Source organism: Cellulosimicrobium sp. BMG9.23, from assembly GCF_059159985.1.
This window is the reverse complement of sequence record NZ_JBZGBZ010000003.1, coordinates 392,228-490,814: the sequence shown is the minus strand read 5'-3', so window position 1 is coordinate 490,814 and position 98,587 is coordinate 392,228. Positions and strand designations below refer to the sequence as shown.

Below are 98,587 nucleotides of genomic sequence, written 5' to 3'. Positions count from 1 at the left end.
CCCCTCCCCCCCCTCCCCCCCCCCCCCCCCCCACGACCACCTGGTTGATGCTCGTCCGGGCTCAGAGCGCGTCGAGCAGCCCGCGCAGCCGGTCGATCTCGCCGCCCTGACCCGCCGCGGTGTCGGCGGCGATCTCGAGCGCGTACGTGTCCTGCCCGTCGACGAGCACGACGTCGACCATGTCGAGCGCGCCCTGGTGGTGCTGGATCATGCCCTCGAGGAACAGCCGGTCGAACTCCGCCCCGGTCGCGGCCTCGAGCGCCTCCAGCTGCTCCTCGCTGAGCATCCCCGCCATCGCGTCGTGGTCGTGCTCGTGCCCGGTGTCGGGGACCCGCGGCCCGGTGCCGTCGAGCGACTCGGCCTCGACGGGGACGGGCAGCTCGCGCTCCTGGAGCCACGCCGCGAGCGCGTGGATCTCGGGCCCCTGCGCGGCGGTGACGCGCTCGGCGAAGGCGACGACGTCGGGAGCCTGCGCCCGCTCGGGCGCGAGTGCCGCCATGTCGAGCGCCTGCAGGTGGTGCCCGATCATGCTCGTCACGAAGGTGACGTCCGCCTGGTTCCACTCCCCCGTCGACGAGGGACCGTCGAAGTCCTCGGGCGCCGTCGTGGTCGCGTCGTCGCCGGGCCGGTCGGGCTGCACGACGACGCTCGACGGCGTCGCCGACACGTCGTCGTCGCCGGTGCAGGCCGAGGTGGAGAGCAGCAGCGGGAAAACGACGGCGCAGGTCAGAGCCTTCGCGCGGCTACGCCGCCGCACGTTTCGGCCAGGAAAATTCTGCACGCTGCTCGTTCCCTCCGTGTAAAACCTCGCCAGAAGTTGTCCGGATCGGGTAGCCGCCCGGGCATTTGCCGGACAGAATTCGCAGAACCCTACCAAGGAGGTGTTTCCCCCGTGCATCAACCGACGCACAGGCAACGACGCCGGGGCATCGTCGCCTCAGCACTCGCCGCAGGACTCGCCGTCTCCTCCCTCGCGGTCGCCGCACCCGCCCTCGCCGAGCCGTCCGACGGCTCGCCCGAGGCCGTCGCGGAGCTCGTCGAGCAGTCCACCGCCGCGCTGCCCGCGCAGCGCCTCGCCCCTCTCGCCCAGGCCGCAGACGTCCTGGCCCCGGGAGAGGTCGCCGGCAGCCCCAACCTGACCCACGTCGCGAACATCCCCAAGAACGGCGCGTTCGCCCCGGAGGGCCAGTACAGCTCCGACCTCGCGTTCCAAGGACGGTACGCGTTCGCCGGCAACTACGGCGGGTTCACGGTCTACGACATCGCGGACCCGACCGCACCGGAGCAGGTCGCCCAGGTGGTGTGCCCCGGCTCCCAGAACGACATCTCCGTCCACGGCGACCTCCTCGTGCTCAGCACCGACTCGTCGCGCAGCAACGACTCGTGCGAGAACGTCGCCCAGAGCGCCACGGTCAAGGAGTCGTGGGAGGGCATCAAGGTCTTCGACATCTCCGAGCCGACGTCGCCGCAGTACGTCGCGTCGGTCGAGACGCAGTGCGGGTCCCACACGCACTCGCTCGCGCCCTCCAAGGACGGGGAGGAGCTGTTCGTCTACGTCTCGTCGTACAGCCCCAGCGCGTCGTTCCCCGACTGCCAGCCGCCGCTCGACCTCATCTCGGTCGTGCAGGTCCCGCTCGACGACCCGGCCTCGGCCGCGCTCGTCTCGACGCCCGTCCTCTTCCCGGACGGCGGCAACCCGAGCGGCAACTACTCGCGCGAGACCTCGGGCTGCCACGACATCACGACGTACCCGTCGAAGGACATCGCGGCAGGCGCCTGCATGGGCGACGGCGTGCTGATGGACATCTCCGACCGCGCGAACCCCGTGGTCACCGAGGTCGTCCGTGACACGGAGAACTTCGCGTTCTGGCACTCGGCGACGTTCAACAACGAGGGCACGAAGGTCGTCTTCACCGACGAGCTCGGCGGCGGCGGCGCACCCACGTGCGACGCGGCGACCGGACCCGAGAAGGGCGCCGACGCGATCTACGACATCATCGACGGCCAGCTCGTGTTCAAGAGCTACTTCAAGATCAGCCGCGAGCAGGCCCCGACGGAGAACTGCGTCGCGCACAACGGGTCGCTCATCCCGGTCCCGGGCCGCGACATCATGGTCCAGGCCTGGTACCAGGGCGGCATCTCGGTCTGGGACTTCACGGACTCGGCGAACCCCGTCGAGATCGCGTGGTTCGACCGCGGTCCGCTGTCGACCGAGCGTCTGATCCTGGGCGGCTCGTGGTCGGCGTACTGGTACAACGGCGCGATCATCTCGAACGACATCCAGCTGGGGCTCGACGTCCTGCTGCTCGACGACCCGATCACCAACGCGGCGAAGTCCGTCCTGACGGACGAGCTCAACCCGCAGGCCCAGCCGCCGTACGACGAGCCGGCGGCCTGGGCGAAGGGCACCGCGTACCAGGGCGGTGCGACCGTCACGTACGCGGGCGCCGTCTGGCGGGCCCAGTGGTGGACCAAGGGCCAGACGCCCGGCAACCCGTGGGGCCCGTGGGAGGAGATCGCGGGCGTCGACTCCGCGGGCGTCGGCGCGTGGAAGCCGACGCGCGTGTACGTCAGGGGCGACACCGTGACGCACGAGGGCACCGAGTACACCGCGAAGTGGTGGACGCGGAACCAGGAGCCCGGCGACCGCTGGGGTCCGTGGGACCCGCAGGACTGACCGGTCCACCCGGATCACGGCCCGGGTGACCAGCAGCCCGACGGCGCCCGCTCACCCTCCGGTGGGCGGGCGCCGTCGCGCAGGCGCCTGGGCACCGTCCCGCGGACTCCCGTGAACCTGCTGGTCACGCGGCGGCGACGGCGGCCCTGCGCTCCCGCAGAGGCGCGAGCGCGACGCTCCACGCGACGACCTCGTCGAGCATCTCGTCGAGGTCGCCCTCGTGCCGGGCACGCGGCGCCAACCGCGTGTACTGCTCGAAGTCGTCGTAGAGCGACAGACCGACCTGGGTGCGCACGTCGGCGAGCCGCAGCTCGCCGGCCACGAGGCGCAGCTGCTCGACGGCGCGAGACCCGCCCTGCACGCCGTAGCCGACGAAGCCCACGGCCTTGTCGGCCCACTCGTTGTACAGCCAGTCCATCGCGTTCTTCAGCACGGCGGCCGGCGCGTGGTTGTACTCCGGTGTCACCACGACGTAGCCGTCGAAGCCGTCGATCAGGCGCGACCACTCCCACGCGAGCGGGTTCTCGTACTGCTGCATCCGCGGCGGGAGCGCCTCGTCCAGGTGCGGGAGCGGGTGGTCGGCGAGGTCGACCACCTCGAACGTCGCGTCGGAGCGCTGCGTGGCGCGGTCGAGCACCCAGTGCGCGACGCCAGGGCTCTTGCGCCCGGTGCGCGTGCTCCCGACGAGGATCGCGATACGCGGTGTCGAGGTCATGTTTCCTCCAGCAGAGTGACGTGTCACCGAAGTTGGTGATGCGTCACCATAACCCATATCGGTGACGTGTCACCCAGCGCCGGTAGGATCGTCCGCATGACGGGACACCCGGTCTTCGACGACGCCGAGCGGGACGCGTGGGACGCCTACCTCACGATGCGCCGCACGCTGGACCGCGTGCTCGAGGCAGCCATGCGCACGGACGGCGACCTGTCCCCGGCGGAGTTCCAGGTGCTCGCAGCGCTGCACGCCGCCGACGACCGCGCCCTGCGCACGGGCGAGCTCGCCGCGCAGCTCGACTGGGAGCGCAGCCGCGTCTCCCACCTGTCCCGGCGGATGGCCGAGCGCGGGCTGCTCGAGCGGACCGAGCGCGTCGATGACGCACGCGGGACCTGGATCGTCCTGAGCAACCCCGGACGCCGCGCGCTCCTGCGGGCCGTCCGCGGCCACACCGAGCTGCTGCGCGAGGTCCTGTTCGAGCCGCTCGGCCCCGACGGGCTCGCGCAGCTCGAGGACGTCGCCCACCGGGTCGTCGACGCGGTCGAGCGCTCCGGCCGGCCCGGCGCACCGGCCGCACCCCGAGCGGCGCGCACCGGGGCGGCGTCGTGAGCGCGTCCCGCGGGAACCGTCCCCTGCCCGACGGCGCCCGCTGCCCCTGCCTGTCCGGCGACACCTACGGCGCGTGCTGCGGCCGGTACCACGCAGGCCTCCGCACCGGGCCGGACGGCGGGACGACAGGCCCGTACGCCCCGACCGCCGAGGCGCTCATGCGCTCGCGCTACAGCGCGTTCGCCGTCGGCGATGCCGACCACCTCCTCGCGACGTGGCACGTGTCGACCCGGCCCGAGGCGCTCGACCTCGACGACGACGTCGAGTGGCGGCGCCTCGACGTCCTGCGCACCGAGGCGGGCGGCCCGTTCGACGACGCGGGCATCGTCGAGTTCGTCGCCCACCACCGCTCGCGCACCGGCGGCCCGACGACGCGCGGTCGCCTGCACGAGGCGAGCCGGTTCGTCCGCGAGGACGGGCGCTGGACCTACCTCGACGGCGAGCTCCGCTAAGGGCTCTGCGGACGTGGTCGACGCCCTGGGCCGTCGACGGTCTCGTCAGGGCTTCGGGCCCCTGAGCTCTCGGTAGCGGTCGTCAGACGCGGTACTGGGCGACCAGGGGGCACGCCCACACGTCGACGCCACCGCGCCCGACCCGGTGGATGTGCTGGACGATCTCGCGGTACGACCTGCCGAGCCGCGCCTCGGTGTAGCGCACGCCGAGCTCGTGGCAGTAGGCGCGGACGAGGGGCGCGGTGCGGCGCAGGTGAGGGCGGGCCATCGAGGGGAAGAGGTGGTGCTCGATCTGGAAGTTGAGTCCGCCCATGAACGTGTCGACCCATCGTCGGCCGCTGATGTTGCGGCTCATGAGGACCTGACGACGCAGGAAGTCGATCTTCACGTCGGGCGGCACGACGGGCATGCCGATGTGGTTGGGTGCGAAGGCCAGGCCCATGTAGAGGCCGAAGACGGCGAGCTGCACGCCGATGAACACCAGCGCCGTACCCGGTGACAGGACGAGGAACACGAGTACGACGTGTGCACCGAGCCGGACGGTGAGGAACGTCAGCTCGATCCAGCGGCGCTTGACCTGGCCGCGCCCGAGGACGCGTCGCAGGCCCTGGACGTGGAGGTTCAGCCCTTCGAGCAGCAACAGCGGGAAGAAGTAGTAGCCCTGGCGTCGCGTGACCCAGCGCCCGGACCGCGTCGCGCGCTGCTCGGCCGCGTGGCCGGTGAAGGCGACGACACCGGGCGCGATGTCGGGGTCGGCGTCGATCCTGTTGGGTGCCGCGTGGTGCTTGCTGTGCTTGTGGTGCCACCAGCCGAGGCCCATGCCCGCGAAGAGGTCGACGACGACGAGGGAGACCCACTCGTTCCACCGGGCCGACACGAAGATCTGCCGGTGTGCGGCGTCGTGACCGAGGAACGCGATCTGCGTCATCAGCAGGGCCAGCGCGACGGCGGTCAGGATCTGCCACCAGGTGTCGCCGACCACGACGAACACCACCGCCAGCGCCACACCGGCAGCGGTGAGCCCGATGAGCTTCGACCAGTAGTAGCCGTAGCACCGCGCCATGAACCCGGCATCACGCACCTGCTGCGTCAGCGCCGTGAAGTCGCTGACCTGTCGATCACGGGCCGGCCCCGGTCGTGGCGGGGCGCTGCGAGTGTCGGCAGACGCCATGGTGTGTTCCTCCCGCATCATCGGTGCCCAGGTACTCGGTCAGCCTGCCGAAGTCCCGGGTCGCACGCACCCCGGCCGTCGACCTACTGCGAGGACGGCGCAGCGGTGGGCGGGCCGAGCACGTCGTACGACAGCGCCACGGTGCCGAGGCTGGTCGTCGAGGACCCCGTGAGCCGGAGCGACCGTGGGGCGGGGAGCTCCCGGAACAACCGCTTGCCGGTGCCGAGCAGCAGCGGGTGGACGAAGAGCTGGAGCTCGTCGACGAGTCCTCGAACCATGAGCTGGTGGGCCAGGTCGCCGCTGCCCAGGACGGCGAGGTCGCCGTCGCCCGCCGACTTCAGCCGCGGCACGGCCACCTCCAGGTCGCCGTCGAGGACGTGCGCGCCCTCCCAGTCGAGGTCGGTGAGGGTCCGTGTCGCGACGTGCTTCGGGGTCGCGTTCAGGTGCCGTGCCATCGGGTCGTCGGCGGGCGCGTGGGGCCAGAACGCCGCCATCTTCTCGTAGGTGCGCCGGCCGAAGAGGTAGCCGGTCGTCCGGCCGAACCCGTCCGCGGCGACGGCCTCGTGGATCGCCCCGGCGTAGGGCGCGCCCCAGCCGCCGTGGGTGAAGCCGCCGTCCGTGTCCTCCTCGGGCGAGCCGAGGCCTTGCATCACGCCGTCGACGGTCAGGAACTCGATGATCACCAGTCGTCTCATGACGTCGATGCTGGCCCCCGCGACCCGGTGCCGGCTTGAAGAAACCTGACCCAGCGGTACCGACCGGCCGCACTGCGAGCCATACTGCCGACATGGACGACGGCCGTCGTGTCTCGCTCGTCCGGCACCGCCCCGGGCCGAACCTCGCCGGGCTGGTCGCCGGCATGGTGGGCATGTCGGAGAGGGCACCGGGCGTCGTCGAGCGCCGCCAGCCCGCCGGGACGCTGCTCCCGCTCGTGCTCTCGTTCGACGGCGCGCTCGAGATCGTCGACCTCTCCGACGGGACGGGAGCGGGCCGCTCCTACCGCTCGTTCGTCGCCGGGCTGTCGAGCGGCCACGCGACGACCCGCTTCGCCGGGACCATGGACTGCCTGCAGGTGTACCTCACCCCGCTCGGCGTCCGTCGCATCCTCGGCGTCCCCGGCACGGAGGTGGCCCGCCGGGTCGTCGCGGTGGACGACGTCGCACCAGGCCTCGGCGATCGTCTCGCCGACCGCGTCGCGTCCGCGGCGGGCTGGGACGAGCGGTTCGCGCTCGTCGAGGCCGCGCTCGCCCGGCGCGCGGCGCGGAGCGCGAGCGCCCCGCCCTGGGTGGCGTGGATGTGGCACCAGATCCGGACGAGCGGTGGGCAGGTCCGCATCGCGGACCTCGTCGAGCAGACGGGCTGGAGCCACCGGCACGTCGCGGCCGTCTTCGCGGAGAACGTCGGGCTGACGCCCAAGCAGGCGGCAGGGATCGTCCGGTTCGAGCACGCGGCCGCCGACCTCGGCGTGCTCCCACTGGCCGAGATCGCCGCCCGCCACGGGTACGCCGACCAGAGCCACCTCACGCGCGACGTCGTCCGGTACTCGGGGGACACGCCGACCACCCTCGCCGCGGCCCGCCGCCCCACGCCGTCGACCGCGCTGGGGCGTCGCCGTCCCCCGTGACCGCGGGCCCTCGCCCTACCGGCCGGCGCGGGGTCGACCGCGGACGGCGAGCAACGCCGCCACCGCGAGCGCCCCGAGCAGCGCTCCCGCGGTGTTGAGCACGACGTCCTGCACCGTCGGCACACGCCCGGGCAGCAGGTTCTGCGTCAGCTCGATCGCGGCGGACAGCACGGCTCCGGCGAGCGTGACGAGCCCGACGGCGCGCCACACCCCCGGCGCGAGGCCCCCGCGGCGCACGGCCGCGCCGCGCAGCAGCGGCAGCCCGAGCACCCCGAACGGCAGGAACATCACGACGTTCGCGGACGCCTCGAGCACGGGGAGGGTCATCGGGAGGCCGAGCCCGTGCAGCACGTCCAGGGTCGCCGTCGCCCAGCCGGGCGCCGCGGTGGACTGCGGCGACGGCCACAGCGTGACGACCCCGACGGCGGCGAGGTAGGCGGCGAACGTCCAGGTCAGCAGGCGCACCGCCACAGCGTAGGGACCCGCGCCGCACCGGACCCGTGCGGGTGCCGGACCGCCACGCCGCCTTCACCGATCCCGCCCCTCGACGCGCGGGGTCGCGCGACTCTCGGTTCACTGGGCGACATGGTCACCCTCGGATTCCACTCCTCCCACGAGCAGATCCCGCCCGGTCCCCTCCTCGCCGCCGCCCGGCGCGCGCAGGACGTGGGATTCGACGCGGCGATGTGCTCCGACCACCTCGCGCCGTGGAGCGAGCGACAGGGCGAGTCCGGCTTCGCGTGGTCGTGGCTCGGCGCCGCGCTCGCGACGACCGACCTGCCGTTCGGCGTCGTCACCGCGCCAGGCCAGCGCTACCACCCGGTGATCCTCGCCCAGGCGATCGCGACCCTCGGTTCCATGTTCCCCGGCCGGTTCTGGGCCGCGCTCGGTTCCGGCGAGGCGATGAACGAGCACGTCACGGGCGACCGCTGGCCCACGAAGGCGGAGCGCGACGAGCGGCTGCGCGAGTGCGCCGAGATCATCCGTGCGCTCCTCGCGGGCGAGGAGGTCACGCACCACGGCCACGTCACGGTGGACCGGGCGCGCGTGTGGTCGCTGCCCGACGTCGCCCCGCGGCTGATCGGAGCGGCCGTCACCCCGCGGACCGCACGCCGCCACGCCGACTGGGCGGACGGGCTCGTCACGGTGAACCAGCCCCTGGAGTCGCTGCGCCGCGTCGTCGGCGAGTACCGCGACGCCGGCGGGCGGGGCGACCTCGCCCTCCAGGTCCACGTCGCCTGGGGCGACGACGACGAGGCGGCGTTCGCCGTCGCGCACGACCAGTGGCGCTCGAACCTCCTCCCACCGAGCGTGAGCTGGCATCTCGAGACGCCCGAGCAGTTCGACGGCGTCGCGGACCTCGTGCGGCCCGAGGAGGTGCGCGGGACGGTCCTCGTCGAGCACGACGCCCAGCGGCTCGCCGACCGCGTCGCGGAGATGGTCGCGTGCGGGTTCGACGCGGTGTATCTGCACCACGTCGGGAAGGAGCAGGACGCGTTCCTCGACGCCGCGGGCGAGACGCTCCTCCCCCGTCTGCGCGAGAGCACCGCGGCGGCCGCTGCCGCGAAGACCACGACCACCGGAGGTGCAGCGTGAACATCCGCGACACCGGCGACCTGTGGTGGAAGAACGCCGTCGTCTACTGCCTCGACGTCGAGACGTACATGGACTGGAACGACGACGGCATCGGGGACTTCCCCGGCCTCGTGCAGCGTATCGACCACCTCGCCGACCTCGGCGTAACGTGCCTGTGGCTCATGCCGTTCTACCCGACGGCGGAGCGCGACGACGGCTACGACATCACCGACTTCCTCGGCGTCGACCCGCGCCTGGGCGACATGGGCGACGTCGTCGAGCTGGTCCGCACCGCGAGGGACCGCGGCATCCGCGTCATCGTCGACCTCGTCATCAACCACACGTCGGACCGCCACCCGTGGTTCCGCAGCGCACGCCGCTCGACCGACGACCCGTTCCGCGACTTCTACGTGTGGCGGTCCGAGGAGCCGCCGTCCACGAAGGACCAGGTCGTCTTCCCCGACCAGGAGGGAGGCATCTGGTCGCTCGAGGACAAGACGGGCGAGTGGTACCGGCACCGCTTCTACCGGCACCAGCCGGACCTCAACACGGCGAACCCGAAGGTCCGGGACGCCATCGCCAAGACGATCGGCTTCTGGCTCGAGCTCGGGATCTCGGGCTTCCGGGTCGACGCCGTCCCGTTCGCCCTGACCGACGCCGCCGCGAACCCCGGCGACGAGATCGACGACCCGCACGACATGCTCCGGGTGCTGCGCGCGTTCCTCGGTCGCCGCTCGGGCGACGCGATCCTCATGGGCGAGGTCAACCTGCCCTACGCGGACCAGGCGCTCTTCTTCGGCGACGGGAACCCGACGGACGGCGACCCGGGCGGCACGACGAGCTCCGAGCTGACGATGCAGTTCGACTTCAACGCGATGCAGGCCATGTACCTGTCGTTCGCGCGGCACGACGCGGGGCCGCTCGCCGCGTCGCTGCGCGCGCGCCCGCCCATCCCGCACGACACCCAGTGGGCGACGTTCGTGCGCAACCACGACGAGCTGACCCTCGACAAGCTGAGCGAGGACGAGCGCCAGGAGGTCTTCGCGGCGTTCGGCCCCGAGGAGGAGATGCAGCTCTACGGGCGAGGGCTGCGCCGTCGGCTGCCCCCCATGCTCGGCGGGGACCCGCGACGGCTGCGCATGGTCTACTCGCTGCTCTTCTCCCTGCCCGGCACACCGGTGCTGTTCTACGGCGAAGAGATCGGGATGGGCGAGAACCTGCGCGTGCCCGGCCGTATGGCCGTGCGCACCCCCATGCAGTGGACGTCGCAGGACAACGGCGGGTTCTCGCGCGCGCCCGCTCGCCGTCTCGCCGCGCCCCTGCCCGACGACGGGTACGCACCCGAGCACGTCAACGTCGCCGACCAGCGCCGCGACCCCGACTCGCTCCTCACCTTCGTGCGGCTGCTCGCCCACCGCTACCGCGAGTGCCCGGAGCTCGGGTGGGGCGACGCCGTCGTGCTCGACCAGCCGGAGCCCTCGGTGCTCGCGCTGCGCACGACGTGGCAGGACGCATCCATGGTCACGCTCCACAACCTGTCGCCGGACCCGGCCGTCGTGCCGCTCGCCCTCGGTGAGCTGCCCGAGGACGCCCGGCTCGTCGACCTGCTCGACCACGACGACGTCGATCCCGCTCCGGACGGGACGGCCGAGGTCCGGCTCGACGGCTACGGCTACCGCTGGCTGCGCGTCACGCACCCGAAGGCGCGCCGCCTCCTCTGACCGGGCGACACCCGCCGACCCGAGGAGAACCCTGGTGCCGAGGTAGAGCCCTGGTTGCCGAGATAGAGCCCTGGTTGCCGAGATAGAGCCCTGGTCACCGAGATAGAACCCCGGTCTGATGACTGGTGCTCTATCTCGTCGACCAGGGCTCTATCTCGCGTCCGGTGGCGCGCGGTCGGTCAGCCGTGGGTCGGCTCGTCAGGGCCGACGGGCGGTCCGGGCGACGACGGCCAGCCCGGCTCGTCCGGGACCGGGTCGCTCGGGCGCGGCTCGCCCGGCACCGGCTCGCCCGGACCGGGCTCGTGCGGGGGCGCCGAGGGGTCGGCCGGCGGTCCCGGAGACTTCGGGGGCTCCACCACGGGCTCGGCCGGCCGCACCGGCTCGACCGGACCGCCGGGCTCGACCGGACCACCAGGACCACCGGGGCCCGTGGGATCGACCGGACCGGTCGGCTCGGCGGGACCTGCCGGGTCGGTGGGCTCGGCCTGGTTCGCGAACGTGTCCCGGTCGTCGCGCGGCAGCCCGGTGAAGTTCGGGTCGTCCGGCACCGAGCCCGGGTCGGGGATCGTGGTCATCGCGCACCTCCAGCGTCGAGTGCGACGCCGACGTCGGCGTCTCCCCTGACGCTAGGCCCGGAGCGCTCGGCTCGCGCGCCGCGTGCCTAGGCTGTGGCCGTGACCTCGTTCGCCTCGGACAACTACGCCCCCGCCCACCCCGACGTCCTCGCCGCCCTCGCCGCCGCGAGCGCCGGCCACGAGATCTCCTACGGGGAGGACCCGTGGACGGCGCGGTTGCAGGAGGTGGTCCGGGCACGGTTCGGCGCAGAGGCGACGGCCTACCCGGTCCTCACCGGCACGGGCGCCAACGTCATCGCCCTGATGTCGATGCTGCCCCGGTGGGGTGCGGTGGTCGCGACGGAGCACGCCCACCTCAACACGGACGAGAACGGCGCGCCCGAGCGTGTCGGTGGGATCAAGGTCCTCACCGTGCCGGCGGCGGCCGGGAAGCTGACTCCCGACGCCGTGGAGCGCTTCGCCGCCGATCTGGGCGACCCGCACCGCGCCCAGCCGCTCGTCGTGTCGGTCACGCAGGCCACGGAGCTCGGCACGGTGTACACGCCGCAGGAGCTCCGCGAGATCTGCGACGCCGCGCACGCGCGCGGGATGCGCGTCCACCTCGACGGCTCGCGCCTCGCCAACGCCGCCGTGGCGCTCGACGTCCCGCTCCGCGCGCTCACCACCGACGCCGGCGTGGACGTGCTGTCGTTCGGTGGCACGAAGAACGGGCTCGCGCTGGGCGAGGCCGTGGTCGTGCTCGACCCCTCGGCCGTCGACGGCGTGGAGTTCGTGCGCAAGGCGACGATGCAGCTCGCCTCGAAGATGCGGTACGTCTCGGCACAGCTCCTCGCCCTCTTCGAGCCCGTCGGCGACCCGGTCGCGGACGTCGACGAGATCGCCGCCGACGACGAGCTGTGGGTGCGCAACGCGCGCGCCGCGAACGCGATGGCCGCCCGGCTGCGCGCCGGTCTCGCGGACCTCTCCCCGACGGACGTCGCGCGATCGGTCGCCCCGGCGGACGTCACCGGGCCCGTCGTCCCGGCACCGGTGCCCGACGGCGGGACCCGGCCCGCGGCGTCGGACATCGCCTTCACGCAGCCCACCGAGGCGAACGCCGTGTTCGCGACGCTGCCGCGCACGGTCGCCGCGGCGCTGCACGAGCGGCACCGGTTCTACGACTGGGGGCCGGGCGAGACGCCCGACCGCGTCGAGGTGCGCTGGATGTGCGCGTGGGACACGACCGCCGCCGACGTCGACGCCTTCGTCGCGGACGTCCGCGCCGCCCTCGCGAGATAGAACCGCCGGTCGCGACGTAGAAGCCGCGGAGCTCTATCTCGCGACCGGAGCTTCTATCTCGCGGAGAGCGCCTCGGCGACCGTGCCGGCCACCTCCGGGAGGGCGAGGTAGCCCGCGGGGAGGCGGCCGTCGTCGAGGAGCACCGCGGCGGCGTGGCGGCCCGGAGCAGAGTTCTCCACCTCGAGCTCCTCGATCGGCGGCGACCCCGGCGCGAGCGGGAACGCGGCGGGTCCGAGCCCGTGCAGCGCGAGCGGGTCGCGCCGGTCCCGTGCCGCCACCCACCGGCCCACCCCGGCGGGCACGCGCAGCGGTGCGCGCGCGGCGAGGGCGTCCCGGATCGCGCGGATCGCGAGCGGGGACCCGAGCGTGAGGAGCAGCGGCACGTCCCAGCGGCGCGCGTCAGGATGCTCGCGCAGCACCGAGAAGGCGACGACCGACCCGAACGAGTGCCCGACGACCACCGCCGGCTCGTCGGTCGGCATCGCGGTCGCGACGGCGTCGTCGATCACCTGCCGGACGTCCGGGTCGTGCAGGTACGCCCAGACGTCGCGCACGAGGAGCACGAGGACACCGCTGCTCAGGCCCGGCACGTACCGGTCCAGCGCGGACAGCAGCGTGTTGACCCAACCGCCCAGAGCGGCGAGAGAGCCCAGGTCACCGCGCCGGGGAACCACGCCCTCCCCGCGCGCGACCGCTGCGACCCGGGCGTCGTCCACGCCCGCGGCGCGCAGCACCTCGGCCGCGACGGACCCGAGGAAGCGCAGCTCGTCCTCGGGCAGGTCGGCGATCCCGCGCCCGTCCACGTCGATCCGGTCCCACCGCGACCCGGGCACGGCGTGCACGGTGACGGGCGGCGGCGCGCCATCGCCCCGGACGAGCGCCGCGAGGGTGTCGCCGTAGTAGACGAAGGAGGCGTCGGCGTCGGACACGCCTCCCGGCCGGCCCGCGGCCGCGAGGCCCGCGGACAGCACCGTGCGCCACGTGCGCTCGAGGTCCTCCGCGTCGAGGCCCTGGTTGTCGCGGCCGTGGAGGAGCACGAGTCGGGTCACGCGGACGAACCTACCCAGACCGGCCGTGATCCGCCCCACGTCCGTCCGGGCTGCCGGGTGCGCCCGGACGGTCTACGGTCGCTCCCAGGCCCTGCCCTCACGGCCCCGCTCCACGCACGTCCCAGGAGGTTCGCATGTCCCCCCACTCCACCACCGCCGAGATCCACGTCGCGCGCCCGCCGGAGGTGGTGTGGTCCCAGATGGTCCACCCCGGCGCGCGCTGGATGCTCGGCATGAACGTCGAGACGGACTACCGGCCCGGCAGCCCCGTGACGTTCGAGGGTCACTACATGGGCCGCGAGTTCGCCGACTGGGGAGAGGTGGTCGCGGTCGAGCGCCCGCGTCTGCTCCGGTTCACCCACTTCTCCCCCACCATGGAGCTCCCCGACACGCCGGAGAACTACCACGACATCACCATCGTGCTCGAGCCCGACGACGCGGGCACCCAGGTGCGCGTGGTCGAGGAGAACATCGAGACGGCCGACCGTGCCGAGCGCGCGCACGCCCTGTGGGCGAAGGCCCTCGCGACGCTCGCAGGCCACGACTGAGACGTCGTCCCGCACGACGTCGGGCCGGTCACCTCCCCGGGGACCGGCCCGACGACGTCCGCGCGTCAGGCCTCGCGGCGGCGGTGGGATCGGACGGCGAGGATGCCCGCCCCCGTCCCGACGAACAGCAGCGCCAGGGCTGTCGCGAGCACGCTGTCGTCGCCGGTGGTGGCGAGCGGGTCGGTGTCGTCCGTCGCGGTGTTGGTGACCGTGACGACCACGGGGTCCCCGCCGCCGACGGTCACCGTGGTGACCGGTTCGCCGTCGACGGTGAACGTGGGCGTCCCCCACGCGACGCCGTCTACGACCGGGAGGTCGATCTCGCTCAGGCGGACGACCGTGCCGACCGGCAGGCCCTGCGGGCCGTCGACGACCTCGCCGTCCGCCCGGACCGTCAGCTCGCCGACGACCGTCTCGTCGCCGATCTCGAACGCGTAGGCGACGGTGAGCACGGTGCTCGGGGGGACGGCGTCGGCCGCGTCGCCGTCGACCGCCTTCACCACGGAGAACCCGCCGACCTCCTGGTTCGCGGTGTTGGTCGCCGTGACGAGCGTGCTCTCGCCCTCGCCGACCGTCACGGACTGCGGGCTGAACGCCGGCGTGCCCCACGTGACGCCGGGGATCGGCGGCAGGTCGGCCTCGGTGTACGTGACGACCGTCTCGACGGGCAGGTTCTGCGGCCCGTCGACGACGGTCCCGTCCGCCGGGACGTCGAGGTACCCGCCGACGAGGACGCCCTCGAGCGCATAGGAGTACGCGACGGTGAACACCGTGTCGGTGGGCACGAGGTCTGCGCGGTCGCCGGCCACCTCCTTCGCGACGGAGAACCCGCCCGCCGCGACGTCCTGGGTCGTGTTCGTCAGCGTGACCAGCGTGCTCTCGTCCGCGCCGACCGTCACCGACTCCGGGGAGAAGGTCGGCGCACCCCACACCACGCCGTCGACGTCGGGCAGGTCGACCTCCGTGAACGTCACGACGGTGCCCGCCGGCAGGTCCTGCGGCCCGTCGACGACCGTCCCGTCCGCGAGGAGCGGCACCGTCCCCGTCACGTCCCCGTCGTAGGCGAAGCCGTCAGGCACGGTCGCCGTCCACTCGACCTGGAACTCGGTGCCGGGCGGGACCACGCCCGCCACGCCGCCCTCGACGGACTTGGCGAGCGAGAAGCCGCCCACCTGGGCGGTCGCCTCGTTCGTCACGACGACGCCCGCGACCTCGTCGCCCGCGCCGATCGTCACGGTGGCGGGCGAGACGGTCGGCGTGCCCCAGTCGACACCGGGGACGGACGGCATCTGCTGCTCGACGAACGTCACCACCGTGCCGGCCGGCAGGTCCTGCGGCCCGTCCGCCACCGTCCCGTCCGCAAGGATCGTCACCGTCCCCTCGGTAGGCCCGTCGTAGGCGGCCCCGTCCGGGAGGTCGGCGGTCCAGGCGACCACGAACGTCGTGCCGGGCGGCACCGCGCCGGACGCGTCGCCGTCGACGGCCTTCTGCACCGCGAACCCGCCGATCTCCGCCGGGGCGTTCGCCTCGTTCGTGAGCGTCACCTCGACACCGGTCGCGCCCTCGACGATCGTGATCGGTGACGCCGGGTCGAACGTCGGCGTGCCCCACACGACACCGTCGATCTCGGGCGGCGCCTGCTCGATGAACATCACCGTCGTACCCACCGGCAGGTCGGTCGGGCCGTCCGCGACCGTCCCGTCGGCGAGCACCTCGAGCGTGCCCGACGTCTCGCCGTCGTACGTCGCGCCGTCGGGGATCGTGGCCTCCCAGTCGACGAGGAAGACCGCGTCGTCCGGGACGGCGCCCGCCGCGTCGCCGGTCACGACCTTCTGGACCGTGAACCCGCCGACGGCGCCCTCGCCGCCGGCGTTCGCGGTGTTCACGACCGTGACCGTGAAGGTCCGGTCCTCCTCGATCGTGAACTGTGCCGGGTCGCCCAGCGGCTGGCCGTCCACCTGGATCACCGGCGTGCCCCACTCGACGCCGGGCACGTCGGGGAGCTCCGGCTCGCTCACGGTGACGACGGTGCCCACCGGCAGGTCCGGCCCGTAGACGAGCGCGCCGCTGATCGGGACGGTCAGGGTGCCGGACCCCGTCGTGCCGTCCGGCTCCTCGTACGCGTAGTCGACGTCGAACGTCGTGTCCGCCGGGACGTCCGCCGACGCCTCGCCCGTCACCGTCTTCTGCACGCCGAAGCTCGACGACGGGACGCAGTCGAACGGCCCGGGCCCGATCCACGGGTAGCTGTGCATCTCGAGCCCGCCCTGGACGTCGGGGTCGCCGAACGTGAGGTCCCCTCCCACGAGCACACGCCCGTTGGTGCTCGTCGCGATCGTCGCGTCCGCGACGGGCGCGAGGATCGTGCCGAGGAACTGGTCGGCGGTGCCGAGCGAGAGGTCGGTGACCGTCTCGAAGTTCCACAGGATGCGCGCGGCCCAGCCGCCGAAGCCCGGCGTCGCGAGCCCGTTGATGAAGGGCGTGCCGTTGCCCTCCCAGTAGTTCGGCGTGAAGTCGACCGGACCGTCGCCGACGACGTCGATCGCGATGGCCGCCCCGTCGGGGATCCCCGCGAGGACGACCTCATCCACGTCGGAGAGCTCCGCCGCGTCGATCGTGAACACCTGCGGGTCGGCCGTCCCGGCACCCGTGAACGTGACCCGGTTCCCGGCGACGACGCCCGGTACCGCCGCCCAGCCGGCGATCTCGGCGGACGCGTCGGCCATCGTCGTCCCGAAGTCGGCCCACTCCTCGATCGCGGCGGCCCCCATGTCCTCCGTGACCGGGGCGTCGGCTCCGGGGGTGGTCCCCGCGGTGGACAGCGTCCCGCCGCCCGTCACGGTCTCGCCCACGTTCACCGCGCCGCCGCTCGGCAGGGTGGATCCCACCGTGACGCTGGCGCCGTCGGCGATCTCGAGACCGCCGCCGACCGCGAGCATGACCGCGCCGTCGGGGGGCGTGATCTGCGAACCCGCCCCGACCGTGCCGACGCTGAAGTTCCCCTGGTGGTCGATCAGCGCGTCCCCGGCGACGACGAGCAGCCCTTCCGACTCCGCGGCGCTGGCCGTCGCGTGGTAGTCCCCGCCGGCGTAGACGGTGACGTTCCGGTCGGTGAACAAGGGCGGGATCGGGCCGATGTCGGGGAAGTCGCCGTCGGGGCAGAACCCGATGGCCGCCGACGCCGGCCGCGCCTGCGGACCGGTCACGACGACGACCGCCCCGACGAGCGCCAGCACCGCAGCGAGCACGGCGGCCGCGAGTCGGTGGACACGGCCGGGTACTGCGGTACGGGCGGTGGGTCGTCGGGTCATGCCCAGCTCCAGGGATCGTCCGGTCGGTCGGGGCTCCTCCCCACGACCCGGCTGGTCTCCTCGCCCGTGGGGACGACCCCGATCGCATCATGGCGCGATCCGGCAGGGGCTGCCCGTCGGGCCAGGCACCGACCGCCGGTCGTGCCGCGATCGTGACCTCGGTCCGGGACCCCGGCATGCGCGGCGCGCGACGGCGTCCGGATGCGACGGCGTCCGGATGCGACGGCGTCCGGATACCGTGGCAGGCGGAGGTGGTGGGGTGTCGAGCAGGGCCCGAACCGTCTGGGTCGTCGTGGCCGTCGTCGCGACGGCGGCCGCGATCGCCGCCGTGGTCTGGTACGTGCTGCGGCCGGGCACCGGCGCGTCGCCCCCGACGCCCGGCGTCACGAGCACGGGCGAGCCCGCGCCGTCGGGCACCCCGCCCACCCCCACGACGCCCGCCCCGGACCCGCTCGCCGGCTGGACGCTCGAGCAGAAGGTGGGCCAGCTCGTCATGGTCGGGGTCGACGTGCGCTCGCCGCAGCAGGAGAGCTACGACGCCGTCGCCCGGCGTCACGTCGGGAACGTGTTCCTCGCGGGCCGGTCGCAGGGCGGGACGGCTGCGGCGGCGGACCTCGTCGCCGGCTTCACCGCGCTCGTGTCGGCGGAGACCACGCAGGGCACGCCGCTGTTCGTGGCGACGGACCAGGAGGGCGGGTACGTGCAGGTGCTGCGCGGGGCCGGGTTCTCGGAGATCCCGACGGCGCTCGACCAGGCGCGCCTCGGGCCGACCGCGCTCCAGGACCAGGCGACGACGTGGGGGTCGGAGCTCGCCGCCGCCGGGGTCAACCTCAACCTCGCCCCCGTCATGGATCTCGTGCCCGAGGAGTCCGCGGCGCAGAACCCGCCGGTCGGGTACTACGACCGGGCCTACGGGTTCACCCCCGACTCGGTCACGTCGCACGCGAACGCGTTCAGCGCCGGCATGGAGGCCGCGGGCGTCGACGTGACGATCAAGCACTTCCCGGGCCTCGGGCGCGTCACCGCCAACACCGACACGGACGCGGGCGTGACCGACGACGTCACGACGCGCGACGACCCGTCCGTCGCGGTCTTCGCGTCGGGCATCGACGCCGGCGCGGCGTTCGTCATGACGTCGACCGCCGTCTACACGCAGATCGACCCCGACCGTCCGGCAGCGTTCTCGCCCGTCGTGGTCGACGGGATGCTGCGCGGCGACCTCGGCTTCGACGGCGTCGTCATCACGGACGACGTCTCGGCGGCGGCGCAGGTGCAGGCCTGGTCGCCGGCCGAGCGCGCCGTCCTGACGATCGAGGCGGGCGGAGACATGGTCCTCGCGTCGGCGGACCCGTCGGTCGTGGCAGAGATGGCCGACGCGCTCGTGGAGCGTGCGTCGGGCGACCCGGCGTTCGCGGCCCAGGTCGACGCGGCCGTCGAGCGCGTCCTCGCCGCCAAAGCGCGGCTGGCATCGCCCGAGACGTGAGAATCCGCCCCTGATCTGCTCGGATCAGGGGCGGATTCTCACGTCTCGCGGGCCGGGACCTTCAGTGCCCGCCGTTGGCGAGGAAGACGATCCCGCCGGCGATGGCGAGCACGACGACGAGGAAGCACACCCCCGCCGCGACGATGCGCACGATCGACGGGTGCTGGACCGTCACGACCTCGCCCGACGGCGTCATGTGCACGCCCTCGGCGTCCACGGCGGCCGGGGTGGTCCGCCCGGCGGCGAGCCGCACGCCGAGCGCGAACAGGGCGGGCAGCCCCGCGCCGATGACCAGGCCGGCGACGACGACCTTGAGCAGCGAGTCGATCTCGATGAACTCGGACACGAGGGTTCCTCTCAGACGCCGGCGCGCTGGCGCGCGCCCTGCGGCTCGGTGGGCGACGGGACCGGGGCGTCGGTGGACGACGGGACCGGGGCGTCGGTGGACGACGGGACCGGGGCGTCGGTGGCCACGACGGCCGGGGTCGCGGCGACGTCGGCCAGCACGGGCTCGACGGGCTCGGCCGCGACGGGCTCAGCGCCCTCCCAGTCGTCGTTGACGTTGTGGTGGTCGACCGGCTTGCGGCGCGACGCGACCCAGATCGCGACGGCCGTCGCGACGAGGATGCCGAACACGACCGCGGTGCCGAGCACGCCGCCGATCCCCGCCTGGATCCAGTAGCACACCGCGCCGACGACACCCGCGGCGGGGAGCGTGAGCCCCCACGCGGCGAGCATGCGGCCCGCGAGGCCCCAGCGAACCTTCGCGCCCGGCATGCCGACGCCGGACCCGAGGATCGAGCCGGTCGCGACGTGCGTCGTCGAGAGCGAGAAGCCGAAGAAGCCGGACATGAGGATGACCGCGGCGGACGACGTCTCCGCGGCCATGCCCTGGCGCGAGTCGATCTCGACGAGGCCCTTGCCGAGCGTGCGGATGATGCGCCACCCGCCGAGGTAGGTCCCGAGCGCCATGAAGAGCGCGCAGGACAGGATGACCCAGAACGGGACGCCCGAGTCGGCCGGGACCGCACCGCCCGCGATGAGCGCGAGCAGGATGATGCCCATCGACTTCTGCGCGTCGTTGGTGCCGTGCGCGAGCGAGACGAGCGACGCGGAGCCGACCTGGCCCCAGCGGAACGCGCGGTTGCTCGTGTCCTCGGGCACGTCGCGCGTGAGGCGGGCGACGAGCCACGTGCCGACGCTCGCGACGCCGATCGCGACGAGAGGCGCGAGCAGCGCGGGGATCAGCACCTTCGCGGCGACGCCGGTCCAGATGACGCCCGACGTCCCGACGGCCGCGAGCACCGACCCGACGACGCCGCCGATGAGGGCGTGCGACGAGCTGGACGGCAGGCCGAGGAGCCAGGTCAACAGGTTCCAGGTGATGCCGCCCACCAGGCCGGCGAGCACCACCTCGAGCGTGATGACGTTCGCGTCGACCAGGCCCTTGGCGATCGTCGCGGCGACGGCGAGCGACAAGAACGCGCCGACGAGGTTGAGGACGGCCGACAGCGCGACGGCGGTCTTGGGCTTGAGGGCGCGTGTGGCGATGGAGGTGGCCATCGCGTTGCCCGTGTCGTGGAAGCCGTTCGTGAAGTCGAAGGCGAGTGCGGTCACGACGACGAGCACCAGCAGGAGCGTCTCGGTCACGTACTCCATGGTGGGGTCGCCCCGGGAGCGCTCTCGACCATCCTGTGGATTCTTCGACCACTGTTCATCGACAGTTCACCCAGCGTTCGAAGCCCTGTTCGAACGGCCCCGCGAGAGGTGCCGAGCAGGACCGCCGGTCGTGCGCCGCGGCCTGGGGACACCTCCCCTGCCATCGCACCGGTCATGGCGCCGCTCGTCGGGCTACCGGTCCGCGCGCCCCTGCTCGCGCAGCCTCTGCTCACGAGCCCGCAGGGCGCGCTCGCGCCGCTCGCCGATCGCGTCGCTCGTCAGTGCCGTGAGCGGCTCGGTCTCCTGCCGGGCCGCCGCACGCTCCGCCTCGACGCGCTCGCGGTGCGCCGCAGACTGCGGGCTCGACCGCACGACGCGCGGGCCGTCGACGAACACCGCCCCCGACGCGCCGTCGACCTGCGCGACCACGCGCTCGCGACGTCCCGCGCGCGCCCGTTCGCGGTGGAACCGCCAGACCCATCGGCGCCGCAGCAGCACCACCGACCACGCGTAGAGCGCGAGCGCCACGACCGCGAGCACGACGCGCGAAGCGGTGGGCAGGAGCGGCAGGATCGCGACGCTCAGCACCGCCCAGCCGACACCGGCCGGGAACGCCGGACCGAACTCCCGGAACAGCGGCTGCCACCCGCAGGCGTAGAACCGCATGAGCGTGGTCGTGAGCCGTGACACCCGCACGGGCTGCAGCGACAGCGCGACGCTCCCGGACGTGGGTGGGCCGAGCGTCGTGCCCGCCGCGGCGTAGCCCGTGAACGACAGAAGCTCTGCCCGGTACGACGGCCGCAGCGACCGTCCCGCATACACGAAGGACAGCGCGGCGAGCGGCCACGTCGCGCACGAGAGGTACCAGAAGACGGGCCCTGCGAGCACCATCGCGACGGGGGACACGACGAGCGTGCCGATCACGGGGTCGGGATCCTGCTCGAGCATCTGGGCGAGCGGCTGTACCGGAGCGAACACCGCGACCACGGCCGGGCTCAGGTAGAGCGCGAGCGGCACGAGCGCGATCGCGGTCCAGACGAGGCCGATCGTCAGGTAGCCGAACGGGCGCAGCAGCAGCCGGGTGGTGCCCAGCGGACGGACGTCCTCGGTCATGCCGAGCCGTCACCCCCCGCGCGCCCGAGCACGTCGAGCACCCACGCGTCCTCGTACGCGACCTCCCGCCACGAGTCGTACCGCCCGGACACCCCGCCGTGGCCGGCGTTCATCTCGATGCGCAGCAGCGCCGGGGCGCCGGCCGCGCGCAGCCGCGCGACCCACTTCGCGGGCTCGACGTACAGCACGCGCGTGTCGTTGAGGCTCGTGACGGCGAGGATCCGCGGGAAGTGCGACGCGTCGTCGGGCACGTTCTCGTACGGCGAGTACGAGCGCATGTACCGGTACACCTCCGGGTCGTGCAGCGGGTCGCCCCACTCGTCCCACTCGACGACCGTCAGCGGGAGCGACGGGTCGAGGATCGAGGTCAGCGCGTCGACGAACGGCACCTGGGCAAGGACGCCGGCGAACAGCTCAGGCGCGAGGTTCGTCACGGCGCCCATGAGGAGCCCGCCCGCCGAGCCGCCCTGCGCGACCATCCGCCGCGGGCTCGTCCAGCCCGTCTCGACGAGGTGACGGGCCACGGCGACGAAGTCGGTGAACGTGTGGGTCTTCGCGAGCATCTTGCCGTCGTCGTACCAGGCCCGGCCCAGCTCGCCTCCGCCGCGCACGTGCGCGACGGCGAAGACGACGCCCCGGTCGAGCAGCGACAGCCGCGAGACCGAGAACGCGGGGTCGATGCTGATCTCGTACGACCCGTAGCCGTACAGCAGCAGCGGCGCCGGCTCCGCGCCGGTCCCCGTCGCGTCCAGGCCGAGCGCGTCGCGGCGCCACACCAGCGAGATCGGCACCTGCGTGCCGTCCTCGGCGGTGGCCCACTCGCGGCGCTGCACGTAGTCCGCAGGGTCGTACCCGCCGAGCACGGGCTGCCGCTTGAGGACCGTGAGCTCGTCCGTCGCGACGCGCAGGTCGTAGACCGTCGCCGGGGTGACGAAGCTCGTGGAGGACAGGCGGACCGTCGGCTGGTCCCACTCGGGGTTCGGCCCGAGACCCGCGGTGAACAGCGGCTCGTCGAGCTCCACCTCGTGCACGTGCCACGGCTCGCGCGGCGCCGCGAGGTCGATCACGCCGACCCGCGAGAGCGCGTCGCGGCGGTAGGACAGCACGAGGTGCCCGGCGAACGCGTCGACGCCCTCGAGCCGTGTCGCCGGGTCGTGCGGCACGACGACGGCCGCGGCCGCCGGGTCGAGCGGCGTCGCCACCCCGTCCGGCCCGGCGGGCGCGGGCACGTCGGTGGCGACGAGCTCGAAGTTCTCCGCGCCGTCGTTGTGGAGGACGAGCAGCACGTCACGACGCCCGTCCTCCGCCGAACCCGACCTGAGGGTCGTTCCGAGCGCCTTCCCGTCCTCCAGGTCGTGGTCGAGGGCGGGCAACCACGTGCTCGGCACGACGGCGTGCTCGACCGTGTACTCGACGCCCTCGCGTCGCGGCCAGACGACGCGCGCCTCGCCCGCCGGGTCGGCGGCGTCGACGAGCCACGTCTCGGACGTGATCTTCGAACCCAGCTCGATCTGGACGAAGCGCTGCGAGCGCGACACCCCCACACCCACCCAGTACCGCTCGTCCGGCTCCTCGAAGACCACGACGTCCTGGCTCGCCGGTGTCCCGACCTCGTGGCGCCACACGCGCCACGGTCGCCACGCGTCGTCGACGGTCGGGTAGAACACGTACCGGCCGTCCGGGGAGAAGACGGCGCCGGGGAACGTCCCCGGCACGACGTCGGCCAGGTCCTCCCCCGTCGTGAGGTCCCGGATGCGCAGCTCGTAGCGCTCGTCGCCGACGACGTCGACCGCGTACGCGAGGAGGCGACCGTCGACGGACACGTCGAACGAGCCGAGCGAGAAGAAGTCGTGCCCGTCGGCCTCGACGTTGTCGTCGAGCAGCACCTGCTCCCCCGGGACCGGGACCCCGGGCTCCAGGACGGGCGGCACCCAGGCAGCTCCGAACCCGTCGGCGTCGATCCCCTCCCCGGCGTCGATCAGGGCGCGCGCGTGCACGGGGTACTGGTGCCCCTCGACCGTCCGCGCGTAGTACCAGTGGTCGCCCTGCCGCACCGGGACGGACAGGTCCGTCTCGAGAGTGCGTCCCTTGATCTCCTCGAAGATCCGCCCGCGCAGCGGCGCGAGGTGGGCCAGCCGGCTCTCGGTCCACGCGTTCTCGGCCTCGAGGTGCGCGACCACCTCCGGCGACTCCTTGTCGCGCAGCCACTCGTAGTCGTCGGTGGTCGTCTCGCCGTGGTGCGTGCGCGACGTCGGGCGGCGGGGCGCGACGGGTGCGGCGGCCGGGGGCGCGACGGGTGCGGCGACCGGCGGGACGTCAGGTCGGGCGGAGGGGGTGGACGAGGGCGCGATCACGTCGTCGGACATCTGGCCAGGGTAGTGCGGACCGCTCGTCCGAGGACCGACGCCCCACCCCGGCGGCGTCCCGCCGGCGGCTCGGCGGCGGCTCGGCGGCGGCTCGGCGACGCCCCGCCGAACGGCCGGTGTCGCCGCGCTGAACAGTGCCGGAACACTCGCCCGGACCCCTTCTCCCCGGGTTGCGGCGCCGCGACACTTCGGGTGTGCACGACACCCTCGCCGAGCTGGCCCAGAACGTCGCCGTCCGCCCGCGCGCGCACCGGGTCGGGGTCGTCGCGGAGCTCGCGCGCCCCGTGCTCACCGTCGGCTCGTCGATGCCCGTCGGGCAGCTCGAGGTGATCTTCCGCCCCGCCGACGTCGCGTGCGTCGTCGTGCAGGACGACACGGGCGGGGAGCGCTACGGCATCGTGACCCGTGCCGGGATCACGGCGGCGCTCACCGGTCGCCTCGGGTACGGCCGCGCCGTGCTGGAGCGTCGACCGACCGAGAGCATCACCGACTGGGCGCCGCTCGCCGTGCACCCCGACGCGTCGATCTCCGAGGTCGCGACCCTCGCCATGGAGCGCCCCGGCGAGCACCGGTACGACGACGTCCTCGTCGGCGGGTCGACCTGGCGCAGCGCGAGCACGGCCGACCTCATGCGCTCCCTCGTCGGGACGCTCGCCGAGCGGTCGACGCACGACGCGCTGACGGGCCTGTCCACGCGCGGGGCCACGTGGCACTCGCTCACCCGGCGCTGCCGCCTCGTCGCGCGCGGCGGGACGCGCGTCGTGCTCCTGCTGCTCGACGTCCAGGGCATGACCACGATCAACGCCCGGTTCGGCCAGGAGGCCGGGGACGCGGTGCTGGTCGAGGTCGCCACCCGGCTCGCCGCGGCGGTGCCCGGAGGGTGCGAGGCCGGCCGGGTCGACGGCGACCGGTTCGCCGTCCTCGCCACCCTGCCCGCGATGGACGACATCCAGGCGGCGGCGTCGGTCGAGGCGCTGCGGCAGGACGTGCTCGGGCGCCTCGTCGGACCGTCGGGGCCCGTCCCGGCGGCCGCCTGGCCGACGGTCGACGCCGCCGCGGTGTGGTCGGTCGCCGGCGCGGCAGACCCGGACGAGCTGGTCCGAGAGGCCGAGCACCGGCTGGCGCTGGTGCGCAGCACACTGCTGTCGGCCTGACCGGGCCCGAGTTCGGTCGTTCAGCGCCAGATCGGTCCTCGGAAGAGCCGATCTCGCGCCGTGGTACCGATCTCGCGCAGCGACGCGCGCCGTACGCTCGGGCCGTGCACACGGACCCAGGTCCCGCGACGGGCGAGCTGACGAGCGGGGCGATGGCCCGCGCGTCGGGCCTGTCCCCGAAGGCGCTGCGCCTCTACGACGCGAACGGGCTCCTCGTCCCGGCGCGCGTCGACCCGCGCACCGGGTACCGCGCGTACGCGCCCGCGCAGGTCGCGCGGGGCCGCGCGATCGCGCTGCTGCGTCGTCTGGACATGCCGCTCGCCACGATCGGGGACGTGCTCGACGCCGGCCCGGACCGCGGGCGCGACGTCCTCCTCGCGTGGTGGGCCGCGCACCAGGCCGAGCTCGTGACGCGCCGCGACACGCTCCACGCCGTCGCCCATCAGCTCGGCGCCCTGCCCGAGCCCGCACCGGCGCGACCACCCGGCGCCGTGCGCCCGCGCCGCTCCCCCGCGCGCAAGGTCGCGACGGTCACCGCGGTCGTGGACCAGGGCGGCCTGGTCCCGCGGTTCACCGCGGACGTGCTCGACGTCCGTGCCCATCTCGAGGCGGAGGGCGCGACATGGGGGGCGGAGCACTGGGTCGTCTATCACGAGCCGCCCGGTCCGGCGGCGCCCGGCCGGATCGAGACGTGCGTCCCCTACGCCGGCACGATCGACCCGTCGGAGCGCGTCATGCTGCGCGTCGAGCCCGAGCGCACCGAGCTCTGGGTCACGGTCCCGGCCGTCGACTGCCGCTTCCCGCAGATCCTCGCCTACAGCGACGCCGTCCTCACGGCGGCTCGGGAGCGCAGGGGCCCGGCCGGGCCGATGCGCGAGGTCTACCCGGTGCCGTGGTCGGTCGACGACGACGCGGTCGTCGCCGAGGTCGTCGTCCCCGTTGACCCTGCCCCAGGGGCAGGCCGCACCGTGTCGTCATGAACCTCACCGACTACGCCACGCACAGCCCGTACTCCGACCCCGGCCCGCACGCGACCCAGCTCGCCGCCGTCCCCACGGACCCGGCGAGCCTCCACGCGGCGGTGACGGCCGCCGTCGTGCACTACCGGGCCGGGGCGAACGCGCCGACGCCCGACCAGCTCGCCGACATCGACGGGCGCTGGGTCGAGACGATTCTCGACACCGTGACCGGGCGCGCTCCCGGCCGTGCGCTCGCCGACGCGCGCGACCCTGCGCAGCAGGTCGGCGGGTGCTGCCGCGACCACTCGCTGCTCGCGGTCGCGATCCTGCGCGAGCACGGCGTGCCCGCACGCACGCGCCTCGGGTTCGCCGGGTACCTCCACGAAGGATTCCGCACCGACCACGTCGTCGTGGAGCGCTGGGTGCCCGACGGCGCGGTACCCGGTCACGCGGTGCCCGACGGCGCAGTGCTCGGTGACGCCGTGTCCGACGGCGCGGCGTCCGGCGCGCCCGCCGGGTCGCCCGGGCGATGGGTCCGGTTCGACCCCGAGCTGGCCACCGGCTCGACCGCGTTCGACGTCCACGACCTCGCCACGGGCGAGGGCGCGCCCTTCGAGACCGCCGCGGAGGCGTGGATCGCGTACCGGGAGGGCCGCACGGACCTCGCCACCTACGGCGTCGGACCCGATCTCCCGGAGCTCGGTGGTCCGACGATCGTCCAGCGCTACGTGCTCGGTGACCTCGCCCACCGGATGCGGACCGAGCTACTCCTGTGGGACGCATGGGGCACGACGAGGTTCTTCCGCTCCGCGGTCGACCCCCGGGACGCCACGCTCACCGACCAGGTCGCGCGGCTCGTCGTGCGCGCCGACGCCGGGGACACCACGGCCGAGCTCGAGCTCGAGGCACTCTGGGCCGACGACGACGCCCGCGTGCGCCCCGGCCCCGTCGTCGCCACGTGGTCCCCGACGGGGCGCTTCGGGTCGACGGACCTGACCCGCCGCACGACGGTCTGGCACGTCACCGCCGGCCCTGCGACCGACCCGCTCGCCGCGCGGCGCTGACCATGCCCGCTCAGCGGAGCAGCGCGACGGACCGCTCTCCGACGGACAGGAGGCGTCCGTCGATGCTGAGATACGACCATGCGTCGGGCAAGCCTCGCTCGGTCCACAGCACCCGGCCGTCGGCGAGGTCGACCGCGACGAGCGAGGCTGCCCCCGCCGAAGTGCTCATGACGAGCAGCGCGGTGTGGCCGTCGGTGAACGCCTGCATCACCGAGCCGGACGCGAACCCCGACCCGCCGAGCGCCGACAGCTCGACGCTCCACCGGGTGCGACCCGTCGCGGGGTCGAGGACCGTGAGCGCGCCGCGCACCGACACGAGGACGGCGTCGGTCGTCGCGACGAGGACCTGCTCGGGGATGCCCGCCGTGTCCGGCTCCCACAGCTCGGCGCCCGACGCGTCGAACGCGGCGATCGTCAGACCGGTCTTCACGAACCGCAGCTCCGACCGGCCGTCGGTCGCCAGCGGCGGGACGAGCAGGCCCGGCGCCTCCCAGGCGACCGACCCGTCGGCGTCGAGCAGCGCCGACCGCAGAGGATCTCCCGACCCGTCGTACAGGCCCGAGCCGCCGTACATCACCGAGCCCCCGGACGGGTCGCGCAGGTAGCCGTCGCCGTGCGCGAAGGTGACGTCGCCGACGACGGCCGGGTCGTCGGTGCGCACGCCGTCGGCGGTGAACGACGCCGTGACGCCGCAGCCCTGCACGTGCACCGCGCGGTCGGTGCCGAAGCCCCAGGCCTGGTCGAGGTCGACGGTCGCCATCTCGTCGCCGCCGCCCTCCGAGGCACCCCACTGGGCGCACTCGTACGACCCCTCGTCGCGCATCCTGGCGGGCACGACCGTGCTCCACCGGAGGTCGCCGCTCGTCACGTCCTGGAGCGCGAGCGCGACGTCGGGCGGGTCGCCGGAGATCTCGACGAACCCGGTGGACTCGTCGACCGGCACCTTCTCGCCCTGCTGCGCGGCCTCCGGACCGACCCGGCCGACCCAGAGCAGCGTGCCGTCCGGGCCCGCGGACGGGCGGAGCCAGCGGACCTCGCCGCCGGAACCCTCGCCGTCGACCGGCTCGGAGGGCGGACCGAGCTCCCGGTCGGCGGTGATCGTGCCGTCGGCGGCGAGCACCGCGACCGGCACCGGGTCCCAGTCCTGGGCCGGGCGCGCCACGGAGACCGAGACGTCGACGGACGGCACGCACGTCGACGACTCCTCGACGTTCGCGGAGAGCGCGGAGTACCACTGGGCGAGCGTGCCGCACGACGTCGGTCCGTCGAACGTCGTCCGCCAGGCCTCGTCGCCCGTGTCGAGGTCGTACCCGACGACGTCGTTCCCGTCGTTCACGGTGAGCGCACCCGGCATGACACCGAGCGGCTGGCCCAAGAGCTCGATGTCGAGCTCCCACGCGACGCGCGGCGCGTCGCCGATCGGCGCGAGGCCGCCGGGCGCCTCGCGGAGGCGCGCCGTCTGCATGCGCTCCGTGACCGCGTCGACCGCCGTCATCGCGCCGAGCACGAGCACGACGGCCGCCGCAGTGGTCACGACCGCACGGCGGCGTCGGGGTGATCTGGGCTCCGGCCGCGCGGCATCACCGTCCGGTCCGTGTCCGCGTGGTCCGTCGCCTCCCGGGCCGTCACCGTCCGGGCTGTCGTCGCCGAGACCGTCGAGGACCGTGCCAGCGTCGACGCCGTCGTTCGCCGGGACGCCGCGGCCGGTGGCACCCGCCCAGTGGACGCTGCCCGCCGACCCGACGGTGACGGGCGACGGACCGTCGAGGTCGGGCTCGTCGTCGAACCCGTCGTCGACGAGCTCGAACGTGTGGCGGTCGGCAGCGGCCGCGCGGCGTCGCAGGGGCACGAGACGATCGTAGGCGCGCTCGGGGTGGCCCGGGGACGTCACGCGACGCCCAGGTACGCCTCCTTGATGCTCGAGTCGGCGAGGAGCTCCTTGCCGCCACCGGTGCGCACGACCTCACCCGTCTCGAGGACGTACGCGCGGTCGGACCGCGAGAGCGCCTGCTGCGCGTTCTGCTCGACGAGGAGCACGGTCGTGCCCTGGGCGTTGATCTCCGAGACGATCCGGAAGATCTGCTGGATGATCATCGGCGCGAGGCCCATCGACGGCTCGTCGAGGAGCAGGAGGCGCGGGCGAGCCATGAGCGCGCGCCCGATGGCGAGCATCTGCTGCTCACCGCCGGACATGGTTCCGCCCACCTGGTCCTTGCGCTCCGCGAGGCGCGGGAACAGCTCGAACACCCGGTCGACGGTCTCGTCGTGCTCCGCCTTGGACGCGAACGTCCGTGCGTACGCGCCCATCTCCAGGTTCTCGATGACCGTCATGCCCGGGAAGATGCCCCGGCCCTCCGGCGCCTGCACGATGCCCTCGAGCACGCGCAGGTGCGCCTTCATGCGCGTGATGTCCTTGCCGTCGAAGAGGATCCGCCCGCGCGCGAGCGGACGGATGCCCGAGATCGCGCGCATCGTCGTCGTCTTCCCGGCGCCGTTCGCGCCGATGAGCGTGACGAGCTCGCCCTCCTCCACCGTGATGGAGATCCCCCGGACCGCCTCGATCCGCCCGTAGGCGACGGTCACGTCCTGCAGCTCAAGCAGAGGCATCGCCGCTGCCCCCTTCGTCCGTGGTGGCGGCGTCCCCGACCAGCTCCTCGTCCGGGACCCCCAGGTAGGCGGCGATGACCTTCGGGTCGTTCGTCACCTCGTCCGGGGTCCCGTCCGCGATGACCCGGCCGAACTCGAGCACGACGATCCGGTCCGTGACACCGCGCACGAGGCGCATGTCGTGCTCGATGAGCAGCACCGTGTACCCGTCGTCGCGGATGTGGCGGATGAGGTCCATGAGGGCCTCCTTCTCCGCCGGGTTGAAGCCGGCCGCCGGCTCGTCGAGGCACAGCAGCTTGGGTTCCGTCGCGAGCGCGCGGGCGATCTCCAGACGGCGCTGGTCGCCGTAGGAGAGGTTGCGCGCCTTCTCCGTCGCCCGGCCGCCCACCCCGACGAACTCGAGCAGCGCCATGCCGCGGTCGATCGCGTCGCGCTCCTCGCGGCGGTGCCGCGGGAGCCGGAACAGCGCGCCCGGCACGGACGTGCGGTGCCGCGCGTCCGTGCCGACCACGACGTTCTCCAGCGCCGTCATCTCGTTGAACAGCCGGATGTTCTGGAACGTCCGGGCGATGCCGCGCTGAGTGATCTGGTACCGCTTGAGCGCGCCGAGGGGCGCGCCGTCGAACACGACCTGCCCCTTGGTGGGCCGGTACACGCCGGTCATCGCGTTGAACGCGGTGGTCTTGCCCGCGCCGTTCGGGCCGATGAGGCCGAGGATCTCGCCGCGCCGGATGTCGAACGTGACGTCGTCGAGCGCGACGAGACCGCCGAACTGGACGGTCACGTTCTCCATCTGCAGGAGCGGCTCGCCGACCTTCGCCTGGACGGCCCGGTCCGGCGCGACCATCGCGTCGACCAGCTCGGGGTCCGCCAGCTCGGGGCGCACGGCCTCGACGCCGACGACGACCGGCTCCTCCAGGACCGCGCCCGGCATGTAGGTGTCGGGACGGGTGGAGTCGGCACGGCCGGACGCGGCGAGGTGCTCGTCGCCGTGCTCGCCGCCGGCCCCGATGCCGCCCGGGTCATGGGTGCTCATCGGGTCTCCTCCCCGCTCGTGGTTCCGGTGCCGCTCGCCGTGCCGCTCACCCTGCCACCGGTGCCACCGGTGCCACCGGTGCCCGACGCGGTCGCGGGTACCGGGGCACCCGGGCGTGCTGCGCCGTCGGACCCGTTCCCGGCGTCCGCGCGGGCGAGCCGCCGGGCCGCGACGTAGAGCTCACGCCCGTAGGCGAGGAGCTTCTGCCGGACCGGGATGAGCCCCTGCGGTCGGAAGATCATGAGCACGACCAGGGCGAGCCCGAAGAACAGGTACCGGTAGCTCGCGATCTCGTTGCCGTCGATCGGGATGCCGAAGAGCTCGGTCCGGCCGAGGAAGAAGTTCGGCAGGTACACGATGATGAACGCACCGAGGATGACGCCGAGCTTGTTGCCCTGGCCGCCGAGCACGACGGCGCACAGGAAGAGCACGGAGTTGATGACGTTGAAGTTCGTCGGGATGACGAACTGCACCTGGCCCGCGTAGAGCGCACCCGCGACGCCGCCGATCGACGCGCCGATGATGAACGCCCACAGCTTGAAGCGGAACGTGGGGACACCCATGATCTCCGCGGCGTCCTCGTCCTCGCGGATCGCGACCCAGGCGCGGCCGACGCGCGACCGCTCGAGGTTCCCGACGAACAGCAGCGAGATGACGATGAAGACGAGGCTCACCCAGTACCACCACACGCCCGAGTTGAGCGTGCCGCTCGCGTTGCCCGCGGAGAAGACGCCGTTGGGCAGGTCCTCCGTGACGCCGAGCCGCGGGTAGGCCACGCCGCGCAGGCCCTGGCCGCCACCTGTCAGCTCGTCGAGGTTGTCGGCGAGGAGACGCACGATCTCGCCGAACCCGAGCGTGACGATCGCGAGGTAGTCGCCGCGCAGCCGGAGCGTCGGCGACCCGAGGATCAGTCCGGAGATCGCCGTGATCGCGACGGCGATCGGGAGCGCGGCGAGCCATGCCCACTCGGTCGCGAGCCACTCGTCCGTCTGGTTCCACGGGCTGTCCGGGCTCGTGAGGATGGCGACCGTGTACGCGCCGATCGCGTAGAAGCCGACGTACCCGAGGTCGAGCAGGCCGGCCTGCCCCACGACGACGTTCAGGCCGATCGCGATGAGCGCGATCATGCCGAACTGCGCCATGACGCCGCCGAAGTTGGTGCCCACGGTCGTGAGCACGGGGATCTCGAGGATCGGCACGAGGGCGATGAAGAGGAGGAACGGGACGCCGACCAACCACTGGGTCGGCCGCGCGAGCGCGTCCCACCAGAGCCGGAGGCGGTCGCCGACCCCGCCGTGCGGCCGGTCCTTCGTCGCGGTGCGCCCGGCGGGCGGCAGCTGCACCGGCGCGCCGCCGGCCGGCTGGGGTGCTGGTGTCGACGTGCTCATGCGCGGGCCCTCCCCAACGACTCGCCGAGGATGCCCGTGGGGCGGAACATCAGGACGACGATCAGCAGCACGAAGGCCACGACGTCGCGCCACTCCGTGCCGAACACGACCTGGCCGTAGTTCTCCATGACGCCGAGGATCAGACCGCCGAGCAGCGCGCCGCGCAGGTTGCCGATGCCGCCCAGGACCGCGGCGCAGAACGCCTTGATGCCGAGGATGAACCCGCCGGAGTAGATGATCCCGTTCGGGACGCGCAGCGTGTACAGCAGCGCCGCGGCACCGGCGAGGATGCCGCCGATGAGGAACGTCAGCATGATGACGCGCTCGCGCGAGACGCCCATGAGGGTTGCGGTGACCGGGTCCTGCGCGACGGCGCGGATCCCGCGCCCGAACTTCGTCCGGTTGATGAACATGTCCGTCGCGAGAGCGAGCACGAGCGCCGACAGGATGATCACGATCGTGATGTTCGTGACGGACGCGCCGCCGATCGTGAACTGCACCTCCGGCTGCACGAGGCGGATCGGCTGCTCGGCGTTGACGCCGCCGAGCGTTCCCCCCGTGAGCTTCGGCAGCACGAAGTGCACGAACTCCTGGAGGATGAACGACATGCCGATCGCCGTGATGAGGAAGACGAGCGAGGGCGCACCGCGCTTGCGCAGCGGTCGGTAGGCCACCCGTTCGAGGCCCACGGCCGTGCCGCCGGCGACGAGCATGCCGCCGAGCATCGCTATCCCGAGATAGAGCACGGTGAGCGCGATGCCCTTGTCGTACGCGTCGCCGCTCGGGTAGAAGCCGAGGAGCAGGAGGGTCGCGTACTGCCCGAACATCCCGAGCATGAAGACCTCGGAGTGGGCGAAGTTGATGAGCCGCAGCACGCCGTAGACGAGCGTGTAGCCGACGGCGACGAGCGCGTAGATCGCGCCATAGGTGAGGCCCTCGATGGTGAGGCCCCAGAAGTTGCGGCCGAGGGCGGCGAGGTCGAAGTCGATGAGCGACTGGTGGACGAGTGGACCGGCGGTCGCGCTGGCGAGCAGCGCGTCGGCAAGAGCGGGCATGACGCTCCCTGAGTTCTGGCTCGGATCGTACGAGGTCGTGGTCCACGACGGGGCGCCCCGCCCCCTGGGCCCCGCGGGTGGCGGGGTGCGGGGCGAGGCGCCCGTCGTCGTCGGACTACTGGACCTCGTAGATCCAGATCAGGGCGGACGCGAGCTCGCCCTTGTCGTCCCACTCGTAGGTGCGGGCGAGGCCGTCACCGGAGTAGTCGGCGACGTAGTCGATCATCGCGGCGCGGTCGGCGACACCCGAGGCGATGCCCGTCAGCATGATCGTGGCGAGGTCGTAGCCCTCGACCGAGTAGACGCCCGGCGCCTGTCCGGCCGACTCCTCGTACGTGGCCGCGAACTCCTCGGGGGCGGGACCGCACGGGCACGAGAGGATCGCGCCCTCGGACGCGGCGCCCGCCTGCTCGACGAACTGCGGGTCGTTCGTGCCGTCCGCCGAGACGAACGGGATGTCGACGCCGCCGTCGCGCAGGCCCTGCACGAACGGTGCCGCCTCCGCGTAGTAGCCCGCGTAGAAGATCGCGTCCGCGTCGGCGCCCGCGATGATCTGGACGGACGCCGAGAAGTCCTTGTCACCGGCCTTGACCTCGGTCGCGCAGTCCGGGTTCGCCGCGTCGCCGAGCCCGGTCGTGATCTGCTCGGCGAGGCCGATGCCGTAGTCGGAGTTGTCCGAGACGACGCAGACGCTCGCGAACTCCATCGTGTTGACGAGGTACTTCGCGACCGACGGGCCCTGGACGGCGTCGTTCGCGAGGCCGCGGAAGAAGTTCGTCCAGTTGTTGGCCGTGAGGTCGGGGTTCGTGGCCGACGCCGTGAGCGAGAGCAGGCCCGCCTGGTTGAAGACGTCGCCCGTCGCCGCCGTCTCGCCCGAGAAGGCCGGGCCGAGGAGGCCGATGACGCTCTCGTCGCCGACGATCTGCGGAGCGACCTGCGTCGCCTTCTGCGGGTCGCCCTCGGTGTCGAACTGCTTGATCTCGACCTGGCAGCCCGGGTTCGCCTCGTTGAAGGCGTCGACGGCCACCTGCGCGCCGTAGAGGATGTTGAGGCCGAGCGCGGCGTTCGGTCCCGTGAGAGCACCGGCCATCGCGATCGAGGTGCCCTCGGCGCACTCGGCGCTGCCGTCGCCGGCCGGGTCGACCGCGTCGCCACCTTCCTCGGCCTCGACCTCCGCGCCGTCGATGTCGACCTGCACGGAGGGGACGATGCTGAGCTCCCCGGAGTCCGCGTCGCTGGTCTCCGTCGAGGTGCCGGTCGTCTCGTCGTCGCCGCCCTGGGACTGGGGTCCGCAGGCGGTCAGGACGAGGGTCGCGGCGAGAAGAAGAGCCGCACCCCCGCTCGCCCGTCGTGCTGTGCGATGCATGCCAACCTCCGTGGTCCAGATCCCCGCCGAGGTGGCCTGAGCCGCAGTCCTCCGCGGTCGATCGCTGAGTTCAACACTGAATAGCGTGCTGAATAGTGACACAGGTCACCGACAGCCGAAACCCACCGACGGACGTGCCGTCCGGAGGTCCCTGCGGTGCGGCAGGGACCTCCAGCCCGGCAAATCCGCGGGAGGGGGCGCTCTCCGCGTACCTGGGTGCGGCGAACCTAGGCGCGTCGGGTTTCGCGGACCGGCTCCAGTTGTTACCGACTCGTAACGCACGGGTCTCGCTTCGGCCCGGTGCTGGTACTTCTGTACCGATCCACCTCGCTGCGTCGGCCGGCGGTCGCCCGTACGGTGGAGCGATGGGCCTCGCGTCGACGCTGCTGCACACCCGGTGGTTCGTCCGCGCCCCGATCGCCCTCTTCCGGAGCGGGCTCGGCTTCCTGACCGGCGGGCGGCTCGTCCTGCTCGTGCACCGCGGTCGCACGAGCGGCGAGGCGCGCTCCGTGGTGCTCGAGGTGGCGGGACGACCGGCACCCGACCGGATCGTCGTCGCCGCCGGTCTCGGCCCGCGCTCGCAGTGGTATCGCAACGTGGTCGCCGAGCCGCGCGTCCTCGTGCGGACCGGCGCGCGCCCGGCCGGGCACGCCCTGGCGCGGACCCTCCCGCCTGACGACGGCGCCCGCCTCCTCGACGACTACGCGGCCCGCTCGGGTCGGGCCTGGTCGGTGCTCAAACCCGTGCTGCAAGAGTGGGCCGAGCCGCTCGCGAGGTCCCGGGGAGAGGCCGACTGGAGGCGTGTCGTGCCGGTCGTCGAGCTCCGGCTGCTGCCTCGGACATGAGTCGACGCGCGGCTCGGGGACTCTCTCACGAGACCTGTCCGGATCCATAGCCAGGAACGGACGAAGGCTGTACGGTTGTGCGCGAGATTGCAGTGCCTCGCTTGTCCTCGCGCTGAGGTGACACCCTCGGGTGGAGCCCCGGCGGACCTTGTTACCCCAAGAGTTGACGACGAACACCTGTGATGTACGCCCCCGCGACCGTGGGGGGTGAAGGTTGACACTCTTGAAGGAGTAACCATGGCTACCGGAACCGTGAAGTGGTTCAACAGCGAGAAGGGCTACGGCTTCATCGCCCCCGAGGACGGCTCGGCCGACGTGTTCGCGCACTACTCCGCGATCCAGTCGCAGGGCTTCCGCACGCTGGAGGAGAACCAGCGTGTCGAGTTCGACGTCACGCAGGGCCCCAAGGGCCCGCAGGCGGAGAACATCCGCGCGGTCTGATCTCGCCGCGGCCGTCAGGTCGCGTGATCTGATCTGACGAGTGCCCCTCGACCTCCGGGTCGGGGGGCACTCGTGCGTCCGGTGCCGGGCCGTCGTGCCGAACCCCGGGTTACGCGTCTCGAACCGGTCTGAAGGACCGACAACCCCGGGTTCGGCAAGCTTCAGCGCCGAACCCCGGGTTAGGCGTCTCAGACCGGTCTGAACGGGCGACAGCCCGGGGTTCGGCGAGCGGCGGAACCCGTCGCGGCCCAGACTCGTTCCCCGAGTGGTGGGTGGACGCCCGCCGACCCACGACCCCGGAGGCCGACCATGGGATTCCTCGACCGACTTCTCGGCCGCGAGCCACGAGACGCGCAGGGCGACCCCTCCGCTCAGGGCGGCTACGGCTCCCCCGCTCAGCAGCCGAACCGGTACCCCACGCAGTATCCGCCGGGCGGACCCGCGTACGGCACGTCGGACGCCGCGCCGGCTGGGCCCGCTGCGCCGCGCACCCCGGACCAGGTCGCAATCGACCGGTACCGGTACATGCTCCGCACCGCGCCGCCGGACGCCGTCGAGCAGGCGCACGCCGAGGCGTTCGCGCGCCTCACGCCCCAGCAGCGGAGCCAGGTCCTCGCCGAGCTCGGCGCGGTCGTGCCGCCCGCGGAGCGCGCCCTCACCGACACGCCCCAGGACCTCGCCCGCATGGCGACCCGCGCGGAGATGCGCCAGCCGGGCACGCTGGAGCGCTCGTTCGCCGGCCGGACCGGCGGAGCGCCGGGGTTCGGGTCGATGGTCGGCTCGAGCCTGCTCGGGACCGTCGCGGGCGTCGTCATCGGGTCGGCCGTCGCGAACGCGATCTTCGGGCCCGCGTTCGGTGACCCGACGCAGCCCGTCGCAGAGGACGCCGCGGCGTCGGGTGGCGAGGACCCGGGCGCGGGCGAGGGCGGTGACGCCGGAGCCGGTGATGCCGGGGCTGGTGACCCGGGCGCCGTCGAGGCGTCGGGGGCCGACACCGGTGCGGACTCGGGCGGTGACGGCGGCTTCGGGGACTTCGGCGGCGGGTTCGACGACTTCGGCGGCGGCTTCGGCGAGTTCTGACTCCCGGCGCGGGCGACAGCACGGACGCCCGGGGAACGTCAGCCTTGGTTGCCCGGTGCGGCGGTGTCGCGGTCGCCGTCGAACGAAGCCGCGACGTGAGCCGAGGGCGCACCGTCGAGCGAGGTGGCGCCGTCAGCCGCGGGCGCGCCGACGACCGAGGTCGCGCCCAGTCCCAGGAACGCCCCGAGCTCCTCGAGCCCTCGTGGCGAGCTCGGCACGTGGTCCGTGAGCGCGGGCGACCGGACGACGACCGCCGCCCACTGCGCCCGTGACACGGCGACGTTGATCCGGTGCCGCGAAAGAAGGAAGCCCAGGCCGCGCGAGGCGTCCCGCGCGGACGACGCGGCGAGGGTCACGACGACGACCACCGCTTCCCTGCCCTGGAAGCGGTCGACGGTCCCGACCTGGACGTCCGGGTACCCGGCGGCGGCGAGCGCCGACCTGACGGCCCAGACCTGGGCGTTGTAGGCCGCGACGACGAGCACGTCCGCCTGCCCGAGCGGTCGGACCACCTCGTTCCCGTCGACCGTCGTGGTCCACGACCGCCCGACGATGCGCTCGACCTGGCGGACGACCTCGGCGGCCTCCTCGCGGGACTGGACACGGTTGCCCGCGTGCTCGACGAGCACCTGCTCGACCCCGGGCGGCACACCGTCGAGCAGGCGGCGCGCGGCGACGGGCTGCGCGCCCAGCCGCTCCTCGTAGGAGAGGGTCGAGACCGCCGCCGCGAGCCTCGGGTGCAGGCGCCACGTGCCGGCCAGGAAGTACCCGAGCTCGTCGGGCAGGACGCGGTGACCGTCGGCGAGCCAGCCGAGCGCAGACCGGTCGACGGGCTCGGGGTGCGTACCCTGGCTCACCTGGGGCAGCTGCTGGGGGTCGCCGAGCAGCAGGAGGTTCCGCGCGGCGCGGGCGACGGCGACCGTCGCGGCGAGCGAGAACTGCCCCGCCTCGTCGACGACGAGGAGGTCGAGCGTGCCCTCGGGCAGCCGCTCGGCGGAGAAGTCCCACGCGGTGCCTCCGACGACGCGCGTGCCCGGCGCGGCCGCGAACGTCGCGAGCGCGCCGCCGTCGAGCTCCGCGCACACGGCGGTGGGCGACGGCCCGTCACCCGAGAGCTTCTTCGCGACGACCCCTGCCGGCACGCCGGCCTTCTCGACGACGGCGCGCAGCATGTTCTCGACGACGGCATGCGACTGCGCGACGACCCCCACGCGCCACCCACGCTCCACGAGGCGGGCGATCACGTGCGAACCGACGTACGTCTTGCCCGTCCCCGGCGGGCCCTGCACCGCGACGTACGAGCGGTCGAGCCGCTCGACCGCGGCCGTGACGGCGCCGACGACGTCGTCGCCGACGGGCCGCGGCAACGCACCTGACCCGACGAGCCGCGGAGGCCGGCGCAGCAGGACGTCCGACGCCGCGTCGAGCGGCTGCGCGCCGGTCGCACGCCAGGTCTCGAGCGCGCGACGCGCCGCCACGGTGACGGCCGCCTCGAGCGGCCCGGTCTGCGGACCGGGAGACGGCGTGAGCGCGATCGGGAACTGGGAGAAGGGGTCGGCCTTGCGCCGCAGCCGCTCGCGGACCTCGAGGACGTCCCGCTCCCCCGCGGGCGTCGTGCGGCGACCGGCTCCGAGGATGCCGGCGCCGCTCGCCCAGCCGCGCACGCCGTCGGCCGAGGTCTGCGTGCCCGGGGGCAGCGGCGCGTCGTACAGCAGGTAGGGCGAGACCCCGACCCGCAGGTCGGTCCCCTCGGGCAGCCGCCCGACGAGCTCGAGCCGCCGCGACATGGTCTGACGCCCCGGCTCGACCTCCCACCCGCTCACGACCTCCGCCTGCTCGACGAGGAACGCGTTGCGCCGACCGGGCCACTCCTCGACGGGGAGCGCGAGGCGCGCGAAGTGCTCCTGCCAGAACGGCTTGGCCTCCCGCCGGTGATACCCGACGGCAGCCCCGTACATCGCGAGCGCCTGCATCCCGGCATCACGGCCCGCCCGGTCCTCCCCGACGACCCCGCGGATCTCCGCCTCGAGCGCGAGCGCCACCTCCTTCGCCCCAGGCTCGCCAGCAGAGGCGACGCCGCCACCGGGCCCACCACCCGCCGTCGTCGTCACTCCTACCGCCCCACCGACCGAGGCGACGTCCGGCCCGGACCCACCACCCGCCGTCGTCGAACCCACCGCACCACCGACCGGGGCGACGTCCACAGCGGGGTCGGAGGGGGCGCGCGCCGTCGTGGACGGGTCTGGCGGGAGCGCCGCGAGGGACGAGTGGCGCGGATGGTAGACGGCGCGCGCCTCCTCCGACCCCGCACCCGACCCGACCACAGCCTCAGAACCGGAGCCGGATCCGGATCCGGAGCGACCGACGGCAGACCTCAACCACTCCAGCAGCCGCAACGTCGACACGCAGTCGTAGCGGTTGTAGTCCTCGATCCCGCGGAGCAGCTCGTCGGCCTCGTCGTGCCGCCCGGCGTCGCGCAGCCCGGTGTACTCGGCGTACGCGACGATCGACGCCGCGGCGTCCTTGACGTCACCACTGCGGAGCTCGTCGCCCATGTACAGCGGCTCGAGCCTCTTGAGGGACCGGGACGGGTCGGAGATGCGCAGGGACGGCCGCACGACGGCGTAGAGGTCGACGAGCACGCCGCCGCGGAGCAGGTCGTCGACCTCCTCCTCGTAGACGCCGTGCCGCGCGGCGATGGACAACAGGTGGGACTTCTCGTAGTCGGCGTAGTGGTAGACGTGCAGGTCGAGGTGCTCGCGGCGCCGCGCGTTCACGTGGTCGACGAAGGCGACGAGCGCGTCGCGCTCGGACGCGAGGTCGTGCGCCCATAGCGCGTGGGACGGTGGGACGCCGCCCGGCTCGTCGGGCCTCTCGACCCAGCCGAAGAGGTAGTCGAGGCCCCAGCTCGCGCCGTCGGCGTCGACCCACAGCGGGTCTCCCTCGAAGTCGAAGAAGAGGTCGCCGGGGCTGGGCGCGGGGAGCGCGTGCACCGGCGACGGGTCGTCGATGCGCCACGAGAGCTCGTGCGGGCCGGAGGCGTCCGCCCAGACGACGGTCCCGTCCGCAGCGCCCGTGCCGAGCTGGAGGGCTGCCTGGTCGCGGACGCGCGCGAACGACGACGCGGCCATCCCGGCCGGGGGCTCGGTCGCGGCGGCGAGCTGCTCGGCGGTTCGGATGCCGGCCGCGTTGAGGAGCGTGCGCTGCCGCTCGTACACGCCGCCGACGAGCAGGACGTCGCGCCGCGCCTCGACCTGCTCGCGGCACGCGTCGCAGCGCCCGCAGGAGCGGACGTCGGCGTCGTCCCAGGGGGCGCGCCCGTCGCGCGCGAGGTGCGTCTCGGTGAGCCGCAGCAGCCGGTCCCGGCGCTCGCGGAACACAGGCAGGAGGTCGGCGAGCCGGTGGGTGCTGCGGGAGCGCGTGCCGAGGACGAGCACGACCTCGGGCGCCACGGGGACGTCCGCCGTGAGGAGCTGGTCGGCGTACGCGGCGAGCTGCAGGAGGGCGGGCACCTTGGCGCGGCGCGCGAGCTTGGCGTCCATGACGGTGTACCGCGGGGGTCCCCCGGCGCGCCGTGCGGAGCCGCCCGCGTCGTCGGGCTCGGGGACCCGCACGAGGAAGTCGGCCCGGCCGTGGAACGTGCCGTCGAAGAACGCCGCCTGGTGCACGACGTCGGCGCCGCCCTCGATCGCCGCGAGCGTGCGGACGTGCGCCGCGACGAGCTCGTCCCAGGAGCCGTGCCGCGGCGGCTCGATCCGCAGCACCCCGCGACCGGTCGCGGGGTCGTACCGGCCGTGGCGCGCCTCGAGGTCGGCGAGGACCGCGTCCTCGTGCCGTCGCCCGAGGGTCGCGGCGCGGTCGAGCATGACGTCCTGGGCGGGCTCACGCCGGGGCGCGCGACCGAGCTGCTCGTCGAGGCGGCTCAGGAGCCGGTACTCGCACCCGGCGGCCACGACCAGGTCGCTCGCGGAGTGCACGACGGCCGTCGTCACCCCCGTCGCGGGCGCTCCGCCCGGCACCGTGCCGCTCGCGGGCTCGTCGACCAGGAACACGCGCACCTCCGCGCTCGGACGGCACCGGGGCTGGTGAGCGGCCGGCGAGCCGGTGTCCCGGCTGCTGCCCGTTCTACCAGCGGCCACCCACGCCGGCGGCTGCGTCGAGCACGTCGTCGATACCGATCCGTCCGGAGCCCGCGGCGTCGACGCCGGCCCGTCCCGTGGCCGCACCGGCGCCGGCGCCCACGTGCGCCGGCACCGCGTACACGACCACCGCCACGTCGTCGCGCGCGGCGTCCCCGACGAGCTGGGCGAGCAGCGCGTCGGCGACCTCGGTGGCGGGACGGTCGCGGACCGTTCGCGCCGCCACGTCCGCGAGCCTCGCGAGCCCGTCACGCAGGCTCTCGCCACGGCGCTCGACGAGCCCGTCGGTGTAGAGGACGAGGACGTCGGAACCCTCCAGCCGGGTGGTGGTCTCGGCGCGGCCCGCAGACGTGACCAGGGTGAGCGGGGCACCGCGAGCCCCGGCGAGCCAGTGCGCCGCGCCGTCGCGCACGACGAGTCCCGGGGGGTGCCCCGCCGACGACCAGGTGAGGGTGCCCGCGGCCTCGTCGACGACGCCGCACAGCACCGTCGCGAACTCGGAGCCGGGCAGCTCGGCGGCGAACCGGTCGAGCGCGGCGAGCGTCGCGGCAGGTCCCTGGTCGTCGAGGAGCAGCGCGCGCCCAGCGCTGCGGAGCTGGCCCATGAGGGCGGCGGAGTGCAGACCGTGCCCGACGCAGTCGCCCACGAGCAGTCCCCAGCGCCCTCCTCCGAGCGGGACGACGTCGTACCAGTCGCCACCGACCGCGTACCGGTCGTCGGCGGGCTGGTAGCGCGTCGTCCAGCGGGAGGTGGTGAGCTGCGGCGGCAGCATCGCGAGCTGGAAGGCCTCGCTCGCCACCCGCGCCTCGCGCACCTCGCGCTCGTGCCCCACCCGCTCCCGCACCACCGCGGCCAACGTCGCGGCGACGAGCCGCAGGAAGTCCAGCGCTGCGGCGTCGACGGGGCGGGTCTGGACCGCCTCCAGCAGGACGACCCCCAGCGGCACAGCGGTCCCCGGCCCGTGCAGGGGTGCGACGAGCGTCGCCCCGAGCGTGCGCGCGACGCCGTCACCCAGCACGTCGAGGGCGGTCGCGCGCAACCGATGCGTGTGCGTGGGTGCCGCGTCGGGCGACGGCGCCCGGTAGGCGGCGGGCCGTTCCTGCGTCGCCGCGAGGACGACGACGTCCTCCCCGCTCCGCGCCCACACCTCGGCCCCGACGACGTCGGCGCTCGTGGCGACCTCGTCGACGAAGGCCCGGGCCAGCTCGTCGACCCGGTGCGTGCGGTCCTGCAGCGCGAGCGACAGCCGGCTGAGCAGCAGCATCCGGCGGCGGTCGACCACGCGGTCCGTGGTCTCCGTGGCGATGTCGAGCACGCCGCGCACGACACCGTCGTCGTCCTCGAGCGGGCTGTAGGAGAAGGTGAAGTAGGTCTCCTCGAGGTAGCCGGAGCGCTCCATGAACAGCTGGGCGTCGACCGTCCAGGTCGGACGACCCGTCGTCAGCACCTCGGCGAACAGCGGGCCGATGTCGTCCCAGATCTCGCCCCAGATCTCGCGGGCGGGAGCCCCCATCGCCGCGGGGTGCTTCTCGCTCCCGAGCATCTCGCGGTAGCCGTCGTTGTAGATCATGATCAGGTCGGGTCCCCACGTGATCAGCACAGGGAAGCGGGTGCTGAAGCACAGCACGAACGCGGCGCGGAGCCCGTGGGGCCACGTCGAGGGCCGCCCGAGCGGCGTGGCCGACCAGTCGACCTGGGCGGCGAGGGCGCCCGTGCTCGTGTCCGCGGTCGCGCGCGCGAACCAGTCGGGTCTCATCGCGCAAGATTAAGCGGTTGACGGGCCCTGGACGGCATCCGGCGGGACGCAGCGGCGGAACGGGCGATTCGTCCCGCCGAGGCCCCCTGCAGCATAGTGTTCCCGTCGATCGCGCCGACCGGCGCCCGTCGAAGGAGGTCCCATGGTCGTGCGGTTCACGCCGCCCCCCGGTTGGTCGGTCCCGCCAGGCTTCACGCCGACGACCGACTGGCACCCGGACCCGTCGTGGCCCCCGGCGCCGCCCGGGTGGGTGTTCTGGGTGGACGAGATCCCCGCGCCTCCCGTCCCGGAGCCGGTGCGGGCGGAGGTCCAGCCGAGCCGCCGGTCGCTGCGCGAGCGCTCGTCCGGCCCCGTGCCCGTCGTCACCGACGACGCGGCGCACCCGGTCGTGGGCTCCACCATGGTCCTGCCGAGCCTCGCGGGTCTCGCCGCCGTGTCGGCACCCTCGGCAGCGCCGGCACCCTCGGCAGCGCCTGCACGGTCCAGCGCCCCGCGGCCGGCGCCGCAGCCGGCCACGACGCCGCAGCCCGGCCCGACGCCGCGGCCCGGGGTCGTCCCGGTCGGTCCGACGCCCGGTGCGTCCACCCGCGGAGCGGCCGGTCCGCTCGGGCCGTTGTCGCTCCCGGCGGCCGACGACGACCACCACGCCCCGGACCGCGGGCGTCGCTGGCTCGTGCCGAGCGCGTTCGGGCTCGCAGGCCTCGCGCTGGGCCTGCTCGTCGGGATCGGCCTCACGCTGTCGGCGCAGGGCGCCGCACAGGAGGCGACGGCCGAGGCGGAGCGCGTCCAGGCGGAGGTGGCGGCCGAGCGGGAGCAGCTCGAGACGGAGCGCGCGGACCTGGAGGCGCAGCGCGCGGAGGTCGACGCCGCCCAGGCGGGGCTCGCCGAGCGCGAGGCCGAGGTGGCGAAGGCCGAGGAGGACGCCGCCGCCCGCCAGAAGGAGCTCGACGACGCGACGGCAGAGCGCGAACGGCGCGAGCGGGAGAACCAGGACCAGAACGGCGACCAGAACCAGAACGGCAACCAGAACGGGAACCAGGATGGGAACCAGGACGGCAACCAGGACCAGGGCACCGGGGACGGCGAGGACTCCGGCTGGTCCTGGGGAGACCTCGGCGGCTGGGGCTGAACCTACTTCTCGGGGTGGGGGTGCTCCGCGAGGAACGCGTACCGGCTGAGGATGAGCGGCCAGTCGGTGAACCGCGCGCGGACGCCCTCGGTCCCCTGCGCCCAGCCGCCGTGCTCGACCCGCACCGCCGTGCCGTGCCGCGTCGCGCGCAGGTCCACGCGCACGAGCGACTCCCGGCCCGACGGCTGGGCGAGCGTGAAGGTGTGGGCGAGGTGCGCCGTCGGCTCCCAGAGCGTGACGCGCCCCCACTCGTGCTCGACCGCGCCGTACGACGCGACGAGCCGGCCGCCGACGGACGGCTCCACGGCGACGCCCGAGAAGGTTGCGGCGTGCGCCGTGTACTGCGGCGGCCACCACTCGCCCATGCGGCGCGCGTACGTGTCGAACGCGGTGTCGACGGGGCACGCGAGGCGCAGCTCGTGGACGATCGGGGCGAGGCTCATCGGACCTCCCGTGGATCCCGGACGCGGAGACGGGCCTATCGAACCGCGGGACGGCACGGTCCGCCACCGGACGTCAGCAGCGGGACGGCGTCTTCCACCACAGGACGACGGCGCACCCCGTGCCGTGTGCGCACGACGTCGTCACCGACACGTCACGGCTTCCGGTCGCGCTCTTCACGCGCTTCGCCGAGAGTTGTCGGGTGCGCCGTTCCACCACCTCCACAGCTGACAGCGAGACCCCGATCTTCGACGCCCTCGTCGTCGAGCACGAGAACCAGCTCCCGCTCCTCCACCTCGGCCGGGCGCTGAGCGGCGAGATGGTGACGGTCGCCCGTCCGGTCGGGCTCGAACCCCGGATCGTCCCGTCGCAGGACGTCCCCGTCCTCCCCCGCCGCCGCGCCTCCTGACGCGAGATCGACCCGAGCGTCGCGACGTCGACCCTCTGAGGGTCGATCTCGGTGCGCTCGGGTCGATCTCGGCGGGCCCGCTCAGAGCACGTGCGCGAGGAACCCCTTCGTGCGCTCGTGCTGCGGGTCTCCCAGCACCTGGTCCGGGGTGCCCTGCTCGACGATGGCGCCCTCGTCCATGAAGACGACCGTGTCGGCCACCTCGCGCGCGAACCCGATCTCGTGCGTGACGACCATCATCGTCATGCCGGACTTCGCGAGGTCGCGCATGACGGCGAGCACCTCGCCCACCAGCTCGGGGTCGAGCGCGGACGTCGGCTCGTCGAACAGCATGAGGTCGGGATCCATCGCGAGCGCCCGCGCGATCGCGACGCGCTGCTGCTGACCGCCCGACAGCTGCGCCGGGTAGTGGTCGGCGCGGTCGGAGAGCCCGACGCGCTCGAGCAGCTCGTTCGCGCGGGCCCGCGCCTCCGCCCTGCTGAGCCCACGCACCTGGACGGGCGCCTCCATGACGTTCTCGAGCGCCGTCATGTGCGGGAACAGGTTGAAGCGCTGGAACACCATGCCGATGCGGGCGCGCTGACGTGCGACGACCCGCGGGTGCAGGCGGTGCAGCACCGTCCGGCCGTTCTTCGTCACCTCGCGGTACCCCATGAGCTCGCCCGCGACCCGGATGCGCCCGCCCGTGATCTCCTCGAGCTCGTTGACGCAGCGCAGGAGCGTGGACTTGCCGGAGCCCGACGGCCCGAGCACGACGCACACCGACCCGCGCGGCACCTCGAGGTCCACGCCCCGCAGCACGTGCAGGTCGCCGAACATCTTGTGCAGGCCCTCGACCTGCACCATGGGCACCTCGTCCTGCCGGGTCGGCGCAGGACCCGCCGCCGTGCCCGACGTCGCACCGGTCGTCCCGCTCACGGGGTCACCTCCAGGAAGGGGTCGTCCTTGATCGTGCGGGAGGCCGCGATGAGCTCCTGCTTGCTGGGCTTCCCCCGGCGACGTCGTCCGCCGCCGCCGCCGCCGCGCCGTCGGGCACCGGCCTGGTCGCCGAAGCCGCGGCCGTAGTACCGCTCGATGTAGTACTGGCCGACCATGAGGATGCTCGTGATGAGCAGGTACCAGAACGCCGCGACCATGAGGAGCGGGATCGGCAGGAACGTACGGTTGCCGATCGCGTTCGTCGCGTACGTGAGGTCGAGCGTGAAGGGCACGGCGAGCACGAGGGACGTCGTCTTGAGCATGGAGATCGTCTCGTTGCCCGTGGGCGGCACGATGACGCGCATCGCCTGCGGCAGCACGACGCGCGTGAGGATCTTGCGGTCCTTCATGCCGAGCGCGCGCGCCGCCTCGCTCTGCCCGGGGTCCACCGACCCGAGGCCTGCGCGCACGATCTCCGCGAGGTACGCCGCCTCGTTGAGCGCGAGCCCGAGCAGTGCGGCCCAGAACGCGGTGATGACGTCCTGCGTGCGGAACTCGAAGAACTCTGGCCCGAACGGGATGCCGAGGCTCAGCCGCGGGTAGAGCACCGCGAGCAGGCCCCAGAACACGAGCTGCGTGTAGATCGGGGTCCCGCGGAAGAACCAGATGTACGCCCAGCTCACGGAGCGCATCACCGGGTTGTCGGAGCGCCGCATCACCGCGAGGCCGACGGCGAGCACGATGGCGATGACCATCGACCCGAACGTCAGGACGAGCGTCCACCCCACGCCGCGGATGACGTTGACGTCACGCAGGTACAGCCACACGACGTCCCAGCGGAACTTCTCGTTGGTCACGAGGCCGTGCACCGCCATCGCGGCGAGGACGAGCAGCACGACGGCGGAGATCCAGCGGCCGGGTCGCGGCACCGGTCGGGCGTGGATCCGGTCGGGGACCGGGTCGGTCGAGGAGTCGGCCGGCGCGTCGGGCGCCGTGTCGGTGGAAGGGTCCGACGACGCGTCGTCGGCGCGGGCGTTCGGTCCGGGCAGGGCCATGGGTCCACCTCGGGGTTCGGGCTCGGGTCACCGAGCGGCCGCGGCGGGTGCGTCCTCGCGCCCGCCGACGACCAGTGTGCCGGTCGCGGGTCCCGATCCGTCGTCGGGCGCCCGCGACCGGCGGGTCAGGGCTGGTTCAGGTGCTGGTTGAGGAGTCGGTCCAGAACCGGTCCGTGCAGGTCAGCCGACCGACGGGTTGATCTCGGCGGTGTCGAGCGCGGCGTCGCCGGAGCCCCAGCCGTCGAGGACCTCGACGAGGGTCCCGTCGTCCATGAGCGTCTGGAGCGCGGCCTGGATCGCCGCGGCGAGGTCGGTGGCGTCCTTCGCGACGACGATGCCCTGCGGCGCGGCGTCGAACACGTCACCGAGCTGCTCGATCTGGCCGCCGGTCTGCTCGACGGCGTAGCCGATGACCGGGGAGTCGGCGTACATGACCTGCGCCTTGCCGCCGACGAGGTTCGTCGTCGCGTCGGCCTGCGACTCGTACTGGAGGATGTCGATGGCGTCCTCGCCGGCGGCCTCGCACTCCTCGCTCTGGACGGCGATGTCCTCGTCCTGGATCGTGCCCGTCTGGACCGCGACCGTGACGCCGCACAGGCTCTCCGGGTCGATGTCGTCCGGGTTGCCCGAGGCCACCGCGTACGCCGAGCCGGCGTTGAGGAAGGAGATCATGTTCGCCTCCTGCATGCGCTCCTCCGTGATCGTGAAGGAGGAGATGCCGGCGTCGTACTTCGTGCCGAGCGCCGGGATGATCGCCGGGAAGTCGGCCGACTGGATCTCGACCTCGAGGCCGAGCGTCGCGCCGACAGCCTTGATCGTGTCGATGTCGAAGCCGACGGGGGTCTGCCCGTCCTCGCCGATGAACTCGGCCGGTGCGTACTCGGTGTTGGAGCCGACGGTGAGCACGCCCGCGGACGCGATGTCCTCGGGGAGCAGCGCGGCCGCCGCGTCGTCGACCTCGATGGTCGACGGGTCGAACGACGGTGCGGCGCTGGACTCGGTGTCGGTGCCCGCGGTGCTGCCGTCGGTCCCGGTCTGGGACGCGTCGGTGCACGCGGTGAGAAGGAGGGCGGTCGTCGCGGTCAGCGCGACGAGACCGGTGAGGGACAGCTTGCGCGGGGTCGAACGCGGGGTCGTACGCATGGGATCTCCGATCGGGGTGGGCCGGGCAGGGGCAGCGTATGCACCGATCGTCTCCGTCGTGTTACGTCAGCACCCGGGTGGCGGGGGGACGTACGGGGAACAGAGGACCCGGCGGTGCGCAGCACCAGGGGACGAGTGTGCGGGAGACAGCCCCCGCACGCCAAACCGGGAGGCCCGACGCCGCGACGCACCGACGCGTCGCGGCCTACGTGTCGCGCTCGGCGGGTGCCGTGTCCGCGCGCGGGTCGTCGCTGCCGCCGGGCGGGAAGTCGGTCCGCTCCGGCCGGGCCCGCAGGGCGAGCGCGCTCGCCACGAGCCCGCCCCACACGACGACGATCGCGAGCACCAGCAGGATGATCGCCTCCGTGCTCATCGGGTCACCTCCGGCTCGGTGCGGCGGGACGACGTCGCCCGGTCGGGCGGGAACGGCGGCCAGGGCGTGAAGTCGTCGGGGCTGCGGCGCCAGCGCGTGGCGGTGAGCACCGCGGCGCCCACCACGATGAGCAGCACGGCTCCCCAGCCGAACACGGCCAGGTACCAGGCCGGGTATCCCTCGTAGCCGTCGGTGAGGAGCGTGATGATGCGGGACACGAGCATGTAGCCGAGCACCACGGGCGCCAGGAGACCGACGAGCCACACCCACCAGCGCCCGACCTGGAACGTCGAGACCGCGTTGAGGTGGTACCGCATCTCCTCGCCGCGACGCTGGACCCACACGACGAGGATCGTCGTGAGGACGGCCGACGCGACGATCCCGATGTTGTTGGCCCACTGGTCCGCGGTGTCGAGGGCGATGAGACCGGTCGTCGTGGAGAACAGCAGGACGGACACGACGGCGCACACGACGCCGACGCGCAGCGCCGCCCCGCGCGGTGTCCAGCCGAACTTCTCCTGGAACGCCGCGGAGACCACCTGGAGGATCGACAGCAGCGACGTGAAGCCGGCCATGGCGAGCGACCCGAAGAACAGCGCCCCGAAGATCGGGCCGCCGGGCATCTCGGACACGATCGCCGGGAAGGTGACGAACGACAGGATCGGTCCGCTGATGCCCTCGAGCTCGCCGACCCCGATGCCCTCCTCGTGCGCGAGGAATCCGAGCGTCGCGAACACCCCGATGCCCGCGAGGATCTCGAACGACGAGTTGGAGAACGCGACGACGAGGCCCGGCGAGGTGAGGTTCGCCCGACGCTTGCGGTAGGACGCGTAGGTGATCATGATCCCGAACGCGATGGACAGCGAGAAGAAGATCTGGCTGTACGCGGCGATCCACACGTTCGCGTCACCGAGCGCGGCCCAGTTCGGGGTGAACAGCGCGTCCAGCCCGTCGGCCGCACCCTCGAGGAACAGCGAGCGCACGACGAGCACGAGGAACGCGACGACGAGCAGCGGCAGGAACACGGTGTTGGCCCGCTGCACACCTTTCGCGACGCCGGCGGCGAGGACGACGATCACGGCGACCCACACCAGCACGAGCGGGATCAGCACGGCCGGGACGAAGTCCAGGGAGATGCCCGGGTCCGCGAGCTGCAGGTACTCGCCGGTGAAGAACCCGGCGGGGTCGTCGCCCCAGCGCAGGTCGAACGAGAAGACGAAGAAGCTCACGGCCCACGCGATGACCGCGGTGTAGTAGATCGCGATGACGAAGCAGATCATCACCTGGAACCAGCCGAGGCCCTCCATCCAGCGGGCGAACCGACGGAAGGCCGTGGGCGCGGATCCCCGGAAGCGGTGCCCCAGCGCGTAGTCGAGGAAGAGGATCGGGATCCCGGCCGTGAGGAGCGCGATGAGGTACGGCACGAGGAACGCGCCGCCCCCGTTCTCGTACGCCACGCCCGGGAAGCGCCAGATGTTGCCCAGCCCGACGGCCGAGCCGATCGCCGCGATGATGAAGCCGACCTGCCCGGTCCACTCCTCGCGCGGTGCCTCCTGGGCGGCCGCCCCGCCCGTCGTGCTCGGTGTCGTCGTCACAGGTCTCCTCGGTGCCGTGCCGTGGCCCGCACGTCGCCACGGAGGCACGACGACGGGCCGGATCTTCCGCATCGACCGTACCGAGGCCGCCGGTCCGTGGCGAATCGAGGGTTCGGCCCCTCAGAGCGCGAGCAGGCGCTCCACGAACCCGCCGCGGAAGCGGCGCGAGGGGTCGTAGCGCTCCGCGAGCGCGCGGAAGTCGGCGAGGCCCGGGTACGCGTCCGCGAGGCGCGCGAGCTCCTCCGGGTCCGCCCCCGGGGCGACCGCGTGCGACAGCTTGCCCCAGTGCGGGCGCGCGCCGAGGGGAGCGAGCGCGGCCTCGACGTCCGGCAGGAGGGCGGCGACGTCGTCGGGCAGGTGCTTCCAGGTGAAGTGGAAGCCGACCGTGGGCCCGTCGAACGGGCTCAGCCACAGCGGTCCGCGGTCCGCCGCGACCGTGCGGATCTCGGAGACCTGGAGCAGGGGCGCGACCCGGGGGCCGAGCGCGCGCAGCGCCGCGATGCCGGCGAGCGCGTGCTCGCGCGGCACGAGGTACTCCGACTGCAGCTCCTCGCCGTTGCTCGGCGTGAAGTCGAGCCGGAAGTGCGGCAGGCGCTCGTTCCACGGTCCCGCCTCGCCGAGCTGGGGCGTGCAGTGCACGGGGTCGATGCCGTCGAGCATGTGGACGGGCGTCGTCGCGAGCCGCGTCCCGAAGAAGTCCCCGGGCGCTGCCCCCTCGTCGCCGGGCACGAGGCGCGTCTTGCGCCAGACCTGCTGCGCGCCGTCGGGCCCCCAGTCGGTGAAGAGGCTCACCGAGTACGCGGAGCCGGTGATCTCGTCGAGGTGGGACGTGATCGCGTCCCACGGCAGCCCGAGGTGCACGTCCTGGCGGACGTCGAAGGTCGGCTCGGTCTCGAGCTCGAGGCGCGTGACGACCCCCAGGGCGCCGAGCGCCACGACGACTCCGGGGAAGTCCGGGTCACCACGGCGCACCGTGCGCACGTCGCCCTCGCCCGTGACGAGCTCGACCCCGACGACGGCGCTCGCGAGCGACCCGACGCCGTCGCCCGAGCCGTGGGTCGCCGTGGCGACCGAGCCCGCGACGGAGATGTGGGGCAGCGACGCGAGGTTCGCGAGCGCGCGCCCGGCGCCCTGGACGTGGCGCGTGACGTCGCCGTAGCGCAGGCCGGCGGCGACCGACGCGACGCCGGTCGCCGGGTCGACCTCGACGGGCGGGCGGCCGTCGTCGTAGGCGTCGAGCACGACGTGCGTCCCGGTCGTGTCGGCGACGTCGTCGAACGAGTGGCGCGAGCCGAGCGCCTTGACCCGCGGCGAGGTCCGGACGAGGTCGACGAGCTCGTCGGGCGTCATCGGGCGCACGACGCCGGACGAGGAGTAGGTGAGGTTGCCCGCCCAGTTCGTGGTGCGGCTCGGGCGGGTCGTCGGCGTCGTCACGGGGCCACCCTGCCACGCCTGCGTCCGCCGAGAAGTGCCCTTCCGCCCCTGTTTCGCTCGAATCGGGGGCGGGAACTCACGTCTCGGCGGACGAGGCGGGGGTTGTCCCCACCCGAGGGCGGGTGCGTGCCGGGGTCCGGTGCGTCGTGCCGCCCGGTTGGATCGGAGCATGACGACGACGACATCGACCCGACCCGCCGCTGCGGTCTCCCCGGTCCGGGGTGGGCTGCCCGCCTTCTGGCTCCTCGCGTTCGGGCTGAGCTGGGGACCGTGGGCCGCCGCGCTGGCGACGGGCGGCGACATCGCCGACCCGCTGACGTTCGCGCTCTACGCGCTCGGCGGCTGCGGACCGAGCCTCGCCGCCCTTCTCCTCGCCGCCACGGGGCGGCGCAGCCCGCGCGCCCTGCGGTGGGGCGCGGCCGGGCGGTGGCTCCCGGCCGCCGTCGGGCTCGGCGTCGCGCCCGCCGTGGTGACCGCGGTCGTCACCCCGCTGCTCGGCGGCCCTTCCGTCGACCTGTCCGACGCCGCCCGCGTCGTCGCCGAGTCCGGCGGCCTGCTCGCGTTCGCAGCGATCTCGCTGTTCGCGGGGCCGCTGTCCGAGGAGCTCGGGTGGCGCGGGTACGCGCAGCCGCGGCTGCGCCGTCGCCTCTCGCCGCTCGGGGCGTCGGCCCTCCTGGGGGCCGTGTGGTCGGTGTGGCACCTGCCGCTGTTCCTGCTCGACGGGACGTGGCAGTCGACGCTCGGACCGGTCGAGACGGTGCTGTTCCTCGTCGCGATGGTGCCGATGTCCTCGGCCTACTGGTTCGTCTCCGAGCGGCTGCACGGCGGCGTCCCCGCCGCGGTCCTCCTGCACCTCGCGGGCAACACCGCTCTGGGGCTGCTCGCGATCACCGCGCCGGTCGGCATGGCGGTGTACGTCGGCGTCGTCGTGCTCACGGCCGTGCTGGTGCACCTCGTGACGCGGCCGGCGGTCATGACGCCGACGCTGCTCCGACGAGCGTGACCGGCTCCTGGACGACCACCTCGCCGGTCTCGACGTCGAGCACGACGACCGTGGACGGCGGCAGATGGTCGAGCGGGGGCGCGACGTAGTCGGGGACCGGCGCGCAGGTCCGCCGGTCGAAGGTCATGAGCACCGTGCGGGTGGTCGTCTCGACCTGGGCGATCACCGCGTGCTCCAGGTCCGACAGCGGCCACTGCTCGACCGGGAGGACGTTCCCCTCCTCGTCCGCCGGGAAGCGGCTCCACGGCCCCTCCATCCCCCGGTGCTCGTACTCCACGCCGTCCTCGCCGAGGACGGTCACGGAGCCCTGCGACGGCTGGTCCGCCGACGAGCAGTCGCTGATGCCGTGCGTCGGGAGCACCGGGCGCGCCTGTTCGGCGGGCTGCGGGTCGAGGGCCTCGCGACCGGTCCCCGGCTCGACCGGTGGGTCGGGGACATGTCCTTCCACGCGGTGGTCGGCGGTGGCTTGCACGGTGACCGGCGTGAGCGCCGGACCGATCGCCAGGCCGACGCCCGCGAGCAGCACGACGACCCCGCCGGCGAGCACGAGCACGGCTCGTGACGGGACGCGCGCGGTCCTGGTCGGCCCCGCTCCCGGTCGCTCCGACGTCATCGTGTCCCCCTGACCTCGGTCGGCGTCCTGACCGCTCGACCGAAACCCTACGACGTGACGTCGCGCAGCGGGAGACCCCAGTGCGTCGCGACCTCGCGGGCCTGCGCCGCGAACGCCGCACGCTCCGCCAGGGACGGGTCGCGGCGCCACTGGGTCTCGACCGCGACGTCGCGCGACCCGACGACCCACCGCCACCGCCCCACGACCATGCCGTCGACGCCGATCCCGTGGATGAACGACCCGAGCCGGTCGCCCAGGTCGACGCCGGGCGCGACGACGACGCCGCGGCTCTCGCCGTAGGACACGAACAGCTCGTCGTAGCTCTGCAGGAGGTCGACGACGGGCCTGGCGTCGCCGTCGTCGCCGCCGTCGCCGCCGTAGTCGGGGCGTTCCTCCGGGAGGGCGCCGGCCTGGAACCGCTCCGGGTCGAGCACGCGCTCCCCCGCGGCGTCGTCGGCGAGCCGCCACAGCACGAGGCCGTCGAGCGCGCCCGCGCCCGGCACGGCGACGACGTCATCGCCGAGCAGGTCCAGCGCGCGGCGCAGGTCCGTGAGCGTCAAGCCCGACCACTGCGCGACGTCCTTGACCGTCGCGTAGGCGCGGCCCGCGAGGTACCGCCGCAGCAGCTCAACGAGCGCCGCGTCGCGGTCGAACGTCGCGCCGAGCGGCCCGTACCCGGCGGGGACGCGGTCGTCGAACGCCGCGTACGTCTGCTGCTTGCCCTGCACCGGTCCGCTGATCACCTCGCGGTCGAGCTCGGCCGCCATGAGGACGTACCCGAGGGCCATCCCGTCCAGCGCGAGGTCGTGCTCGTCGAGGAGCGCGGCGAGCTCGCGGCGCGTGCGCGGGCGGTCCTGCACGGCCTCGACGACGAGGTCGCGCTGACGCGTGTGGTCCGCCGTGCCGAGCTGCCGGTACATCGTCCCGTTGGTCCCGTGCACGCGCGGCGCGCTGAGCTCGAGGAGCCAGCGCGCGTCGTCGGGCCTCACGAGGTGCCACGTGGGCCGCAGGACGTGCGTGCGCAGGACCTCGCCCCGGTCGCACGCCGCGACCGCTCCCGCGGCCCCGGGTCGCACGGCCGGGTCGAGGCGGCGCGTGAGGCCCCACAGCGCAGGGTGGAACTCCTGGCCCTGCACGGCCACGAGGTGCCCGACGGCGCTCGCGACGTCCGGCAGGTCGGGCGACCGCAGGCGGTGCGCGGCGAGGCGCGCGGCGCGCACGCGGTCGCCGTCGACCGGGGGCGTCCCCGGGCGCGGCCCGCGCGCGACGCCTCGCCCGGCGGTCATGACGCGACGAGGTCCGTGGCGACGACGTCGGTCCCCGTGACCGCGACCCGGACACCGCCCTCGGCGACGGCCACGGAGTCGAGCGCGACGCCGTCGGGCAGGTCGAGGGGGATCTGCAGGTCGGAGAGCGCACCGGAGACGCCCGCCGGGAGGTCCTCGACCGACACGACGCCCAGACCCGTCCGGACCGCCTCGACGTCGACGGCGAGCGTCTCGGGACCGGAGACGCGCGGCGTGACGTCGACGGTGACGGGCAGTCCCAGCACGTCGAGGCCGAGCGCGAGGACGTCGCCGTCGGCGGTGACGGTGACGTCGAGGCCGGACTGCTCCTGGACGGCGTCCTGCAGGGACGCCTCCGCGAGGACGCCCGAGGCCGTGCCCGACGCGACGGTGTGCGGCGCGGACGTGCCGACGCCGCGCGCGTCGACCCGGAGGTCGGTGACCGCGTAGCCGGCGAAGGTCGCCGAGTCCGCCGAGCCCGTGACGTGCGAGAGCTCGCCGCGCACGACCTGGGTGAGGAACGGGAAGCCCGTGATGTCGATCTGCGCGCCCGTGACGTCGTCCGCCTCCTGCTCGAACGCGGTGACGGCGCCCTGCTCGGCCGACCGCACGGCGAGCCGGTCCGCGACCACGGCGACCCCTCCGAGGACGACCAGCACGACGACGACCCAACCCACGAGACGCTTCATGCGCCCACCCTAGGTCCGGCTCGCTCGAACACGGGCTCAGCAACCGCCGAGCACGGGATCAGCAACCGAAAACCCCGGGATCCGGTCGATGACCCCGTGGTCGGCCGTGCATGATCGCGTGCTCGTCCACGGCGTAGATTGCCTCGTATGACCTCTTCGCAGCACCCCTTCCGCATCGGCGTCCAGATCCAGCCGCAGCACGCCGACTACGCCCAGATCCGCGACGCCGTGCTGCGCGCGGAGGACCTCGGCGTCGACGTGATCTTCAACTGGGACCACTTCTTCCCGCTCAGCGGCGACCCCGACGGCAAGCACTTCGAGTGCTGGACGATGCTCGCGGCATGGGCGGAGCAGACCGAGCGAGTCGAGATCGGTGCGCTCGTGACGTGCAACAGCTACCGCAACCCGGACCTGCTCGCCGACATGGCGCACACGGTCGACCACATCTCGGGCGGCCGTCTGCTCCTCGGGATCGGCGCGGGCTGGTTCGAGCGCGACTACGTCGACTACGGCTACGAGTTCGGCACCGCCGGCTCCCGGATCGCGGACCTCACGGACGCCCTGCCCCGCATCCGCGCTCGCTGGGCGGCGAAGAACCCCGCGCCGACGCGCGACATCCCGGTGCTCATCGGCGCGAGCGGGGAGAAGAAGATGCTGCGCCTCGTCGCCGAGCACGCCGACGTGTGGCACTCGTTCGGCGACGCGTCGTCCCTCGCACGCAAGAGCGCGATCCTCGACGAGCACGGCGCGGCGGTCGGGCGCGACACGGGTGCGCTCGTCGAGCGGTCGATCGGGGTCTCGCGGCCGCCGAGCGAGGTCGCTGACGAGCTCGTCGCCGCGGGCGCGACGCTGTTCACGACGGACACGGACGGCCCCGACTACGACCTCACCCTCACCAAGGAGTGGGTCAGCTGGCGCGACGCCCAGGGCTGAACGTGCTGAGCGGCCTGACCGGCTCCTCGCTCCGCCGAGCACGATCCTGCTCGCTGCCGAGCACGACCTGACGGCCGCCATCGAGCCCTTCCCGGCCTTCAGGTCGTGTTCGGCGGGCAGGCAGGCACTGCGTCGTCTCAGCAGGTGATCGCGGACGGCGTGCGGGAACACGCCGTCCGCGGTCGCGGTTGCCGCTCACATGCCCTCCGAACCCCCCGCGTCGACGACCCCCGACGCAGCCGCCGGGCCTATGACGGCGCCCGCTCGCCGCGCCGGCCTCCCCCGCGACCAGCGGATCCCCGCGGGGCTCGTGATCCTGCTGTCCGCGCTGACCGCCGTCGGGCCGCTGACGATCGACCTCTACCTCGCCGCGTTCCCCGCGATCGTCGACGAGCTCGGCACCACCGCGTCGCGCGTCCAGCTCACGCTCACCGCGACGCTCGCCGGCCTCGCCGTCGGGCAGCTGCTCATCGGGTCGCTCTCGGACGCGATCGGGCGGCGCCGTCCCCTGCTCGTGTCGCTCGCGGTGTACGTCGCGGCGTCGGTCGGCATCGTGTTCGCCGGGTCCGTCGAGGCCCTCACCGCGCTGCGGTTCGTCCAGGGCCTGTCGGCCGCGGCCGGCATGGTCCTGTCGATGGCGATCGTGCGCGACCTGTTCGACGGCTACCGCATCGGCAAGGTCATCGCGCGCCTCATGCTCGTCGTCGGCGTCGCGCCGATCCTCGCGCCGACGATCGGCGCGCAGTTCCTCCACCTGTGGACGTGGCGGTCGATGTTCGTCGCGCTCGCCGGCGTCGGGGTCGTGCTGTTCGTCGTCGTGCTCCTGCGCCTGCGCGAGTCGCTGCCCGCCGAGCGACGCCGGACCGGTGGCACGGGCGCCGCGCTGCGCTCGTACGGGTCGCTGCTGTCCGACGGGTCGTTCGTCGGGCTGGCGCTCATCGCCGGGTTCTACATGGCGGCCATGTTCACGTACATCTCCGCGTCGACGTTCGTCTTCCAGGAGACCTTCGGGATGTCCGCGCAGCAGTACGCGATCGTGTTCGGCGCCGGGGCCGTCTCCGTGACGGCCGGGTCGCAGATCAACGGCGCGCTCGTGGGGCGGGTCCGGCCCGAGCGGATCCTCCAGGTGGCGATCGCGTCCGGCTTCGTGCTGTCCGGGGCGCTCCTTCTCGCGGCGCTCGCGGGTGGCGGGCTCGCGGTGCTGGTGCCGCTCATCGTGCTCACGCTCGGCACCGCCGGGTTCGTCATGCCGTCGGTCCCGGCGATCGCGCTCGAGCGCAACGCCCACCGCGCGGGCAGCGCGGCGGCGCTCATCGGTGCGGCGCAGTTCGGCGTCGGAGCGGTCATCGCGCCGGTGACGGGCCTGCTCGGCGGGCCCCCCGCCGTGACCATGGCTGCGGTGATGTTCGGCGTCGTCGCCGTCGCGGGGGCGATCCTCGTCGCGGTGCGTCGCACGTTCGCCGAGCCCGTCGATGCCGTGACCTCCCTCCCGGCGATCCCGGCACCCGCCGTCGCGCAGGTCGACGCCTGACGCCCGACCGGTCGGCCGCCCGACCGGTCGGCCGCCCGACCGGTCGGCCGCCGAACACGGGGTTCCCCACCACTTTCGGGAGAATCCGGTGGGCAACCCCGTGTTCGGCGGTGGATGGTCCCGTGCTCGGCGGAGGATGGACCGGTGACTCCCGACGACGACGCCTACCCTCGTGCGGTCCGCGACGCGCCGTCGCTCGAGGTTCTCGACGCGCACCTCGTGGAGTGCCGCGCGTGCCCGCGGCTCGTCGCGTGGCGCGAGCACGTCGCCGACGTCAAACGGGCGTCCTTCCGCGCCGACGACTACTGGGCACGACCCGTCCCGAGCTTCGGCGACGACCGGCCAGGCATCCTCGTCGTCGGGCTCGCCCCCGCCGCGCACGGCGCGAACCGCACGGGGCGCATGTTCACGGGCGACCGCAGCGGCGACTTCCTCTTCGCGGCGATGCACCGCACCGGCCTCGCGAACCAGCCCACGTCCGTGCGCGCCGACGACGGCCTGCTTCTCACCGGCATCCGCGTCACCGCGCCCGTCCGGTGCGCGCCGCCCGACAACAAGCCCCTGCCCGCTGAGCGGCAGCGCTGCGGCCCCTATCTCGCGCGCGAGGTCGAGCTCCTGGGCGCGACGGTGCGGGTCGCCGTCGTGCTCGGCGGGTTCGGCTGGCAGGCGCTCCTCGCGACGCTCGCCGAGCAGGGGTGGGACGTCCCCCGCCCGCGCCCGCGGTTCGCGCACGGCGCGGAGGTGACGCTGCGTCGTCGTGCACCGGTGCCCGACGACGGGGGGCCGGCCCAGGAGCAGGTCCTCACCCTCCTGGGGTGCTTCCACGTGAGCCAACAGAACACCTTCACGGGACGGCTCACGCCCGACATGCTCGACGCCGTCCTCGTCCGGGCACGAGAGCTCGCCGGGCTGGATGATCCGCCGTGAGTCAGCGGGAGGCGGTCGTCGGCGACTGGCGGCGGGGCGCGTCGGCCCACCGACGGCGTTCGGCCACACGCGGCGCCATTCGCCCGACGAGCCGGAGCTGCTCGCGGCGCTCGATGACCTCCATGCGCCGCAGCTCACGCTCGAGCGGGGACGATGCTGCTGCCATGATGCTCTCCTTCGACCGGACCGACGTGCCGCCTCCCTGCCCCCAGGGGAGGGACGGCGACGACGGCCGTTCGTGACATCGGGAGCGTCACGCCGTCGGCAGCGCGGAGGTGTCGTACTGGGCGGCGAACTCGCCCGTCGGCGGGATCGGCGTGATGACGTCGATCAGGACGCCGTTCGGATCCTCGGTGATGAAGTGCCGCTGGCCGAACGCCTCGTCGCGCAGCGATCGCCGGATCGGGAGACCCGCGTCGACGAGGCGGGCATGGACGGCATCGACGTCCTCGACCTCGAGGTTGAGCAGCAGACCGCCCGCGCGGCCCCGACCGCTCTCCGGGATCGTCTCGTGGTCGCCGTCGAGCACGGCGAGGTTCACCGACTCGTCGTGCACCGACTGCAGGTGCACGTACCAGTCGCTCGTGAAGAGCGGCCGGAAGTCCAGGTGGTCGACGTAGAACGCGGCGGTGCAGGCTACGTCGCCGGTCATGATCACCGGGTACCAGCTCGTGATGCGCACGATGGGTTCCTCTCGTCCGTGCTCGGTGCTGGGTCTCCAGCACTCCGAGCAATTGACATACAGGCTGTTTGTTTCTCCATCGTGACGTACAGTCTGTCGGTATGCAAGAGGCAACCGTGAGTCGCCCGGCGCGCCGCAGCAACGAGGAGCGGACTCGCACCACGCGAGCGGCGCTTGTCGCGGCCGCTCGGACGCTGTTCGTCGAGAAGGGGTACGCCGCGACGTCGACCCCCCGGATCGCCGCCGCCGCCCACGTCACGCGCGGCGCGCTCTACCACCACTTTGCCGACAAGCAGGCCCTGTTCCGCGCCGTCGTCGAGGCCGAGGCGGAGGCCGTCGCGACGGAGATCGAGACCGCGGCGACCGGGACGGCGACCGAGACGACCGCCCGTGCCGAGAACGACGCCGCTGACGAGAACGCCGCCGCCAACCAGCACGCCACTGCCGAGGGCGCCGCCGCCACGGCCCGGCGTCAGCTCGCGGCGGGTGCCACCGCCTATCTCGACGCGATGGCCGTCCCGGGCCGCACGCGGCTGCTGCTCGTCGACGCCCCGGCGGTCCTCGGCGCGGCAGAGGCCGACGGCCTCGATGCGCGGCACGCGCGCCGCACCCTGCGCGAGGGCCTGCAGGCCGCGATGCGCACGGACGTCCCCGAGGCCGACGGCCTCGACTCAGACGCCCCCGAGACCGACGCCCTCGGCCCGGACGTCCCCGGCGCGGACGCGCCCGGCCCCGTCGAGCTCGACGCCCTGACGCTCCTGCTCTCCGCCGCGTTCGACCGTGCCGCTCTGGCGTCGGACGACGACCGCGGGCCGGGGCGCGACGCGGTCCGCCGCGCTGTCACGGAGCTGGTCGAGCGGGTGTGCGCGCCGCGACCCACTCGATGACGCCGCGCCGCGACCGCTCGTGCCGCTCGACGTCGAGCCCGTGCTCCTCGACCCAGCGCATCGGCCGGCGGCGGAAGTGCTCGCCCGCGAGCGGCACGCTCACGAGCTCTGCGGCGGCCTGACCGAGGCGCAACGGCCACGACGTCGACACGACGTGGTCGGCGAGGAGCACGAGACCACCGGGCCGCACGACGCGCACCATCTCCGCGAGCGCGGCCTCGTGGTCCGCGATCGCGCACAGCAAGAACGTGCAGACGACGGTGTCGAACGCGTCGTCGGGCAGGTCGAGGTCCTGGGCGTCACCGAGCCGGAGGTCGGCGTCGACGCGGAGGTCGGCAGCGCGCCGTCGGGCGTGGTCGAGCATGGCAGGGCTCCACTCCACGCCCGTGAACCCGGCGGTGACCGCTGCGGCCGGGTAGTGGACGAGGTTCAGCCCGGTGCCGACCGCGACCTCGAGCGTGCGACCCTCCGCGAGCGCGCACACCCGCTGTCGTACGCCCGGGAAGAGTCGTCGTTCGGCCAGCGCCATGGCGCGGTCGTACACACCGGCCTCGCGGTCCCACCTCCGGCGCAGCCGGTCCCGCCTGCGCTCGGACGACGGGAGGCTGGCGCCGGATGCCGCGTCCGTGCCGTCGTCCACGCCGCTCCTCGCCGTCCGGTCCTCTCGCCTCACGCTCGCACGGTGAGCGTGCTCCCGCCTCCCGGCACCCGCCGGACCTCGACGCGCTCCGCGACGGCCTGCTTGAGCGCCTCGACGTGCGAGACGACGCCGACTACCCGGCCCCCGGCCCGCAGCCGTCCGAGCGCGGCCAGCACGACGTCGAGCGTCTCCGCGTCGAGGCTCCCGAAGCCCTCGTCGACGAACAGCGTGCCGAGCTCGACGCCGCCGGCCTCGGCGGTCACGACGTCGGCGAGGCCGAGGGCGAGGCACAGCGACACGTAGAACGTCTCTCCGCCGGAGAGGGTCCGCGGGTCGCGCGAGCGCTCCGTGACGTGGTCGAGGACCTTCATCGCGAGACCGGTGCGGTGCGACCGCACGTCCTCGCGGGTGGTGCTGCGGAGGAGCTCGTAGCGTCCGGAGGACATCTCGGCGAGGCGCTCGTTCGCCGCAGCGACGACGTCCTCGAACCGCTGGACGAGGACGAACGTCGCGAGGGACAGGGCATGGACGTTGTCGCTGCTCGTCCCCGATGCCAGCGCGGCCATCCGGGTCACGGGCGCGGCGTCGTCGCGGGCCGCGTGCCACGCGTCGACCGCCGAGCCGATCGCGTCCGCACCGGCCGCCGCGGCAGCCGCCTGGCGCGCGGCGTACTCGTGCCGTCGCGTCGCGGTGCGCGCCGCCTCCTCGGCCGCCGCGACCGCCGCACGGGCCGCGTCGACGTCCGCCGTCGCGTCCTCGGCGAGCGTGGCGACCGACGGGTCGGCGAGCCCCGCGCGGAGCATCGCGAGCGCCGCGGCGTGCTGCGACACCTCGTGCTCCAGCCGTGCCCGGTCCGCGCCCTCGAGCACGGCGGCGAGCGCGTCCGCGGCGTCCGCGAAGCCGCCCTGGGCGACGAGGTCCGCCACCTCCGCGTCCCGCCGGTCGACGTCGCGCCGGGCGACGGCGACCGCGGCGTGCGCCTCGGCGAGCGCAGCGACGGACCGGACCCGCTCGGCCAACCGCGCGGCGAGCACCGCGACCGGGTTCCGCGGCCCGCCCGCCGGCGCCTCGACGTCGTCGTCACCACCAGGACCCGCACCATCGTCCGGCTCGCCGGAGAGAGCAGTGTCGTCGCGCCCGCCGGTGAGGGCAGCGTCGTCGAGGCCGCCGACGAGCGTCAGTGCGGCGGCGGTCTCGCGCGCGATCTCCGCCCGGTCGGCGTCGACCGCCACGGCGAGCTCGTCGAGCCGGGACGTCCCCGCCGCGATGGTCTCGGCCAGCGCCGCGCCCTGCTCCTGGAGCGCGGCCGTGACCGCGTCGTGCTCGTCGAGGGCGCGCTCCGCAGTCGCGCGCTCGACCGCCGCGTCCCGCGCGACCTCGGCCTCGGCCTCGACGGCCGCGACCCGCTCACGTGCCGTGCGGGCGTCGAGGCCTTCGGCCGCGTGCCGCAGGGCGTCGCGTCGTTCGGCGAGCGCGACGACCCGACCGGACACGTCCGTCAGGGTGGCCTCGGCCGCGACGCGCGCCGCCTCGGCCGACTCGACGTCGGCCGCAGTCACGTGGTCCTGGGTCCGCATGGCGGGCCGGGGGTGCTCGGGCGAGCCGCACACCGGGCACGGCTCCGCCGCACCCAGTGCGGAGGCGAGCTCGCCCGCGATCCCGGCGATCCGTGCGGTCCGCACGCGCCGCTCCGCCTCCACGGCAGCCCGCGCGTGCTCCGCGGCGTCCGTCCGGTCGGTGAGGGCGCGGGCCAGCTCGGCGTCCAGGGCCTCCGCGTCGGCCGCCGCGGTCGCGACCGCGCGCGCCCGCAGAGCGCGCTCCTGGAGCTCGCCGAGCCGACCCGCCACCGCGCCGAGCTCGACGACGCACTGCCGGAGCCTGTCGCGCGCCGCTGGGCGGACCGCGAGCTCGGCCAGCACGCGCTGGCGCTCCTCGGCGGCGCGCTCGACGTCCTTGCGCCCGTCGGCCAGCTCGCGCTCGCGCGCCGGCAGCGCGGCGCCGACGGGCAGCAGCCGCCCGACGCGCACGGACGCGGTGAGGAGGTCGGAGCGCACGGCCTCGAGCGTGCTCTCGTCAGCACGTGCGAGCTCAGCGGGGACGCCGGTGCGCGCGAGCTCCTGGCGCTCGAGCGCGGCCCCGAGGGCGCTGGCGGCGGTGACGGCGCTCCGCGCCGCGGGAGCGACGACCGCCGCGCGTGCGGCCGCGTCGAGGCGGTGGCGGTGCTCCGCGACCCGCGGCTCGGCCTCGGTCAGGCGCACGCGCTCGGCACGCAGCGCAGCACGGCGGTCGAGCGCCGCGGCGGTCGACCGCTCGGCTTCGAACCGGTCACGGGCTGCCACCAGCGCGCCGTGCGCCACGAGCTCGGCCGTCACGAGCGCGTCCGCCTCGACCTCCCGCCGGCGGGCGTGCGCGCGGGCGAGCGCATGCACCCCGGCGCGGACGGCCGCCTCCTCCGCGGGTCCGCCCGGCCCGGGTCCGACGGTCGCATCGTCCTGCGCGGGTCCGCCCGTCGCAGGTCCGCCCGTCGCGGGTCCGACCGTGGCGGGTCCACCCGACCCGTGTCCGTCCAGCGCGGCGTCGGCCGGCCCGGCGCCCGCGGGGCCGCGGGCCAGCAGGACGTCGACGTCCTCCGGTGCCGCCCGGCGCAGGCACGCGTCGTCGCGGGCGGCCTCCCGCAGCTCCCGCGCGGCGTCGGCGGCGAGGCCCGCCGCCCCGGCGAAGTGCTCGACGGCGCCCGTGACACCCTGCCGCGAGACGTCCGTGCGGGCGCGGGCGGCCCGCGCGAGCTCGCCCAGCCGTGCGGCGGCACGCTCGTAGAGCTCGGTGCCGAACACCTTCTGCAGCAGGTCGCGGCGCTTCTCGGGCTCGGCGCGCAGGAAGCTCGCGAACTCGCCCTGCGGCAGCACGACCGTCTGCACGAGCTGGCGCCGGTCGAGACCGACGAGGCGCTGGATCTCCGCCCCGGCCTCGTCGAGCCGGGCCGACAGCAGCTCGCCCTGCGGCTCCTCGTCGGCGAACGGGGGAACGGCCGGGAGCCGCCACAGGCGGACCGACGCCTGCTGCGTCGTCGTGCCCTCTCCGCGCTTCTTCGGACGCCGGTACTCGGGGGTCCGGCGCACGCGGAAGACGCCGCCCTGCACCTCGAGCACGAGGTCCACGAACGACTCGACGTCGCCCGCGGCGAAGGCCGAGCGCAGCCGGTCGTCGCTCGTCGCCTCCGACGCGACCTTGCCGTACAGGGCGAAGACGATCGTGTCGATGATCGTCGACTTGCCCGCGCCGGTCGGCCCGTCGAGCAGGAAGATGCCCGACGCGCCGAGCGTCGCGAGGTCGATGCGGTGCCGCCCCGGGAACGGTCCGATCGCCTGGAAGGTCAGGGAGTGCAGGTGCATCAGGCGCTCCGGTCCGCGGCGAGGGCGTCCTCGAGAGCACCACGGAGCACGACGACCTCGGCGTCCGACGGCGCGCGGCCCGAGACGTGCTCGACGAAGTCGCGCGCGACGTCGAGCGGGTCGTGCCCGGCCCCCACGACCGTGACGGTCTCGCGCTCCGCCGGGCGGGGTGGCCGGTGCGTCACCTGGAGCGCGTGCGGGAACCGTGCCCGGACGCGCGCGTAGAGCTCGGTGGGCCGCGCCGGGTCCGTGACGACGACGCGCAGCCAGTCGTCGACGTGCTCCTCCCCCGCGGCGCCGAGCAGGTCGTCGAGCGTCCCGGTGAGGTCGGCCAGACGGCGGGGAACCGGCGCCGGGACGAGCTCGACCGCGTCGTCGCGCGCCGCACGCAGCCGGCCCCCGTCCACGAGGGCGGTCGACTTGTGCTGGCGCGCCTCCGAGAACGAGAACGCGAGCGGCGACCCGGAGTACCGCGCGACGGGCGCCGCGAGCGCCCCGCCTCCCGACCCGACCGCGCCGTCCACCCCGGCGGTGACGTCCAGCCCGGTGGTGACGTCCCGCGCGACCTCGGGCACGACGACGCGCTGCGGCCCGTGCAGGTGACCGAGCGCCACGTAGTCGAGGCCCCACCCACCGAACGTCCCGGCCGGCACCGCGTCGACACCGCCGACACGGATGTCCCGCTCGGACTCGGACGCCAGCCCGCCCACGACGAACGCGTGGCCCATGACGACCGCCGGGCCCACGAGACCGCTCGCGCGGCGCCGGGCGAGGTCCGCGCCCACGCGGCGCATCGCGGCGCCCATGACGGCCTCGTGCGACCGCGCGAGCGGGCTCGACGCGTCGTCCGCGAGGACGGACCGCGCGGCGTCGGGATCGAGGTAGGGCAGCGCGTACACGAGCATCGCCTCGCCGTCCGGCCCGGCCGCGCTCCCCGGGCGAGGTGCCAGGACGACCGGAGCGCCGACGTCGGGCACCCGCGTGCGCAGGTGCACGCCCGGTCGCAGGAGCTGCTCGGCGAAGCCGAGACGGATCGCGGAGTCGTGGTTGCCGGGCGTCAGGACGACGTGCGCGTGCTCGGCAAGGCGGGACACGGCGTCGGACAGGAGTGAGACGGCCTCGACGGGCGGGATGGCGCGGTCGTAGACGTCGCCCGCGACGAGCACCGCGTCGACGCGCTCCGCGCGGACGAGCTCGACGAGGTGGTCGACGAAGGCGGCCTGGTGCTCCAGGAGGTCGACCCCGTGGAGCGTGCGCCCGAGGTGCCAGTCGGACGTGTGCAGGAACCGCATGCCCTGAAACGTAGCCGCCCTCGCCCACACGGACCGCTAGGCTCCCCGGGACCAGCCCTCGAAGGACGGAGCCTCCCGTGGACCAGCGCACACTCGACGTCGCAGTACCCGTCCTGTACGGCGCGCTCGTCGGGGCGTCGTCGATGTGGTTCTCGTCGGCCCTCGTGCCGATCGCGGTGGTCGGCGGCGTGCTCGTCAGCCTTTACTGGGCGGCGTTCCGGCACAAGCTCCCGGCGCACAACCCCCCGCGTCCTGCGGCACCCGCGCCGCAGGGCGGGACCGAGCCCCAGGACCGGCCCGCGCCGCGCGCAGACGACCCGCCGTACGGATCGGCCTGACGCACGAGGCCGCGGCGCCCGACGTCTCAGCCGACACGTCTCAGCCGACGCGGACGACCTCGATCGGCCCGGTCGGCGCGCCGCTGCGGACCACGGGGATGCGCCCGCCCATGCCGATCATCTCGAGCAGCTCGACGATGCTCTCCGACGGGTCGCGCAGCATGACGGGGCGCCCGTCCTCCTCACCGAGCATGTAGAGCTGGATGATGAACGCGATGCCCGAGGAGTCGATGAACGTCACGTCCGCGACGTCGACCGTCACCGGCCCGCGCGTGTCCAGGACGTAGGACATCGCCTCGCTCGCCCGGTCGCGGAGCGCGGCGTCCACCTCGCCCCACATCGTCACGACGACGCCGTCGTCCTGCGGTGCGTAGGTGATCCCGTTCGCGCGGTCGATCGCGCTGACTGTCTCCATGCGTTCCAGCTCCACCGTCTCTCGAACCGACTGCTGTCGCGCCCCTGTCCCGACCACGTTCAACGCCCGGAGGACGACCCCTGTTCCCCGGAGGGAGCACCGTGGGGTGACGTTCCGTACGGACGACCGCGGCCGGAGCACCCTGAGTCTGCACCCGTCGCGGCCCGCAAGCCACCCTGTGCGGGGGCTTCGGGACGATCTGTGCGAGACGTCCACAGGCCGGAGCGCGACGACCGAGGCGAGCAGGCGGCCACCCGCGGCGCACCCCCGGTCACAGCCCCGGAAGGCTATGCCGGGTCGGTGACGTCCGCGACCTGGGCGCCCAGCGCCCGGACGAGCGCCGCGCCGTCGACGGTCGCCGCGACGCCGTGGGCACCCGCACCGATCGAGACCTGACCGCCGCCGTCCCCGGCATCGGCGACGTCCCCGGACACGTCGGCCTCGTCCCCGACCGGGCGCTCGACGACGCGCAGGTCCGCGACGACCGGCCACGCGTGCGTCGCACCGAAGGGCGTGATCGTGCCGCGCTCGTAGCCGGTGACGTCGCGCGCGACGTCCTTGTCGGGCATCGAGAGGCGCGAGACGCCGAGCAGGGCGCGAAGCTTCGGCCACGAGATCTGCCGGCCCCCGGGCACGAGGACGAAGAGGTAGTCGTCCTCCGCGCGCCGCACGACGATCGTCTTGAGGACCTGCGACGGGTCGACGCCACGCGCCGCGGCGGCCTCCTCCAGCGAGGAGACCGCCCCGTGCCGCGTGATCGTGAAGTCGATGCCCGACGCCTCCAGCGCCGCCTCGGCGCGCTCGCTGCCCATGGCACCCGACCCTACGCGCCGCCGCGCGCCCTGCGTGCCCTGCGCGCCAAGACCCTCAGAGACTGTCGAAGAAGCGCACGACGTCGCCCGCGGTCTGCTCCGGTTCGAGGTGGGCCGCGTAGTGACCGCCCCGCTCGTACGTGGCCCACTGCCGGATGTCCGCGTGGTCCCGCTCCGCGAAGCGACGGATCGAGGCAAAGTCCCCCTTCGCCTGGGCGAGCGCGATCGGCACCGTCGTGGGCCCGGGGCGCTCTCCCGCCTCCTGCGCCCGCTGCTGCGCGAGGGCGTTCTCGCGGTACAGCCGCAGGGCCGAGCCCTGCGTCCCGGTGAACCAGTACACGGCGGCGTTGGCGACCGTGAACGCCGGGTCGAGGTCGCCCATGAGCTGGACGTTCCAGCCGAGCAGCCCGGCGGGCGAGTCGGCGAGCGAGTGCGCGAGGGTCTGCGGCTGCTGGGACTGCAGGACGTTGAACGCGCCGATGTTCTCCCAGAACCAGCCGAGGTGGGCGAGCGCCGCCTGCTCGTTCTCGTCGAGGTCGGCCAGCTCGGCCGGGTCTCCCGAGGGGAACGAGTAGAGCTGGGTCACGTGCACGCCGACGACGTGGTCGGGGTCGAGCCGGCCGACCTCGGGCGAGATCATCGAGCCCCCGTCGTTCCCGACCGCGCCGTACCGCTCGTACCCGAGCCGGCGCATGAGCTCGACCCAGGCGCGCGCGACGCGCTGGTTGTCCCAGCCGCGTTCCGTCGTCGGGCCGGAGAAGCCGAAGCCCGGGATCGAGGGGAGGACGACGTCGTACCCCGCCGCCGTGAGCGGCTCGATCACGTCGAGGTACTCCACGACCGACCCCGGCCAGCCGTGCGTGAGGAGCAGCCCGACGGCGTCCGGCCGTCCCGAGCGCACGTGGAGCGCGTGCACGCGCTGGCCGTCGATCACCGTCTCGACCTGCGGGTACGCGTTGATCCGCGCCTCGATCCCGCGCCAGTCGAAGTCCTCGAGCCAGTACCGGACGAGCTCGCGGACCGATGCGACGCTCGTGCCGTAGCCCTCGTCCGGGTCGAGCGCGTCGGTGAAGCGCGTGCGCGCGAGGCGCTCGCGGACGTCGTCGAGGTCGGCCTGGGGGATGTCGATCCGGGTCGGGATGACCTGCGTGTCCATGGTTCGTCTCCTCGATCGGTGCGGTGCTCAGCGATGGGTACTCGGGTGCGGTGGAGCGCTGCCCTCTCCAGCGTTCGCGCCAGATTGCCAGGAACGGAATGAATCGTTCCGCCATAGTTCGACTGTAGCGGAACGTTCCGTTCCGCACAAGTGCTATCGTCGTGCCCATGACGACCGAGAGCAGCCCACCGCTCAGCGGCCGCCGCGCGCAGGCGGCACGCAACGACACCGCGATCCTCGCGGCGGCGCGCGACGTCTTCGTCGCCGAGCCGGACGCGCCGGTCGCCGCCGTCGCGCAGGCCGCGGGCGTCGGGATCAGCGCGCTGTACCGGCGCTACCCGAGCAAGGAGGCGCTGCTGGCGACGCTGTGCCTCGACGGGCTGCGCCGGTTCGTCGAGGTCGCGCACGGCGCGCTCGACGTCGAGGACCCCTGGAGGTCTTTCGAGACCTTCCTGCGCGGCATCGTCGACGCCGACGTGCACTCCCTGACCGTCCAGCTCGCGGGTCGCTTCACGCCGACGCCGGAGCACGGCGAGCTCGCCCTCGAGGCCGGCGCGCTCGCGGGCACGGTGCTCCGGCGCGCCCAGGAGGCGGGCGTCGTCCGTGCCGACGTCACCGACACCGACCTGCCGATGGTCTACGAGCAGCTCGCCGCGATCCGCCTCGGCGACCCCGACCGCGTCGCCGCCCTGCGCCGTCGGTACCTCGAGCTGCAGCTCGCCGGGCTCCGCGCGGCCGCCGCCGACGGGCATCCGCTCCCCGGGAGTGCCCCGACGCAGGACGAGCTCGGCGTCCGCTGGGTCCCCCGCGCCTGATCTACTCCCCGGCGCGCTCCTCGCCGAGCAGGGCGGGAACGAGCGTGCGCTCCTCGTGGCGGAAGTGGTCGTCGATGTCGACGACCAGGCGCTGGTACTCGGCGACGAGCACGTCGGGCACCGTCTCCTCCTCACCGAGCAGCGCGTCGACGCGGTCGAGAGCCGTTGCGACAGCGCGGTGCTCGGCGCGCAGGCGGTCGATCACGGGAACGAGGTGCGGCAGCTGGCGCACGAACGTGTCGAACGCACGGTCCTCCCCGCCGTGGTGGTCGTGCAGAGCCCTGCAGGATGCCCGGCAGCGCCGGCCGAGCTCCACGGCGACGTCCCGGGAGACCGGCTCGCCACCCTCGCGCGCCGCGGCCAGGTCCGCCTGGAGCGCACGCATGTCGCGCCGCATCTCGGCGTGGACGCGCAGCAGGTACTCGCCGGCCTGCTGCCTGGCTCCCGGGTCGTCAGGCGGGTCGACACGGCGCAGCGCGATCGCGGGGATGCGCCGCCGGACGCCGTCCCGGTACGCCGCGAGCCGAGGATCGACGTCGGCCCGCAGGTCGAGCAGGCGCGCCGACTCCTCCACGGACAGCTCTGCGGCGTGGGCCGTGAACCGCTCGACCGATCCTCCCCCGCCGGGAACCTCCACCTCCACGACCGGGTGGGCGCGAACGTTGTAGAGCCAGGCAGGGTGCCTTTCTGCGCCCCCGTTGGTGGCCAGGACCACGATCCTGTCGGGCTCGTGAAGAGCGGCCAGCGGCGTCGTCCGCGGGATCCCGCTGCGCGCTCCCCGGCTCGTGAGCAGGACCAGCGAGGCTCCGGCGAACCACCCGCCCACCCGACCGTTGCCGGACCGGAACGCCTCGATCACCTCCGCGTCGTTCCGAGGCGTCTCGTCCTCGCTCATGGTCGCCTCCTGTGATCGAATGGCTTTGACGGGAAAGCATCTTTGATCACAAAGGTATATGCGAGACGCCGATCCGTCTACGGCGCAGCAGGAGGAACGGATGGCAGACACGAACGAGGCCGATCCCGCCCTGGAGGACGTGGTGCGGGGGCTGCTGGTGCTGCTGCCGAGGATCGTCGCCCGCGCCAAGCGGCGGACCATCCCCCCGGAGCTCGCCGGGCACGACCTGGCCCCACGGCACCTGAGCCTGTTCGCGATGCTGCTGGACGGTCCGCGCACGGTGAACGAGCTCGCCGCGTCGCTCCGGCTCGCCCCGACCACCGTCAGCCTGATGGTCGCCGATCTCTCCGACCAGGGCCTGCTCGCCCGCGACGAGGATCCCGCCGACCGCCGTCGACGGATCGTCTCGATCTCTGCCGACCACCGGAGCGCGATCCACGCCTGGCTCGGCGACAGCGCCGACGCGTGGCGCGCAGCGCTCGCCCCGCTGGACCCCGCAGAGCGCGCCCTCGTCCTGCGCACCGTGCAGACCTACGAGCGGCACCTCGCGGACGGGTGACTACACGTCGTCGAACTCGGTGACGACCGTGCGCCAGTACTCGGCGCCGTCGCGCGTGCGGTGCACGAGACCCGCGTCGACCATCGAGCGCCGCAGCGAGACGGGGTCGGCCGCCCGCTCCGCGAGCCGCTTCGTCAGCGTGAGCTCGGTGACCGGCTCGTCGAGCGGCAGCACCTGCGACGCGAGATACCGCACGACGAGCTGCCGGTCACGCAGCCGCTTCGGGCTGCGCACGAGGCGACCGTCGCTGAGGAACCGCTCCGGACCGGTCTGCTGCGGCGCGGACCCGCCCGTGAGCAGCGCCGCGAACCGGCCGTGGTCCGCCTGCAGCGACCCGGCGGCGTCGCGCACGACGACGCCCGCCGCGAGCAGCGGCGCGAGCCGACGCCGGTCGTCGGTCGTCAGGTCCGCCTCGGCGGGCGACTCGACGACGACGCGACCGAACAGGCGCAGCCGCCCGTCGTCCGCGAGCGAGGCGACGACCTGCCTCCAGGCGTTGTCCGGGACCGGGGGCGTGCTGTCCATGCCCCGACCCTACGGCGGGGCCGGCCCCCGAGCTGTCAGCAGCGCACCGACCCCTGCACCCGTGGAGCGCTGACACGTGCGCTCAGGCGAGGTGCACGACGTCGCCCGTCCACCGCCGCCGCAGCCACCGGTCGTGCGACGCGACGACGACGGCGCCGGGCCAGTCCTCGACCGCCTCCATGAGCTCGGTCGCGAGCGTGAGCGAGACGTGGTTCGTCGGCTCGTCGAGCAGGAGCACGTCGGGGGCCTGCGACACGAGCATCGCGATCACCACGCGACGGCGCTGCCCGACCGACAGGTCCGCGAGCGGACGGCCGAGGTCGCGCGGCGCGACGAGACCGTGCGCGTCGACCCGCGCGTCGCGCGCGTCGTCCTTCCCCACGCCCTGTACGAGCGCGAGGAGCTCCCGCGGGGTGCGGGCGTCGTCGTGCAGGTGGACGTCCTGCTCGAGGAGCCCGACCCGGACGCCCTTCGCCCGGCCCACGGACCCGGCGTCGGGCACGAGGTCCCCCGCGAGGACGTGCAGCAGCGTCGACTTGCCCGCGCCGTTCGCCCCCGTGACGAGGAGTCGCGAGCCGCGCGCGACCTCGATCGACCGCGCGCCCGACGCCACGAGGTCGAGTCGCGCGGCCCGCTCCCCCGGCGGCACGGGCCCGTCCCGGCGCACGACGACGTCCCGCGCCCACACCGCGAGGTCACCACCCGCGACCTCGCCCCGCGCGGACCGCGACGCCGCGGCGGGCGGCGCGAAGCGCAGCGGCGGCGGCGGCTTGCGGACCTGCTCGCGGTCGAGCGTGTCGAGGCGCAGCTGCGCGTTGCGCACGCGCCGCGCGACCTGGCTCTGGACCCGCTCGCCCTTGAAGTCGTAGAGGATCTTCGCCTGGTTGCCGCGCTCGCGGTTCTTGCTCACGTCGCGCGCGGTCACGGCGACGGACCGACGCAGCTCGGCGAGCTCCGCCTGCTCCGCGGCGAACTGCTGCTCCCAGCGCTCGCGCTCGACGCGCTTCGCCTCGAGGTAGTCGCTGTACGTGCCCCCGTAGACCGTGAGGCCCGGCGACGCGCCGTCCCCTGACGCCCCGCGGTGCGGTGCCGCCGAGGGGTCGAGGTCGAGGATCTCCGTGCACACCTCGTCGAGGAACACGCGGTCGTGGCTCGCGAGCACGACGGCGCCCGGCAGCGCGCGCAGCGCGGCGGCGAGGAACTCGGCCGCGCCGTCGTCGAGGTGGTTCGTCGGCTCGTCGAGCAGGAGCGCGCCGGGCTGGCGCACGAGGAGGGCTGCGAGGCCGAGTCGCGTGCGCTGCCCGCCCGAGAGCGTCCCGACGGGCCGGTCCGCGACGCCCTCGACGTCCAGGCCGAGCCCGGCGAGCGTCCGCGCGGCCCGCGCGTCGGCGTCCCACACGTCGGCGAGCTGGGCGCGCGTGAGGGCGCGGTCGTACGCGGCCTCGGCGTCGGGCTCGCGCGTGTCAGGCCCGGAGTTCACCGGAGCGACCTGTGGCCCGGACACGTGCGCGAGCCCGACGGCCGCCGCCTCGAGCGCGGCCTCGATCGCCCGGACGTCGGCGAGCGCGTCGTCCACGACGGCGCGGACGGTGGTCGACGGCGCGTACGGGAACTCCTGGTGGAGGAACCCGAGGTCGGGCGGGCGCTCTACCGTCCCGGAGTCCGGGGTGGTCGCGCCCGCGAGGACACGCAGGAGCGTGGACTTGCCGGCGCCGTTCTCGCCGACGAGACCGGCGCGGTGGCCGGGGTCGACGGCGAGGTCGACGCCGCGCAGCACGGCACGGCCGTCGTAGGACATGTGGACGTCGGACGCACGAAGGACGGGGTTCATGGGATCACCTGCCAAGGGGTGCCCGGGGCTCCGCGCGACGGGGCGCGGGCGGCTACGGGCGGGGACGGACGGGCCGGTCGGGGCAGGTGAGGATCACATCGGGCACGACGCTACAGCGCACGCGTCCCGACGTCACGGGATTTCGTGCGGCCCGGTCAGGGCGCGACGGTCGAACCCTCGGTCGGCGACTCCGTCGGGATCGACGTCGGGGAAGACGTCGGCTCGTCCGTCGGGTCGGGCGCCGGCTCCGTGGGCGGGTCCGTCGGAGGATCGGTCGGAGGATCGGTCGGCGGGTCCGTCGGCGGATCGGTCGGCGGGTCCGTCGGCGGATCCGTCGGAGGATCGGTCGGCGGGTCCGTCGGAGGATCGGTCGGCGGGTCCGTGGGCGGATCCGTCGGGGGATCCGTGGGCGGGTCGGTCGGCGTCGGCGGCGGGTCCGTGGGGGTGGGCGTCGGCGTCGGGGTGGGCTTCGGGGTCGGCGACGGCGCAGGAGCCGGCGGCACGGTGGGCTTCGGCCCCGGTGCCGGGCTGGGCGACGGCTTCGGCGACGGGCTCGGCGTCGTGGTCTCGGCCGGGGTGTACCGGTCCGGCATCGCGCCCGCACCGAAGAACTCGAAGTGCCACGGCTCGGGCTTCGACCCGTTCGGCCGGGCCCACGACGGGTTGTCCCACCCGTAGTCGGGGGCGTGCAAGCGCAGCCACACGTACTCGGCGGACGTCCCGGACGGGACGTTGCCGCCGACGTCGATCGCCAGGCCCCACCCGTGCTGCGACGTGCCGGGGACCGCGGCGAGGTAGGGCTTGATCACCTTGAGCCGCACCTGGTCCTCGTACGCCCGGTACGAGTCCGTGATCCGCAGCGCGTACCCGAACTCCTTCTCGAACTCGGCGGCCAGCGCCTCGAGCTGCTCCGCGGCGTCGCACCGCAGCGACTGTCCGGCAGCGAACGACAGGTCGCACAGGACGTTCGCGGGGATGCGCCCGTTCTCGTAGTCCGCCGTGGAGCCGGCGTACTTCGCGACGACCTCGGCGAGGCGGTCCGCGAGCGTGGACCCTGCCCGTGCTCCCGTCGCCGGGTCGATGCCGTCCGCCGGGAGAACCCCGACCTCGGGGAACGCGGTCGTCGTGCCGAGCAGGTCGGCGAGGTGCGTGGCGGAGACCACGACGTCGTCGAGCGTCACCGCCCCGTGGTCGTGGCCGTCCTCGTCGTGGTGCGCGTCGTCGTCCGCGTCGCCGGTGCTGTCGTCGCCCTCGGCGTCGCCCTCGAGCTCGCCGGGCGCGACACCGTCCGGCGCGGGCACGGCGTCCTCGGGAAGCACGCGCTCACCCGGGCCGTCCGGCTGCCCGGTGCCCGACGGCGCGTCGTCAGAACCGGTCGACGGCTCGGTCGGCAGGTCGGTCGGCACGTCGGTCGGCACGTCGGTCGGCACGTCGGTCGGCACGTCGGTCGGCGACCCCGACGGCGAGCCGCTGGGCGTCGGCGCGGGTGAGGGGGTCGACGAGGCGAGCGTGGCGGGCTCGTCGTCCGGCGCGCTCTCCCCGGGGGCGTCCTTCTTCGGCACCGCCGTCTCGGGGGCGTCGCCAGCCGGCGCGTCCTCCGGTGGCGCGTCCTCCAGCGGGGCGTCCTCCAGCGGGACGCCACCGTCCAGGCCGTCCGCGGGGGGCGCGAGGGGGTCGGGCAGACCCGGGAGCGTGGGCTCGTCGAGCGAGGAGTCGAGGTCGACCTCGGCATCGGGGACGACCTGCACGGGCACGCGGCGCGCGGCGTCCTGCTGCGCGAGGTAGGTGGCGACCAGCATCCCGAGCTCGGACCGCGCCTGCTCGATGGACGGGCTCACGACGCCCGACTCGAGCGAGTTCGCGGTCGCGAGGACCTCGATCGCGCCGTCGAGCTGCTGGGACTCGTCGAGCCCGGTGCCGAGCACGCTCGTGACCGGCTCGACGGCGGTCGACACGGGGGTCGCGAAGAAGGACGCTCCCTGCTGCTGGGGCTGGGCGCTGCTCGCGAGCGCCGCGACGAGCGTGATGCCGAGCGCGGACGAGATGAGGACCTGCGAGACGGTGCGGGCCCGGCTCGACGAGGCGGGCAGCGCGCGGTCGTCCGCGTCCTCGCTGTGCGTCTCCGTGCTCACCGTGACTCCCTCGTACGCGCTGACGTGTCGCACAGTGCGGTCCTGGTCGTTGCATGGTGATGCCCGGTCGCACGCGTCGTCGCGCCCGGCGCTGCGATGTCGGACCGCCGCAGTGCCTCGTTCGATTACGGTACACCGCGTCCCCACGGCCCTCACCATGTGGTCACGTTCGGACGCGAGAATCGGACCATGAGCTCATCTGCGCGTCACCCCTGGTCAAGGTCACGCGGCGCGGTCGCCGCGGTCGTCGTGGCGGGCTCGTTCGCGCTCACGGCGTGCGCCGACGACGGTTCCGTCTCCGTGCCGGAGTTCACCCTCACCGGAGACGGGCTGGAGCAGCTCCTCGAGGACGCCCGGTCGCAGGCCGAGACGATCGGGGACGACGTCCGCTCGCTCACCGACGACCTCGGCTCCCTGCCCGACGACGCGCGGGCCCGCGCGGAGGAGGCCGTCACCGCGGCCCAGGACGCCGCGGACGAGGCCCGGAGCGCGGTCGACGACGCGGCGTCGGCCACGGAGACCGAGCGCGCCGAGGCCGAGCAGCGGCTCGCGGACGCCGAGGAGCGCCTCGAGGCGGCGTCCGACCAGCTCGACGCCGTCGCGTCGTCGCTCTCGGACACGGACGCCGCGGTGCGCGAGTCGCTCGAAGACCTGCGCACGCAGGTGGACGAGCTGCGCTCGGGCCTGGACTCCTCGACGTCCTGACGGGTCCCGGCGGCGCGGCACCCGTCCCGACGGTTCCCGCCGTCACGGCGCGGGTCGTCCTCGTCCGGGGACCAAGGTCCCCCTGTCGCGCGACCTTCTCCCGGTGTCCACGACTCCGTCACGGAGTGTGATGGGTACCGAGGAGCCCGGCCACAGGGACCGGGTCGACGAGAAGGGCACGACGATGACGGGGACGATCGAGCGGAACACCGACGCGCCGCTCTCGACGGTCGCGGGCACGACGCCCGAGACGCTCAGCCTTGCCGCACGAGCGAGCCGGCCTGCGCAGGTCGTCCTCGGCGTGCTGCGCATCGCCTTGGGGTTCTACTTCCTGTGGGCGTTCTTCGACAAGACGTTCGGTCTCGGCTTCGCGACGCCGGCCGAGAGTGCCTGGGTCAACGGCGGGAGCCCCACGACGGGCTTCCTCTCGGGTGTCGACGGTCCGTTCGCCGGGTTCTTCCGCGGCATGGCGGGCGCTGCCTGGGCCGACTGGCTCTTCATGGCGGGCCTGCTCGGGATCGGGATCGCGCTGGTCCTCGGGATCGGGATGCGCATCGCCGCGGTCAGCGGCTCGCTGCTCCTGGTCTTCATGTACCTCGCGGCGCTCCCGCTGGACACGAACCCGGTCGTCGACGACCACCTCACGATGGCGCTGACCATCGTGGCGCTCGCTCTCATCGGCGGCGGCGACGTGCTCGGTCTGGGCAAGGTCTGGAAGAGCCTCCCGGTCGTCCGCCGCAACCGCTGGCTCGTGTGACGCACCGGACCGCCCGCCGCGAACCGCGGGTCACAGGGGCAGGACCCAGGACCGCGCGACGATTCTGAGGCCGTCGCAGCGCAGGCCGCCCCGAGGAAGAGGGTGTGCGGGTGGTGGGGAGACCACCCGCGCACCCCCTGTCGTGCCCTGGGCGGCTCGGGCCGGGGCCGTCAGCCGAACCGGTTCAGCAGCTCCGCCGCGTCCTGGTCTCCCCGCGCGGCGGCGTCGCGCCACAGGTCCATGGCCTCGGGTACCCGCCCGGCTTTCAGGCGCAGCACGCCGAGGGCCGTGCCCGACGCCGCGTCCCCGGCGAGCGCGGCCTGCTCCAGGAGGTCCTCGGCGTCGGGGGCACGGCCGGCGCGGGCGTACAGGTCCGCGAGCGCGGGTGCGACCCGCGGCTCCCCCGCCTCGGCCCAGGACTCGAGGAGCGCGACCGCGGCGTCGGGCCCGAGCGACCCGGACCGTGCCTGCTCGACGGCGATCTCCCAGTCCTCGCGGGCCGTCCCGCCGGGCGGCCCGGCCGTCCTGACGCCGAAGGGCCCGTCCGACCCGGCGCCGAGCGAGGCCTCGACCTGCGCGAGGCGCTCCGACGCGCCGTGGACGCCCTCCGCCTGCTCGTACCAGCGGCGGGCCGCGTGCAGGTCCCCGCGCTCGTGCGCGACCTGCGCGGCCATGAACGCCCCGTGGGCGTCGCCGGCGAGACCGGCGAGCTCGAAGCAGCGGAACGCCTCGACGTCGTCGCCCGCGTCGTACCGGGCGATGCCGAGCCGGTAGAGCGCTCCGGGGACCTCCCTCGCCGCGGCCTCCTCGTAGAACGGGACGGCCGCGGCCGGGGTACCCAGCGCGCACAGGTCGTCGGCGATGGCGACGAGCTCGGCCGGGTCGTCCGGGTGCAGGTGCGCGACGGCGGCACGCAGGTCGGCGAGAGCGCTCTCACGGGTGGAGGGCAGGGTGGACATGGCAGCAGCGCGTCCTTCCGTCCCCCCGCGTCGGCGTGGACGCACCCTAGCGCACGAGGATGTCGCGTGGGTCACACCCCACGCGCCGGGCGAGCGGCGCGTCGGGACCGGTCTGGGAGACTGCAGCGGTGAGCGGAGAGACCGACCTGCCGGCCGCCGTCGGGCAGCGCGTGCTGGACGCGGTGGTCGCGGTGACGAGCGACCTGGACCTCGACCAGGTGCTGCAGCGCATCGTCCGGGCCACGATGGACCTGACCGGCGCGCGCTACGGCGCTCTCGGAGTGCTGGACCCCTCGGGGCGGGAGCGCCTCGCGCGGTTCGTCCCGCTCGGGCTGACGGACGACGAGGTCGCGGCGATCGACCACTGGCCGCACGGCGAGGGCCTGCTCGGCGAGCTCATCGACCACCCGGAGCCGATCCGCGTGCCGGAGATCGCCGACGACGTGCGCTCGGCCGGGTTCCCCGAGGGTCATCCCCCGATGCACACGTTCCTCGGCGTGCCCGTGCGGGTGCGCGACACGGTCTTCGGCAACCTGTACCTCACGGACAAGGCCGGCGGAGAGCCGTTCACGGCCCAGGACGAGGCGGCCGTCGTGGCGCTCGCCGCGGCGGCCGGTGTCGCGATCGAGAACGCACGCCTCTACGGCCGCGCGAAGCAGGTCGGCATCCTCGAGGACCGCGACCGCATCGCGCGCGACCTGCACGACGTCGTCATCCAGCGCCTCTTCGCGTCCGCGATGTCGCTCTTGAGCGTGCAGCCGCTCGTCGCCGACCCGACCGCGCGCACGCGCATCGAGGAGGCCGTCGCCGACCTCGACGACACGATCCGGCAGATCCGCTCGACGATCTTCGCGCTGCACACGGCCGCCGACCCCGACGCGCCGTCCCTCGAGGACCGCCTGCGCGCCCAGGCCGCGGCGGCCACGACGGTGCTGGGCTTCGCGCCGGACGTCGAGGTCGAGGTCGCGGGCGAGCGGTCCGGCGCCGGCGTGACCGAGGGGGGCCCGAGCATGCCCGCGGAGGTCGTGGACCAGCTCGTCGTCGTGCTCGGGGAGGCGCTGACCAACGTGGCGCGGCACGCGGGGGCGAGCGCCGTCGTCGTGCACCTCGGCGTGACCGCGCACGAGGCGCGCCTGACCGTGACCGATGACGGCGTCGGCATCCGCGAGGGCGGGCGCCGGTCCGGGCTGCGCAACCTGGACGCCCGGGCGTCCGCGCTCGGGGGCGGCTGCACCGTCACGGCGCTGCCCGACGGCGGCACGCGGCTCGAGTGGTGGGCTCCGCTGGGATAGTCGCTCCCGGGCGTCAGAGCGTGCGGTGCATGACGTGCAGACCCACGAGCCCGTGCACCGGGTGGTCGAACGCCTCCGGGACGGTCGCGAGGACCGTGAACCCGAGCGACTCCCAGAGGCGTACGGCGCGCTCGTTGGTCTCGACCACGGCGTTGAACTGCATCGCGCGGTAGCCGTCGGCACGGGCGCCGTCGAGGACCGCGCGGGCCAGCGCCCGCCCCACGCCCCGCCCCGCGGCGTCCGGCCCGACGACGAAGCTCGCGTTCGCGACGTGGGCGCCCGCGCCCGGATGGTTGGGCAGGTACTTCGCGGTGCCGAGGACGGTGCCGGCGTCGTCGACGGCGACGGCGACGAGGACTCGGGCACCCGGCGATCCCGTCCAGGCGACGCGGGCGTCCTCCTCGGTGATGTCGCGCGGGTAGGTGTACGTCTCACCGGCGCGGAACGCAGGCTCGAGGACCCGCCAGACCCCGGGCCAGTCGGCGGGGGTGGCGGCGCGGACGGCGGGCGCGGTGGTCACGGGCCGAGGCTAGCCGGACCGTTCGGCGGTTCGTGCGGTCGTCGGCGGCCGAGCACCGGCTTCGGCAGCTCCAGGTACCGAAACGTGCACGGGCCGCCGAACCGTCAGACCGACCGGGCGATGCGGCGGCCCGTGACGATGCGGGGGACGACCTTGATGACGCGGTCGCGCTCCCCCGGGACGAACGTCACGAGCGGCAGCGCGAGGAGCCGCTCGCGCTCGTCCGGGTCCGTCACCTCGTAGGTGCGCCCGACCAGCACGACCGACCAGCCCGAGCGGGCCTCGGCGTCGAACCAGTCCGCCTCGAACGCCACGACGGCGCGGCTGGCCGCGACCGCGAGCTTGGACCCCTCGCCCGTGCGGAAGACGACGTCCGGCCCGTCGAGGACGAAGTTCACCGGCTGGATCGCGGGCAGCGCGCGGTCCGTGAAGACGATGCGCCCCACCGGCACCGTCGCGAGGAGCGCGTAGCTCTCCTCCGGCGCGAGCTCCGTGAGCCCCGACGTCGTCAGATCCGTGGTGATCATCTCCCCATGCTCGCGCTGCCCGGAGGTGCCCGTGAGCGCCGAAGGTCCCGAGGTAGTACCCCTGTCCGCCGAGACTGCGGTACTACGTCGGCGGCCTCGGGTCGGTGGTCTGCTGACGGATCTCGGTCGCGAGGACGGCGACCTGGGTCCGACGCTGGAGGCCGAGCGTCGCGAGGACGTGCGACACGTAGTTCTTCACGGTCTTCTCGGCGAGGTAGAGCCGCTGGCCGATCTCCCGGTTCGTCAGGCCCTCGCCGATGAGCGCGACGATCTGCCGCTCCTGCGGCGACAGCCCCTCGAGCCGGTCGGGGATCTCGTCCGCGGCGTGCCGCAGGCGCTCGAGCACGCGCGCGGTGCTCGACGGGTCGAGGAGCGATCCGCCCGCGGCGACCGTGCGGACGGCGCCGACCAGGTCCGAGCCGTGGATCTGCTTGAGCACGTAACCCGAGGCTCCCGCGAGGACGGCCTGGAACAGCGCCTCGTCGTCGGCGAACGACGTGAGCATGAGGCAGCCGACCTCCGGCAGCTCCGAGCGCACCTCGCGGCACACCTCGACACCGGACCCGTCGGGCAGGCGCACGTCGAGGATCGCGACGTCGGGCCGGGTCGCGCGGATGCGCGAGAGCGCCGAGGCAGCGGTGCCGGCCTCGCCGACGACGGTGATGTCACCGGCCGCCTCGAGCAGCGCGGCGACGCCGCGGCGGACCACCTCGTGGTCGTCCAGCAGGAACACCCGGATCGGGTGAGGAGAGCCCATGTCTCTCAACGTAGTCGCTCGACGGGACCTTCTCGCGTCGGGTGCGACCCGTCCGGCGAGGTCAGGACCTTGGTCCCTCGTCGGCGTGCCGTCGGACCCGGTCCGGCGGGCCGTGCGGCCGTCGTGGGCGACGGGTCCGCGGAGATATCCAGGAGAGGACGGGACGAGCCCGTCGCGGAGGGCGAGGTGAGGACCATGAGCTGGGACGGAGCGGGTGGGGGACGCGGGCCGGTGGTGCTGGTCGGCGTCGACGGCAGCACGACGAGCGGGCGCGCCCTCGACCGGGCGGTCCGCGAGGCGGCCCGCCGCGGCGCGACGCTGCGCGTCCTGCACGTCGCGTACGTCCCCGTCGTGTCGTCACCGTTCGTGGGCGGCGTGTACTACCCGACGGTCGACGAGGTCGACGCCATCGCCCGGCCCATCCTCGACGCGGCGGCCGACCGCGCCGCGCGCGTCGACCCGACGGTGCGCCTGCTGACGACGCTGCGCTCCGGCGCCCCGTCCGAGGTGCTGCTCGACGCCGCGAAGGACGCCGACCTGGTCGTCGTGGGGACGCGTGGGCTCGGCTCCGTCGGCTCCGCGTTCTTCGGCTCCGTCTCGACGCGCCTCGCGGCCCGCAGCCCTGCCCCTGTGATCGTGGTGCCGCCCGTCGACGCGTGCCGCCACCGCACGGCGGACGTCGTCGTGGGCGTCGACGGGTCGGTGCACGGTGATGTCGCGCTGCGCTTCGCGCTCGACGAGGCTGCGGCGACGGGCGGACGCGTCGTCGCGGTGTGCTCCTGGCGTCTCGCCGCGAGCCTGCAGCCGGAGGACCGCCCCGCGTTCGCCACCCGCGCCGAGCGCGAGGCCCGGTCGGCCGCCTCCCGCACCGTCGAGGAGGCGCTCGCGCGCGTGCGCACCGCCGAGCACGACGGCGTGGGCGTCGAGACGTTCGTCGTCGAGGGACGGCCCGGCGTCGCGCTCCACGAGGCCGGCAGGAGCGCGGCGCTCACGGTCGTCGGGTCCCGCGGCCGTGGCGACGTGCAGGGCAGGCTCATCGGCTCCGTGAGCCACGACGTGCTGCACCACGCCGACGGGCCGGTCGCCGTCGTGCACGCGGCGAAGCCCTGACCGCTCAAGAGCGCCCGCCGAACCGGAACGGGACCGGGATCGGGCCGCAGCAGCAGACGCCGCTCACGCCCGACGTGGCGAGGAGCTGCCCCGCCTGCCAGCACGCCAGGAACCGCAGCGCCGTGGGGACCGTCGCGCGCGTCACGCCACGCCGGGCGACGAGCTCCCGCACCGCGACCGAGCACGGGTTCCCGCCGTGCGCGACGCGGTGCGCACAGCCCCACCCCTTCCGTGGCGAGACCCGCGTCTGGTACCACGCGATCGCGGAGTCGACCCATCGGCTCGCTGCACTCATCGGGTCACCGTAGGTCGAGGGCGCGGTGCACACCGCTCGAGCAGTCTCCCCGCCAGCAGTGCCCGTGCTTTGCCAGCGACGGGTCGCCGGACTATGTTTTTCGGTATGCCGAACTATTCCGGGCGACAGCGACCCGTCCGCGCCGCCGCCGCGCTCGCGGCGCTCGCGATCGGGCTCGCCGCCTGCTCGACCGGCACGGATGCCGGCGCGGATGCTGACGCCGCCGACGACCGGCCGGTCGTCCTGACGACGTTTACCGTGCTCGCGGACATGGCCCGCAACGTCGCCGGGGACCACCTGCGCGTCGAGTCGATCACCAAGGTGGGGGCGGAGATCCACGGCTACGAGCCCACCCCGGGTGACCTGCGGCGCGCCGCGGAGGCCGACCTGATCCTCGACAACGGGCTCGGGCTCGAGGCGTGGTTCGACCGGTTCGTGGGCGACCTCGACGTGCCGCACGTCGTCGTGAGCGAGGGCGTCGACACCATCGCGCTCGGCGACGACACCGCCGAGGAGTACCAGGGCACGGCCAACCCCCACGCCTGGATGTCGCCCGTGAACGGCCAGCTGTACGCGCAGAACATGGCCGAGGCCTTCGCCGAGCTCGACCCCGCGCACGCCGACGACTACCGCGTCGCGGCCGACGAGTACGCCACCGAGATCGGCGCCGTCCACGACGAGCTCACCGCGGCGCTCGACACCCTGCCCGACGAGCACCGCGCGCTCGTCACGTGCGAGGGCGCGTTCTCCTACCTCGCGCGCGACGCGGGCCTCACCGAGCACTACCTCTGGGCCGTCAACGCGGAGCAGCAGGCCACGCCGCGCCAGGTCGCGGGCACGATCGAGCTAGTCGAGCGCGACGACGTGCCCGCCGTCTTCTGCGAGTCCACCGTGTCCGACGCGCCCATGCAGCGGGTCGTCGAGGCGACCGGCGCGTCGTTCGGCGGCGTGCTCTACGTCGACTCGCTCTCCGAGCCCGACGGCCCAGTCCCGACCTACCTCGACCTCCTGCGGTACGACGCGAGCACGATCGTCGCGGGCCTCACGGGCGATGCCCCGGGAGGCGAGGGCTGATGGCGCGCGACCCCGCGACGTCGGGCACGAGCGATGTGTCAGGGCCACAGGACACCCCGGTGACCCGGGGACCTGACAGGTCCGCGATCGCCGTGCACGACCTCACCGTCCATCACGGCGACGTGCTCGCGCTCGACCGTGTGTCCCTGACGCTGGGGCCGGCCGGAGCGCGCGGGACGGTGTGCGGGCTCGTCGGGATGAACGGCTCGGGGAAGTCCACGCTCTTCAAGGCGATCATGGGCATGCTGCGCCCCGACCACGGCACGGTCCTGCTCGACGGCGCCCCGCCCGCCCGCGCCCGCCGCGCCCAGGCGGTGGGGTACGTGCCGCAGAGCGAGGACGTCGACTGGGCGTTCCCGCTGAGCGTGCGCGACGTCGTCATGACGGGCCGGTACGGCTACCAGGGCTTCACCCGGCGCCCGCGCGCCGCGGACCGTGCGGCCGTGGACCAGGCGCTCGAGCGCGTCGAGCTCGGCGACCTCGCGGACCGGCAGATCGGCGCGCTGTCCGGCGGGCAGCGCAAGCGCGCGTTCGTCGCGCGGGGGCTCGCGCAGGGCGCCACGATCCTCCTGCTCGACGAGCCGTTCGCCGGGGTCGACAAGCGGTCCGAGGCGACGATCACCGCGCTCCTGCGCGAGCTCGCGGCGGACGGCGCGACCGTCCTCGTCTCGACCCACGACCTGCACGGGCTGCCCGCGCTCGCCGACGAGGCGGTCCTGCTCATGCGCCGCGTCCTGCTGCACGCGACGCCCGAGGAGGTGCTGCGCCCGGAGAACCTGGCGCTCGCGTTCGGGCTCGAGGTTGCGCCGTGAGCCCGGGCATCTGGGACCTTCTCGTCGAGCCGCTGTCGTTCGAGTTCGTGCGGACGGCGCTCGCCGTGACGCTCACGGCGGGGATCGTGTGCGGGGTGCTGTCGTGCTGGCTCGTGCTCGTCGGCTGGTCGCTCATGGGTGATGCGGTGTCGCACGCGGTCCTGCCGGGCGTCGTGCTCGCGTACGTCGTCGGGGCGCCGTTCGCGCTCGGCGCGCTCCTGTTCGGCCTCCTCGCGGTGCTGCTCATCGGCGCGGTCCGGGACACGAGCCGGGTCAAGGAGGACGCGGCGATCGGGGTGGTGTTCACGACGCTCTTCGCCCTCGGTCTCGTGCTCATCTCCGTGACCCCGAGCCAGACCGACCTCAACCACATCCTGTTCGGCAACCTGCTCGGCGTGTCGCCCACCGACCTGCTGCAGGTGCTCGTGCTCGGTGCCGTGACGCTCACGGTCGTCGTGCTCAAGCGGCGCGACCTCACGCTCTACGCGTTCGACCCCGTGCACGCGCACGCGATCGGCCTGTCCCCCCGCCGGCTCGGCGCGCTGCTGCTCGGACTGCTCGCCCTCACGGTCGTCGTCGCGCTCCAGGCCGTGGGTGTCGTGCTCGTCGTCGCGCTGCTCATCACGCCGGGCGCGACCGCGTACCTGCTCACCGACCGGTTCTCGCACATGCTGTGGATCTCGCCGCTCGTCGCGGCGGTGAGCGGGGTCGTGGGGATCTTCCTCAGCTACTGGCTGGACACGTCGTCGGGCGGGACGGTCGTCGTGACGCTGGGCGCCGTCTTCGCGCTCGCGTACCTGTTCAGCCCGCGGCACGGGCTGCTGACGACCCGCGTCGCCGCGGCGCGGCGCCGGCGCGCCGTCGCCGCGGCGCGCTCCTGAGCCGCCCGGCCTGCGCTGTGTGCGAAATCTCCACACCTCGGGCCCCGATTCCCTGGCTCTTCCCAGGAACGCACCCCAGACTGATCACCATGTCAGCGAGGACGAGCGATCAGCCGGCGACGCCGCGGACGAGGACGTCTGCCCGGTTCGCCGCCGCGAGCCTGCTCGCGCTGTCGATGATGCTCCCGCTCTGCGCCACGGCGAGCGCCGCCGAGGTCGAGCAGCTCATCGCCGACGCGCAGGTCCAGACCGAGACGATCGGCGACGACCTGGAACGCGTCGGGTCACAGCTGCCCGCCCTGCACCCCGTGCTCCGCAACGACGTGGCCGACGCGACGGAGTCGGTCCAGGCCGCGACCGACGAGGCACGCGCGGCGCTCGCCCGCGCGCAGGACGCCGACTCCGCGGCCGACGGGCGCGCCACGATCGCCCTGGCCGACGCGCAGGTCGCTCTCGACGCCGCGTCGGCCCAGCTCCGGTACGTCACCGACCTCGCGCACGACGCCGGCGAGGGCGTCGCCGTCGCGCTCGAGCGGCTCCAGGCGCACATCGACGAGCTGCGCGGCGAGACGAGCCGCGCGACCGCCTGATCCCAGGTCGCTCAGGCCGTCGGTCGTCGACCGGTCGTGCGGAAGGTTCCGCGACGCGGCACGGTTGTCCGGGACGCACCCGCTGCGTGACGACCGAGGAGAGACCATGACCGAGCCGACCACCACCCCTGCGGCGGGCACCGCCCCCGCTGCCGAGCAGCTCGAGCTCGGCCTCGACACGTTCGGCGACGTCACCGCCGGGCCCGACGGCGCACCGGTCACCGCGGCGCGGACGATCCGCGACGTCGTCGACGAGGCCGTCCTCGCGGACCAGGTGGGCGTCGACTTCTTCGGCGTCGGCGAGCACCACCGCGAGGACTTCGCCGTGAGCGCGCCCGAGGTCGTGCTGGCAGGCATCGCGACGCGCACGTCGCGCATCCGGCTCGGGTCGGCGGTGACCGTGCTCAGCTCGGACGACCCGGTGCGGGTGTTCGAACGGTTCTCCACGGTCGACGCGCTGTCCGGCGGTCGCGCCGAGGTGATCCTCGGGCGCGGGTCGTTCATCGAGTCGTTCCCGCTGTTCGGCTACGACCTCTCCGACTACGAGGTGCTGTTCGAGGAGAAGCTCGACCTGTTCGTGCACCTGCTCGACGAAGGCCCCGTCACGTGGTCGGGGACGACGCGCGCGGGCCTGTCCGGCCAGGAGGTGTATCCGAAGACGGAGTCGGGACACCTGCGGACCTGGGTGGGCGTGGGCGGGTCGCCGGAGTCGGTCGTGCGGACGGCACGGCACGGGCTCGGCCTCATGCTCGCGATCATCGGCGGCGAGCCCGAGCGGTTCCGCCCGTACGTCGACCTGTACCACCGCGCGGTCGACGAGCTCGGGCAGCCGGCGCTGCCGGTCGGCGTGCACTCCCCCGGCCACGTCGCGGAGACCGACGAGCAGGCGCAGGCGGAGGTCTACGAGCACTTCGCCGCGATGAACAACCGGATCGGCCGCGAGCGCGGCTGGCCCGCGTACCACCGGGGCCGGTTCGCGCACGACATCCGGGACGGGTCGCTCTACGTCGGGTCGCCGGAAACGGTGGCGCGCAAGATCGCCTCGACCGTGCGCCTGCTCGGGGCCGGGCGGTTCGACCTCAAGTACTCGTCCGGCACGCTGCCGCACGACGCGATGATGCGCAGCATCGAGCTCTACGGGACGCGGGTGATCCCGCGCGTCCGCGAGCTCCTGGCGGAGGGCTGACCACGCGATCACGACCGCCGAACACGGGATCAGCCACCGGATCTTGCGGGATCCGGTGGCTGATCCCGTGTTCGGCATGGTGTGTCAGGTGGTGAAGCCGACCGCCCGTCGGCCAGGGCCGTCGCTTCCGCCGGCCGCGTCCACCCCGGCGAGGCGGAGCGCCTCCTCCTCCAGCTCGCGCGGGAGCCCGACGCCGGGCCGGTCCGCGCGCTGCGGCGTCGCCTTCCCCTCGGCGTCCAGGGCCCGCAGCCAGTCCCACGTGTCGCGGACCGTCTCGCGCACGTCACGCGTGCGCAGGCCGAGCGCGAAGGCCCGCGACACGTCCGAGCCGTGCAGTGCGTCGTACAGCTCGCCCGGCGGGATCCAGATCGGCAGCTGTGACCACGGCGCGATGCCCGCTCGTTCGACCAGCTCCGGCTCGACCCAGACGAGCTCGGCGGGTGGGAGCCCGGCCGCCGAGGTCGCCTCGGCGGTCACGGCGACGCACGCGGCGAGGACGTCGCGCATCGTCGCGTGGCCGGGTGCGGAGACCACGTCGACCGGGCCCGAGGCGCCCGCGAGCGCCGCGTCGAGCGCGAACGCCGCGAGGTCACGGGCGTCGACGTGCTGGAGCGGGAGCTCGGCCGGTCCCGGCGCGAGGACGGGACCGCCCTGCGCGACACGACGCAGCCACCACGGGAGCCGGCCGACGTTCTCGCGCGGCCCGAGGATCAGACCTGCGCGCAGCAGCAGGGCCCGGTCGCCGAGCGCGTCGACGGCAGCGATCTCGGCGCCACGCTTGGCGCGCGCGTAGTCGTCGTGCGTCGTCTCGTCGGGGTCGGCGTCGACGAGCGGGGCCGACTCGTCCGCACCCCGCGCCGTCCACGGCGCGTAGACCGAGCGCGACGACACGTACACGTACCGGCTGTCGCCCGGGGTCCGCCCGGCGAGCAGCCGTGCGCCGTCGCGCACCGCGGCGGGCGCCCACGACCACGTGTCGACGACGACGTCCCACTTCTGCGCGACGTCGTCCGCGCGGAGCGCGTCGAGGCCGTCCGGGCGGGTGCGGTCGCCGACGAGCTGCCGGGCGCCGTCGGGCGCGGACCGCGTGCCGCGGTTGAGGACGGTGACGTCCCAGCCACGTGCGAGGGCGTCGTCGACCACCGCGCGGCCGACGAAGTCCGAACCGCCGAGGACCAGGAGCCGTGTCGTCATGCGGCCCAGCGTCGCGCACGGCGCGCCCGCACGCAGCCGCTTACGCGGTCGGCAGACGACCGCTCGCCGCCGGCGGGTTCTCCCGGAGCCCTTGACGAAGGGGCATCCTGGCCAGACACCCTGGCCAGGACGAGGAGGACACATGCAGGTGAACGTGCTCGAGGCCAAGAACGACCTGCCGGCCCTGATCGCACGCGCTGCGGCGGGCGAGGAGGTCGTCATCGCCCAACGCGGCGTCCCCCTCGTGCGACTCGTCCCTGTGCGCGCGGACCTCGTCCACGGCTCTGGACCGGCGATCGTGGAGTGGTTGGACGAGCACCGCCTCCCCCCGCGCGCGGCCAGGTCCCGCGCGGAGATCGACGCGGACATCGAGGCCGAGCGTGAGGGCTGCGAGTGATCTGTCTCGACACGTGCGTCGCGATCGATGCGGTCGAGGACTGGACCGAGCGTGGCGAGGCAGTCCGTCGCCGGCTCGTCGGGACGGTGGATGAACGACTCCCGATTCGCGACCGCGAGCCGCGGCCTCGCGGTGGACATGCTGCACGAGGTCTGACTCCGACCGGACGGCCCTGTCGCCGCGGGCTTCAGGGCGAGCCGAGGCCCGCTTCCCGAGCGCGCGCGATCGCCGTGGCGCGGTCCGCGACCTGCAGCCGGACGAGCACGTTGGACACCACGTTGCGCACGGTCTTCGCGCTGATCCCCAGTCGCTCGGCGATCGCGGGGTTCGCGAGCCCGCGCGCGAGCATGTCGAGGACCTCCCGCTCCCGCGGTGTGAGCTGGACGAAAGGTCCGAGGTCGGCCGGCGCCGCGGCGAACCAGTCGCTGAGGCGACCGGCGAGATCGGCGCTGAACACCGCCTCTCCCCGAGCGACCGCGCGCACCGCCGCGAGGACGGCGACAGGTTCCGCGCCCTTGAGCACGTAGCCCCGCGCACCGGCGCGCATCGCACGGAAGACGAGCGCGTCGTCGTCGAACATCGTCAGCATGAGCACGGCGGTGTGCGGGGCGGCGGCGACGATCCGGCGCGCCGCCTCGATGCCGTCGAGACCGGGCATCTTGAGGTCGAGCACCACGACGTCCGGGGTGAGCTCCTCCGCGAGCGCAACGGCACGCGCACCGTCCTCCGCCTGGCCGACGACCACGAGGTCGTCGGTCGCGGCGAGGAGCCCGGCGAGGCCGTCCCGGTAGAGCGGGTGGTCGTCGGCGACGAGCACCCGCACGGTGTCACTCATCGGCCCTCATCCGCGCTCCCCTCAGCCGGCAGCTCGGCACGCACGTGCGTCCCGCCCGCCGGGCTGGACCCGACCTCCAGCGAACCACCGAGCTCGACGGCGCGCTCGCGCATCGCGGCGAGCCCGACCCCCCACCGCGAGCTCCCGATCCCCCCGCCGTCGTCCTCGACGACGACGCGCAGCGTACCGGCCAGCAATTCCAGCCGGAGCTCGCAGCGCGTCGCCCCGGCGTGCGCGACGACGTTCGTGAGCGCTTCGACGGCGATGCGGTAGGCGGCGACCTCGGTCGCCGCGGGGAGCGTTCGGCCGTCGAGGTCGCTGCGCACGTCGACGTCGACGGGCAGCGCCTCCGCGTGCTCCCGCAACGCGACGACGAGACCGCGCTCGTCGAGCGCGGGAGGTCGCAACCGGTACGACAGGGCGCGGACCTCAGCGGCCGTGCGTGTCGCGTCGTCGCGGATCGCGTCGAGTATCGCGGTGACGTCATCGACTCCGTCCGGCCGGCCTGCGAGCACCCGCTCGACGAGGACACGCGCGGTCGCCGCGCGCAGAGCGATTCCGGCGACGGCGGGTGTGACGTCGTCGTGCAGCGCGCGGCGCAGGGCGCGTCGCTCCTCCTCGCGGGCGAGCACGAGCCGCTCGCGCGACGCGCGCACGTCCGCGTCGAGCTGTTCCTCACGGACCGCGGCGGCGACGCGTCCGGCGAGGTCGGCGAGCAGGCGTCGCTCGGCGGTGCCGTAGGGCTCGCCGGGAGAGCGGCGCCCCACGCGCAGCGTGCCCAGGCGCTCGCCGTGGAGCACGAGCGGGACGGACTCCGCCGCCGGGACGTCCGTGGGTCCCAGCGGCTCCGCCTCCTGCCCCGCGACGACCGGTTCCCGTCCGTCCGCATCGACGACGACCCACGGCGCGCGCAGCGCCCGGGCCACCTCGGCGGCGACGAGCGGCAGGACGTCGCGCCGGGTCGCGTCGGCGATGCGCTCACCGAGCCGGCTCAGCACCCCGTAGGGGTCGTCCCGCTCGCCGAACAGTGCACGGCGCACGGTGCGCGTCAGCCCGACACGCATCGGGTTCAACGCGAGCGCGACCGCCGCTGCCGCCACGAGCGCGACCCCGGTGGGCACGGTCGCGGACGTCCGCGAGCCGAGCAGCGCCACGACGGCCGCGTAGACCGTCACGATCCCGAGCGTGAGCAACGCCGCGACGATGGTCCGCACGAGCACGACGTCGTGCCCGAACAGGCCGTGGCGCAGGAGCGCGACGAGCAGCCCGGCCACGACGAGGAGTCCCGGCAGGCCCACCCAGCCGATCGGCAGGAGGGGCGCCCCGACCAGGAGCTGCGGCACGAACCACACCCCGCACGCGAGCGCGGCCGCCGCGACCGACGTGCCGCCGACCCAGCGGAGCTGCTGCGCCGTCTCCTCGGTCGGCGCGCCGACCCGCACGCGTACGACGACCACCACGACGACGACGACGAGCACGGCCACCGCGAGGTACTCCTGCGCGAGGAGCAGGACGTGCGCGACCGACGCCCAGGACCCGACGACGGCCTCGCCGCCCTCGGGTGCGCCCGCCGTCGGGTCCTCGACGGGCGTGCCGGACGCGACGAGCGCCGTGACAGCCCCGGCGACACCGGTCGCCGCGACCGGTGTCGCGGCGACGAGGGCGGCGGTCCGCGCGGGCCGCACCGGCCAGGGGAAGAGGAGCACGAGCGCAGCCACACCTCCCCACGCGAGCAGGTAGCAGCCCACGACACCGCCGAGGAAGAGCGCGCGCGGCGCCGCCTCGAACGCCCCGTGGACCGGCAGCCCGAGGACGTGGACGAGCGTGCTCGACGCGAGGCCCGACGCCGCGACGAGCAGGGCGGCGGTGCTCGGCCCGCGCGGACGCCGGGCGGACACGTAGCCCGCGACGGCGAGCAGCGCCGTGACGAACAGGAGCGTCGACCACGCGGGCGCGAGGCGCGCACCGAGATCCGCCGCTTCGACGGGCACGACCACCTCGGTCAGTGCCCCGCCGCGCACGACCGTGTACCGGAAGGCGTCGGACACGCCGTCGACGACCGTCCGCGCGACGACCCTGTCACCGGACGCCAGCGGGCACGGCTCCTCGACACCCGGCACGACGGCGTCGTCGGGCCAGTCGCGGGACGACGACGAGAGCGACGCACACTCGTCCGGCGCCGTCGCCCGCCAGACCGTGAAGGCAACCGCGAGCGCGAGCATCCCGAGGGACAGGCCGACGGCGACGACCGCCGCCCAGGGGCGCGACGACGGACCCTCCGACGCGCCGCCGCGCAGGCGAGAACCTGCACGCGGCCGGGTCTCGTCCGTGCCCATACGTCCATGGTGGCCGTGCAGCACCCGGACGTCATCAGGAAGGCGCACGCCCTGTCGGGCGACGCCCGGTCGGGCCGTCGGTCCAGGTGCCGCGCTCACACGGGCTCGAGCCGGATGGGCGCGACGCGACCGGGTGTCGCGCGCCAGGACGCCGCGAGGCGCGGGTACGTCGACTCGAGGAGGTCGCGTGCCCGGAGCTCGTCCGCGCCGGCAAGCCCGATCGCCCGAGCGACGAGCACCTCGCTCCCCAGCTCGACACGCACGTCGGGGTCTGCGAGGACGTCGTCGTACCACGCGGGCGGCGAGGTCTCGCCGCGCGCCAGCACGCCGCCCGCTCCCACGACGACGAGCGCGGCACCGTCGCGCGCGTGGACCACCGGGACGGTGCGCGGCTCGCCGGTGCGCCACCCCGTGGTCGTGAGGAGCAGGACGGGTGCGCCCTTCGCGTGCGCGAAGATCCGCCCGCCGCTGAGTCGGTACCCGCGGCGCACCGTCGCATCGGCCGCCCGGACGACGGCGGGCGGAGCCGTGCGGCCCGACCCGATCCCCAGCACCGCAGGCCATGTCGACAGCCCGACCCACGCCAGCACGCCGGGGACGAGCAGCACGACCTGGCCCGCCGAGCCGAGCGGGAGGAGCGTCAGGGCCGGCACCCCGAGGAGCACCCCGACGCCCGCGAGCACGACGGTCGCCAGCCCGAACCGCGCGGTCGTCCAGCCGACCAGCCCCTGCCGTTCGCCGCGGCGGCACACGAGCGCGACGAACCCGACGAGCACGGGCATCGCGACGGCGCTCGCGGCGAGCTGGGTGCCGAGCTCGACACGCCCGGCCACGAGCAGGAACGACGCGGCGGAGAGGGCGAGGAGACCCGGGACGGTCGCGACGCCCCACCAGCGCACGAGCCGATCACCGCGCGCGGCGACGGAGAGCTCGACCACCGCCGGGACGAGCGCGAGCGCGAACACCGCGCCGAGCACGTCGCTCGTCGGGCCGAGCCACGCCCAGGGTCCGTACCCGCCCGCGAGCCACGGGTCGCTGAGCGCGAAGAACCCGACGAGTGCGACGCCCGCCAGGAGTCCCGCCGCGCCGCTGAGGACGGCGAGCGTGCGCGTCGGTCGTGCGAGAACGGGGACGCGTGCCGGAACCGGTGCGGAGCTCATTCCGGCTCGTTTCGCGCCGACGGGTCCGCCGGGCCGTGCCCGCCGAGCTCGTAGGGAGTCGTGACGCCCTGGTACGCGAGGTGCAGCACCATGCCCAGCGCCGCGTGGTCGAGGTTGTGGCAGTGCGTCATCCACAGCCCCGGGTTGTCCGCTCGGAGCAGCACCTCCCACACCTCACCCGGGCGCACGTCGAACGTGTCGAGCCGCAACGGGCTGCCCCGCGGCGCGACGCCGTCGCGCGAGACGACCTCGACGTCGTGCCCGTGCGGGTGGACGGGGTGCGTCTCGCTGCTGCGGTTCACCACGACGAGGCGCACCAGGTCACCCTCACGGACCGCGATCGGCGGGACGTGCGGCCACACGCGCCCTCCGACCGTCCAGGCGTACGCGGGGACGCCGTGCACGAACCGCACCTGACGGTCGAGCACGAGCACGGTCTCCACGTCCGGCCGCAGCGGGTCGGCGGCGGGTCTCGGCCCGTCGTCCGCAGCGATGCTTCCCGCCCGGACGGGGGTGCCGTAGTCCAGGAGGTCGAGTTCGTGCCCGTCGACGAACGGCACCTCGGCGGGCGTCCGCGTACCCGCCGGTCCCAGGACGAGCCCCGCCTTCGGGGCGCCGTCGAGCGCGAGGCGCACCTCGACGTCGGGCATCGTCAGCACGACGTCGTAGCGCCCGCCACCGGGTACGCGCAGCACGGTCCCGGAGCCGTCCGAGCTGCCGGCCAGCTCCTGCGGGCCGTGCAGGTCGTCGCCGTCGACGGCGACCACGCGGAACGGAGCGCCGGCCACGGAGAACAGCCACGGCCGCTGGTCGGTGTTGACGAGCCGGAGCCGGACGCTCGCCCCGGGCGACGTCTCGTGCACCGCCGGGACGTCGGACCCGCCGAGGATCGTCACGCCGTCGACCGTGTGGACGGGCAGCGCGAGGTCGAGGTCCGCGCGCGGTCCGTCCGCCGGGTGGACGACGAGCGAACCGTAGAGCCCGCGCTGCACGCCCCGAGCCGACGTCTGGTGCGTGTGGTACCAGTACGTCCCGGCCTGCTCGGCGACGAACCGGTAGACGAGCTCGTCGCCCGGCCCGACCGCGTCCTGTGTCACGCCCGCGACGCCGTCCTCGCCGTTCGGGACGTCGTACCCGTGCCAGTGCAGCGTGACGCCCGCGGCGACGTCGTCGTTGTGGAGCGTCACCTCGACGAGGTCACCCTGCGTCGCCACGAGCGGCGGACCGGGCAACGACCCGAACGTCCACGCATCGACCGTGGTGCCGGACGGGAGCGTGACCCGCTCCGTCCGCGCGGTGAGCTCGTAGCGGCGGACCGGCGTCCCGGGCGGCACGTCGTCGAGCGCCGTACGCAGGTCCGTCACGCTCGTGCCCGACGGCACCGGCTCGTTCCCCGGGTTCGACCTCCCCTGTCCACCGCTCGGGCCGGGTGCGGCATGCGCGCTCCCGGTCCCCGCGTGCAGGGCGACCGGACCGACCCGGGTCGCGGCGTCGTCCGCCCACGCCCAGCCGCCCGCGAGGACGAGCGCGAGCACGTAGGCGATGCCCGCCGACGCCTGGACGCGGCGCGGCGGGCGTGCGACGAGGACCGCCCACGCGATCCCGGCGGCACCCGCGACGAGCGCGACGAGCCACCCCGCGGCGAGCGGCTGCACCGGATAGCCGACGACCGTCGTCGCCGCGAGCGCCCCCGCGGACCCCGCGGCAGCGGTGACGAGGGATGCCGCGGCGACAGCGCGACGTCGGGGCGGGACGCGGCGACCCGCTACGCCTCGCGCGAGGACGGGACCGGCACCGACGAGCGCGACCGTCGCGCCGGCCGCGGCGAGCGGGAGGCCCAGCGCGACCCGGTCGCCGACGAACCACCAGCCCCCGTCGCCCGCCCCCGCGAGGCATGCCGTGCGCACCCCCAGCGCAACCAGCGCACCGGCGGACGCACCCGCGGCGAGGACGAGGCGACGTCGGGCCGCGCCCGCGGGTTCGTCGCGCGCGGTGTCGTCGCGGCCGTGCGCGAGCACCGCCGCGACGACCCAGAGGGCCGTCCCGACGACGGTCAGCACGAGGTCGAGGCCGAGGAGCGCGATGGTCGGGTGCACGATCGGTGCCCGTGGACGGGTCGCCGGGCGGATCAGCGGGCCGGGGAGAGCGGCCGGGACCCGGGCGCGGAGGCACGCACCGCGCCGGTCCGCGCGAGACGCACCGCACGACGCACGAGCACCAGGCAGACCCACAGGATCGCGAGGCCGTTGACCGCGTGCAGACCGAGGATGACGCGCCCCGCGGTGGTCGTGCGCTCGGGCGACGAGCCCGTCGCGCCGGCGACGACGAAGAGCAGGATCTGCACGAGGATCAGCCCCAGCGGTAGCAGCGTGAGCCAGACGGTCCGGCCGCCGGCACGCGCGAGCGCGGCCGCGACCGTCGCGAGGATCGTCAGGAGCGGGATCGCCATCCGGCCGTTGGCCTGGTGCAGGACGAACGCGTCGTCGGTAGCCGGCGCGGTGAACACGCCGAACGCGGCGAAGTAGAACTGGACGACGACCGCGACGAGCAGCAGCGCGGTCAGGACGACGTACACCTTGCGCATGATGGCCTCCGGGACCGGGATCGAGGCCGGCCTCCGGCCGACATCCCCACGGTCGTGCGAACGTGTCCCGGGCGTCACGGGACGTCCGTCCCGTCCGGGCCGGGAGAAACGGGGCTCATCGCGGTACCTGAGCCTCGTCGACCCGGGTCAGTCCGGGTCGGTCGGGTCCAGCGGCAGGCGGTGGTCGAGGTTCACGACGCCGCGCCGCCAGTACCCGGAGATCGCGAGCTGGTCGGGGCGCGCGCCGACGACGTGGCGCAGATGGCGGCGGACCGGGACCAGGTCGGTCGCCTCGCCCGCGGCGAACACGTACTCGTCCGGGGCGGGTGCGCCGAGCGCGCGGACCGCCTCGGCGAGCTGGCCGGGGCCGTCGGTGCGGTAGAGGATCTCGACGCTCGAGCGCCCGAGCTCGTCCTCGACGAACGCCTCGTCGACGTCGTCACCGATCTCCACGATCGCCGTCACGGGCACGTCCGGCCCGACGGCGGCCACCCACCGCGCGAGCGCCGGAAGACCCGTCTCGTCGCCGACGAGCAGGAGCCGCCCGATCCCGTCGGGCACGCCCCGGCTCGCCGTCGGTCCGACGAGCACCACCTCGTCGCCGGGCGTCGCGCGCGCCGCCCAGGCGGATGCAGGACCACCCGGCTCGCCGGGCGGAGCACCGGGCACGTCGTCGCCGTGGAGCACCCAGTCGACGTCGACCTCTGCCACGCCGTCGGCCACCCGGCTCGCCCGCACGGTCAGCTCGCGCGAGATCGACACGACGCCTGTCGGGCGCTGGAGCGCGCCGTCGGGGGTGAGCGTCGGGGCGTGGAGCACACCGGTCGCCGGGTCGGGCAGGAAGACCTTGACGTGGTCGTCGGGACCGGGAGCCGTGAGCGCGGCGAGCTCCGCCGGGTCGCCCGGTCTCCGAGTGCCGGACGGGGCGTCGACGGCACGGGCGCGTTCCTCGTCGGCGTCGCGGAAGGTGATGCGGCGCAGCGCGGTCGAGGTCTCGGTCACGGCGTGGACACGGACGCGACGCGGGACGAGGTCGAGGTGGGTGCGTGGACGCGTGAACACCCGTCGATCCCATCACACGCCGCCGTCCGGCCGCCTCGGCAGGCTGCCGAACCCCGGGTTGTGCGGCGCCGCAGGCTCGGAATGCCGCACAACCCGGGGTCCGGCACGTGGCAGTGGGTGGGCCGGACTAGCGTCACGAAGGTGAGCAGAGAGAGGCTGGACGGCCGCTCGGTCGAGGTGCGCCCCGCCGTCGGCCGCTTCACCGACTTCGCGACGGTGGTAGGCCCCAAGAGCCCCGGGGTGCAGGGCTGCTGGTGCATGTCGTACCGGGACAGCCGCGTCGGCAACGACGACCGGCCCGGCTTCATGGCCGACCTGTGCGCCGTCGAGCCCGGCCCCGGCGTGCTCGCCTACGTCGACGGCGAGGTCGCGGGCTGGTGCTCCGTCGCACCGCGCGGCACCTACCGGCGCCTCATGCACTCGCGCACGATCCCGTTCGTCGACGAGCTCGACGCCTGGAGCGCCGTGTGCTTCGTGGTGCGGGCCGGGTACCGGCGGCGCGGGCTCATGCACGACCTGCTCGCGGGCGCCGTCGAGCACGCGGCCGCGCACGGTGCTCCCGCGGTCGAGGGATACCCGGTGGACTCAGGACCCGAGCGTGTCGACGTCATCTCCGGGTACGTCGGGACCGTCGCGCTCTTCGAGCAGGCCGGGTTCGTGCGCGCCGCACCGACGACCGGCGTCAGCGGCGGGACGCCGCGTGTCGTCATGCGCAAGGCCCTCGGCTGAGCACCCGCTGAGACCCGGGTCTCAGCGCACCCCGCTCCGACCGCTGTCGGTCGCCCGGGGTTCACCTGCGGGAACGGAGCCGTTCACGTGGTGCGGGCAGCGTTCGACCGACATCCACGAAGGAAGGGTCCTCTTCGCATGCCCCTGTCACGACATGTCCTCAGCAGACGGGTCGCGGGCATCACCGCGCTCGTCGTCGCCGGCGGATCGCTCGCCGCCGTCCCGGCGACAGCCGGGACCACCGACGCGCCCCCGCGCTCGCCGCTGGTCGTCACCGAGATCGCTCCCGACAACGACGGGTACGACGACTTCGAGTTCTTCGAGGTGACGAACACGACCGACGAGCCCGTCGACGTCGCCGACCACGGCTTCACCTACGTCTACACGAACGCCGGCACGTCGGGCAGCGACAAGCCGCTCGCGCTCGCCGAGGAGACGGCGACGATCCCCGCGCACGGCAGCGCGGTGCTCTGGTTGCAGTACACCTCGTCCACCGTCGACAGCTTCGCAAGGACGGACGCGGAGTTCCGCGCCGCCGTCGGTGCCGCCGCCGACGTCCCGCTCTTCCACGTCACCGGGCAGCCCGGCATGGCCAACAGCGGGCCGCGCGGCATCCGCGTCGACGACCCGGCAGGGCGCGCGCTGAGCTGGTCGGTCTACGACCGTCCCTCCGCCGCACCGGGCGTCTCGACGCACTTCGCCCTCCCCGGCGACGCATCGACGGCCCTGGTGGAGCACTCCACCGACGCGTACACGCCGGGGGCCGTCGACGCCGCACAGCTCGCCCCGGTCGCACCGGAGCCCACGCCGGACCCGACCGAGACGCCCGACCCCACACCGACCGAGACCCCAGACCCCACCCCGACCGAGACTCCGGACCCGACACCGACTCCCGACCCGACCGACCCGGCCCTCGGCGCGCCCGTCCTCCAGGTGACCGAGGTGGCGCCGGACACGGCGAACGTCGGCGGGGCCGACGCCTACGAGTTCATCGAGGTCTACAACGCCTCCGACGCGCCGGTGCCGTTCGCGGAGCACACGCTCAGCTACCTCTACCTCGACGCGAACCACGCGATCACCAGCAGCACGCTGTGGCCCGCGACGCCGTCAGACCCGGTGATCCAGCCCGGGCGCACGTTGGTGCTGTGGGTCAAGAACGGCGCGAACGACCACCTCACGGCCGAGGACTTCAACGCCCACTTCGGGAGCACGCTGACCGCAGGCGTCGACCTCGTCGAGATCTTCTCCGGCGGCATGGCCAACGGCGGCCTGCGCGGCCTGCAGGTCGAGACCAACACCGGTCACCCGGTCTCGCGCGCCGACTACATGAACAACGACCAGACGGTCGTGGACCAGCCCATCCAGTACCGCTGGGTCGAGGGCACGAGCCAGACGCTCGTCGGCACCGGCGCGGCGACCCCCGGCTCCGTGACGCCGGACCAGGTGCCTGCCGCGCTCGTCGTCACGCCGCAGGACGGCGAGGCGCCGGTGGTCACCGACCTCACGGGCAGCGACGACGCCCCGGAGACGGACGGGCTCGCTCTGCTGTTCGAGGCGACGGACGACCGGCTGGTCAGCACCGTGGAGCTCACCCTGACCTCCGACGTCGGCGAGCCGGCCACGCAGCTGCTGCGCACCGAGGCGGCCGACCGGTTCTCCTACGCCGTCCCCGCCGTCGACCTCTACGGCAAGTCCTGGGCCGAGTACACGGTCACGGCGTCCGACGGGCAGAACACGACGACGCTCGGCCCGGTCCGGGTCGACCTGGACGACACCGGTGACGACCCCGTGCGGCTCGACGTGGCCGAGGGGCAGTACGTCGGCGGCGCGACGCGAGTGGCGGCCACGACGACCGGCGACCCTGCCGACCTGAGCCTGTCGATCGACGGCTCCGAGGTCGACGAGCTCACCCCGGCGATCGAGGCCCCCGCGCTGTTCGCGTTCGAGGCCACGAGCACCGACGCCTTCTTCCGCAACGGCGTCCGGCTCGGCGACGACGTCCTGACGATCTTCGACGAGGGCTTCTACTCCCGCGTCGAGACGGTCACCAGCGAGGTGCCGGTCGAGCGCGTCGTCGCCGGGGAGGGCCTGACCCTGGGCATCTACGCCGGAACCAAGGCCTGGCCCGCGCCCGACCCGGACGAGAACAACGACGACTT

General features: G+C 74.1%; 91 protein-coding genes (1 of these 91 only partly in view). 37 read left to right on the top strand and 54 right to left on the bottom strand.

Translation table 11 applies throughout. From position 1 onward, the window contains the following. Nucleotides 1–61: 61 nt before the first annotated feature. On the bottom strand, nt 62–667 hold the full coding sequence (locus AC4H2G_RS06605) for a DUF305 domain-containing protein (protein WP_494364958.1): 606 nt from the start codon (nt 665–667) through the stop codon (nt 62–64). A 225-nt stretch (nt 668–892) separates the two neighbouring features. Here AC4H2G_RS06605 and AC4H2G_RS06600 point away from each other — a divergent pair, with 225 nt between their 5' ends. Then, nucleotides 893–2,677 (top strand): carbohydrate-binding protein, encoded by a 1,785-nt coding sequence (locus AC4H2G_RS06600; RefSeq protein WP_494364957.1) that lies wholly within the window; start codon nt 893–895, stop codon nt 2,675–2,677. 124 nt (nt 2,678–2,801) lie between these two features. Here the strand turns inward: AC4H2G_RS06600 and AC4H2G_RS06595 are convergent, their stop codons facing one another. After that, nucleotides 2,802–3,392, bottom strand: coding sequence for an NADPH-dependent FMN reductase (locus tag AC4H2G_RS06595; RefSeq protein WP_494364956.1), 591 nt, complete (start codon nt 3,390–3,392; stop codon nt 2,802–2,804). Nucleotides 3,393–3,488: 96 nt separating this feature from the next. Here AC4H2G_RS06595 and AC4H2G_RS06590 point away from each other — a divergent pair, with 96 nt between their 5' ends. Together AC4H2G_RS06590 and AC4H2G_RS06585 are read left to right on the top strand one after the other, a co-directional pair. Further along, nucleotides 3,489–4,001 carry a MarR family winged helix-turn-helix transcriptional regulator gene (locus tag AC4H2G_RS06590; protein WP_494364955.1) on the top strand — a complete coding sequence of 171 codons (513 nt, stop codon included), beginning with the start codon at nt 3,489–3,491 and terminating at the stop codon, nt 3,999–4,001. Then, nucleotides 3,998–4,453 (top strand): YchJ family protein, encoded by a 456-nt coding sequence (locus AC4H2G_RS06585; protein WP_494364954.1) that lies wholly within the window; start codon nt 3,998–4,000, stop codon nt 4,451–4,453. Before AC4H2G_RS06590 ends, AC4H2G_RS06585 begins: the two co-directional genes overlap by 4 nt. Nucleotides 4,454–4,535: 82 nt before the next feature. Here AC4H2G_RS06585 and AC4H2G_RS06580 read toward each other — a convergent pair whose 3' ends face one another. Together AC4H2G_RS06580 and AC4H2G_RS06575 are read right to left on the bottom strand one after the other, a co-directional pair. Beyond that, entirely contained in the window at nt 4,536–5,624 is a 1,089-nt protein-coding gene (locus AC4H2G_RS06580) for a fatty acid desaturase family protein (RefSeq protein WP_494364953.1), read from the bottom strand. 83 nt (nt 5,625–5,707) lie between these two features. Further along, the gene (locus AC4H2G_RS06575) at nt 5,708–6,319 is read right to left on the bottom strand and encodes a dihydrofolate reductase family protein (protein ID WP_494364952.1); all 612 of its coding nucleotides are present in this window, start codon (nt 6,317–6,319) and stop codon (nt 5,708–5,710) included. 92 nt (nt 6,320–6,411) lie between these two features. Between AC4H2G_RS06575 and AC4H2G_RS06570 the strand changes: the two genes are divergently transcribed. Next, nucleotides 6,412–7,248 carry a helix-turn-helix domain-containing protein gene (locus AC4H2G_RS06570; RefSeq protein WP_494364951.1) on the top strand — a complete coding sequence of 279 codons (837 nt, stop codon included), beginning with the start codon at nt 6,412–6,414 and terminating at the stop codon, nt 7,246–7,248. A gap of 15 nt (nt 7,249–7,263) precedes the next feature. Here AC4H2G_RS06570 and AC4H2G_RS06565 read toward each other — a convergent pair whose 3' ends face one another. Beyond that, complete coding sequence (locus tag AC4H2G_RS06565) at nt 7,264–7,713, bottom strand: VanZ family protein (RefSeq protein ID WP_494364950.1); 450 nt, start codon at nt 7,711–7,713, stop codon at nt 7,264–7,266. A 120-nt stretch (nt 7,714–7,833) separates the two neighbouring features. Between AC4H2G_RS06565 and AC4H2G_RS06560 the strand changes: the two genes are divergently transcribed. Both AC4H2G_RS06560 and AC4H2G_RS06555 read left to right on the top strand, forming a co-directional pair. Then, nucleotides 7,834–8,844: a TIGR03885 family FMN-dependent LLM class oxidoreductase gene (locus AC4H2G_RS06560; RefSeq protein ID WP_494364949.1), complete on the top strand. Its 1,011-nt coding sequence runs from the start codon at nt 7,834–7,836 to the stop codon at nt 8,842–8,844. Then, on the top strand, nt 8,841–10,544 hold the full coding sequence (locus AC4H2G_RS06555) for an alpha-amylase family protein (RefSeq protein WP_494364948.1): 1,704 nt from the start codon (nt 8,841–8,843) through the stop codon (nt 10,542–10,544). Before AC4H2G_RS06560 ends, AC4H2G_RS06555 begins: the two co-directional genes overlap by 4 nt. Nucleotides 10,545–10,723: 179 nt before the next feature. Here the strand turns inward: AC4H2G_RS06555 and AC4H2G_RS06550 are convergent, their stop codons facing one another. Then, nucleotides 10,724–11,119 (bottom strand): hypothetical protein, encoded by a 396-nt coding sequence (locus tag AC4H2G_RS06550; protein WP_494364947.1) that lies wholly within the window; start codon nt 11,117–11,119, stop codon nt 10,724–10,726. A 99-nt stretch (nt 11,120–11,218) separates the two neighbouring features. Here AC4H2G_RS06550 and AC4H2G_RS06545 point away from each other — a divergent pair, with 99 nt between their 5' ends. After that, nucleotides 11,219–12,397: a threonine aldolase family protein gene (locus AC4H2G_RS06545; RefSeq protein WP_494364946.1), complete on the top strand. Its 1,179-nt coding sequence runs from the start codon at nt 11,219–11,221 to the stop codon at nt 12,395–12,397. A gap of 53 nt (nt 12,398–12,450) precedes the next feature. On the opposite strand, the gene AC4H2G_RS06540 is transcribed toward AC4H2G_RS06545, so the two are convergent. Further along, nucleotides 12,451–13,446 (bottom strand): hypothetical protein, encoded by a 996-nt coding sequence (locus AC4H2G_RS06540; protein WP_494364945.1) that lies wholly within the window; start codon nt 13,444–13,446, stop codon nt 12,451–12,453. 134 nt (nt 13,447–13,580) lie between these two features. On the opposite strand from AC4H2G_RS06540, the gene AC4H2G_RS06535 reads away from it, so the two are divergent. After that, nucleotides 13,581–13,994: an SRPBCC family protein gene (locus tag AC4H2G_RS06535; RefSeq protein WP_494364944.1), complete on the top strand. Its 414-nt coding sequence runs from the start codon at nt 13,581–13,583 to the stop codon at nt 13,992–13,994. A gap of 65 nt (nt 13,995–14,059) precedes the next feature. Here the strand turns inward: AC4H2G_RS06535 and AC4H2G_RS06530 are convergent, their stop codons facing one another. Further along, nucleotides 14,060–17,305 carry a DUF5979 domain-containing protein gene (locus tag AC4H2G_RS06530; RefSeq protein ID WP_494364943.1) on the bottom strand — a complete coding sequence of 1,082 codons (3,246 nt, stop codon included), beginning with the start codon at nt 17,303–17,305 and terminating at the stop codon, nt 14,060–14,062. Nucleotides 17,306–17,564: 259 nt separating this feature from the next. Between AC4H2G_RS06530 and AC4H2G_RS06525 the strand changes: the two genes are divergently transcribed. Next, nucleotides 17,565–18,788: a glycoside hydrolase family 3 N-terminal domain-containing protein gene (locus AC4H2G_RS06525; RefSeq protein WP_494364942.1), complete on the top strand. Its 1,224-nt coding sequence runs from the start codon at nt 17,565–17,567 to the stop codon at nt 18,786–18,788. A 61-nt stretch (nt 18,789–18,849) separates the two neighbouring features. On the opposite strand, the gene AC4H2G_RS06520 is transcribed toward AC4H2G_RS06525, so the two are convergent. The 4 genes from AC4H2G_RS06520 to AC4H2G_RS06505 all read right to left on the bottom strand — a co-directional run bounded on the left by AC4H2G_RS06520 (nt 18,850) and on the right by AC4H2G_RS06505 (nt 23,926). Then, entirely contained in the window at nt 18,850–19,134 is a 285-nt protein-coding gene (locus tag AC4H2G_RS06520; RefSeq protein ID WP_494364941.1) for a hypothetical protein, read from the bottom strand. Between the two features lie 11 nt (nt 19,135–19,145). Beyond that, entirely contained in the window at nt 19,146–20,447 is a 1,302-nt protein-coding gene (locus AC4H2G_RS06515; protein ID WP_494364940.1) for an inorganic phosphate transporter, read from the bottom strand. A gap of 192 nt (nt 20,448–20,639) precedes the next feature. Beyond that, nucleotides 20,640–21,560, bottom strand: coding sequence for a hypothetical protein (locus AC4H2G_RS06510; RefSeq protein WP_494364939.1), 921 nt, complete (start codon nt 21,558–21,560; stop codon nt 20,640–20,642). Continuing rightward, a complete protein-coding gene (locus AC4H2G_RS06505) occupies nt 21,557–23,926 on the bottom strand; it encodes a S9 family peptidase (RefSeq protein WP_494364938.1) in 2,370 nt (789 codons plus the stop codon). Before AC4H2G_RS06505 ends, AC4H2G_RS06510 begins: the two co-directional genes overlap by 4 nt. Nucleotides 23,927–24,120: 194 nt before the next feature. Here AC4H2G_RS06505 and AC4H2G_RS06500 point away from each other — a divergent pair, with 194 nt between their 5' ends. The 3 genes from AC4H2G_RS06500 to AC4H2G_RS06490 all read left to right on the top strand — a co-directional run bounded on the left by AC4H2G_RS06500 (nt 24,121) and on the right by AC4H2G_RS06490 (nt 27,103). After that, entirely contained in the window at nt 24,121–25,080 is a 960-nt protein-coding gene (locus tag AC4H2G_RS06500; RefSeq protein ID WP_494364937.1) for a GGDEF domain-containing protein, read from the top strand. Nucleotides 25,081–25,184: 104 nt separating this feature from the next. Then, nucleotides 25,185–26,060 (top strand): MerR family transcriptional regulator, encoded by an 876-nt coding sequence (locus AC4H2G_RS06495; RefSeq protein ID WP_494364936.1) that lies wholly within the window; start codon nt 25,185–25,187, stop codon nt 26,058–26,060. Then, on the top strand, nt 26,057–27,103 hold the full coding sequence (locus AC4H2G_RS06490; RefSeq protein ID WP_494364935.1) for a transglutaminase-like domain-containing protein: 1,047 nt from the start codon (nt 26,057–26,059) through the stop codon (nt 27,101–27,103). The genes AC4H2G_RS06495 and AC4H2G_RS06490 overlap by 4 nt, the downstream gene beginning before the upstream one ends. Nucleotides 27,104–27,113: 10 nt before the next feature. Here AC4H2G_RS06490 and AC4H2G_RS06485 read toward each other — a convergent pair whose 3' ends face one another. From AC4H2G_RS06485 to AC4H2G_RS06460, 6 genes are all read right to left on the bottom strand, one after another. Next, nucleotides 27,114–28,952 carry an outer membrane protein assembly factor BamB family protein gene (locus AC4H2G_RS06485; RefSeq protein WP_494364934.1) on the bottom strand — a complete coding sequence of 613 codons (1,839 nt, stop codon included), beginning with the start codon at nt 28,950–28,952 and terminating at the stop codon, nt 27,114–27,116. Nucleotides 28,953–28,990: 38 nt separating this feature from the next. Continuing rightward, a complete protein-coding gene (locus AC4H2G_RS06480) occupies nt 28,991–29,710 on the bottom strand; it encodes an ABC transporter ATP-binding protein (protein WP_494364933.1) in 720 nt (239 codons plus the stop codon). Continuing rightward, a complete protein-coding gene (locus AC4H2G_RS06475) occupies nt 29,697–30,746 on the bottom strand; it encodes an ABC transporter ATP-binding protein (protein ID WP_494364932.1) in 1,050 nt (349 codons plus the stop codon). The genes AC4H2G_RS06480 and AC4H2G_RS06475 overlap by 14 nt, the downstream gene beginning before the upstream one ends. Further along, nucleotides 30,743–32,134: a branched-chain amino acid ABC transporter permease gene (locus tag AC4H2G_RS06470; protein WP_494364931.1), complete on the bottom strand. Its 1,392-nt coding sequence runs from the start codon at nt 32,132–32,134 to the stop codon at nt 30,743–30,745. The genes AC4H2G_RS06475 and AC4H2G_RS06470 overlap by 4 nt, the downstream gene beginning before the upstream one ends. Further along, on the bottom strand, nt 32,131–33,189 hold the full coding sequence (locus AC4H2G_RS06465; RefSeq protein WP_494364930.1) for a branched-chain amino acid ABC transporter permease: 1,059 nt from the start codon (nt 33,187–33,189) through the stop codon (nt 32,131–32,133). Before AC4H2G_RS06465 ends, AC4H2G_RS06470 begins: the two co-directional genes overlap by 4 nt. A 115-nt stretch (nt 33,190–33,304) precedes the next feature. Continuing rightward, nucleotides 33,305–34,555: a branched-chain amino acid ABC transporter substrate-binding protein gene (locus tag AC4H2G_RS06460; protein ID WP_494364929.1), complete on the bottom strand. Its 1,251-nt coding sequence runs from the start codon at nt 34,553–34,555 to the stop codon at nt 33,305–33,307. A gap of 365 nt (nt 34,556–34,920) precedes the next feature. On the opposite strand from AC4H2G_RS06460, the gene AC4H2G_RS06455 reads away from it, so the two are divergent. The 3 genes from AC4H2G_RS06455 to AC4H2G_RS06445 all read left to right on the top strand — a co-directional run bounded on the left by AC4H2G_RS06455 (nt 34,921) and on the right by AC4H2G_RS06445 (nt 36,921). Next, on the top strand, nt 34,921–35,400 hold the full coding sequence (locus tag AC4H2G_RS06455) for a nitroreductase family deazaflavin-dependent oxidoreductase (RefSeq protein ID WP_494364928.1): 480 nt from the start codon (nt 34,921–34,923) through the stop codon (nt 35,398–35,400). Nucleotides 35,401–35,637: 237 nt separating this feature from the next. After that, on the top strand, nt 35,638–35,841 hold the full coding sequence (cspE, locus tag AC4H2G_RS06450; RefSeq protein WP_378191688.1) for a transcription antiterminator/RNA stability regulator CspE: 204 nt from the start codon (nt 35,638–35,640) through the stop codon (nt 35,839–35,841). A 309-nt stretch (nt 35,842–36,150) separates the two neighbouring features. Next, nucleotides 36,151–36,921 carry a hypothetical protein gene (locus AC4H2G_RS06445; RefSeq protein WP_494364927.1) on the top strand — a complete coding sequence of 257 codons (771 nt, stop codon included), beginning with the start codon at nt 36,151–36,153 and terminating at the stop codon, nt 36,919–36,921. A gap of 38 nt (nt 36,922–36,959) precedes the next feature. On the opposite strand, the gene AC4H2G_RS06440 is transcribed toward AC4H2G_RS06445, so the two are convergent. Together AC4H2G_RS06440 and AC4H2G_RS06435 are read right to left on the bottom strand one after the other, a co-directional pair. Continuing rightward, nucleotides 36,960–40,973 (bottom strand): TM0106 family RecB-like putative nuclease, encoded by a 4,014-nt coding sequence (locus AC4H2G_RS06440; RefSeq protein WP_494364926.1) that lies wholly within the window; start codon nt 40,971–40,973, stop codon nt 36,960–36,962. Between the two features lie 73 nt (nt 40,974–41,046). Beyond that, the gene (locus AC4H2G_RS06435; protein WP_494364925.1) at nt 41,047–42,816 is read right to left on the bottom strand and encodes a SpoIIE family protein phosphatase; all 1,770 of its coding nucleotides are present in this window, start codon (nt 42,814–42,816) and stop codon (nt 41,047–41,049) included. Nucleotides 42,817–42,958: 142 nt separating this feature from the next. Here AC4H2G_RS06435 and AC4H2G_RS06430 point away from each other — a divergent pair, with 142 nt between their 5' ends. Next, complete coding sequence (locus tag AC4H2G_RS06430) at nt 42,959–43,945, top strand: DUF1090 domain-containing protein (RefSeq protein ID WP_494364924.1); 987 nt, start codon at nt 42,959–42,961, stop codon at nt 43,943–43,945. Between the two features lie 2 nt (nt 43,946–43,947). Here AC4H2G_RS06430 and AC4H2G_RS06425 read toward each other — a convergent pair whose 3' ends face one another. Then, nucleotides 43,948–44,388: an SRPBCC family protein gene (locus tag AC4H2G_RS06425; protein WP_494364923.1), complete on the bottom strand. Its 441-nt coding sequence runs from the start codon at nt 44,386–44,388 to the stop codon at nt 43,948–43,950. Between the two features lie 200 nt (nt 44,389–44,588). Between AC4H2G_RS06425 and AC4H2G_RS06420 the strand changes: the two genes are divergently transcribed. Next, on the top strand, nt 44,589–44,795 hold the full coding sequence (locus AC4H2G_RS06420; RefSeq protein ID WP_494364922.1) for a hypothetical protein: 207 nt from the start codon (nt 44,589–44,591) through the stop codon (nt 44,793–44,795). A gap of 81 nt (nt 44,796–44,876) precedes the next feature. On the opposite strand, the gene AC4H2G_RS06415 is transcribed toward AC4H2G_RS06420, so the two are convergent. The 6 genes from AC4H2G_RS06415 to AC4H2G_RS06390 form a co-directional block, all read right to left on the bottom strand. Further along, nucleotides 44,877–45,641, bottom strand: coding sequence for an amino acid ABC transporter ATP-binding protein (locus tag AC4H2G_RS06415; protein ID WP_494364972.1), 765 nt, complete (start codon nt 45,639–45,641; stop codon nt 44,877–44,879). A 68-nt stretch (nt 45,642–45,709) separates the two neighbouring features. Then, nucleotides 45,710–46,768 carry an amino acid ABC transporter permease gene (locus tag AC4H2G_RS06410; RefSeq protein WP_494364921.1) on the bottom strand — a complete coding sequence of 353 codons (1,059 nt, stop codon included), beginning with the start codon at nt 46,766–46,768 and terminating at the stop codon, nt 45,710–45,712. Between the two features lie 180 nt (nt 46,769–46,948). Next, the gene (locus AC4H2G_RS06405) at nt 46,949–47,911 is read right to left on the bottom strand and encodes an ABC transporter substrate-binding protein (protein WP_494364920.1); all 963 of its coding nucleotides are present in this window, start codon (nt 47,909–47,911) and stop codon (nt 46,949–46,951) included. 205 nt (nt 47,912–48,116) lie between these two features. Next, nucleotides 48,117–48,284: a methionine/alanine import family NSS transporter small subunit gene (locus AC4H2G_RS06400; RefSeq protein WP_494364919.1), complete on the bottom strand. Its 168-nt coding sequence runs from the start codon at nt 48,282–48,284 to the stop codon at nt 48,117–48,119. After that, a complete protein-coding gene (locus tag AC4H2G_RS06395) occupies nt 48,281–49,879 on the bottom strand; it encodes a sodium-dependent transporter (RefSeq protein WP_494364918.1) in 1,599 nt (532 codons plus the stop codon). Before AC4H2G_RS06395 ends, AC4H2G_RS06400 begins: the two co-directional genes overlap by 4 nt. A 120-nt stretch (nt 49,880–49,999) precedes the next feature. Further along, nucleotides 50,000–51,313 (bottom strand): FAD-binding protein, encoded by a 1,314-nt coding sequence (locus tag AC4H2G_RS06390; RefSeq protein WP_494364917.1) that lies wholly within the window; start codon nt 51,311–51,313, stop codon nt 50,000–50,002. 169 nt (nt 51,314–51,482) lie between these two features. On the opposite strand from AC4H2G_RS06390, the gene AC4H2G_RS06385 reads away from it, so the two are divergent. Continuing rightward, nucleotides 51,483–52,316: a CPBP family intramembrane glutamic endopeptidase gene (locus tag AC4H2G_RS06385; RefSeq protein WP_494364916.1), complete on the top strand. Its 834-nt coding sequence runs from the start codon at nt 51,483–51,485 to the stop codon at nt 52,314–52,316. Here the strand turns inward: AC4H2G_RS06385 and AC4H2G_RS06380 are convergent. From AC4H2G_RS06380 to AC4H2G_RS06370, 3 genes are read right to left on the bottom strand one after another with little or no spacing between them, the layout of a single operon-like run. Beyond that, nucleotides 52,285–52,929 carry a hypothetical protein gene (locus AC4H2G_RS06380; protein WP_494364915.1) on the bottom strand — a complete coding sequence of 215 codons (645 nt, stop codon included), beginning with the start codon at nt 52,927–52,929 and terminating at the stop codon, nt 52,285–52,287. The two genes, AC4H2G_RS06385 and AC4H2G_RS06380, sit on opposite strands and share 32 nt — an antisense overlap. A 47-nt stretch (nt 52,930–52,976) precedes the next feature. Continuing rightward, nucleotides 52,977–54,215 (bottom strand): DNA glycosylase AlkZ-like family protein, encoded by a 1,239-nt coding sequence (locus AC4H2G_RS06375; RefSeq protein WP_494364914.1) that lies wholly within the window; start codon nt 54,213–54,215, stop codon nt 52,977–52,979. Next, on the bottom strand, nt 54,212–54,904 hold the full coding sequence (locus tag AC4H2G_RS06370) for an LmeA family phospholipid-binding protein (RefSeq protein WP_494364913.1): 693 nt from the start codon (nt 54,902–54,904) through the stop codon (nt 54,212–54,214). Before AC4H2G_RS06370 ends, AC4H2G_RS06375 begins: the two co-directional genes overlap by 4 nt. Before the next feature lie 147 nt (nt 54,905–55,051). Here AC4H2G_RS06370 and AC4H2G_RS06365 point away from each other — a divergent pair, with 147 nt between their 5' ends. The 3 genes from AC4H2G_RS06365 to AC4H2G_RS06355 all read left to right on the top strand — a co-directional run bounded on the left by AC4H2G_RS06365 (nt 55,052) and on the right by AC4H2G_RS06355 (nt 58,295). Beyond that, nucleotides 55,052–55,837: an LLM class F420-dependent oxidoreductase gene (locus tag AC4H2G_RS06365; protein ID WP_494364912.1), complete on the top strand. Its 786-nt coding sequence runs from the start codon at nt 55,052–55,054 to the stop codon at nt 55,835–55,837. Nucleotides 55,838–56,087: 250 nt separating this feature from the next. Next, complete coding sequence (locus tag AC4H2G_RS06360) at nt 56,088–57,368, top strand: multidrug effflux MFS transporter (RefSeq protein ID WP_494364911.1); 1,281 nt, start codon at nt 56,088–56,090, stop codon at nt 57,366–57,368. A gap of 114 nt (nt 57,369–57,482) precedes the next feature. After that, a complete protein-coding gene (locus AC4H2G_RS06355; protein ID WP_494364910.1) occupies nt 57,483–58,295 on the top strand; it encodes a uracil-DNA glycosylase in 813 nt (270 codons plus the stop codon). Between the two features lies 1 nt (nt 58,296). Here AC4H2G_RS06355 and AC4H2G_RS06350 read toward each other — a convergent pair whose 3' ends face one another. Both AC4H2G_RS06350 and AC4H2G_RS06345 read right to left on the bottom strand, forming a co-directional pair. Beyond that, nucleotides 58,297–58,461 (bottom strand): hypothetical protein, encoded by a 165-nt coding sequence (locus tag AC4H2G_RS06350; protein WP_494364909.1) that lies wholly within the window; start codon nt 58,459–58,461, stop codon nt 58,297–58,299. Nucleotides 58,462–58,548: 87 nt separating this feature from the next. Then, entirely contained in the window at nt 58,549–58,977 is a 429-nt protein-coding gene (locus tag AC4H2G_RS06345) for a VOC family protein (protein WP_494364908.1), read from the bottom strand. Nucleotides 58,978–59,078: 101 nt separating this feature from the next. Here AC4H2G_RS06345 and AC4H2G_RS06340 point away from each other — a divergent pair, with 101 nt between their 5' ends. After that, a complete protein-coding gene (locus AC4H2G_RS06340) occupies nt 59,079–59,864 on the top strand; it encodes a helix-turn-helix domain-containing protein (protein WP_494364907.1) in 786 nt (261 codons plus the stop codon). On the opposite strand, the gene AC4H2G_RS06335 is transcribed toward AC4H2G_RS06340, so the two are convergent. Genes AC4H2G_RS06335 through AC4H2G_RS06325 form a run of 3 tightly spaced genes read right to left on the bottom strand, consistent with a single transcriptional unit; the run spans nt 59,818 to nt 65,188 of the window. Next, nucleotides 59,818–60,504: a class I SAM-dependent methyltransferase gene (locus AC4H2G_RS06335; protein ID WP_494364906.1), complete on the bottom strand. Its 687-nt coding sequence runs from the start codon at nt 60,502–60,504 to the stop codon at nt 59,818–59,820. The genes AC4H2G_RS06340 and AC4H2G_RS06335 overlap by 47 nt on opposite strands. 29 nt (nt 60,505–60,533) lie before the next feature. Further along, nucleotides 60,534–63,896, bottom strand: a complete 3,363-nt coding sequence (locus AC4H2G_RS06330; RefSeq protein ID WP_494364905.1) for an AAA family ATPase — start codon at nt 63,894–63,896, stop codon at nt 60,534–60,536. Next, on the bottom strand, nt 63,896–65,188 hold the full coding sequence (locus AC4H2G_RS06325; protein ID WP_494364904.1) for an exonuclease SbcCD subunit D: 1,293 nt from the start codon (nt 65,186–65,188) through the stop codon (nt 63,896–63,898). The genes AC4H2G_RS06330 and AC4H2G_RS06325 overlap by 1 nt, the downstream gene beginning before the upstream one ends. Nucleotides 65,189–65,265: 77 nt before the next feature. Here AC4H2G_RS06325 and AC4H2G_RS06320 point away from each other — a divergent pair, with 77 nt between their 5' ends. Next, on the top strand, nt 65,266–65,526 hold the full coding sequence (locus AC4H2G_RS06320; RefSeq protein ID WP_494364903.1) for a hypothetical protein: 261 nt from the start codon (nt 65,266–65,268) through the stop codon (nt 65,524–65,526). Between the two features lie 40 nt (nt 65,527–65,566). Here the strand turns inward: AC4H2G_RS06320 and AC4H2G_RS06315 are convergent, their stop codons facing one another. From AC4H2G_RS06315 to AC4H2G_RS06305, 3 genes are all read right to left on the bottom strand, one after another. Beyond that, a complete protein-coding gene (locus tag AC4H2G_RS06315) occupies nt 65,567–65,941 on the bottom strand; it encodes an STAS domain-containing protein (protein WP_494364902.1) in 375 nt (124 codons plus the stop codon). Nucleotides 65,942–66,228: 287 nt separating this feature from the next. Next, nucleotides 66,229–66,753 carry an aminoacyl-tRNA deacylase gene (locus AC4H2G_RS06310; protein ID WP_494364901.1) on the bottom strand — a complete coding sequence of 175 codons (525 nt, stop codon included), beginning with the start codon at nt 66,751–66,753 and terminating at the stop codon, nt 66,229–66,231. Nucleotides 66,754–66,808: 55 nt separating this feature from the next. After that, nucleotides 66,809–67,909, bottom strand: coding sequence for an epoxide hydrolase family protein (locus AC4H2G_RS06305; RefSeq protein WP_494364900.1), 1,101 nt, complete (start codon nt 67,907–67,909; stop codon nt 66,809–66,811). A 167-nt stretch (nt 67,910–68,076) separates the two neighbouring features. On the opposite strand from AC4H2G_RS06305, the gene AC4H2G_RS06300 reads away from it, so the two are divergent. Then, nucleotides 68,077–68,724, top strand: a complete 648-nt coding sequence (locus tag AC4H2G_RS06300; protein ID WP_494364899.1) for a TetR/AcrR family transcriptional regulator — start codon at nt 68,077–68,079, stop codon at nt 68,722–68,724. 1 nt (nt 68,725) lies between these two features. Here the strand turns inward: AC4H2G_RS06300 and AC4H2G_RS06295 are convergent, their stop codons facing one another. Continuing rightward, on the bottom strand, nt 68,726–69,619 hold the full coding sequence (locus tag AC4H2G_RS06295; protein WP_494364898.1) for a nitroreductase/quinone reductase family protein: 894 nt from the start codon (nt 69,617–69,619) through the stop codon (nt 68,726–68,728). A 100-nt stretch (nt 69,620–69,719) separates the two neighbouring features. On the opposite strand from AC4H2G_RS06295, the gene AC4H2G_RS06290 reads away from it, so the two are divergent. Beyond that, complete coding sequence (locus AC4H2G_RS06290) at nt 69,720–70,178, top strand: MarR family winged helix-turn-helix transcriptional regulator (protein ID WP_494364897.1); 459 nt, start codon at nt 69,720–69,722, stop codon at nt 70,176–70,178. Here AC4H2G_RS06290 and AC4H2G_RS06285 read toward each other — a convergent pair whose 3' ends face one another. From AC4H2G_RS06285 to AC4H2G_RS06275, 3 genes are all read right to left on the bottom strand, one after another. Then, complete coding sequence (locus AC4H2G_RS06285) at nt 70,179–70,703, bottom strand: DUF2087 domain-containing protein (protein WP_494364896.1); 525 nt, start codon at nt 70,701–70,703, stop codon at nt 70,179–70,181. A gap of 82 nt (nt 70,704–70,785) precedes the next feature. Beyond that, on the bottom strand, nt 70,786–72,534 hold the full coding sequence (locus AC4H2G_RS06280; protein WP_494364895.1) for an ABC-F family ATP-binding cassette domain-containing protein: 1,749 nt from the start codon (nt 72,532–72,534) through the stop codon (nt 70,786–70,788). A 155-nt stretch (nt 72,535–72,689) separates the two neighbouring features. Continuing rightward, a complete protein-coding gene (locus AC4H2G_RS06275) occupies nt 72,690–74,666 on the bottom strand; it encodes a M15 family metallopeptidase (protein ID WP_494364894.1) in 1,977 nt (658 codons plus the stop codon). Between the two features lie 189 nt (nt 74,667–74,855). On the opposite strand from AC4H2G_RS06275, the gene AC4H2G_RS06270 reads away from it, so the two are divergent. Together AC4H2G_RS06270 and AC4H2G_RS06265 are read left to right on the top strand one after the other, a co-directional pair. After that, complete coding sequence (locus AC4H2G_RS06270) at nt 74,856–75,371, top strand: hypothetical protein (protein WP_494364893.1); 516 nt, start codon at nt 74,856–74,858, stop codon at nt 75,369–75,371. Between the two features lie 130 nt (nt 75,372–75,501). Further along, complete coding sequence (locus tag AC4H2G_RS06265; RefSeq protein ID WP_494364892.1) at nt 75,502–76,128, top strand: hypothetical protein; 627 nt, start codon at nt 75,502–75,504, stop codon at nt 76,126–76,128. Between the two features lie 170 nt (nt 76,129–76,298). On the opposite strand, the gene AC4H2G_RS06260 is transcribed toward AC4H2G_RS06265, so the two are convergent. Continuing rightward, nucleotides 76,299–77,087 (bottom strand): tetratricopeptide repeat protein, encoded by a 789-nt coding sequence (locus AC4H2G_RS06260; RefSeq protein ID WP_494364891.1) that lies wholly within the window; start codon nt 77,085–77,087, stop codon nt 76,299–76,301. Nucleotides 77,088–77,215: 128 nt separating this feature from the next. Here AC4H2G_RS06260 and AC4H2G_RS06255 point away from each other — a divergent pair, with 128 nt between their 5' ends. Then, nucleotides 77,216–78,379: a GAF domain-containing sensor histidine kinase gene (locus tag AC4H2G_RS06255; protein ID WP_494364890.1), complete on the top strand. Its 1,164-nt coding sequence runs from the start codon at nt 77,216–77,218 to the stop codon at nt 78,377–78,379. Between the two features lie 13 nt (nt 78,380–78,392). Here the strand turns inward: AC4H2G_RS06255 and AC4H2G_RS06250 are convergent, their stop codons facing one another. From AC4H2G_RS06250 to AC4H2G_RS06240, 3 genes are all read right to left on the bottom strand, one after another. After that, on the bottom strand, nt 78,393–78,899 hold the full coding sequence (locus AC4H2G_RS06250) for a GNAT family N-acetyltransferase (RefSeq protein WP_494364889.1): 507 nt from the start codon (nt 78,897–78,899) through the stop codon (nt 78,393–78,395). A gap of 104 nt (nt 78,900–79,003) precedes the next feature. After that, entirely contained in the window at nt 79,004–79,426 is a 423-nt protein-coding gene (locus AC4H2G_RS06245) for a pyridoxamine 5'-phosphate oxidase family protein (protein WP_494364888.1), read from the bottom strand. A gap of 82 nt (nt 79,427–79,508) precedes the next feature. Next, the gene (locus AC4H2G_RS06240) at nt 79,509–80,183 is read right to left on the bottom strand and encodes a response regulator (protein WP_494364887.1); all 675 of its coding nucleotides are present in this window, start codon (nt 80,181–80,183) and stop codon (nt 79,509–79,511) included. Between the two features lie 195 nt (nt 80,184–80,378). Here AC4H2G_RS06240 and AC4H2G_RS06235 point away from each other — a divergent pair, with 195 nt between their 5' ends. Beyond that, entirely contained in the window at nt 80,379–81,293 is a 915-nt protein-coding gene (locus AC4H2G_RS06235; protein ID WP_494364886.1) for a universal stress protein, read from the top strand. A 4-nt stretch (nt 81,294–81,297) separates the two neighbouring features. Here AC4H2G_RS06235 and yidD read toward each other — a convergent pair whose 3' ends face one another. Next, nucleotides 81,298–81,588 carry a membrane protein insertion efficiency factor YidD gene (gene yidD / locus AC4H2G_RS06230; protein ID WP_494364885.1) on the bottom strand — a complete coding sequence of 97 codons (291 nt, stop codon included), beginning with the start codon at nt 81,586–81,588 and terminating at the stop codon, nt 81,298–81,300. Between the two features lie 105 nt (nt 81,589–81,693). On the opposite strand from yidD, the gene AC4H2G_RS06225 reads away from it, so the two are divergent. From AC4H2G_RS06225 to AC4H2G_RS06205, 5 genes are all read left to right on the top strand, one after another. Continuing rightward, nucleotides 81,694–82,662, top strand: coding sequence for a metal ABC transporter substrate-binding protein (locus tag AC4H2G_RS06225; protein WP_494364884.1), 969 nt, complete (start codon nt 81,694–81,696; stop codon nt 82,660–82,662). Between the two features lie 59 nt (nt 82,663–82,721). After that, on the top strand, nt 82,722–83,474 hold the full coding sequence (locus tag AC4H2G_RS06220; protein WP_494364883.1) for a metal ABC transporter ATP-binding protein: 753 nt from the start codon (nt 82,722–82,724) through the stop codon (nt 83,472–83,474). Next, entirely contained in the window at nt 83,471–84,355 is an 885-nt protein-coding gene (locus AC4H2G_RS06215; RefSeq protein ID WP_494364882.1) for a metal ABC transporter permease, read from the top strand. The genes AC4H2G_RS06220 and AC4H2G_RS06215 overlap by 4 nt, the downstream gene beginning before the upstream one ends. Nucleotides 84,356–84,444: 89 nt before the next feature. Further along, on the top strand, nt 84,445–84,945 hold the full coding sequence (locus AC4H2G_RS06210) for a hypothetical protein (protein ID WP_494364881.1): 501 nt from the start codon (nt 84,445–84,447) through the stop codon (nt 84,943–84,945). Between the two features lie 106 nt (nt 84,946–85,051). After that, nucleotides 85,052–86,131 carry an LLM class flavin-dependent oxidoreductase gene (locus tag AC4H2G_RS06205; RefSeq protein ID WP_494364880.1) on the top strand — a complete coding sequence of 360 codons (1,080 nt, stop codon included), beginning with the start codon at nt 85,052–85,054 and terminating at the stop codon, nt 86,129–86,131. An 84-nt stretch (nt 86,132–86,215) separates the two neighbouring features. Here AC4H2G_RS06205 and AC4H2G_RS06200 read toward each other — a convergent pair whose 3' ends face one another. Then, nucleotides 86,216–87,325, bottom strand: a complete 1,110-nt coding sequence (locus tag AC4H2G_RS06200; RefSeq protein WP_494364879.1) for an NAD-dependent epimerase/dehydratase family protein — start codon at nt 87,323–87,325, stop codon at nt 86,216–86,218. A 142-nt stretch (nt 87,326–87,467) separates the two neighbouring features. On the opposite strand from AC4H2G_RS06200, the gene AC4H2G_RS06195 reads away from it, so the two are divergent. Further along, nucleotides 87,468–87,722 (top strand): type II toxin-antitoxin system Phd/YefM family antitoxin, encoded by a 255-nt coding sequence (locus tag AC4H2G_RS06195; RefSeq protein WP_494364878.1) that lies wholly within the window; start codon nt 87,468–87,470, stop codon nt 87,720–87,722. Between the two features lie 187 nt (nt 87,723–87,909). Here AC4H2G_RS06195 and AC4H2G_RS06190 read toward each other — a convergent pair whose 3' ends face one another. From AC4H2G_RS06190 to AC4H2G_RS06165, 6 genes are all read right to left on the bottom strand, one after another. Continuing rightward, the gene (locus AC4H2G_RS06190) at nt 87,910–88,557 is read right to left on the bottom strand and encodes a response regulator (RefSeq protein WP_494364877.1); all 648 of its coding nucleotides are present in this window, start codon (nt 88,555–88,557) and stop codon (nt 87,910–87,912) included. After that, entirely contained in the window at nt 88,554–90,893 is a 2,340-nt protein-coding gene (locus tag AC4H2G_RS06185) for a sensor histidine kinase (RefSeq protein WP_494364876.1), read from the bottom strand. Before AC4H2G_RS06185 ends, AC4H2G_RS06190 begins: the two co-directional genes overlap by 4 nt. Nucleotides 90,894–90,988: 95 nt before the next feature. Further along, the gene (locus AC4H2G_RS06180) at nt 90,989–92,053 is read right to left on the bottom strand and encodes a nitroreductase/quinone reductase family protein (RefSeq protein WP_494364875.1); all 1,065 of its coding nucleotides are present in this window, start codon (nt 92,051–92,053) and stop codon (nt 90,989–90,991) included. Continuing rightward, nucleotides 92,050–94,149 carry a multicopper oxidase family protein gene (locus AC4H2G_RS06175; protein WP_494364874.1) on the bottom strand — a complete coding sequence of 700 codons (2,100 nt, stop codon included), beginning with the start codon at nt 94,147–94,149 and terminating at the stop codon, nt 92,050–92,052. Before AC4H2G_RS06175 ends, AC4H2G_RS06180 begins: the two co-directional genes overlap by 4 nt. A gap of 32 nt (nt 94,150–94,181) precedes the next feature. Then, the gene (locus AC4H2G_RS06170; protein WP_494364873.1) at nt 94,182–94,637 is read right to left on the bottom strand and encodes a DUF6220 domain-containing protein; all 456 of its coding nucleotides are present in this window, start codon (nt 94,635–94,637) and stop codon (nt 94,182–94,184) included. Between the two features lie 147 nt (nt 94,638–94,784). Then, on the bottom strand, nt 94,785–95,699 hold the full coding sequence (locus AC4H2G_RS06165) for a siderophore-interacting protein (protein ID WP_494364872.1): 915 nt from the start codon (nt 95,697–95,699) through the stop codon (nt 94,785–94,787). Nucleotides 95,700–95,840: 141 nt separating this feature from the next. Between AC4H2G_RS06165 and AC4H2G_RS06160 the strand changes: the two genes are divergently transcribed. Together AC4H2G_RS06160 and AC4H2G_RS06155 are read left to right on the top strand one after the other, a co-directional pair. Then, nucleotides 95,841–96,428, top strand: a complete 588-nt coding sequence (locus tag AC4H2G_RS06160; protein ID WP_494364871.1) for a GNAT family N-acetyltransferase — start codon at nt 95,841–95,843, stop codon at nt 96,426–96,428. A 138-nt stretch (nt 96,429–96,566) separates the two neighbouring features. Further along, a protein-coding gene (locus tag AC4H2G_RS06155; RefSeq protein WP_494364870.1) for a metallophosphoesterase crosses the window boundary here: on the top strand, nt 96,567–98,587 show its 5' end (the start). 2,608 nt of this gene lie beyond the right edge of the window; the window shows 2,021 of its 4,629 coding nt (coding positions 1–2,021); the start codon lies at nt 96,567–96,569; the stop codon falls past the right edge of the window.

Coding starts and splice junctions, on each gene's coding strand:
- AC4H2G_RS06595 (WP_494364956.1), bottom strand. CDS start 3,392: ATGACCTCGACACCGCGTATCGCGATCCTCGTCGGGAGCACGCGCACC.
- AC4H2G_RS06590 (WP_494364955.1), top strand. CDS start 3,489: ATGACGGGACACCCGGTCTTCGACGACGCCGAGCGGGACGCGTGGGAC.
- AC4H2G_RS06580 (WP_494364953.1), bottom strand. CDS start 5,624: ATGGCGTCTGCCGACACTCGCAGCGCCCCGCCACGACCGGGGCCGGCC.
- AC4H2G_RS06575 (WP_494364952.1), bottom strand. CDS start 6,319: ATGAGACGACTGGTGATCATCGAGTTCCTGACCGTCGACGGCGTGATG.
- AC4H2G_RS06570 (WP_494364951.1), top strand. CDS start 6,412: ATGGACGACGGCCGTCGTGTCTCGCTCGTCCGGCACCGCCCCGGGCCG.
- AC4H2G_RS06560 (WP_494364949.1), top strand. CDS start 7,834: ATGGTCACCCTCGGATTCCACTCCTCCCACGAGCAGATCCCGCCCGGT.
- AC4H2G_RS06550 (WP_494364947.1), bottom strand. CDS start 11,119: ATGACCACGATCCCCGACCCGGGCTCGGTGCCGGACGACCCGAACTTC.
- AC4H2G_RS06535 (WP_494364944.1), top strand. CDS start 13,581: ATGTCCCCCCACTCCACCACCGCCGAGATCCACGTCGCGCGCCCGCCG.
- AC4H2G_RS06530 (WP_494364943.1), bottom strand. CDS start 17,305: ATGACCCGACGACCCACCGCCCGTACCGCAGTACCCGGCCGTGTCCAC.
- AC4H2G_RS06515 (WP_494364940.1), bottom strand. CDS start 20,447: ATGGAGTACGTGACCGAGACGCTCCTGCTGGTGCTCGTCGTCGTGACC.
- AC4H2G_RS06510 (WP_494364939.1), bottom strand. CDS start 21,560: ATGACCGAGGACGTCCGTCCGCTGGGCACCACCCGGCTGCTGCTGCGC.
- AC4H2G_RS06505 (WP_494364938.1), bottom strand. CDS start 23,926: ATGTCCGACGACGTGATCGCGCCCTCGTCCACCCCCTCCGCCCGACCT.
- AC4H2G_RS06490 (WP_494364935.1), top strand. CDS start 26,057: ATGAACCTCACCGACTACGCCACGCACAGCCCGTACTCCGACCCCGGC.
- AC4H2G_RS06480 (WP_494364933.1), bottom strand. CDS start 29,710: ATGCCTCTGCTTGAGCTGCAGGACGTGACCGTCGCCTACGGGCGGATC.
- AC4H2G_RS06475 (WP_494364932.1), bottom strand. CDS start 30,746: ATGAGCACCCATGACCCGGGCGGCATCGGGGCCGGCGGCGAGCACGGC.
- AC4H2G_RS06470 (WP_494364931.1), bottom strand. CDS start 32,134: ATGAGCACGTCGACACCAGCACCCCAGCCGGCCGGCGGCGCGCCGGTG.
- AC4H2G_RS06465 (WP_494364930.1), bottom strand. CDS start 33,189: ATGCCCGCTCTTGCCGACGCGCTGCTCGCCAGCGCGACCGCCGGTCCA.
- AC4H2G_RS06460 (WP_494364929.1), bottom strand. CDS start 34,555: ATGCATCGCACAGCACGACGGGCGAGCGGGGGTGCGGCTCTTCTTCTC.
- AC4H2G_RS06455 (WP_494364928.1), top strand. CDS start 34,921: ATGGGCCTCGCGTCGACGCTGCTGCACACCCGGTGGTTCGTCCGCGCC.
- cspE (WP_378191688.1), top strand. CDS start 35,638: ATGGCTACCGGAACCGTGAAGTGGTTCAACAGCGAGAAGGGCTACGGC.
- AC4H2G_RS06445 (WP_494364927.1), top strand. CDS start 36,151: ATGGGATTCCTCGACCGACTTCTCGGCCGCGAGCCACGAGACGCGCAG.
- AC4H2G_RS06435 (WP_494364925.1), bottom strand. CDS start 42,816: ATGAGACCCGACTGGTTCGCGCGCGCGACCGCGGACACGAGCACGGGC.
- AC4H2G_RS06430 (WP_494364924.1), top strand. CDS start 42,959: ATGGTCGTGCGGTTCACGCCGCCCCCCGGTTGGTCGGTCCCGCCAGGC.
- AC4H2G_RS06425 (WP_494364923.1), bottom strand. CDS start 44,388: ATGAGCCTCGCCCCGATCGTCCACGAGCTGCGCCTCGCGTGCCCCGTC.
- AC4H2G_RS06415 (WP_494364972.1), bottom strand. CDS start 45,641: ATGGTGCAGGTCGAGGGCCTGCACAAGATGTTCGGCGACCTGCACGTG.
- AC4H2G_RS06410 (WP_494364921.1), bottom strand. CDS start 46,768: ATGGCCCTGCCCGGACCGAACGCCCGCGCCGACGACGCGTCGTCGGAC.
- AC4H2G_RS06405 (WP_494364920.1), bottom strand. CDS start 47,911: ATGCGTACGACCCCGCGTTCGACCCCGCGCAAGCTGTCCCTCACCGGT.
- AC4H2G_RS06400 (WP_494364919.1), bottom strand. CDS start 48,284: ATGAGCACGGAGGCGATCATCCTGCTGGTGCTCGCGATCGTCGTCGTG.
- AC4H2G_RS06385 (WP_494364916.1), top strand. CDS start 51,483: ATGACGACGACGACATCGACCCGACCCGCCGCTGCGGTCTCCCCGGTC.
- AC4H2G_RS06380 (WP_494364915.1), bottom strand. CDS start 52,929: ATGACGTCGGAGCGACCGGGAGCGGGGCCGACCAGGACCGCGCGCGTC.
- AC4H2G_RS06375 (WP_494364914.1), bottom strand. CDS start 54,215: ATGACCGCCGGGCGAGGCGTCGCGCGCGGGCCGCGCCCGGGGACGCCC.
- AC4H2G_RS06370 (WP_494364913.1), bottom strand. CDS start 54,904: ATGAAGCGTCTCGTGGGTTGGGTCGTCGTCGTGCTGGTCGTCCTCGGA.
- AC4H2G_RS06365 (WP_494364912.1), top strand. CDS start 55,052: ATGACCTCTTCGCAGCACCCCTTCCGCATCGGCGTCCAGATCCAGCCG.
- AC4H2G_RS06360 (WP_494364911.1), top strand. CDS start 56,088: ATGACGGCGCCCGCTCGCCGCGCCGGCCTCCCCCGCGACCAGCGGATC.
- AC4H2G_RS06355 (WP_494364910.1), top strand. CDS start 57,483: ATGGTCCCGTGCTCGGCGGAGGATGGACCGGTGACTCCCGACGACGAC.
- AC4H2G_RS06350 (WP_494364909.1), bottom strand. CDS start 58,461: ATGGCAGCAGCATCGTCCCCGCTCGAGCGTGAGCTGCGGCGCATGGAG.
- AC4H2G_RS06340 (WP_494364907.1), top strand. CDS start 59,079: ATGCAAGAGGCAACCGTGAGTCGCCCGGCGCGCCGCAGCAACGAGGAG.
- AC4H2G_RS06330 (WP_494364905.1), bottom strand. CDS start 63,896: ATGCACCTGCACTCCCTGACCTTCCAGGCGATCGGACCGTTCCCGGGG.
- AC4H2G_RS06325 (WP_494364904.1), bottom strand. CDS start 65,188: ATGCGGTTCCTGCACACGTCCGACTGGCACCTCGGGCGCACGCTCCAC.
- AC4H2G_RS06315 (WP_494364902.1), bottom strand. CDS start 65,941: ATGGAGACAGTCAGCGCGATCGACCGCGCGAACGGGATCACCTACGCA.
- AC4H2G_RS06310 (WP_494364901.1), bottom strand. CDS start 66,753: ATGGGCAGCGAGCGCGCCGAGGCGGCGCTGGAGGCGTCGGGCATCGAC.
- AC4H2G_RS06305 (WP_494364900.1), bottom strand. CDS start 67,909: ATGGACACGCAGGTCATCCCGACCCGGATCGACATCCCCCAGGCCGAC.
- AC4H2G_RS06300 (WP_494364899.1), top strand. CDS start 68,077: ATGACGACCGAGAGCAGCCCACCGCTCAGCGGCCGCCGCGCGCAGGCG.
- AC4H2G_RS06295 (WP_494364898.1), bottom strand. CDS start 69,619: ATGAGCGAGGACGAGACGCCTCGGAACGACGCGGAGGTGATCGAGGCG.
- AC4H2G_RS06290 (WP_494364897.1), top strand. CDS start 69,720: ATGGCAGACACGAACGAGGCCGATCCCGCCCTGGAGGACGTGGTGCGG.
- AC4H2G_RS06285 (WP_494364896.1), bottom strand. CDS start 70,703: ATGGACAGCACGCCCCCGGTCCCGGACAACGCCTGGAGGCAGGTCGTC.
- AC4H2G_RS06280 (WP_494364895.1), bottom strand. CDS start 72,534: ATGAACCCCGTCCTTCGTGCGTCCGACGTCCACATGTCCTACGACGGC.
- AC4H2G_RS06270 (WP_494364893.1), top strand. CDS start 74,856: ATGAGCTCATCTGCGCGTCACCCCTGGTCAAGGTCACGCGGCGCGGTC.
- AC4H2G_RS06265 (WP_494364892.1), top strand. CDS start 75,502: ATGGGTACCGAGGAGCCCGGCCACAGGGACCGGGTCGACGAGAAGGGC.
- AC4H2G_RS06260 (WP_494364891.1), bottom strand. CDS start 77,087: ATGTCCACCCTGCCCTCCACCCGTGAGAGCGCTCTCGCCGACCTGCGT.
- AC4H2G_RS06245 (WP_494364888.1), bottom strand. CDS start 79,426: ATGATCACCACGGATCTGACGACGTCGGGGCTCACGGAGCTCGCGCCG.
- AC4H2G_RS06240 (WP_494364887.1), bottom strand. CDS start 80,183: ATGGGCTCTCCTCACCCGATCCGGGTGTTCCTGCTGGACGACCACGAG.
- AC4H2G_RS06235 (WP_494364886.1), top strand. CDS start 80,379: ATGAGCTGGGACGGAGCGGGTGGGGGACGCGGGCCGGTGGTGCTGGTC.
- yidD (WP_494364885.1), bottom strand. CDS start 81,588: ATGAGTGCAGCGAGCCGATGGGTCGACTCCGCGATCGCGTGGTACCAG.
- AC4H2G_RS06225 (WP_494364884.1), top strand. CDS start 81,694: ATGCCGAACTATTCCGGGCGACAGCGACCCGTCCGCGCCGCCGCCGCG.
- AC4H2G_RS06210 (WP_494364881.1), top strand. CDS start 84,445: ATGTCAGCGAGGACGAGCGATCAGCCGGCGACGCCGCGGACGAGGACG.
- AC4H2G_RS06205 (WP_494364880.1), top strand. CDS start 85,052: ATGACCGAGCCGACCACCACCCCTGCGGCGGGCACCGCCCCCGCTGCC.
- AC4H2G_RS06200 (WP_494364879.1), bottom strand. CDS start 87,325: ATGACGACACGGCTCCTGGTCCTCGGCGGTTCGGACTTCGTCGGCCGC.
- AC4H2G_RS06195 (WP_494364878.1), top strand. CDS start 87,468: ATGCAGGTGAACGTGCTCGAGGCCAAGAACGACCTGCCGGCCCTGATC.
- AC4H2G_RS06190 (WP_494364877.1), bottom strand. CDS start 88,557: ATGAGTGACACCGTGCGGGTGCTCGTCGCCGACGACCACCCGCTCTAC.
- AC4H2G_RS06185 (WP_494364876.1), bottom strand. CDS start 90,893: ATGGGCACGGACGAGACCCGGCCGCGTGCAGGTTCTCGCCTGCGCGGC.
- AC4H2G_RS06180 (WP_494364875.1), bottom strand. CDS start 92,053: ATGAGCTCCGCACCGGTTCCGGCACGCGTCCCCGTTCTCGCACGACCG.
- AC4H2G_RS06170 (WP_494364873.1), bottom strand. CDS start 94,637: ATGCGCAAGGTGTACGTCGTCCTGACCGCGCTGCTGCTCGTCGCGGTC.